This window comes from Mesorhizobium qingshengii (genome assembly GCF_900103325.1).
GTDB lineage: Bacteria > Pseudomonadota > Alphaproteobacteria > Rhizobiales > Rhizobiaceae > Mesorhizobium > Mesorhizobium qingshengii.
In genome coordinates, this window is sequence record NZ_FMXM01000010.1 from 114,629 (window position 1) to 227,979 (window position 113,351).

The 113,351-nt window shown below is 62.2% G+C and carries 110 protein-coding genes, 3 tRNA genes and 1 riboswitch (2 of these 114 running past the window's edge); of the genes, 53 read left to right on the top strand and 60 right to left on the bottom strand.

Annotated elements, in window-relative coordinates; translation table 11 throughout:
- Window positions 1-297, top strand: the 3' portion of a protein-coding gene (locus tag BLS48_RS17485; RefSeq protein ID WP_091579746.1) for an enoyl-CoA hydratase-related protein. Its footprint begins 453 nt before the window's first position; 297 of the gene's 750 nt are visible here — the last part of the coding sequence; its start codon lies off the left edge, out of view; its stop codon occupies window positions 295-297.
- 57 nt (window positions 298-354) lie between these two features.
- Here BLS48_RS17485 and ppk2 read toward each other — a convergent pair whose 3' ends face one another.
- Entirely contained in the window at window positions 355-1,263 is a 909-nt protein-coding gene (gene ppk2, locus BLS48_RS17490) for a polyphosphate kinase 2 (RefSeq protein WP_091579748.1), read from the bottom strand.
- Between the two features lie 216 nt (window positions 1,264-1,479).
- Here ppk2 and BLS48_RS17495 point away from each other — a divergent pair, with 216 nt between their 5' ends.
- The 3 genes from BLS48_RS17495 to BLS48_RS17505 all read left to right on the top strand — a co-directional run bounded on the left by BLS48_RS17495 (window position 1,480) and on the right by BLS48_RS17505 (window position 4,688).
- A complete protein-coding gene (locus BLS48_RS17495) occupies window positions 1,480-2,748 on the top strand; it encodes an ATP-binding protein (RefSeq protein WP_167365129.1) in 1,269 nt (422 codons plus the stop codon).
- A gap of 113 nt (window positions 2,749-2,861) precedes the next feature.
- Complete coding sequence (gene phoU, locus BLS48_RS17500; protein WP_091579753.1) at window positions 2,862-3,587, top strand: phosphate signaling complex protein PhoU; 726 nt, start codon at window positions 2,862-2,864, stop codon at window positions 3,585-3,587.
- Between the two features lie 90 nt (window positions 3,588-3,677).
- On the top strand, window positions 3,678-4,688 hold the full coding sequence (locus BLS48_RS17505) for a magnesium and cobalt transport protein CorA (RefSeq protein WP_091579756.1): 1,011 nt from the start codon (window positions 3,678-3,680) through the stop codon (window positions 4,686-4,688).
- A gap of 166 nt (window positions 4,689-4,854) precedes the next feature.
- Here the strand turns inward: BLS48_RS17505 and BLS48_RS17515 are convergent, their stop codons facing one another.
- Window positions 4,855-5,373, bottom strand: a complete 519-nt coding sequence (locus BLS48_RS17515; RefSeq protein WP_091579761.1) for a GcrA family cell cycle regulator — start codon at window positions 5,371-5,373, stop codon at window positions 4,855-4,857.
- A gap of 357 nt (window positions 5,374-5,730) precedes the next feature.
- Between BLS48_RS17515 and BLS48_RS17520 the strand changes: the two genes are divergently transcribed.
- The 3 genes from BLS48_RS17520 (at window position 5,731) to BLS48_RS17530 (ending at window position 9,003) form a co-directional block, all read left to right on the top strand.
- A complete protein-coding gene (locus tag BLS48_RS17520; RefSeq protein WP_091579763.1) occupies window positions 5,731-6,930 on the top strand; it encodes an aspartate aminotransferase family protein in 1,200 nt (399 codons plus the stop codon).
- A gap of 14 nt (window positions 6,931-6,944) precedes the next feature.
- Complete coding sequence (gene argF, locus BLS48_RS17525; protein WP_091579766.1) at window positions 6,945-7,856, top strand: ornithine carbamoyltransferase; 912 nt, start codon at window positions 6,945-6,947, stop codon at window positions 7,854-7,856.
- Window positions 7,857-7,968: 112 nt separating this feature from the next.
- Complete coding sequence (locus BLS48_RS17530) at window positions 7,969-9,003, top strand: Hsp33 family molecular chaperone (RefSeq protein WP_091579769.1); 1,035 nt, start codon at window positions 7,969-7,971, stop codon at window positions 9,001-9,003.
- A gap of 64 nt (window positions 9,004-9,067) precedes the next feature.
- Here the strand turns inward: BLS48_RS17530 and apaG are convergent, their stop codons facing one another.
- Complete coding sequence (gene apaG / locus BLS48_RS17535) at window positions 9,068-9,460, bottom strand: Co2+/Mg2+ efflux protein ApaG (RefSeq protein WP_091579771.1); 393 nt, start codon at window positions 9,458-9,460, stop codon at window positions 9,068-9,070.
- Between the two features lie 227 nt (window positions 9,461-9,687).
- On the opposite strand from apaG, the gene BLS48_RS17540 reads away from it, so the two are divergent.
- Complete coding sequence (locus BLS48_RS17540; protein ID WP_091580064.1) at window positions 9,688-10,839, top strand: ceramide glucosyltransferase; 1,152 nt, start codon at window positions 9,688-9,690, stop codon at window positions 10,837-10,839.
- Between the two features lie 15 nt (window positions 10,840-10,854).
- Here the strand turns inward: BLS48_RS17540 and BLS48_RS17545 are convergent, their stop codons facing one another.
- Window positions 10,855-12,042: an O-succinylhomoserine sulfhydrylase gene (locus BLS48_RS17545; protein WP_091579774.1), complete on the bottom strand. Its 1,188-nt coding sequence runs from the start codon at window positions 12,040-12,042 to the stop codon at window positions 10,855-10,857.
- A 57-nt stretch (window positions 12,043-12,099) separates the two neighbouring features.
- A riboswitch (SAM riboswitch) is annotated at window positions 12,100-12,177 on the bottom strand.
- A gap of 138 nt (window positions 12,178-12,315) precedes the next feature.
- On the opposite strand from BLS48_RS17545, the gene BLS48_RS17550 reads away from it, so the two are divergent.
- Both BLS48_RS17550 and BLS48_RS17555 read left to right on the top strand, forming a co-directional pair.
- Window positions 12,316-13,410, top strand: a complete 1,095-nt coding sequence (locus BLS48_RS17550) for a 2'-deoxycytidine 5'-triphosphate deaminase (protein ID WP_091579776.1) — start codon at window positions 12,316-12,318, stop codon at window positions 13,408-13,410.
- A gap of 101 nt (window positions 13,411-13,511) precedes the next feature.
- A complete protein-coding gene (locus BLS48_RS17555; RefSeq protein WP_091579779.1) occupies window positions 13,512-14,285 on the top strand; it encodes an ABC transporter substrate-binding protein in 774 nt (257 codons plus the stop codon).
- 196 nt (window positions 14,286-14,481) lie between these two features.
- Here the strand turns inward: BLS48_RS17555 and araD1 are convergent, their stop codons facing one another.
- From araD1 to chvE, 4 genes are all read right to left on the bottom strand, one after another.
- Window positions 14,482-15,474 carry an AraD1 family protein gene (araD1, locus tag BLS48_RS17560; RefSeq protein WP_091580067.1) on the bottom strand — a complete coding sequence of 331 codons (993 nt, stop codon included), beginning with the start codon at window positions 15,472-15,474 and terminating at the stop codon, window positions 14,482-14,484.
- 189 nt (window positions 15,475-15,663) lie between these two features.
- A complete protein-coding gene (gene mmsB, locus BLS48_RS17565) occupies window positions 15,664-16,956 on the bottom strand; it encodes a multiple monosaccharide ABC transporter permease (RefSeq protein ID WP_091579781.1) in 1,293 nt (430 codons plus the stop codon).
- Entirely contained in the window at window positions 16,953-18,485 is a 1,533-nt protein-coding gene (gene mmsA / locus BLS48_RS17570) for a multiple monosaccharide ABC transporter ATP-binding protein (RefSeq protein ID WP_091579784.1), read from the bottom strand. Before mmsA ends, mmsB begins: the two co-directional genes overlap by 4 nt.
- A gap of 122 nt (window positions 18,486-18,607) precedes the next feature.
- Window positions 18,608-19,675: a multiple monosaccharide ABC transporter substrate-binding protein gene (chvE, locus tag BLS48_RS17575; RefSeq protein ID WP_091579787.1), complete on the bottom strand. Its 1,068-nt coding sequence runs from the start codon at window positions 19,673-19,675 to the stop codon at window positions 18,608-18,610.
- 313 nt (window positions 19,676-19,988) lie between these two features.
- Between chvE and BLS48_RS17580 the strand changes: the two genes are divergently transcribed.
- Both BLS48_RS17580 and BLS48_RS17585 read left to right on the top strand, forming a co-directional pair.
- Window positions 19,989-20,978 (top strand): LysR family transcriptional regulator, encoded by a 990-nt coding sequence (locus tag BLS48_RS17580; protein WP_091579790.1) that lies wholly within the window; start codon window positions 19,989-19,991, stop codon window positions 20,976-20,978.
- Window positions 20,979-21,275: 297 nt separating this feature from the next.
- Window positions 21,276-22,037 (top strand): Stf0 family sulfotransferase, encoded by a 762-nt coding sequence (locus tag BLS48_RS17585; protein ID WP_091579793.1) that lies wholly within the window; start codon window positions 21,276-21,278, stop codon window positions 22,035-22,037.
- Window positions 22,038-22,071: 34 nt separating this feature from the next.
- On the opposite strand, the gene BLS48_RS17590 is transcribed toward BLS48_RS17585, so the two are convergent.
- From BLS48_RS17590 to BLS48_RS17610, 5 genes are all read right to left on the bottom strand, one after another.
- Window positions 22,072-22,145 (bottom strand) — tRNA-Gly (locus BLS48_RS17590).
- A gap of 72 nt (window positions 22,146-22,217) precedes the next feature.
- Window positions 22,218-23,708, bottom strand: coding sequence for a hypothetical protein (locus tag BLS48_RS17595; RefSeq protein WP_091579796.1), 1,491 nt, complete (start codon window positions 23,706-23,708; stop codon window positions 22,218-22,220).
- Entirely contained in the window at window positions 23,705-23,923 is a 219-nt protein-coding gene (locus BLS48_RS17600; RefSeq protein WP_244529642.1) for a GtrA family protein, read from the bottom strand. The genes BLS48_RS17595 and BLS48_RS17600 overlap by 4 nt, the downstream gene beginning before the upstream one ends.
- Before the next feature lie 10 nt (window positions 23,924-23,933).
- Window positions 23,934-24,635, bottom strand: a complete 702-nt coding sequence (locus BLS48_RS17605; RefSeq protein WP_091579799.1) for a class I SAM-dependent methyltransferase — start codon at window positions 24,633-24,635, stop codon at window positions 23,934-23,936.
- Complete coding sequence (locus BLS48_RS17610) at window positions 24,628-25,617, bottom strand: glycosyltransferase family 2 protein (RefSeq protein ID WP_208604638.1); 990 nt, start codon at window positions 25,615-25,617, stop codon at window positions 24,628-24,630. Before BLS48_RS17610 ends, BLS48_RS17605 begins: the two co-directional genes overlap by 8 nt.
- 423 nt (window positions 25,618-26,040) lie before the next feature.
- Between BLS48_RS17610 and BLS48_RS17615 the strand changes: the two genes are divergently transcribed.
- Window positions 26,041-26,304 (top strand): DUF6460 domain-containing protein, encoded by a 264-nt coding sequence (locus BLS48_RS17615; protein WP_091579802.1) that lies wholly within the window; start codon window positions 26,041-26,043, stop codon window positions 26,302-26,304.
- Between the two features lie 4 nt (window positions 26,305-26,308).
- Here the strand turns inward: BLS48_RS17615 and BLS48_RS17620 are convergent, their stop codons facing one another.
- The gene (locus BLS48_RS17620; RefSeq protein WP_091579804.1) at window positions 26,309-27,211 is read right to left on the bottom strand and encodes a histone deacetylase family protein; all 903 of its coding nucleotides are present in this window, start codon (window positions 27,209-27,211) and stop codon (window positions 26,309-26,311) included.
- Between the two features lie 120 nt (window positions 27,212-27,331).
- Here BLS48_RS17620 and BLS48_RS17625 point away from each other — a divergent pair, with 120 nt between their 5' ends.
- Window positions 27,332-28,672, top strand: coding sequence for an MATE family efflux transporter (locus tag BLS48_RS17625; protein WP_091580072.1), 1,341 nt, complete (start codon window positions 27,332-27,334; stop codon window positions 28,670-28,672).
- Here BLS48_RS17625 and BLS48_RS17630 read toward each other — a convergent pair.
- Together BLS48_RS17630 and BLS48_RS17635 are read right to left on the bottom strand one after the other, a co-directional pair.
- Complete coding sequence (locus tag BLS48_RS17630) at window positions 28,665-29,744, bottom strand: quinone-dependent dihydroorotate dehydrogenase (protein ID WP_091579807.1); 1,080 nt, start codon at window positions 29,742-29,744, stop codon at window positions 28,665-28,667. The genes BLS48_RS17625 and BLS48_RS17630 overlap by 8 nt on opposite strands.
- Entirely contained in the window at window positions 29,741-30,091 is a 351-nt protein-coding gene (locus BLS48_RS17635; RefSeq protein WP_091579810.1) for a DUF952 domain-containing protein, read from the bottom strand. Before BLS48_RS17635 ends, BLS48_RS17630 begins: the two co-directional genes overlap by 4 nt.
- Before the next feature lie 108 nt (window positions 30,092-30,199).
- On the opposite strand from BLS48_RS17635, the gene BLS48_RS17640 reads away from it, so the two are divergent.
- Both BLS48_RS17640 and BLS48_RS17645 read left to right on the top strand, forming a co-directional pair.
- Window positions 30,200-30,634, top strand: a complete 435-nt coding sequence (locus BLS48_RS17640; RefSeq protein ID WP_091579812.1) for a hypothetical protein — start codon at window positions 30,200-30,202, stop codon at window positions 30,632-30,634.
- 125 nt (window positions 30,635-30,759) lie between these two features.
- Window positions 30,760-31,419 (top strand): response regulator transcription factor, encoded by a 660-nt coding sequence (locus BLS48_RS17645; protein ID WP_091579815.1) that lies wholly within the window; start codon window positions 30,760-30,762, stop codon window positions 31,417-31,419.
- On the opposite strand, the gene BLS48_RS17650 is transcribed toward BLS48_RS17645, so the two are convergent.
- Window positions 31,420-34,908 (bottom strand): PAS domain-containing hybrid sensor histidine kinase/response regulator, encoded by a 3,489-nt coding sequence (locus BLS48_RS17650; RefSeq protein ID WP_091579817.1) that lies wholly within the window; start codon window positions 34,906-34,908, stop codon window positions 31,420-31,422.
- Between the two features lie 263 nt (window positions 34,909-35,171).
- Between BLS48_RS17650 and mscL the strand changes: the two genes are divergently transcribed.
- The gene (gene mscL / locus BLS48_RS17655; protein WP_091579820.1) at window positions 35,172-35,594 is read left to right on the top strand and encodes a large conductance mechanosensitive channel protein MscL; all 423 of its coding nucleotides are present in this window, start codon (window positions 35,172-35,174) and stop codon (window positions 35,592-35,594) included.
- Window positions 35,595-35,703: 109 nt separating this feature from the next.
- The gene (locus BLS48_RS17660; protein WP_091579822.1) at window positions 35,704-36,870 is read left to right on the top strand and encodes a pyridoxal phosphate-dependent aminotransferase; all 1,167 of its coding nucleotides are present in this window, start codon (window positions 35,704-35,706) and stop codon (window positions 36,868-36,870) included.
- A gap of 143 nt (window positions 36,871-37,013) precedes the next feature.
- Here the strand turns inward: BLS48_RS17660 and hemA are convergent, their stop codons facing one another.
- Window positions 37,014-38,291 (bottom strand): 5-aminolevulinate synthase, encoded by a 1,278-nt coding sequence (gene hemA / locus BLS48_RS17665; protein ID WP_091580075.1) that lies wholly within the window; start codon window positions 38,289-38,291, stop codon window positions 37,014-37,016.
- Window positions 38,292-38,558: 267 nt separating this feature from the next.
- Here hemA and galE point away from each other — a divergent pair, with 267 nt between their 5' ends.
- From galE to BLS48_RS17680, 3 genes are all read left to right on the top strand, one after another.
- On the top strand, window positions 38,559-39,554 hold the full coding sequence (gene galE / locus BLS48_RS17670; protein ID WP_091579825.1) for a UDP-glucose 4-epimerase GalE: 996 nt from the start codon (window positions 38,559-38,561) through the stop codon (window positions 39,552-39,554).
- A 107-nt stretch (window positions 39,555-39,661) separates the two neighbouring features.
- Window positions 39,662-40,912 (top strand): D-amino acid dehydrogenase, encoded by a 1,251-nt coding sequence (locus BLS48_RS17675; protein WP_091579828.1) that lies wholly within the window; start codon window positions 39,662-39,664, stop codon window positions 40,910-40,912.
- A 1-nt stretch (window position 40,913) separates the two neighbouring features.
- A complete protein-coding gene (locus BLS48_RS17680; protein WP_091579830.1) occupies window positions 40,914-42,740 on the top strand; it encodes an alanine racemase in 1,827 nt (608 codons plus the stop codon).
- Here the strand turns inward: BLS48_RS17680 and BLS48_RS17685 are convergent, their stop codons facing one another.
- From BLS48_RS17685 to BLS48_RS17715, 7 genes are all read right to left on the bottom strand, one after another.
- Window positions 42,741-44,117, bottom strand: coding sequence for an FGGY-family carbohydrate kinase (locus BLS48_RS17685; RefSeq protein WP_091579833.1), 1,377 nt, complete (start codon window positions 44,115-44,117; stop codon window positions 42,741-42,743).
- Window positions 44,114-44,431 carry an L-rhamnose mutarotase gene (gene rhaM / locus BLS48_RS17690; RefSeq protein ID WP_091579836.1) on the bottom strand — a complete coding sequence of 106 codons (318 nt, stop codon included), beginning with the start codon at window positions 44,429-44,431 and terminating at the stop codon, window positions 44,114-44,116. The genes BLS48_RS17685 and rhaM overlap by 4 nt, the downstream gene beginning before the upstream one ends.
- Window positions 44,431-45,426, bottom strand: a complete 996-nt coding sequence (locus BLS48_RS17695; protein WP_091579839.1) for an ABC transporter permease — start codon at window positions 45,424-45,426, stop codon at window positions 44,431-44,433. The genes rhaM and BLS48_RS17695 overlap by 1 nt, the downstream gene beginning before the upstream one ends.
- Window positions 45,423-46,400, bottom strand: coding sequence for an ABC transporter permease (locus BLS48_RS17700; RefSeq protein WP_091579842.1), 978 nt, complete (start codon window positions 46,398-46,400; stop codon window positions 45,423-45,425). The genes BLS48_RS17695 and BLS48_RS17700 overlap by 4 nt, the downstream gene beginning before the upstream one ends.
- Window positions 46,397-47,938 (bottom strand): sugar ABC transporter ATP-binding protein, encoded by a 1,542-nt coding sequence (locus tag BLS48_RS17705; RefSeq protein WP_091579844.1) that lies wholly within the window; start codon window positions 47,936-47,938, stop codon window positions 46,397-46,399. Before BLS48_RS17705 ends, BLS48_RS17700 begins: the two co-directional genes overlap by 4 nt.
- A gap of 82 nt (window positions 47,939-48,020) precedes the next feature.
- The gene (rhaS, locus tag BLS48_RS17710) at window positions 48,021-49,016 is read right to left on the bottom strand and encodes a rhamnose ABC transporter substrate-binding protein (RefSeq protein WP_065005696.1); all 996 of its coding nucleotides are present in this window, start codon (window positions 49,014-49,016) and stop codon (window positions 48,021-48,023) included.
- A gap of 55 nt (window positions 49,017-49,071) precedes the next feature.
- Window positions 49,072-49,881: a DeoR/GlpR family DNA-binding transcription regulator gene (locus tag BLS48_RS17715; RefSeq protein WP_091579847.1), complete on the bottom strand. Its 810-nt coding sequence runs from the start codon at window positions 49,879-49,881 to the stop codon at window positions 49,072-49,074.
- Between the two features lie 184 nt (window positions 49,882-50,065).
- Between BLS48_RS17715 and BLS48_RS17720 the strand changes: the two genes are divergently transcribed.
- From BLS48_RS17720 to ggt, 3 genes are all read left to right on the top strand, one after another.
- Window positions 50,066-52,168, top strand: a complete 2,103-nt coding sequence (locus BLS48_RS17720) for a bifunctional rhamnulose-1-phosphate aldolase/short-chain dehydrogenase (RefSeq protein ID WP_091579850.1) — start codon at window positions 50,066-50,068, stop codon at window positions 52,166-52,168.
- A 169-nt stretch (window positions 52,169-52,337) separates the two neighbouring features.
- Window positions 52,338-53,630 carry an L-rhamnose catabolism isomerase gene (gene rhaI / locus BLS48_RS17725; RefSeq protein ID WP_091579852.1) on the top strand — a complete coding sequence of 431 codons (1,293 nt, stop codon included), beginning with the start codon at window positions 52,338-52,340 and terminating at the stop codon, window positions 53,628-53,630.
- Window positions 53,631-53,745: 115 nt separating this feature from the next.
- Complete coding sequence (gene ggt, locus BLS48_RS17730; protein WP_091579854.1) at window positions 53,746-55,485, top strand: gamma-glutamyltransferase; 1,740 nt, start codon at window positions 53,746-53,748, stop codon at window positions 55,483-55,485.
- Window positions 55,486-55,543: 58 nt separating this feature from the next.
- Here ggt and BLS48_RS17735 read toward each other — a convergent pair whose 3' ends face one another.
- The 4 genes from BLS48_RS17735 to BLS48_RS17750 all read right to left on the bottom strand — a co-directional run bounded on the left by BLS48_RS17735 (window position 55,544) and on the right by BLS48_RS17750 (window position 59,002).
- Complete coding sequence (locus BLS48_RS17735) at window positions 55,544-55,891, bottom strand: hypothetical protein (protein WP_167365132.1); 348 nt, start codon at window positions 55,889-55,891, stop codon at window positions 55,544-55,546.
- Window positions 55,892-56,500: 609 nt separating this feature from the next.
- Window positions 56,501-56,989 carry a hypothetical protein gene (locus BLS48_RS17740; RefSeq protein WP_244529644.1) on the bottom strand — a complete coding sequence of 163 codons (489 nt, stop codon included), beginning with the start codon at window positions 56,987-56,989 and terminating at the stop codon, window positions 56,501-56,503.
- A 223-nt stretch (window positions 56,990-57,212) separates the two neighbouring features.
- Window positions 57,213-57,653 (bottom strand): hypothetical protein, encoded by a 441-nt coding sequence (locus tag BLS48_RS17745; protein ID WP_091579856.1) that lies wholly within the window; start codon window positions 57,651-57,653, stop codon window positions 57,213-57,215.
- A 248-nt stretch (window positions 57,654-57,901) separates the two neighbouring features.
- Complete coding sequence (locus tag BLS48_RS17750; protein ID WP_091579861.1) at window positions 57,902-59,002, bottom strand: DUF4432 family protein; 1,101 nt, start codon at window positions 59,000-59,002, stop codon at window positions 57,902-57,904.
- A gap of 392 nt (window positions 59,003-59,394) precedes the next feature.
- On the opposite strand from BLS48_RS17750, the gene BLS48_RS35005 reads away from it, so the two are divergent.
- Window positions 59,395-59,712: a hypothetical protein gene (locus tag BLS48_RS35005; RefSeq protein WP_143019442.1), complete on the top strand. Its 318-nt coding sequence runs from the start codon at window positions 59,395-59,397 to the stop codon at window positions 59,710-59,712.
- A gap of 359 nt (window positions 59,713-60,071) precedes the next feature.
- On the opposite strand, the gene BLS48_RS17760 is transcribed toward BLS48_RS35005, so the two are convergent.
- Both BLS48_RS17760 and BLS48_RS17765 read right to left on the bottom strand, forming a co-directional pair.
- Window positions 60,072-60,147, bottom strand: a tRNA-Phe gene (locus BLS48_RS17760).
- A gap of 317 nt (window positions 60,148-60,464) precedes the next feature.
- Complete coding sequence (locus BLS48_RS17765; protein ID WP_208604632.1) at window positions 60,465-61,358, bottom strand: helix-turn-helix domain-containing protein; 894 nt, start codon at window positions 61,356-61,358, stop codon at window positions 60,465-60,467.
- Between the two features lie 85 nt (window positions 61,359-61,443).
- Between BLS48_RS17765 and BLS48_RS17770 the strand changes: the two genes are divergently transcribed.
- From BLS48_RS17770 to BLS48_RS17790, 5 genes are all read left to right on the top strand, one after another.
- The gene (locus BLS48_RS17770; protein ID WP_091579871.1) at window positions 61,444-62,715 is read left to right on the top strand and encodes an extracellular solute-binding protein; all 1,272 of its coding nucleotides are present in this window, start codon (window positions 61,444-61,446) and stop codon (window positions 62,713-62,715) included.
- 163 nt (window positions 62,716-62,878) lie between these two features.
- On the top strand, window positions 62,879-63,739 hold the full coding sequence (locus BLS48_RS17775; RefSeq protein WP_091579873.1) for a carbohydrate ABC transporter permease: 861 nt from the start codon (window positions 62,879-62,881) through the stop codon (window positions 63,737-63,739).
- Complete coding sequence (locus tag BLS48_RS17780) at window positions 63,736-64,572, top strand: carbohydrate ABC transporter permease (RefSeq protein ID WP_091579876.1); 837 nt, start codon at window positions 63,736-63,738, stop codon at window positions 64,570-64,572. Before BLS48_RS17775 ends, BLS48_RS17780 begins: the two co-directional genes overlap by 4 nt.
- Window positions 64,573-64,583: 11 nt before the next feature.
- Complete coding sequence (locus BLS48_RS17785) at window positions 64,584-65,669, top strand: ABC transporter ATP-binding protein (RefSeq protein WP_091579879.1); 1,086 nt, start codon at window positions 64,584-64,586, stop codon at window positions 65,667-65,669.
- A 164-nt stretch (window positions 65,670-65,833) separates the two neighbouring features.
- Window positions 65,834-67,864 (top strand): aldo/keto reductase, encoded by a 2,031-nt coding sequence (locus BLS48_RS17790; RefSeq protein WP_091579881.1) that lies wholly within the window; start codon window positions 65,834-65,836, stop codon window positions 67,862-67,864.
- 72 nt (window positions 67,865-67,936) lie between these two features.
- On the opposite strand, the gene BLS48_RS17795 is transcribed toward BLS48_RS17790, so the two are convergent.
- The gene (locus tag BLS48_RS17795) at window positions 67,937-68,845 is read right to left on the bottom strand and encodes an AraC family transcriptional regulator (RefSeq protein ID WP_167365134.1); all 909 of its coding nucleotides are present in this window, start codon (window positions 68,843-68,845) and stop codon (window positions 67,937-67,939) included.
- Between the two features lie 213 nt (window positions 68,846-69,058).
- On the opposite strand from BLS48_RS17795, the gene melA (BLS48_RS17800) reads away from it, so the two are divergent.
- The 6 genes from melA (BLS48_RS17800) to melA (BLS48_RS17825) all read left to right on the top strand — a co-directional run bounded on the left by melA (BLS48_RS17800) (window position 69,059) and on the right by melA (BLS48_RS17825) (window position 78,060).
- Window positions 69,059-70,525: an alpha-glucosidase/alpha-galactosidase gene (gene melA, locus BLS48_RS17800; RefSeq protein WP_091579884.1), complete on the top strand. Its 1,467-nt coding sequence runs from the start codon at window positions 69,059-69,061 to the stop codon at window positions 70,523-70,525.
- Window positions 70,526-70,644: 119 nt separating this feature from the next.
- Window positions 70,645-72,729, top strand: coding sequence for an ABC transporter substrate-binding protein (locus BLS48_RS17805; protein WP_091579887.1), 2,085 nt, complete (start codon window positions 70,645-70,647; stop codon window positions 72,727-72,729).
- A 115-nt stretch (window positions 72,730-72,844) separates the two neighbouring features.
- Complete coding sequence (locus BLS48_RS17810; protein ID WP_091579889.1) at window positions 72,845-73,852, top strand: ABC transporter permease; 1,008 nt, start codon at window positions 72,845-72,847, stop codon at window positions 73,850-73,852.
- Window positions 73,853-74,992: an ABC transporter permease gene (locus BLS48_RS17815; RefSeq protein ID WP_091579892.1), complete on the top strand. Its 1,140-nt coding sequence runs from the start codon at window positions 73,853-73,855 to the stop codon at window positions 74,990-74,992.
- A 10-nt stretch (window positions 74,993-75,002) separates the two neighbouring features.
- Window positions 75,003-76,670, top strand: a complete 1,668-nt coding sequence (locus tag BLS48_RS17820; protein WP_091579894.1) for an ABC transporter ATP-binding protein — start codon at window positions 75,003-75,005, stop codon at window positions 76,668-76,670.
- Window positions 76,671-76,689: 19 nt separating this feature from the next.
- A complete protein-coding gene (gene melA / locus BLS48_RS17825; protein ID WP_091579897.1) occupies window positions 76,690-78,060 on the top strand; it encodes an alpha-glucosidase/alpha-galactosidase in 1,371 nt (456 codons plus the stop codon).
- 7 nt (window positions 78,061-78,067) lie between these two features.
- Here melA (BLS48_RS17825) and yacG read toward each other — a convergent pair whose 3' ends face one another.
- The 9 genes from yacG to BLS48_RS17870 all read right to left on the bottom strand — a co-directional run bounded on the left by yacG (window position 78,068) and on the right by BLS48_RS17870 (window position 83,955).
- Complete coding sequence (gene yacG / locus BLS48_RS17830; protein ID WP_091579900.1) at window positions 78,068-78,265, bottom strand: DNA gyrase inhibitor YacG; 198 nt, start codon at window positions 78,263-78,265, stop codon at window positions 78,068-78,070.
- The gene (locus BLS48_RS17835; RefSeq protein ID WP_091579902.1) at window positions 78,262-78,891 is read right to left on the bottom strand and encodes a Maf-like protein; all 630 of its coding nucleotides are present in this window, start codon (window positions 78,889-78,891) and stop codon (window positions 78,262-78,264) included. Before BLS48_RS17835 ends, yacG begins: the two co-directional genes overlap by 4 nt.
- Window positions 78,892-78,912: 21 nt before the next feature.
- A complete protein-coding gene (gene infA, locus BLS48_RS17840) occupies window positions 78,913-79,131 on the bottom strand; it encodes a translation initiation factor IF-1 (protein ID WP_006200926.1) in 219 nt (72 codons plus the stop codon).
- 199 nt (window positions 79,132-79,330) lie between these two features.
- On the bottom strand, window positions 79,331-79,801 hold the full coding sequence (locus BLS48_RS17845; RefSeq protein ID WP_091579905.1) for an arsenate-mycothiol transferase ArsC: 471 nt from the start codon (window positions 79,799-79,801) through the stop codon (window positions 79,331-79,333).
- Entirely contained in the window at window positions 79,789-80,274 is a 486-nt protein-coding gene (locus tag BLS48_RS17850; protein WP_091579908.1) for a UPF0262 family protein, read from the bottom strand. Before BLS48_RS17850 ends, BLS48_RS17845 begins: the two co-directional genes overlap by 13 nt.
- A gap of 6 nt (window positions 80,275-80,280) precedes the next feature.
- Complete coding sequence (hisD, locus tag BLS48_RS17855) at window positions 80,281-81,573, bottom strand: histidinol dehydrogenase (RefSeq protein ID WP_091579910.1); 1,293 nt, start codon at window positions 81,571-81,573, stop codon at window positions 80,281-80,283.
- 7 nt (window positions 81,574-81,580) lie between these two features.
- Complete coding sequence (locus BLS48_RS17860) at window positions 81,581-82,015, bottom strand: DUF2948 family protein (RefSeq protein ID WP_091579913.1); 435 nt, start codon at window positions 82,013-82,015, stop codon at window positions 81,581-81,583.
- Window positions 82,016-82,332: 317 nt separating this feature from the next.
- Entirely contained in the window at window positions 82,333-83,625 is a 1,293-nt protein-coding gene (gene murA, locus BLS48_RS17865) for a UDP-N-acetylglucosamine 1-carboxyvinyltransferase (RefSeq protein ID WP_091579916.1), read from the bottom strand.
- Between the two features lie 129 nt (window positions 83,626-83,754).
- Window positions 83,755-83,955, bottom strand: a complete 201-nt coding sequence (locus BLS48_RS17870) for a hypothetical protein (RefSeq protein ID WP_091580085.1) — start codon at window positions 83,953-83,955, stop codon at window positions 83,755-83,757.
- 161 nt (window positions 83,956-84,116) lie between these two features.
- On the opposite strand from BLS48_RS17870, the gene BLS48_RS17875 reads away from it, so the two are divergent.
- Both BLS48_RS17875 and BLS48_RS17880 read left to right on the top strand, forming a co-directional pair.
- A tRNA-Thr gene (locus BLS48_RS17875) sits at window positions 84,117-84,191 on the top strand.
- Between the two features lie 223 nt (window positions 84,192-84,414).
- A complete protein-coding gene (locus BLS48_RS17880) occupies window positions 84,415-84,861 on the top strand; it encodes a pyridoxamine 5'-phosphate oxidase family protein (protein WP_091579919.1) in 447 nt (148 codons plus the stop codon).
- Between the two features lie 12 nt (window positions 84,862-84,873).
- On the opposite strand, the gene BLS48_RS17885 is transcribed toward BLS48_RS17880, so the two are convergent.
- Both BLS48_RS17885 and BLS48_RS17890 read right to left on the bottom strand, forming a co-directional pair.
- Complete coding sequence (locus BLS48_RS17885; RefSeq protein WP_091579921.1) at window positions 84,874-85,083, bottom strand: hypothetical protein; 210 nt, start codon at window positions 85,081-85,083, stop codon at window positions 84,874-84,876.
- Window positions 85,080-86,441, bottom strand: coding sequence for a glucoamylase family protein (locus BLS48_RS17890; protein WP_091580088.1), 1,362 nt, complete (start codon window positions 86,439-86,441; stop codon window positions 85,080-85,082). The genes BLS48_RS17885 and BLS48_RS17890 overlap by 4 nt, the downstream gene beginning before the upstream one ends.
- A gap of 389 nt (window positions 86,442-86,830) precedes the next feature.
- Between BLS48_RS17890 and BLS48_RS17895 the strand changes: the two genes are divergently transcribed.
- Genes BLS48_RS17895 through BLS48_RS17905 form a run of 3 tightly spaced genes read left to right on the top strand, consistent with a single transcriptional unit; the run spans window position 86,831 to window position 91,128 of the window.
- Window positions 86,831-87,538, top strand: a complete 708-nt coding sequence (locus tag BLS48_RS17895) for an ABC transporter ATP-binding protein (protein WP_091579924.1) — start codon at window positions 86,831-86,833, stop codon at window positions 87,536-87,538.
- A gap of 5 nt (window positions 87,539-87,543) precedes the next feature.
- Window positions 87,544-89,907, top strand: a complete 2,364-nt coding sequence (locus BLS48_RS17900; protein WP_091579926.1) for an ABC transporter permease — start codon at window positions 87,544-87,546, stop codon at window positions 89,905-89,907.
- Between the two features lie 3 nt (window positions 89,908-89,910).
- Window positions 89,911-91,128, top strand: coding sequence for an efflux RND transporter periplasmic adaptor subunit (locus tag BLS48_RS17905; protein WP_091579928.1), 1,218 nt, complete (start codon window positions 89,911-89,913; stop codon window positions 91,126-91,128).
- Window positions 91,129-91,326: 198 nt separating this feature from the next.
- Here the strand turns inward: BLS48_RS17905 and BLS48_RS17910 are convergent, their stop codons facing one another.
- From BLS48_RS17910 to BLS48_RS17935, 6 genes are all read right to left on the bottom strand, one after another.
- Complete coding sequence (locus BLS48_RS17910) at window positions 91,327-92,067, bottom strand: NYN domain-containing protein (RefSeq protein WP_091579931.1); 741 nt, start codon at window positions 92,065-92,067, stop codon at window positions 91,327-91,329.
- 274 nt (window positions 92,068-92,341) lie between these two features.
- Window positions 92,342-92,722 carry a cupin domain-containing protein gene (locus tag BLS48_RS17915; RefSeq protein ID WP_091579934.1) on the bottom strand — a complete coding sequence of 127 codons (381 nt, stop codon included), beginning with the start codon at window positions 92,720-92,722 and terminating at the stop codon, window positions 92,342-92,344.
- A 352-nt stretch (window positions 92,723-93,074) separates the two neighbouring features.
- A complete protein-coding gene (locus tag BLS48_RS17920) occupies window positions 93,075-93,371 on the bottom strand; it encodes a YciI family protein (RefSeq protein WP_091579937.1) in 297 nt (98 codons plus the stop codon).
- Window positions 93,372-93,479: 108 nt separating this feature from the next.
- Window positions 93,480-94,406: a DMT family transporter gene (locus BLS48_RS17925; RefSeq protein WP_091579939.1), complete on the bottom strand. Its 927-nt coding sequence runs from the start codon at window positions 94,404-94,406 to the stop codon at window positions 93,480-93,482.
- 74 nt (window positions 94,407-94,480) lie between these two features.
- Window positions 94,481-95,164, bottom strand: coding sequence for an SDR family NAD(P)-dependent oxidoreductase (locus tag BLS48_RS17930; RefSeq protein WP_091580091.1), 684 nt, complete (start codon window positions 95,162-95,164; stop codon window positions 94,481-94,483).
- 29 nt (window positions 95,165-95,193) lie between these two features.
- The gene (locus BLS48_RS17935) at window positions 95,194-95,706 is read right to left on the bottom strand and encodes a peroxiredoxin family protein (RefSeq protein ID WP_244529649.1); all 513 of its coding nucleotides are present in this window, start codon (window positions 95,704-95,706) and stop codon (window positions 95,194-95,196) included.
- A 38-nt stretch (window positions 95,707-95,744) separates the two neighbouring features.
- On the opposite strand from BLS48_RS17935, the gene BLS48_RS17940 reads away from it, so the two are divergent.
- Window positions 95,745-96,359 (top strand): TetR/AcrR family transcriptional regulator, encoded by a 615-nt coding sequence (locus BLS48_RS17940; protein WP_091579944.1) that lies wholly within the window; start codon window positions 95,745-95,747, stop codon window positions 96,357-96,359.
- Between the two features lie 238 nt (window positions 96,360-96,597).
- Here BLS48_RS17940 and BLS48_RS17945 read toward each other — a convergent pair whose 3' ends face one another.
- From BLS48_RS17945 to BLS48_RS17960, 4 genes are all read right to left on the bottom strand, one after another.
- Entirely contained in the window at window positions 96,598-97,119 is a 522-nt protein-coding gene (locus tag BLS48_RS17945; protein ID WP_091579947.1) for a GNAT family N-acetyltransferase, read from the bottom strand.
- On the bottom strand, window positions 97,116-97,556 hold the full coding sequence (locus tag BLS48_RS17950) for a GNAT family N-acetyltransferase (protein ID WP_244529656.1): 441 nt from the start codon (window positions 97,554-97,556) through the stop codon (window positions 97,116-97,118). The genes BLS48_RS17945 and BLS48_RS17950 overlap by 4 nt, the downstream gene beginning before the upstream one ends.
- Window positions 97,553-97,984, bottom strand: coding sequence for a DoxX family protein (locus BLS48_RS17955; RefSeq protein WP_244529661.1), 432 nt, complete (start codon window positions 97,982-97,984; stop codon window positions 97,553-97,555). The genes BLS48_RS17950 and BLS48_RS17955 overlap by 4 nt, the downstream gene beginning before the upstream one ends.
- Before the next feature lie 295 nt (window positions 97,985-98,279).
- Window positions 98,280-98,825, bottom strand: a complete 546-nt coding sequence (locus BLS48_RS17960) for a carboxymuconolactone decarboxylase family protein (RefSeq protein ID WP_091579950.1) — start codon at window positions 98,823-98,825, stop codon at window positions 98,280-98,282.
- Between the two features lie 119 nt (window positions 98,826-98,944).
- Between BLS48_RS17960 and BLS48_RS17965 the strand changes: the two genes are divergently transcribed.
- The 3 genes from BLS48_RS17965 to BLS48_RS17975 all read left to right on the top strand — a co-directional run bounded on the left by BLS48_RS17965 (window position 98,945) and on the right by BLS48_RS17975 (window position 101,794).
- Window positions 98,945-99,877: a LysR family transcriptional regulator gene (locus tag BLS48_RS17965; protein ID WP_091579952.1), complete on the top strand. Its 933-nt coding sequence runs from the start codon at window positions 98,945-98,947 to the stop codon at window positions 99,875-99,877.
- Between the two features lie 160 nt (window positions 99,878-100,037).
- Window positions 100,038-100,601: a CGNR zinc finger domain-containing protein gene (locus tag BLS48_RS35960; RefSeq protein ID WP_208604633.1), complete on the top strand. Its 564-nt coding sequence runs from the start codon at window positions 100,038-100,040 to the stop codon at window positions 100,599-100,601.
- A 281-nt stretch (window positions 100,602-100,882) separates the two neighbouring features.
- Window positions 100,883-101,794, top strand: a complete 912-nt coding sequence (locus tag BLS48_RS17975) for an alpha/beta fold hydrolase (RefSeq protein WP_244529668.1) — start codon at window positions 100,883-100,885, stop codon at window positions 101,792-101,794.
- Between the two features lie 20 nt (window positions 101,795-101,814).
- Here BLS48_RS17975 and BLS48_RS17980 read toward each other — a convergent pair whose 3' ends face one another.
- From BLS48_RS17980 to BLS48_RS18005, 6 genes are all read right to left on the bottom strand, one after another.
- A complete protein-coding gene (locus BLS48_RS17980; protein WP_091579959.1) occupies window positions 101,815-102,135 on the bottom strand; it encodes an NAD(P)H-dependent oxidoreductase in 321 nt (106 codons plus the stop codon).
- 25 nt (window positions 102,136-102,160) lie between these two features.
- Window positions 102,161-102,637, bottom strand: coding sequence for a DoxX family protein (locus BLS48_RS17985; RefSeq protein ID WP_091580098.1), 477 nt, complete (start codon window positions 102,635-102,637; stop codon window positions 102,161-102,163).
- An 11-nt stretch (window positions 102,638-102,648) separates the two neighbouring features.
- Window positions 102,649-103,434, bottom strand: a complete 786-nt coding sequence (locus tag BLS48_RS17990) for an HvfC/BufC N-terminal domain-containing protein (RefSeq protein ID WP_091579961.1) — start codon at window positions 103,432-103,434, stop codon at window positions 102,649-102,651.
- The gene (gene bufB, locus BLS48_RS17995) at window positions 103,421-104,452 is read right to left on the bottom strand and encodes an MNIO family bufferin maturase (protein WP_091579964.1); all 1,032 of its coding nucleotides are present in this window, start codon (window positions 104,450-104,452) and stop codon (window positions 103,421-103,423) included. Before bufB ends, BLS48_RS17990 begins: the two co-directional genes overlap by 14 nt.
- 41 nt (window positions 104,453-104,493) lie before the next feature.
- Window positions 104,494-104,763 carry a BufA1 family periplasmic bufferin-type metallophore gene (locus tag BLS48_RS18000; RefSeq protein ID WP_091579966.1) on the bottom strand — a complete coding sequence of 90 codons (270 nt, stop codon included), beginning with the start codon at window positions 104,761-104,763 and terminating at the stop codon, window positions 104,494-104,496.
- A 231-nt stretch (window positions 104,764-104,994) separates the two neighbouring features.
- Window positions 104,995-105,966 (bottom strand): patatin-like phospholipase family protein, encoded by a 972-nt coding sequence (locus BLS48_RS18005; RefSeq protein WP_143019443.1) that lies wholly within the window; start codon window positions 105,964-105,966, stop codon window positions 104,995-104,997.
- A gap of 121 nt (window positions 105,967-106,087) precedes the next feature.
- Here BLS48_RS18005 and BLS48_RS18010 point away from each other — a divergent pair, with 121 nt between their 5' ends.
- From BLS48_RS18010 to BLS48_RS18035, 6 genes are all read left to right on the top strand, one after another.
- Window positions 106,088-106,363: a hypothetical protein gene (locus BLS48_RS18010; RefSeq protein ID WP_091579971.1), complete on the top strand. Its 276-nt coding sequence runs from the start codon at window positions 106,088-106,090 to the stop codon at window positions 106,361-106,363.
- 193 nt (window positions 106,364-106,556) lie between these two features.
- Window positions 106,557-106,832, top strand: a complete 276-nt coding sequence (locus BLS48_RS18015) for a hypothetical protein (protein ID WP_091579974.1) — start codon at window positions 106,557-106,559, stop codon at window positions 106,830-106,832.
- 233 nt (window positions 106,833-107,065) lie between these two features.
- Window positions 107,066-107,980 (top strand): LysR family transcriptional regulator, encoded by a 915-nt coding sequence (locus BLS48_RS18020; protein ID WP_091579977.1) that lies wholly within the window; start codon window positions 107,066-107,068, stop codon window positions 107,978-107,980.
- Between the two features lie 193 nt (window positions 107,981-108,173).
- Window positions 108,174-108,656: a cupin domain-containing protein gene (locus BLS48_RS18025; protein WP_091579978.1), complete on the top strand. Its 483-nt coding sequence runs from the start codon at window positions 108,174-108,176 to the stop codon at window positions 108,654-108,656.
- A gap of 89 nt (window positions 108,657-108,745) precedes the next feature.
- Window positions 108,746-109,948, top strand: a complete 1,203-nt coding sequence (locus tag BLS48_RS18030) for an MFS transporter (RefSeq protein WP_091579981.1) — start codon at window positions 108,746-108,748, stop codon at window positions 109,946-109,948.
- A gap of 44 nt (window positions 109,949-109,992) precedes the next feature.
- Complete coding sequence (locus tag BLS48_RS18035; RefSeq protein WP_091579983.1) at window positions 109,993-110,457, top strand: DUF302 domain-containing protein; 465 nt, start codon at window positions 109,993-109,995, stop codon at window positions 110,455-110,457.
- 43 nt (window positions 110,458-110,500) lie between these two features.
- On the opposite strand, the gene BLS48_RS18040 is transcribed toward BLS48_RS18035, so the two are convergent.
- A complete protein-coding gene (locus BLS48_RS18040; RefSeq protein WP_342028516.1) occupies window positions 110,501-111,436 on the bottom strand; it encodes a LysR family transcriptional regulator in 936 nt (311 codons plus the stop codon).
- A gap of 249 nt (window positions 111,437-111,685) precedes the next feature.
- Here BLS48_RS18040 and BLS48_RS18045 point away from each other — a divergent pair, with 249 nt between their 5' ends.
- Both BLS48_RS18045 and BLS48_RS18050 read left to right on the top strand, forming a co-directional pair.
- Window positions 111,686-112,468, top strand: a complete 783-nt coding sequence (locus BLS48_RS18045) for a 3-hydroxybutyrate dehydrogenase (protein WP_091580101.1) — start codon at window positions 111,686-111,688, stop codon at window positions 112,466-112,468.
- Window positions 112,469-112,493: 25 nt separating this feature from the next.
- Window positions 112,494-113,351, top strand: partial view of a patatin-like phospholipase family protein gene (locus tag BLS48_RS18050; RefSeq protein ID WP_091579989.1) — the 5' portion only. 300 nt of this gene lie beyond the right edge of the window; 858 of the gene's 1,158 nt are visible here — the first part of the coding sequence; its start codon is at window positions 112,494-112,496; its stop codon lies off the right edge, out of view.

The window sequence follows — 113,351 nt, forward strand, 5'->3', positions numbered from 1 at the left end:
GCCGGTGCTTTCCGCTTCTTCTGCCTCGGCGACACGCTTCGCGCCGAGGATGCCAGGGCGCTCGGCCTTGTCGCCGAGATCGTTCCGGTCGGCAGCGTCGAGGAAGCGGCTCTCGGCCGGGCGAGACAGCTTGTCAAGAAGCCGGTCGCCGCCTTACTGCAGACGCGCGGCCTGCTCAAGGGCAACACCGGCGAGCTGTGCGAGCGCATCGATCAGGAGATTTCGCTTTTCCAGCAGGCGCTGCAGGATGACACCACGCTGCGGCGCTTGCAGCGGATTGCCCGGCTGGTCGCCTGAAAGAGGCTTGGATGAATCTCTGCCGCGCGACCTCGTAGCCGCGCGGCAGAGGAGCCGTCAATCTTGTTTCCCCAGGAATGACGGCCCTTCGCCGATGATCTTCTTGTCCTCCTTGCCGATGATGCCGAGATCGCGGCCATCATAGGGCAGCGACAAAAGGATGCGCCGCATCACCGCCAGCCGCGCGCGCCGCTTGTCGTTGGCCCGCACGATGATCCATGGCGCAAACTGCTTGTGGGTGCGCTTGAACATGGTGTCGCGCGCCTTGGTATAGTCGTCCCACTTGGTAATGCCGGCTATGTCGATGGGCGAAAACTTCCAGCTCTTCAGCGGGCTGTAGCGGCGATCGTGGAAGCGTTCGAGCTGCGTTTCCTGGCCGATATTCAGCCAGAACTTGAAGAAGTGGATGCCTTCGTTGCAGATCATCCGCTCGAAATGCGGCGTTTCGTCCAGAAACTGCTCGTGCTGCTGTGGCGTGCAGAAACCCATCACCGGCTCGACGCCGGCGCGGTTGTACCAGGAGCGGTCGAAGGTGACGAATTCGCCGGATGTCGGGAAGTGCTCTACATAGCGCTGGAAATACCACTGACCGCGCTCCGGTTCGGTCGGCTTGGTCAGCGCCACGTTGCGTGCGGTTCGAGGGTTCATGTACTGGTGCAGGACGAAGATCGTGCCGCCCTTGCCCGCAGCATCACGGCCCTCGAACAGCGCCATCACCCGTTTGCCGGTTGATTGCAGCCACGCCTGCGCCTTGACCAGCTCGATCTGCAGTTGCTCGAGCATCGCGTCATACTCGTTGCTGTTCATCTTCTTGTCGTAGGGGTAGCCGCCGGCGGTCAGCTTGCGCTCCTCGACCCAGCTTGGAAGCATCGGATTCTCGATATCAAACTCCCGCTCTTTGCCCTCGACCCTGATCTTCAGCGGTCCCGATGTCGGAGCGGCGGAGTTTTCCTTGGCTTTTTTCATGCAGACGAACCTTTCCAGCTTCCGGACTCGTGCTATTGGGAGCCACTGCAGCGCCGCGCGTCCGTTTGGACGCGCAAAGGACGCTGTAGCACTTTTTGATTTGCGCATGATCCTTTCCGAAAATCGATCCCGTTTTTCGGGGTCATGCGCGAAGCCGGTCCAGCGCGAAGTTGCCAGAGGGCCGGCCGGCGAAGCGCAAGAATGCGGGGCGGGCGTATGGCTGACCGGGGCGCGGATGACAGGGGCGTGGTGCAAGCCATTGCCACCCGGCTGTGGAACAGCCGCTGGCCGCTCGCGGCGAGCCTCGTTGCGGTTCTCGCGGTCTATGCCCTTGCCGGTATCTCCGCCTACGTGCTGCTGCTGCTGGCGCTGGCCATGCTGCTTGCGGCGGCGCTGTTACCGTCCGGTGCCACGCGCCAGTCTGGCGAGAATGGCGCGGCCCTCGAGGCGATCGGGTTGCAGCGGCTCTCCGGCGAGTATCTGGCGGCGGCCGTCGCCGATCCGCTGATCATTTTCGACCGTACCGCCACCATCGTCCACGCCAATGTCGCTGCCTTCGCCGCTTTCGGCGGGATCGCGCCGGGCATGTCGCTGTCGCTGAAATTCCGGGCGCCGGAAATGCAGGCTCTGCTAGACAGTGTGCTGTCGGGCGATGTCGCCTCGGATGTCGCCGACTACACAGAGAAGCTGCCGGTCGAACGGGCCTACCGGGTGAGCGCGTCCTCGGTCGGTCACGGCACCGATCTTTATGTGCTGGTGTTCAAGGACCAGAGCGAAGCGCGCAGGATCGACCGCATGCGCGCCGACTTCATCGCCAATGCCAGCCACGAGCTGCGCACGCCGCTCGCCTCGATCGCCGGCTTCATCGAAACACTGCGCGGCCCGGCGCGCAACGACCCGGCGGCACGCGATCAGTTCCTGCAGATCATGCAGAGCCAGACCGGCCGCATGGCGCGCCTGATCGACGATCTGTTGTCGCTGTCGCGGCTCGAGATGAAGCCCTATCTGAAGCCGGGAACCAAGGTCGATCTCCGCCAGACCGTCGACAGCGTCATCGATTCACTTGGTCCGCTGGCCAGGGAAAGCAGCGTTGTCATCGAACGGGATTTCGCCGAGGGTCCGCTTGATGTGCCAGGGGATCGCGACGAGCTTTTCCAGGTATTCGAGAATCTGCTGGAAAACGCCTGTAAATACGGGCAGTCGGGCGCGCGCGTCGTGGTGTCGATCGCGCGCAGCGGTGCCGATTCCGAACCGGGCATCGACGTGACCATCAGGGATTTTGGCCCCGGCATTCCCGAGGAACACATTCCGCGCATCACAGAGCGCTTCTATCGCGTCGATGTCGAGACCAGCCGGACCCAGAAAGGCACCGGCCTTGGCCTGTCGATCGTCAAGCATATCCTGACGCGCCACAATGCCCGGCTCTCGATCAAGTCCGAAGTCGGTAAGGGAGCGGCATTCTCGGTTCATTTGCCGACGCACTGATACTGCCCTAGTTTTCCAGAAGACCGTTTCTTTTTTCTGTCATCCGGCTAGCGTATCGGTGGGGATTCGAGGAACGACTCAAGTCAACAAACCCTTGGGAAGGCATTTGGTCCATGCAGTCCGTGCACATCGTTAGCGCCTATGACGAGGAGCTGAACTACCTTTCGAAGCGCATCGCCGCGATGGGTGGCCATGCCGAGCGCATGGTCGAGCAGGCGATCGCCGCACTGGTCAATGCCGATCCGGGGCTGGCCCAGAAGGTCATCCGCGACGACGCCGTGCTGGACGAAGGCCAGCGCGAGATCGACGACAAGGCGATCATCATCATCGCCAAGCGACAGCCGATGGCGACTGATCTACGCGAGATCATCGGCGCTATCCGCATCTCCGCCGACCTCGAACGGGTCGGAGATCTCGGCAAGAACGTTGCCAAGCGGGTGGTCGCCGTTATTGACGGGCGCCAGCCGACCAGCCTGTTCCGCGGCCTCGAGGCTTTGGCCAATCTGGCGCTGACCCAGCTCAAGGAAGTGCTCGACGTCTACGCATCGCGCTCGGTGGAAAAGATCGGCTTCGTGCGCGACCGCGACGACCAGATCGACGCCATGTACACATCGCTGTTTCGCGAATTGCTGACCTACATGATGGAAGATCCGCGCAACATCACGCCTTGCACGCATCTGCTGTTTTGCGCCAAGAATATCGAGCGAATTGGCGATCACGCCACCAACATCGCCGAGACCATCTACTATATCGTCACCGGCGACCAGATGCCGGCTGAACGGCCGAAGGGCGACAAGACGGACAAGATAAGCCTTTCCGGCACGCTGCCGGTGAAGTGAACGGCCGCCACTCGAAGGCTTTCGGGAATTGCGTTAAGCTCCGCGAACTTTCCTGGCTATGGACTTGGGTCCGCCCTTCAGGAGGTCGTGATGGAAAATGTTCGGAACCTGACGCCGGCGCCGCCGCCAACCTCCGGCATTGTCGCCTCCAGCGTCTACACGGCCGGCCGTCGCATTGCCGACATTCCAATCGAGGAGGCCGGCGAATGGGCAAAAAAGTCCGGCCACGTCGTCTGGATTGGCCTGCTCGAGCCCGACCGCAACCTGCTGCTGCGCGTCAAGGCGCAATTCCATCTGCACGAACTGGCAATTGAAGACGCCGAGCACCCGCACCAGCGGCCGAAGATCGAGCAATATGGCGATGCGCTGTTCATCGTTGCCCGCACCGCCCAGCTTATCGACGGCCGCGTCACCTTCGGCGAGACGCATCTGTTCGTTGGCAGCGGCTACATCGTCAGCGTAAGGCACGGTCCCTCGACGTCCTATGCCGCTGTACGCCAGCACTGGGAAAGCTGCCCGCATTCGCTCGCCAAGGGCGAAGATTTCGTCCTCTATGCCATTCTCGATTTCATCGTCGACAACTACATGCCCGTGCTCGAGCAGATCGAGGACGAGGTCGAGGCGATCGAGGACAAGGTCCTGCTGAAGCCGATGACCGGCCGCGACATCGAGCGGCTTTACATGCTGCGCCGCGACCTTTTGCGCCTGCGCAATGCGGCGCTGCCGCTGGTCGAAGTCTGTCGCAGGCTGACCAGTGCCGACCTGCCGCAGATCCATACGGCTATGCACCCGTTGTTCCGCGACGTGACCGATCACATCCGCACGGTGCAGGAAAAGATCGACAGTCTGCGCGAAGTGCTGGCGTTCGCTTTCGAGGCGAGCCTGCTGGTTGGCCAGAGCCAGGAAACGGCAATCTCCAAGAAGCTCGCTTCGTGGGCCGCCATTCTGGCGGTGCCGACGGCATTCGCCGGCATATACGGCATGAATTTCAGCGATATGCCGGAACTGAAGATGGAATACGGCTATCCCATGGTTTTGGCGGTGATCGCCTTGATCTGTTCGTTCCTGTACTGGCGTTTCCGCAAAAATGGCTGGCTGTGAAAGAAAGCGAGTAGCGAGTAGCGTAAAAAGGCTTGCTCGGTCACCGATACGAAGCTGTATCTATTCGCTATTCGCTATTCGCTATTCGCTATTCGCTATTCGCTATTCGCTATTCGCTATTCGCTATTCGCTATTCGCTATTCGCTATTCGCTATTCGCTATTCGCTCAGCGACTACGACGCCGCTCCGATGCCGGCTGGAACGCGACGCGGGCGTGGTACTTGCAATAGGGCCCGGTTTCGGCGGCATCGTTGCCGCAGAAATGGAAGTCCTCCGAAAGGGGATCGCCATTCGGCCATTTGCAGGTCCGCTCTGTCAGCTCGACGAGCTGCAGATGCCGTGAGATCGGCAGCACGACATTTTCGACCGGGCGGATATAGTGGCGTGCCACTGGTTCGGCGTCGAACTGCGTCTGCAGGGCCGTCGCGCCGATCGATGTCGTGACGTGGCGCGTCGCGCTCGCGGCGCGCGACACCGATTTCTGAACGGTCGATCCTTGCGTCGTCTTCTTCTGGCGCGCAGGCGTCGCCGTTGCGCGCCCGCGGCCCGACAGCTTCAGCCGATGCACCTTGCCGATGACCGCATTGCGGCTGACCCCGCCAAGCTGGGCAGCAATCTGGCTTGCGCTCAGACCCTCCGACCACAGTTTCCTGAGAAGTTCAACCCGCTCGTCAGTCCAGTTCATGAGACCGCGCTCCTGCTAAGCGTGCGGCAATCGGAATCCCTTCCCGACCCAGCAAAATTGCTGGGGCAGACACCACATATATCTGGTGATTAGGTCCGCCGCACGAAATCTAGTTATTTCTCGACTACAACTACTCTATGCGCTGACTCGGTGACAAGAGTCCCAAGTGCAACACGAATCGGTTTTTTCGGTTTTCCCCAACTTGCCCGGTCGCTTATGAGCCGGCGTCTCGTCAGGGGGCTTGCCGCGCCCCTATGCGCGACGTTTTCGTTGACTTCATGGCCGAAAAACACGATAAGCCGCACAGGCCGCCGCTTTGGCGGCTTTTTTGATTTTCCGGTACCGGAGACGCATATAATGAGCGGTTCGGCGCTTTTCGAGACCTTTTCTCGCGCACCCCTGGCTTTCGACCACGGGGAGGGCACCTGGCTGGTTACCGACAAGGGCGAGCGATATCTCGATTTCGCCGGCGGCATCGCCGTCAATTCGCTGGGCCACAGCCATCCGCATCTTGTCGCCGCGCTCACCGAGCAGGCCGCAAAGCTTTGGCACGTCTCCAATCTCTACGAGATCCCCGGGCAGAGCCGGCTTGGCGAACGGCTGGCCGATGCCACCTTCGCCGACAAAGTGTTCTTCACCAATTCCGGCGCCGAGGCGCTGGAATGCGCGATCAAGACGGCGCGGCGTTACCACTTCGTCAAGGGACATCCCGAACGCTTCCGCGTCATTACCTTCGAAGGCGCTTTCCATGGCCGCACGCTGGCGACCATCGCGGCCGGCGGCCAGTACAAATATCTTGAAGGGTTCGGGCCCAAGGTCGAAGGCTTCGACCAGGTCGGCTTCGACGACATCGACGCCGCCGAAAAGGCGATCACTCCAGAAACCGCCGCGATCCTGATCGAACCGGTGCAGGGCGAGGGCGGTATCCGTCCGGTGCCGGCGCAATCGCTGAAGCGGCTGCGGCAGCTCTGCGACCAGCACGGCCTGTTGCTGATCTACGATGAGGTCCAGTGCGGCATCGGTCGCACCGGCAAGCTGTTCGCGCATGAATGGTCCGGCGTCACACCCGACATCATGGCGATCGCCAAGGGCATTGGCGGCGGTTTCCCGATGGGCGCCTGCCTCGCAACCGATGAAGCGGCTGTCGGCATGACCGCTGGCGTTCACGGCACCACTTTCGGCGGCAACCCGCTGGCGATGGCAGTTGGCAACGCCGTGCTCGACGTGGTGCTGGAAGACGGCTTCCTCGAAGATGTCCAGCGCAAGGCGTTGCTGATGAAGCAGGGGCTGGCGTCGGTCGCCGACGAGTTTCCCGAAGTCATCGAGGACATCAGGGGCGTTGGGCTGATGCTCGGCCTCAAATGCGCCATGCCCAACACCAAGGTGAACATGGCGCTGCGCGACCAGCACCTGTTGGCGGTTCCGGCCGGTGACAATGTCATTCGGCTGCTGCCGCCGCTCACCGTCACCGACGCCGAAATCCACGAAGCGCTCAACCGCATCCGCGCCGGCGCCAAGGGCCTGGCGGAGGCGATCGCCTCCGCTGCCGCGAAGTAATTCGAAAGATCCTGATGAGCCCCCGTCATTTCACCGATCTTTCCGCCGTTTCCGAAGGCGACCTGCGCTTCATGCTCGACGATGCGGTGGTGCGAAAGGCTCGCCTCAAGGCTGGCGAGCGGACAAAGCCGCTCGAGGGCAAGGTGCTGGCGATGATCTTCGACAAGCCGTCGACGCGCACGCGCGTCTCCTTCGACGTCGGCATGCGCCAACTCGGCGGCGAGACCATCATGCTGACCGGCACCGAAATGCAGCTCGGCCGCTCCGAGACGATCGCCGACACCGCCAAGGTGCTGTCGCGCTATGTCGACGCGATCATGATCCGCACCACCTCGCATGAGCGGCTGCTGGAGCTGACCGAGAACGCCACCGTGCCGGTGATCAACGGGCTGACCGACGACACCCATCCCTGCCAGCTGATGGCCGACATCATGACCTTCGAGGAGCATCGCGGTCCGGTTGCCGGCAAGACTTTTGCCTGGACCGGCGACGGCAACAATGTGCTGCATTCGCTGCTCGAGGCCTCGGCGCGGTTCCGCTTCAACCTCAACGTCGCCGTTCCCGAGGGCAGCGAACCGGCACGCAAGCATATCGACTGGTCGCAAGCGCATGGCGGCAAGCTGCACTTCACCCGCTCGGCCGAGGAAGCCGTCGATCAGGTCGATTGCGTCGTCACCGATTGCTGGGTGTCGATGGGCCAGGAGCATCGCGCCCGCGGTCACAACGTGTTCTCGCCGTATCAGGTCAATGCCAAGCTGATGGCCCGGGCCAAGCCGGACGCACTATTCATGCATTGCCTGCCGGCGCATCGCGGCGAGGAAGTCACTGACGAGGTCATCGATGGGCCGCATTCGGTGGTCTTCGACGAGGCCGAGAACCGGCTCCATGCCCAGAAGGCCGTGCTCGCCTGGTGTCTTGGTGCTTGACGTGTCTTGGCGCTTGAAGTGCCTGGGAGCTTGATCTCTGGGGGCGTGATGCCTATTTGCGCCGCATCACGCAAATCAAGCGCGTTTCGACGCATGCGCCCCACAGGGCGGCATGGCCGCGCCCTGGAGCTTTGTCATGTTGGAAACCCATCAAGTGACTGAACATCACCCCAAACTCGGCGAATTCGGCTACGCTGGCGACGATCATGTCGTTCCCTTCGAGGTCGGCCCGCTCGACGTGCGCGGCCGCACCGTTCAGCTCGGGCCGATGCTCGACGCCATCCTGAGCCGCCACGACTATCCCGAGCCGGTCGCCCGCCTACTGGCGGAAGCCTGTGTGCTGACGGTGCTGCTCGGCACATCGCTCAAGTTCGAGGGCAAGTTCATCCTGCAGACCCGTACCGATGGTCCGGTCGACATGCTGGTCGCGGATTTTTCCACGCCTACGGCACTGCGGGCCTATGCGCGTTTCGATCCCGACCGGCTCGAGGCGCTGGTCGCGGCAGGCGAAACGTCTCAGCAGACGCTGCTTGGCAGCGGTGTGCTGGCGCTGACCATCGACCAGGGTGCTCACACGCAGCGCTATCAGGGCATTGTCCAGCTCGACGGCGAAACGCTCGAAGACGCGGCACGTACCTATTTCCGTCAGTCGGAGCAGATTCCGACCGATCTCAGGCTTTCGGTGGCCAAGCTGTTGACGCCCGGCATCGGTGGCGCGCGCGAACAGTGGCGCGCCGGTGGCATCCTGGCGCAGTTCCTGCCGCAGTCGCCCGAGCGTATGCGTGTGCCGGACCTGCCGGGTGGCGATGGCGATCCGCGCGACGAAATTAACGATCCGGCCGACAATTCCTGGCAGGAACTGCTGGCGTTGCTCGGCACCATCGAGCCGACCGAGCTGATCGACCCGACGATCGGCGCCGAGCGGCTGCTCTACAGGCTGTTCCACGAGCATGGCGTGCGCGTCTTCGGCGGGGTTCCGGTCGCCGATCAGTGTTCGTGTTCGCGAGACAAGATCCGTGGCATCCTCGAGGGCTTCTCCGCGCAGGAGATCAAGGATAGCACCGAGGATGGCGGCATCCACGTCGCCTGTGAATTCTGCTCGAAGCAATATGACTTCAACCCGGCGGAATTTGCAGCAGCTCAATAGTAAGAGAACAACGTCTCACCGGCTGCTTCGCGGCCGGTGAGGGCATTGGCGCCCACACCCGAGACTAATTCACCGTCCGTCGCGTACCCGGCAGGTCGAGGGAGAAGGCGGGGATCGCGATATCGAACGTCTCGCCCCGCTTGTTGCGCATCGTATAGTGCCCGACCATGATCCCTGACGGTGTCGAAAGCGGGCAGCCGGACGTGTATTGATAGCTGTCGCCGGGATTGAGTTCGGGCTGGTCGCCGACGACGCCGGCGCCGCGCACTTCCTCGACCCGACCGGTGCCGTCGGTGATGTGCCAATAGCGCGACAACAGCTGCACGAACTCGTCCGACTGGTTGTCGATCGTTATCTGATAGCCCCAGACATAGCGGTTCTCGGACGGATCCGAGCGATCCTCCAGATAGAACGGCCTGACCTGCACTTCGATGTTGCGCGTGACGGCGCGGTACATAAGCGACTCCAAAACAGTCCCGGCAACTTTCGGCGCTCCTGGCGGGCTGGTCAACGGTGCGCCCCGTCATTCCGACCTGACAGGCAGGTGCCGACAAAGAATGTCATTTAAGTGACACATGACAATGATGGTGTGCGCCAACCAGTGCCTGGCGACTCGGGCGCTCTGTCGAACTGTCGAAAGCGGTCGCCATGGAGGCCGGCTTTTTCTGGAGTGACCGGATCTCGATGGAACTCACTCTCATAGCCGCCTTGCTTTCGACTGTTCTCATCGTCTCAAACCTCGCCAGCATCGTGTTCGCCGCTTCGCGTCTGAAGCGACGCCGCGTCATCGCAGCGCCGACCGGCAAGTCACAGCCGGTGTCGATCGTCGTGCCGTCGCGTGGCGTCGAGCCGTTCACGCACGAGACGCTGGAGCGCGCCTTCTCGCTCGACTGGCCGCGTTACGAACTGATCTTCTGCGTCGCCCAAGCCGATGATCAGGTGGTCGGATTGATCCGCGCCGCCATCGCCCGTTTTCCGGCGGTGCCGGCCCGCCTGTTGTTCGGCGACGACCGCATCAGCGCAAATCCGAAGCTCAACAATTGCGTCAAGGGTTGGGAAGCGGCGCGCCACCACTGGGTCATCCTGGCCGATTCCAACGTGTTGATGCCTGAAGATTACGTCCAGCACCTGATGGCGGCCTGGCGGTCGGACACCGGCCTTGTCTGCTCGACGCCGATCGGCTCGCGGCCGGACGGCTTCTGGGCCGAGGTCGAATGTGCCTTCCTCAACACGCTGCAGGCGCGCTGGCAATATGCCGGCGAGGCGCTTGGCCTTGGCTTTGCCCAGGGCAAGAGCATGTTGTGGAACAAGCCGATGCTCGACGCCAGTGGCGGCATCCGCGCGCTGGCCGCCGAGATCGCCGAGGACGCTGCCGCGACCAAGCTGGTCAACGGCCTCGGCCTGCGTGTCAATCTCGTCGCCTCGCCCTTCGAGCAGCCGCTCGGCCGGCGCACGCTCGGCGAGATCTGGTCGCGCCAGGCGCGTTGGGCGCGCCTGCGCCGTGTCACCTTCCCGCTGTTCTTCGCGCCCGAGATCCTGACCGGCGCGGCGGTGCCGCTGGCGCTTGCGCTGGTTGCGGCGGCAGGCGCCGGCTTCAGCCTGCCGCTCACCTGCATCGCCGTGCTGGCAGCGTTCTATCTTCCGGAATGCGCCCTGGCCTCGGCCAAGGGCTGGTATCTGTCGCCCCGCATGATCGCGGCAATGGTGGTGCGCGACATGATCCTGCCGGTGATGTGGGCACGCGGCTGGCTCGGCGGTGCCGTCGACTGGCGCGGTAACGCCATGACCATTGGCACCAAGGCGGCCGAACTGGAAGAGACGCCGTCGAGCGCCTGAAGGCCAAAACCTTTGTTACCTGGCCTTCAGCGCCTGCGCGATATCCTCCAGAAGATCGTCGGTATCCTCCAGGCCGACCGAAAGCCTGAGCGTGCCTGGCCCGATGCCGAGTTCCGCGCGGGCCTCGTCGCTCAAATTCTTGTGCGTCGTTGTCGCCGGATGGGTGATCAGGCTCTTGGCGTCGCCGAGATTGTTGGAGATCAGCACGATATCGAGCGCGTTCTGCAAGGCGAAGGCCGCCTGCTTGCCGCCCTTGACGTCGAGGCAGATCAGCGTCGAGCCGCCCGACATCTGCTTCTTGACGATCGCCGCCTGCGGGTGGTCGGCGCGGCCGGGATAGATGACACGGGCGATTTCCGGCCGCTCGGCGAGGAAGTCGGCGATCTTGCCGGCGCTTTCCGTTTGCTGGCGTACGCGCAGCGGCAGCGTCTCCAGGCCCTTCAGCAACGTCCAGGCATTGAAGGGCGACAGGCTGGGGCCGGTGTGGCGAAAATAGTCGTGCAGGTTCTCGTCGATCCACTTCTTGTCCGACAGGATGACGCCGCCAAGGCACCGTCCTTGGCCGTCAATGTGCTTGGTCGCCGAATAGACGACGATATGCGCGCCAAGCTGCAAGGGTTTCTGCTGTAGCGGGGTGGCAAAGACGTTGTCGACGACGAGCCGCGCGCCGATCGAATTGGCGAGTGAGGCAACAGCGGCGATGTCGACCACTTCCAGCGTCGGGTTGGTCGGGCTTTCCAGGAAGAACAGCTTGGTATTCGGCCTGACCGCTTTTTCCCAGTTGGCGATGTTGGTGCCGTCGACCAGCGTTGCCTCGATGCCGTACCGAGGCGCCAGGGTCTCGACCACCCAGCGGCAGGAGCCGAAAAGCGCGCGCGCCGCCACGATATGGTCGCCGGCCTTGACGCTGCACAGAAGGGCGGCAGTTACCGCCGCCATGCCCGACGCGGTGGCGCGCGCATCCTCGGCGCCTTCCAGCGCGCACATGCGCTTTTCGAACATGTCAACCGTCGGATTGGCGTAGCGCGAATAGATGAAGCCCGGCTCCTCGCCCTTGAAGCGGGCCTCGGCGGCCTGCGCCGTCTCATAGACATAGCCCTGGGTGAGATATATCGCCTCGGAGGTTTCGCCGAAGCCGGAACGCAGGGCTCCGGCGTGTACGAGGGCTGTCTGAGGTTTCCAGTTGCGCTTCTTGCTGCTCATCGCTTTTGTTCCAGACACAAAAAAACCGGCCGCGAAAGTCGCAACCGGTCCATACGGCCTTGCGGCCCGACGGTCCTTTAGCGACTTGTTTAACGTGGCTGCAAGCCGACCGGCCAAATCACCACGGGATAACGACCCTTTAGACCCGCGCCACGCTTGCGTCAATTGCCGGCTTGATTAAGAGGTTTGTACCAAGCAGGTTCCGCAAAAGTGTTCCACGGTTTTGCGGCAAGAACCTGCGACAAGGAAAACGTCTGGCCTAGGAGTGAAGCCTTGCGGCAGACAGGCATTCTTCCCGATCAGGACATTTCGGCGCTGTTCCAATCCGGTGCGCTGAAGTCGCCGCGCGCGCTCGATGCCGATCAGATCCAGCCCGCCAGCCTTGATCTTCGGCTCGGCGACAAGGCATGGCGGGTGCGGGCCTCCTTCCTGCCCGGTCCCGACCACAAGGTTTCGGAAAAACTTGATCGGCTGAAGCTGCACGAGATTGATCTTGCCGACGGCGCGGTGCTGGAAACCGGCTGCGTCTATATCGTGCCGCTGCTTGAAAGCCTTGCGCTGCCGGCGGAGATTTCGGCTTCGGCCAATCCGAAGAGCTCGACCGGTCGGCTCGACATCTTCACACGTGTCATGACCGACCGTGGCCACGAGTTCGACAAGATCGCCGCCGGCTATCATGGGCCGCTCTACCTGGAAGTCAGCCCGCGCACCTTCCCGATCGTTGCGCGCACCGGCTCGCGGCTGTCGCAGATCCGCTTCCGTACCGGCAATGCGCTGCTGTCGGAAGCCGAGCTGCATAAACTGCATCGCGCCGAGATGCTGGTCGCCACCGAGCCGCCGAATATTTCCGGTGGCGGCATCGCACTGTCGATCGACCTCAATGGCGATGAAAATGGTCTGGTCGGCTATCGCGGCAAGCATCACACCGGTCTCGTCGACGTCGACAAGCGCGCCGCGCAGGAGGTCGTCGATTTCTGGGAGCCGATTCACAAGAGTGGCGCCGGCGAATTGGTGCTTGATCCCGACGAATTCTACATCCTTGTCAGCCAGGAGGCGGTGCATGTGCCACCGCTCTATGCCGCCGAGATGACACCCTTCGATCCGCTGGTCGGCGAGTTCCGCGTCCACTATGCCGGTTTCTTCGATCCGGGTTTCGGTCACTCGGCGTCAGGCGGCACCGGCAGCCGCGCGGTGCTCGAAGTGCGCAGCCACGAAGTGCCGTTCATCCTCGATCATGGCCAGATCGTCGGTCGGCTGGTCTACGAACATATGCTGAAGCGGCCGCAGGCGCTCTACGGCACCGACCTCGGCTCCAACTACCAGGCGCAGGGCCTGAAGCTGTCCAAGCATTTCCGCCCCGCGCGCTGAACCGCATTGCCGTCGGGCAAAATACTTGCCTGTGCTGGCCCACCGTGCTTGGCTGCATTGCCGGCCGCCAGCATGCCGGCGTTCAAGGGGGAACCAAGAAAATGCGGATTTCAAAATGGATCGTATCGGCAGCGGGCGCTGCCATGCTGGTGATGGCGGCGGGCTCTCTGTCGGCGCAGGCCGCGGAGAAACTGAAGATCGGCACCGAGGGCGCCTATCCGCCGTTCAACACCATTACCTCGGACGGCAAGGTTGTCGGCTTCGATATCGATATCGCCAATGCGCTGTGTGCGCAGATGAAGGTCGAGTGCGAGATCGTCACCCAGGATTGGGATGGCATCATTCCCGCCCTGCAGGCCAAGAAGTTCGATGCCATCATCGCGTCGATGAGCATCACCGAGGAGCGCAAGAAACAGGTCTCCTTCACCAACAAGTACTACACGACACCGCTGGCGCTGGTGGCGCCGAAGGACAGCGATCTCGCCTCGACCGAACCGGCGGCACTAGCCGGCAAGACGGTGGGCGCCCAGGCCTCGACCACGCAGGCCGACTATGCCCAGAATGTCTATGGCAAGGCGGGCGCGGAGGCGAAGCTCTACCCGACGCAGGAAGAGGCGATCACCGACCTGACCAACGGCCGGCTTGATGCCGTGATCTCGGACAAGTTCGTGCTGGTGGACTGGCTGAAGAAGGCCAGCGACGGCTGCTGCAAGCTGGTCGGCGACGTCAAGGGCACGGAGACGCAAGCCGGCATCGCCGTTCGCCTGGAAGACACGGAACTGCGCGACAAGCTCAACGCCGCAATCGACGCCATCGTCGCCGACGGCACCTACAAGAAGATCCAGGCCAAGTATTTCGACTTCGATATCTATTGAGCGTGAAGCTGCCAATCTCCCCCCTCGTGGGGGAGATGCCCGGCAGGGCAGAGGGGGGCGTGAAGGATCGCCAACCTCGCATTCTGTGACAAATCGAAAACAGCCCGAGGGCTCGGTGACATTTGGAGGTGCTGGAGGGACAGCGCCCCGCTTTGGCCTGCCGGCCATCTCCCCCACGAGGGGGGAGATCAGGCCGTCAAAGCGCCTTCACCGCCACGTTCACCGGCTGCTCTATCTCGAGCGGATTGCGCAGCGGCAGGCCGAAATCCTTGGCTTCGATCTCGAACACGTCGCCGGCCTTGGTCCTGATGCCGTCGGCGAAGGACAGCGTCGCCGTACCGAACATGTGCACATGCACGTCGCCCGGCTGGCGGAAGGCTGAGTATTTGAAATGGTGATGTTCGAGATTGGCGATGGTGTGCGACATGTTCGCTTCGCCCGACAGGAACGGCTTTTCCCACAGCGTCTTGCCGTCACGCACGATGCGCGACGTGCCGCGGATGTCGGACGGCAGGTCGCCGATCAGGATCTCCGGTCCGAACGACGCGTTGCGCAGCTTGGAATGGGCGAGGAAGAGATAGTTCACGCGCTCGGTCACGTGATCGGAAAACTCGTTCGACAGCGTGAAGCCGACGCGGAATGGCGCGCCATCGTCGCCGATCACATAGATGCCGGCGATCTCGGGCTCCTCGCCGGCATCCATGGCGAAAGCCGGCGACATCAGGGCAGCACCTGGCGCCACCGCCATCGTGCCGTTGCCCTTGTAGAACCATTCCGGCTGCACGCCGACCTGGCCTTTCGCGGGTTTGCCGCCCTCCAGCCCCATGCGGAACATCTTCATGGAATCGGTGAGTTGCTCCTCGCCGTGGGCGCTGAGATTCTTGTGCATGGAATCGCGCGTCGCCGCTGAGCCGAGATGCGTCAAGCCCGTGCCGGTGAGGTGGAGATGCGCGGGGTCGGGATGGTTGATCGGCGACACCAGCCGCCCTCTCTTGTAGGCGGCGTCGAGGTCGATGGTTTCACCGAAGCCCTTGCGTTCGATCAGCGCGACGAGGCCGACGCCGGTGCGGGCGGCCTCCATGGCCAGCGAATAGACGCTGCGCGCGCCGTTGATGATCCGGGTCTTGCCGCCGTTGCGGGCAACGACGCGGATGGTCTCGGCGTCATCGAGAATCTGGGAGATCAGCATGATGAATCCTCTCTCATTTGCCTTGGCATGGCTGCCGGCACGGCAAACCTTCCCAAGCGCGGCCGGGACGTCGTCCATGCCACGGGTGAAATTCTCCGTTCGGATTGCGCTCGCGGGCCCGGTCCCTCGGGGGACTTCTTCGTGCCGCCCGGCAGTGCCGCGATGTGACCCGTATGCCTTCCTGTTTCCTCAGCCCTTGTTCTTGTTGTAGACGTCGAACACCACGGCGCCGAGCAGCACCAGGCCTTTCACCACCTGTTGCCAATCCACGTTGACGCCCATGATCGACATGCCGTTGTTCATGACGCCCATGATGAAGCCGCCGACCACCGCGCCGATGACCTGGCCGACGCCGCCCATGGCCGAAGCGCCGCCGATGAACACCGCGGCGATGACATCGAGCTCACTGCCGAGACCCGCCGCTGGCACGGCCTGCCCCAGGCGCGCCGCGATGATCAGGCCGCCAAGCGCCGACAGCACGCCCATGTTGACGAACACCATCAGGGTTAGCCGCTCGGTCTTGATGCCCGACAGCTGCGCCGCCTTAGCATTGCCGCCCATGGCGTAGATGCGGCGGCCGATCGTCATGCGTTTGGTGACGAAGACGAACAGCGCGATCAGCACGCCCATCACCATGAGAACGATCGGCAGGCCCTTGTAGGTGGCGAATTGGTAGACCAGGAACAGCGCCAGGGCGCTGGTCACCAGGGTCTTTATGACGAACAGGGTGAAGGGCTCGGCTTCATAGCCATGTTGCTCGCGCGTGCGCCGTGCCCTGAGCCCGAAATAGGCATAGGCGAGCACGGCGACGAGGCCGATCACGATCGTCGTCATATGCAGCGTCAGGCCGCTGCCGATGATGGTCTTGCCTGCGGCGTTCACGGTCGGCGGGATCAGCATCAAGGGGCCGATCACGTCGGGAATGAAGCCGGAGCTGAGCGCCTTGAAGCCGTCCGGAAGCGGCCCAACAGAAGACCCGCCACCCAGCAGCGCTTGGCAGATGCCGCGGAAGATCAACATTCCCGCCAGTGTGACGATGAAGCTCGGTATTCGATGATAGGCAATCCAGTAGCCTTGGGCGGCGCCGATGCCGCCGCCGATGATGAGGCAGATGATCGACACAACCAGAGGATTGCTGAATGGACCGAGCGGCCAGATAACCATCATCATCGCCGCCAGCGCGCCGATGAAACCGGCCACGGAGCCGACACTGAGGTCGATATGGCCCGAAACGATCACCAAAAGCATGCCCAGCGCCATCACGATGATGAAGGAATTCTGCTGGACCAGATTGCTCAGGTTCACCGGCTTGAACAGCGTGCCGGACGTGGTGAACTGGAAGAACACCATGATGGCGATCAGCGCCAGGATCAGGCCATATTCGCGCAAATTGGTGATCAGCGCCGAGACGGCAACGCGCGGTCCCTGCTGCACGTCTTCGGCGACGCCACTTTTCGGCGCGGGAGCGCTTTCGGTGCTCATGATGCTTTTCCTTCTCCCCGAACGATGGCGCGCATGATCTTTTCCTGGCTGGCGTCGCTTGCTGCCATTTCGCCGACCATACGGCCTTCATTCATGACGTAGATGCGGTCGGTGATGCCGAGCAGTTCCGGCATTTCCGATGAGATGACGATGATTGCCTTACCCTCTGAGGCGAGACGGGCGATGATGGTGTAGATTTCGTACTTGGCCCCGACGTCGATGCCGCGCGTCGGCTCGTCGAGGATCAGCACTTCCGGATTGGCGAACAGCCATTTCGACAGCACCACCTTCTGTTGATTGCCGCCCGATAGATTGCCGGTCATCTGATAGACGCTGGACGAGCGGATGTTGGTTTTGGCCTTGTAGTCGTTGGCGACGGCGAGTTCGCGCAGGTCGTCGATCACGGCGTGGCGCGACACGCCGGGAAGGTTGGCCAGCGTGATGTTGTGCTTGATGTGATCGATGAGATTGAGACCATAGGTCTTGCGGTCCTCGGTGACGTAAGCAATGCCGTGTTCCACCGCCTTGCTCACCGATGACACATCGATCGGCTTGCCCTTGAGCAGTACCTCGCCAGTGATGCGGCGGCCGTAGGAGCGGCCAAACAGGCTCATCGCGAATTCTGTGCGCCCGGCGCCCATCAGCCCGGCGATACCCACCACCTCGCCCTTGCGGACATTGATATCGATGCCCTTGATCACTTGCCGCTCGGCATGGATCGGGTGATAGACCGACCAGTTCTTCACCTGGAGCACGATCTCACCGATCTTCGGCTCGCGCGGCGGATAACGGTCGTCGAGCGAGCGGCCGACCATCGAGGTGATGATGCGGTCTTCCGAGATGTCTTTCTTGGCCAGCGTCTCGATGGTTCGCCCGTCGCGGATGATGGTGACCTTGTCGGCGACCCGGTTCACCTCGTTGAGCTTGTGCGAGATCAGGATCGAGGTGATCCCTTGCCGCTTGAACTCGAGCAGCAGGTCGAGCAGCGCCTGGCTGTCTTTTTCCGACAGGCTGGCCGTCGGCTCGTCCAGGATCAGCAGCTTCACTTCCTTGCTGAGCGCCTTGGCGATCTCGACCAGCTGCTGCTTGCCGACGCCGATGTTGGTGATCAGCGTCTTGGGGTCCTCCTTGAGGCCCACCTTCTTCAGCAAGGCGCTGGTGCGTGTCTCGTTGGCATTCCAGTCGATGATGCCAAATCTGGCGTGTTCGTTGCCAAGGAAAATGTTTTCGGCGATCGACAGCATCGGCACCAGCGCAAGCTCCTGGTGGATGATGACGATGCCCTTGTGTTCGCTGTCGTGAATGCCTTTGAAATGGCATTCCTCGCCACGGTAGATGATCGCGCCATCATAGGTGCCGGACGCATACACGCCTGACAGCACCTTCATCAGCGTCGATTTGCCGGCGCCGTTCTCGCCGACCACGGCATGGATCTCGCCTTCCTCGACGCTGAGGTTGACGTTCGACAGCGCCTTCACGCCGGGAAACGTCTTGGTGATGTCGCGCATCTCCAAAATCGTCGAGGCCATCAGGAATACCGCTCCTCCGAGGTCCGGAACAATGCCGGGGGGCTAGTATGCGAATTTTGGATTCGCCGCGCTAGCAAAAAGGGGCCCCGCTGCGCGCGGGACCCCAGGCTTTGCAAAAGCGATTACTTCAGGTCTTCGGCCTTGATGTAGCCGGAGTCGACCACCAGTGCCTGGTAGTTCGACTTGTCGACCTCATGCGGCGTCAGCAGGATCGAGGGAACGACCTTGACGTCGTTGTTGTAGGTCTTGGTGTCGAGGCCTTCCGGCTTGCCGCCCGAGAGCACCTTGTCGACCAGACCGACAGTGGCCTTGGCCAGTTCGCGGGTGTCCTTGAACACGGTCGAGTACTGCTCACCCGAGATGATCAGCTTGACCGAGGCGGTCTCGGCGTCCTGGCCGGTCACAACAGGCCAGGGCTGAGCGGCCGTGCCGTAGCCCACGGCGCGCAGCGAGGCTGTGATGCCGCGCGACAGGCCGTCATAGGGCGACAGAACGCCATCGACGCGGCTGCCGTCCGAGTAGTTGGCGGAGAGCAGGTTGTCCATGCGCGCCTGGGCGGTTGCCGCCAGCCAGCGCAGCGTGCCGACCTTGTCCATGCCCATCTGGCCGGACTTCACGACCAGCACCTTGCTGTCGATCAGCGGCTGAAGAACGGACATGGCGCCGTTGTAGAAGAAGAAGGCGTTGTTGTCGTCGGGCGAACCGCCGAACAGTTCGATGTTGAACGGACCCTTCTTGTCCGGGTAGCCCAGGCCCTTGAGCAGCGAATTGGCCTGGATGACGCCAACGCCGAAATTGTCGAAGGTTGTGTAGTAGTCGACATTGGCGGTCTTCTTGATCAGGCGGTCATAGGCGACGACGACGACACCGGCGTCAGCGGCCTTCTGCAGCGCGTCCGACAGCGTGGTGCCGTCGATGGAGGCGATGATCAGTGCCTTCGGGCCCTTGGTGATTTCGTTTTCCAGCTGGCTGAGCTGGTTGGGGATGTCATCCTGCGCGTATTGCAGGTCGACGGTATAGCCGAGAGCCTCGAGCTGGGACTTGACGGCGTCGCCGTCGTTGATCCAGCGCTGCGAGGTCTTGGTGGGCATCAGCACGCCTACCAGACCTTTGTCGGCCGCGTAGGCGGTGGCCGACATGGCCGCGATGCTGACCGCCAAGGCGGCGACTAATGTCTTGATGATTTTCACTTAACTCTCCCTGGTTGATGGACGCGGCACCCCGGGGGTCGCGGGCCGCGCAATCGTGCAGAAGCGCCAAGGCACTGCTGCCGTCATATCGATCTCCGGTATCCTCCCATGGCTCCGAGGCGCTGATTTCAATCGATACGATTTTTCTCGTCAGCGACCGTAGCGTCTCGGAACGCGCGAAGGGTGTGGCCCTTTGCCATAACTGTCAAATGCGATCTTTGATGGTTGCTATATCACTATTGGTATGTGTTATGAGACGTCACGGGACCACCGACAATACCGGCCGGCGGCGAGCGGAGGCGGCGAAAAAGCCATGGTGGCGCTACGGAATCCGACAGCGGTTTCAAATGGTTACAGCGAGATGCCGGGCGACGGCGAAACCCTGCTGCGCAGTGGTCTCAGCCTGCGTCACATGCGTATGATCGTCGCGCTCGACGATCATGGCCGGGTGAGCGCGGCAGCCCAGGTCATGAACATTTCACAGCCAGCGGCCTCGCGCATGATCGGTGAGATGGAGGCTGTGCTCGAGGTCAAGCTGTGCGAGAGGCTGCCGCGCGGCATCACGTTGACGCCGTACGGCAAGGCACTGGCCAGGCGCGCGCGCTCGATCCTGCTGGAGATGCGCGAGGTCGACCGCGAGATTTCCGAGCTCAAGGCGGGCAAGGGTGGTTCGGTGTTCCTGGGTGCCGTAACGGCGCCGGCGATCGAACTGGCGGTGCCGGCGATTCGCGAGATCCGCCGCATCTATCCGCGCATCGAGATCACCATGCAGGTCGAGACTTCGAACGTGCTGGCGCGCGAACTGATCGCCACGCGCCATGACTTCATCATCGCGCGCATCCCCGACGATCTCAATCCGCGGCTGTTCGAGTCGCGCGTCATCGGCGTCGAGAAAGCCTGTCTTATCGTGCGCCGTGGTCACCCGCTCACGCGGGGCGAGGCGGTGCGGCTGGAAGACACCGCCGCCTATGACTGGGTCTTCCAGTCGGGCGGCTCGCCGCTGCGCCAGGCGATGGAGAGCAATTTCCTCAACCGCAACATCGCCCTGCCGGACCGCATCCTCAACACCAGCTCGCTGCTCCTGACCCTGGTCATGGTCGCGCAGTCCGACGCCATTGCACCGGTCTCGGTCCAGGTCGCGAAATTCATCCAGAATCCCGACGGGCTGGCCGGCGCCATCGACGTCGTCCACACCGAGTTCGACATCGAGGTCAGGCCCTACAGCCTGATCACCGTGAAAAATCGCGTGCTGTCCCCGGCCGCCAAGATGCTGCACGACTTCATCCTGCGCGAAGTGGGATAGTGGCCAGTTCGGGCAAGGTTATCCTGCCCGACACACGACGTTGATCACCAGCGAACTTCAGCATCGAATGGGTGACCAGATGATCCCCCAAGGATGCAACGTGTCCATGGGCGACAAATCTGATGCGGCGGCTCCCACATCCGACCGCCAACGGCGAATGCCATTGCCGGCAATGGCCTCGCCCTGGAGCCAGTTGGTCCCACATGTACCTCCTAAAGCGAGGGACTACACATTCCTTGAGAGCGCCATATTTTCCTTAACTAATGAACCTCCGCGGACAACGAGCAAAGGGGACACATGAAAGGCGTGGCGATATTAACCGAGGCTCGTAGCGGCTCCGAATGGCTCGGCAGTCTCACCAACAGCGCCGGTACTTTTGGCAATTCGGCCGAATGGCTCGACACTATCAATCTGGGATTCAAGCCGAAATCGTTCGATGAACTTCTTTCCGCAGTGATCGATCGCGGCGGGACCGCGAATGGCAGGTTCGCGGTAAAGTTGTTCCCACGGCATCTTCACTGGTCGCAGGCGAAATATGGAACCGACTTCCTCGCCGAATGCGTCGGGCGCCATGATATGGGATTGATCCTGCTGGAGCGGAGAGACCGCCTTCGTCAAGCAATTTCCCATTGCCGGGCGAAGGCAACCGGCCATTGGAAAAGCACGATGAACGGCGCGGATTTGGTTCCGCAATACGACTTCGCGGGCATCTGCCAGGCCTACTTCCTGATCGAACAGAGCTATGCCTTCTGGGAGGCCTACTTGCGCATAGCCAATCTGCCTTACGACCATTTCGTCTATGAAGACCTGTTGGACGACCCTCGTCCTTATGTCGAATCGATGGCCCGGCAGTTGTCGGTCGAAATGCCGGAGGGCGAGTTCAAGACGAATTTACGGTTGCAGCGGGACACACACACCGAAGATTGGGTACAGCGGTTCCAAGATGACGCCAAATCCAAGAGCCCATTGGCTCATCTCCCCGAACACGTGGCGCCGCGCAACATCGACAATCTCGCTCGGTTCCTTCTGAAGAAACAGATGCGAATCAGCCAAGCTTAGGCAGCCTGTTCGAACCTTCCGGAATGTGGGTGCTTGGAGCGGGTAGCGGGAATCGAACCCGCGCGTTCAGCTTGGGAAGCTGACAGGCTACCATTACATCATACCCGCGTGAGCCCTCGTTATCATGACGGCATGCCTTGGGGCAATCGCCAAAGCGGGCCTCGTGCCGGCGCGGCCAGATCAAGCGCCGGGCAGGTAGATCACCGCATAATCGTCCGCATAGGCGCGCTTCCAGCCCAGTTCGTCGAAGAAGGGAATGCGGCTGTCGCCGGCCGACAGCAGCGCCCAGCCTATGGCGTATTTCTTCAACTCGGCTTCCAGCAGCGGCTTGCCGTCGCTGTGCCCCATCTCGTCATCGGTCTTGGTGAAGCCGCCCAGGAACAGCTGGTCCGTCCGTCCGTCGATGTAGGTCTTGATCCCGTGAAAAATCAGCGTGCCGCCGAAATTGTAGGAATTCAGCACGTTGCCGGACAGATGATGGCTTTCGGCGAATGCCAGCGCGCCGCTGGCCGACGTCTTCTGGCTCGGCGCGACCTGATACACGCTGCCAAGCACCAAGGCCGCACCGACCAGCAGAACGGTTACCGCGCCGCAGATCGGGTAGAACCGCCGGGCGAAGAATTTTTCCAGCCCGTCGCGCTTTTCCGCCAGCCATGCGGTCGCTGAAAGCGAGGGGTATTGCTGCGCGACCTCGACCGCGACCCCGAGCGGAACCAGCAGGAAGAACAGATACACGAATCGCATGTGGTTGAGGAACATATGTAGGGTGAAGATGATGAACAGGGCCTTGGGCCAGCCAATTCGCAACCGCGATACCAAAAGTCCGAAAAGCGCCACCAGCATAGCGACTTCCTGGAAAGGCTGTTCCTGGGCGTTGAAGGGCCGCCACTCGAGGATGAGTGGCACGGCCTCATTGCCATAGGCGACGGTGAGCGTGGCCAGGATGGCTTTCACGCCATAGGGATGGATCAGGCTGACCAGTGGGCAGAGCAGGCCGAAAGCGACCCATTTGGCCAGGAGGACGGGTTTCGACAGGCCGACGCGCACCAGCAGATCGAGACCGGCAAAGGCGGCGATGACGTAGCTCAGGGTGAAGGTGGCGTGCAGGTTCGCCCACAGCACGACAAGCACGAGCAGCCACCAGGGCGGGGTTCTCTCTTCTTGCGCCGCACGAAACAGCATCGCCGTCCAGATGACGATGATCGGCAAGGTGAAGACGTGCGGGCGCGCCGTATAGATCGGGTCGATCAGGAAGGCCACGACGAACGCCAGCGCTATCGCCAATATCGGCTTCAGCCAGCCGCTGAGAAACCATCCCATCAGGAAGACCGTCAGGCCAACCGTGGCGATGATCAGCGTGACCACCCCGTTCCAGCCTCCCGCCCGGTAGGCAAGCGCCAGCAGGACCTGCCCAAGCCATTCCTTGGCGATCCATGGCTGGCCGGCAAAAGTGTAGGAGTAGGGGTCGGCCGTCGGAAATGTCCGGTTTGCCAGGAAATCCAGTCCGACCTTCACTTGCCACCAATTGTCGGGATCCTGCAGCAGGGCGCCGGCAAAGGCAGCCAGTACCGCCGCTATGACGCAGGCAACCAACAGGCAGAATATCAACCTGGTCCGCTGTGCGTCCGCGACCGAGGGCGTTGCCGGCACGATTGCTTCCGCCTCGCTCATATAGCGGCTCCAGGCCATTTCGCGACCGCGCCAGGGCGAAAGCCATCGGCATGGCTGAAGGTCCATTGGCGGTTGAGGAAGAAGCCGAGGACAAGGCCAGCGGCATAGCTCGCGGCATTGGAAATGATGTCGGCAAGGCCCAGTGCGAGCCCGGCCAGGATGACCGCGTCTCCCAGCGCCGTGTTCAACAAACCGACGACGCCAAATCGCGGCATCCTCGGATCGTCAAACGGCAGGCTTGACCGCATGCGCAAAATACTGGGCTCCGACAGGAATCTTGGTGAGGAAGCGCTCGAACGGCCTCAGCCTGGCAAGCAGCCGGGGAAAGAAGATCCGGTAGATGATCCGGGTGTTGGAAAGACCCGCCGCGGCCATCCGCTTGCGCATCTCGCGGGAGTTGATCAAGACCGCGTTCTCGTCGAAAGCGCAATTTCTCACCGCGTGAGTGGTCAGCGGGTTCCACGGATTGTGTTCGAAAAGAAAGAAGCTGCCGCCATCGGCCAACACCCTGCCGATCTCCGCGAGCAATCCGATCTGCAGCTCCTCTGGAATGTGGTGGAAGACGCAAGCCGCGAAGGCCAGGTCGAAGCTGCCGTCGGCGAACGGAATAGTCCTGCCGTCGAAATGCGTGAACGAGGCCTGGCCGGGAAAGCGCTTGCGGGCGATGTCGAGCGATTCCCGCGAAGGATCGAGCAAGACGATCTCGCTGTCTGGAAACGCTTTTCGCATATGGCCGAGCGAATTGCCGACGCCGGCGCCGAAGTCGAGTATCCGTCGCGGTTTCACACCGGCCCGCCGCAGCGTCGCGGCAACGTCGTCGATCTTGTACTTGGCGAAGAAGTCCGGCGTTTCGCCGCTCAGCCTTATGCTCGCGGCATGCTGTTCCTGATACTCGCGCGCAAACTGGTCGAACTCCGCCTCAAGCACGCGCCGCCCTCTTTGCCATCTCCTGCAGGCGATGGACAGGCAGGTCCTTGTCCTCGGCTGCCTGGCTGCGCGAAACGATCTCGTTGACGAAGTAGAGCGGCCGCCGCTTTGTCTCCATGTACATGCGCCCGAGATACTCGCCGAAGATGCCAAGCACCATGAGCTGGACGCTGCCGAGGATCAGGATGATCGCGGCAAGGCTCGTCCAGCCGGGCAACACGTTTCCGGCGGTCCATTCGAACAGGGTGTAGCCGAGCACGACCAGCCCCAGAAGGCCGAACATCATGCCGAGCAGCGAGGCGAACCGTAGCGGTGCGATGGAGAAGCTGGTCATCGCGTCGATCGCCAGGAGAACCATCTTCTTCAGCGGATAGTGGGTGGTGCCGGCAAAGCGCCGGTGTCTTTCATAGGGGAAAGCCACCTGTTTCAGCCCGATCCAGCTCACCATGCCGCGAATGAACCTGTAGCGTTCAGGCATCGCGTTGAGATGGTCCAGCGCGCGGCGGCTCATCAGCCGGAAATCGCCGGAATTCGGCGCTATGTCGACGTCGACCATCCGGCCCAGCAAGCGATAGAACATCGAGGCGGAGACCAGCTTGAACCAGCTTTCACCGTCGCGCGTCAGCCGCTGGCCGTAAACGACATCGAAGCCTTCATTCATCTTCGCCATCATCGCGCCGAGCAGTTCCGGCGGATCCTGCAGGTCGGCATCGAGAATGAGAATGCGCTGGCCGCGACAGAATTCTAGCCCCGCGCTCAACGCGATCTGGTGGCCGTAGTTGCGGGCAAGGTCGATGGCGACGACATGGTCGTCCTTTTCGGCCAGCTGGAAAATGGCTTCGCGCGTACCGTCGGTCGCGCCATCGATAACCAGGACGATCTCGTAGGAAGGGCCGTGTTCCAGGCATGCGGCCGTCACCCGCCGATGAAGTTCGGCCACCCCATCCAGTTCGTTGTAGCACGGGACGACCACCGACAACATGACGGCGCGTCGCGTGGTGATGTTCTGCGTCTCCACCAAAAGCCTGGCTCCCGCTATTTGATTGGGAATAGCGGCAATTGGTTAGAAAACAGATAAGCCAGCGGGATCGACCGCAGCCGTTGGCTGGCCGCCTTTTCCGCCATGCGTTTTGACGCCGCAAGCCCCGTCACGAACGAACCGGCAGTTCCATGCGAATGCGGGCCACGCCATGACCCCGCCAATTGCGCGCCTGCCGAGGATCCGCGTCCCGATCACCTGTTCGAGATGCAGGGGCTCGCCAGTTGCCCAACTCTCGCGTGACAGCGCTACTGGTTCGACGCACCCGGTTCTACGCGAAGACCGCGCCGGCTTGATGGATGGCCGGCGAGTGCGTATCTCTGGGCTCGTCCCCCGAATCGGGGCGACCGAAGCTGGAGACAGGCCTTGTCCGCACTGACACGCTTCCTCGGCGACTCGCCGCTCAGGGTGATCCTGAAGCTGCTGGTTGTGTCGTTCCTCGTCGGCCTGGTCATGAACGCCTTCGGCTGGTCACCGATCGACGTGCTCTACGGCATCCGGAAGTTCTTCATCGACCTATGGAACCTCGGCTTCCACGCCATCGACCGTTTCCTTGGCTACATCCTGCTGGGTGCGGCAATCGTCGTGCCGGCCTTCATCCTGCTCAGGATCGCCAGTTACCGCAAATGAACCGTCAGGCATAACCCGAACCCACCTCGAACAGGATGGCGTGCCGCGCCGCCAGCGCGCTCACATCGCTCGAATAGCCGCCGCCAATGACGCCGCAGACAGGAATGCCGAGCGCGCGAAAATGGCCGATGACCGCCTCGTCACGGGCGCGCAGACCGCAATCCGACAGCGACAGCCTGCCCAGCCGGTCCTCGGCATGGACGTCGACGCCGGCATTGTAGAAGACGATATCCCAGCGCGCTCTGGCAGACAGCTCCGGCAGGATGCCGCCAAGCCTCTCGAGATAGGCGGCGTCACCGGTGCCGTCGGGCAGTGCGATGTCGAGGTCGGAAGCGATCTTGTGCACGGGGTAGTTGCGGTCGCCATGCATGGAAAAGGTGAATGCGCGCGGGTCGCCCGCGAGAATGTCCGCCGTGCCGTCGCCCTGATGCACGTCGAGATCGACGACCAGGATCTTCTGTGCCGCGCCTTCGGCCAGCAACATCAACGCGGCGACGGCGACATCGTTGAAGGTGCAGAAGCCGGCGCCTTGCGCGCGCCGCGCATGATGGCTGCCGCCGGCGGTGTTGCAGGCGATGCCGTGCCGCAAGGCGAGCCGCGCCGCCAGCATCGTGCCGCCGGTGGCAAGCTGCGCGCGCAGCGAGACGCGGGAGCCGACCGGAAAACCGATCTCGCGTTCGATTTTTTCGGGTACCGTGCAGGCCAGCACCTGATCGACATAGTCCGCCGCGTGGGCAAGCTTCAGCCATGACGCCGGCGCTGGCTCGGCGATATTGAGCGCGTTGGGTCCGGCCAGTCCGCGTGCGCGCAAGGCGTCCATCAGCAACGGATACTTGCTCATCGGAAAGCGATGGTTGACGGCGAAGCCGGCGTCATAGTCGGGATGATGGACGATCTGCAGAGGCATCAGAGCTCGCGCCAGGGTCAGGGAATCGATTGGCCGTTATCGGATGAATGATTGCGCGGCGCCAGCAAAGTGGGGCACATCGGGTGCTCGATCAAGCCGCAACAGCAAGGCAGCAAACCTTTGGACGAGGGTGCAATCCCAGCCGACGTGAGATCGTTTGTCGTCACCAACCGCTCCGTGCTCGCCATCGCGGTGCCGATGACGCTTGCCTATCTGACGACGCCGCTGCTCGGCCTGGTCGATACGGCGGTTGTGGGACAGTTCGGCGACGCCGCCTTGCTCGGCGGCCTGGCGGCGGGGGCGCTTGTTTTCGACGTCGTCTTTACCACCTTCAATTTCCTGCGTTCGGGAACCACCGGCCTCGTTGCGCAGGCTTTCGGGCGCGGCGACGCCCTGGAGGAACAGGCGGTGTTCTGGCGCGCCGTGCTGATCGCGGTCGTCGCGGGCATCATCCTCGCCGCGCTTGCTCCTCTGGTCGCCATCGCCGGGCAAAAATTCATGGGTGCCGAACCGCGCGTCAGCGAGGCGATGGCCGTCTATATCCGCATCAGACTGCTCGCGGCACCCTTCTCGCTGATCAACTATGCCATCCTCGGCTATGTCTTGGGGCGCGGCGAAGGCGGGCTCGGACTGGTCCTGCAATTGGTCCTCAACGGCATCAACATCGCGCTCTGCTTCCTGCTCGGTCTGAAGCTCGGCTGGGGTGTCGCCGGCGTCGCCTGGGCGACCGTCACCGGTGAATTCCTTGCCATGCTGCTCGGTCTCGCCATCGTTGTCAGGCGCTTCCGGGCGACGCCACCCTTGCCGCGTCATCGCCTGCTCGATATGGCCGCCTTCCTGCGCATGCTGTCGCTCAACCGCGACATCATGATCCGCTCCTTCTCGCTGCTTGCCGCCTTCGCGCTGTTTACCCGCCAGGGTGCGCAGTTCGGCACGGTGACGCTGGCCGCCAACGCCGTGCTGATGAATTTCTTCCTCGTCGCCGGCTATTTCCTCGACGGCTTTGCCACGGCCGCCGAACAGCTCGCCGGTCGTGCCGTCGGCGCGCGTGCGGCCATCCCCTTCCGTCAGGCTGTCAGGCTGACCCTGTTCTGGGGGTTCGGGCTGGCCGGGACCGCGACCCTCGTGTTGCTGATGGCCGGGGCCAATCTGGTCGCCCTCGTCACGACGTCGGAGGAGGTCCGTTCGGTGGCCGATATCTACCTACCTTGGGCGGCGTTCACCGCGCTGAGCGGTGTGTTGGCGTTCCAGATGGATGGCGTCTTCATCGGTGCGACCTGGTCGCGCGACATGCGCAACATGATGCTGCTGTCGTTCCTGGTTTTCGTAGCCGCGCTGCTGACGCTGGCGCCCGCCTTCGGCAATCACGGCCTGTGGGCGGCGCTGCACGTCTTCCTGCTCGCGCGCGGCTTCAGCCTGTTGGCCATTCTGCGGCTGCGGCTGCGGACGGTGTTCAACTGAGTGGCTTCGTCGCCCATTGATCGAGATGGCCGTCGCGCAATTCGCGAATGGACTTGAGCCGCGACGTTTCGACAAAGCGTGCCATCCCGGCGACGATCCGGCCCGGCAGTGCGGGGCCGGCATAGATCATGCTGGTGTAGAGCTGGACGAGATCGGCTCCGGCAAGGATCTTTTCCAGCGCCGTATCGGCGGAATCGACGCCACCGACGCCGATGATGGCAAGCTCGGGTCCGAGCAACTTGCGCATCCTGGCCAGCACGATGGTCGAGCGTTCGAACAGCGGCTTTCCGGAGAGCCCGCCGGTCTCGCGCGCGCTGCCGCCGCTGCGCAGTGCTGGCCGGGAGATGGTGGTGTTGGAGACGATCACGCCGTCGATCCGCTTCTCGGTGACCTCGGCGGCGATGTCCTCCAGTTCGGCCTCGACCAGGTCCGGCGCGATCTTGAGGAAGACCGGCGGCTGCGCTGTTGCCGAGGCGCGTGCGGCCATGACGCGCGACAGGAGCTCGCCGAGCTGCTCGCGCGCCTGCATGTTGCGCAGGCCGGGCGTGTTGGGGGAGGAGATGTTAACCGTCAGATAGCTGGCGTATGGCGCGAAGCGGGCGACGCCGCGCTCATAGTCGCCGATGCGGTCGGTGCTGTCCTTGTTGGCGCCGATGTTGACGCCGACGATGCCGGAACGCCCCTTGCGCGCGGCGAGACGTCTTTCGGCGGCGGCGTGACCTTCATTGTTGAAACCCAGCCGGTTGATCACCGCTTCATCCGCCGTCAGCCGGAAGATGCGTGGCTTCGGATTGCCGGCCTGCGGCAGCGGCGTGATCGTGCCGACCTCGGCAAAGCCGAAGCCGAGGCCAAGCAGTGCGTCCGGCACCTCGGCGTTCTTGTCGTAGCCGGCCGCCATGCCGAGCGGATTGGGGAAGTCGATGCCGCAGACGCTGACCTTCAGCCTGTCGTCGCGTGTTGGTCGCCCGGTCACCGGCAGGCCGCATCGCAGCGCCGCGATAGACAGGCCATGCGCGGTTTCCGGATCTAATGTGAACAGCAGCTTCTGGCCAAGCCGGTCGAGCACGCTCATTCGCCCTCCAGTGCCGGGAACTGGTGCGCGCCGTCGGCGCCAAGCGGCAATGGTCGGACCCACAGCACGGCTTTCAGGTCCAGCACGCCGTAAAGATGCGGAAACAGCGCGCCGCCGCGCGAAACCTCGTATTTCAGCGCGGCGCCCAGGCTGACGCCGTCGATGGCGACCAGCAGAAGGCCGGTCTGGCCGGCAAAGTGCTTCGCCGCCGTTTCCCTGACTTGCGCCGCCGTGGAGAAATGGATGAAGCCGTCGGCGACATCGATCGGTGCGCCGGTGAAGCGGCCATTTGTTTCGGCCTCGCGCCAGGGTGCTTCCGGGGTTATCTTGTAGATAATCTGAGACATGATTGCGCTATAGTCCGAACCAGCCACGCGGGAAAGGCCACGCCAAGGGTCTTCCCCATTTCCGGCGCAAACATGCGATATATCAGGCTTTGGCCATGGAGGAACAACATGCGTCCGCAGCACATCTTGATCCCCGCCGCACTCGTCTCGCTGGTCGCGGCATCCGCTTTTTCCGAAGAAACCGACCGCTACCGGCTGGAAAAGTCCGATAACGGCTATGTCCGCATGGATACGCAGACAGGCGCGATGTCGATCTGCGAGGAGCGCTCCGGTCAGCTCGTCTGCAAGATGGCGGCCGACGAACGCGCCGCTTTCCAGGACGAGGTCGATCGCCTGCAGACCTCGATGAAGGCGATGGACGAGCGCGTCACCAAGCTCGAGAATTCGCTCTCCGCCCGCCTCGAATCGAAATTGCCGAGCGAGGAGGATTTCAACAAGACCATGAACTACATGGAGCGCTTCCTGCGCGGCTTCATGGGCATCGTCAAGGATATGGACAAGGACAATGGCGGCGGCGCCCAGCTCAACTGGCAGAAGACATGAGCGTCTAAAGTAGGGAAAACGCGGCGCGCTGGCTTTGCCGCTTGAAAACAGCGCGCAGCCCCTCATAATCGTTCATCTGGTCCCGGAAAAAGCAGAAAATCATCGGGGGATTCGGGGAGGAACATTTGCCGTCAGGCTATTCTTTCGTCATCGCCGACGATCACCCGCTGTTTCGCGGTGCGCTGCGTGAGGCGCTCGCCGGCATCGGCGACGTCGCCGCGATCCACGAGGCCGGAGATTTCGAAAGTGCCAAGGCGCTGCTCGTGGCCAACGAGGATGTCGACCTGGTGTTGCTCGACCTGTCGATGCCCGGCGCCAGCGGCCTCTCCGGCCTGATCTCGCTGCGCGGCATCCATCCGGCGGTGCCGCTGGTGGTGGTGTCGGCGCATGACGATCCGGCGACCATCAGGCGAGCGCTCGATCTCGGCGCGTCCGGTTTCATCTCCAAGTCGGCCAGCATGGAGGAAATCCGCGATGCCGTGCAGTCGGTGCTTGCCGGTGACATTGCCGCACCCGTCGGTGTCGATCTCGGCGTCGAGCGCGATCCCGAGATTTCCGACCTGATCAAGCGGCTGCAGGCACTGACCCCGCAACAGACCCGCGTGCTCGGCATGCTGGCAGAGGGCCTGCTCAACAAGCAGATCGCCTATGAACTCGGTGTCTCCGAGGCCACCATCAAGGCGCATGTCTCGGCCATCTTGCAGAAACTGGGCGTCGACAGCCGCACCCAGGCGGTGATCCTGCTGTCCAAGATCGGCAGCGACCCGCTGCAGGCAACCAGCTGACTATTCGGCGGCCGAAGCCAGCGGCCTGACCCTGGCCATCATCGAACGCAGCACGGCCGGCTTCAGCGGCTTGTTGATCACCGGTATCTCTAGCCCGCCCGCGGCCGTGCGCACCTCGTTGGAGCGATCGGCGGTTACCAGCACGGCCGGCAGATCGTCGCCGTGGATCGCGCGCAGCTTCATGATGATGTCGAGACCGGTTTCGCCGTCGAGATGATAATCGGCAAGGACGATGTCAGGGCGGTGTATGGCGGCTCCGTCCAGATCCCTTGAGCCGGACACTGTATCGACGTTGCACCCCCAGCCTTCGAGCAGCAGCCGCATGCCTTCGAGGATGCGGGCGTCGTTGTCGATGCAGAGCACGTGCAGCCCGGCGAGCGACGCTGTCGTACGGGCAGGGGCTCTGGTCTCGATCTCGCGGCGCGGCTCCTGCACGGCCGCCACGGGCAGTATGACGGAAAAACGTGTGCCCTTGCCCGGACTTGAAAAGATCCGGATTTCCAGGCGCAAAACCCTGGCGATGCGGTCGACGATCGAGAGGCCAAGGCCGAGCCCCTCGGCTTCGCGGGCACCTTCGTCCAGCCGGGTGAATTCGTGGAAGACGGTGTTCAGCTTGTCGCCGGCGATGCCGATGCCGGTGTCGATCACCTGGATCTCGGCCAGTTCGCCACGCCGTCGCACACCGACCAGCACACGGCCGTGGCGCGTGTATTTGATGGCGTTGGAGACGAGGTTCTGGATCAGGCGGCGCAACAGGTTGCGATCCGTCATCACTGTCACCGACGATGGCATGATCGTCAGGCCGAGCTTTTTCTCCGCGGCCATTGGCCGAAAATCATTGCCGATCTGGCGCAGCAATCCGTCGAGGTTGAAGGCTGTATCGTCCGGCTTCATTGCGCCGGCATCCAGGCGGGAGATGTCGAGCACGGCGCCGAGAATGGTCTCGACCGATTCCAGCGAGGATTCGATGTTGACCGCCGCCTTGCCGGCAGGCCCCTTGCCGGCCTTTTCGATCAGCGAAGAGCAATAGAGCCGGGCGGCGTTCAGCGGCTGCAGGATATCGTGGCCGGCGGCGGCGAGGAAGCGCGTCTTGCCTAAATTGGCCTCTTCGGCCAGCATCTGCGCCTGCGCCAGTTCCTCGTTGACCCGGGTCAGCTCGATGGTGCGGATCTTGACGCGCTGCTCCAGCGATTCATTGGCGCGCTTCAGCGCCAGGTCCTGTTCGACGCGCCCGGAAATGTCGGCGTAGGTGGCAACGATGCCGCCGTCCGGCATCGGGTTGGACCGCAATTCCAGGATGCGGCCGCTGGTCTTCAGCTCCATTTGCCAAGGGCTGACGAAACTGGTCAGCCGGTTGAGCATGGCCACACGCTGATCGGCGGGAATGTCGCCGCGCTCGGCGAGATGGCGCAGGATGCGGTCGAGCGAGACGCCGACCTGGCCCATCTCGTCTGGCAGGTCGAAAAGCGCCCGGTACTGGCGGTTCCAGCAGATCAGGCGGAAATCCCGATCGAAGACGGTGATGCCTTGCTCCATCTGGTCGAGCGCGATCTGCAGGAGGTCGCGGTTGTGCTGCAGCGCCTCGGTGGCGTCGTCGAGCAGGCGGAAGGCATCCCGTGATTCGCGGTCGTGGCGCCGGAACAACAGCGACAGGATCAGCCGTGCCGAGGAAGAGCCGACGGCGCTGGCCAGCAACTGCTCGGAGAAGCGGATGACGTCCATGCTCGCCTGTTCGTTGCCGTGCAGCGAGGTACCGTTGGTCTTTTCGAAAGACTGGAAGGAACGCTCGGTGCGTTCGACCCCGAGATAGCGCCCGATCGTGTCCTTGAGGTCGTTGACGGTGATGGCGGTGCGGAAGCGGCGCAGGCTGGGCATCGGGCCGGCATCGCGCGGCACGAAGATCGACGCCTGGATGCGTTCCAGCGGCACAGACGCACGCGAGAGGGAACCCAGAACGAAGAACACCGCGTTGATCGACAGGCTCCACAGCACGCCGTGATTCAGCGGCTCGGCGACGGTGCCGAACAGCGCCTGCGGCCGCAGCGCCTCGAAGCCGAACAGCCCCTGCACGATGATGTCGGTATCGGGCGCGACGAGCGAGGGCAACAGCAGTGTGTAGCCCCAGATGAGGATACCGGCGATCATGCCAAGTGCTGCACCCCTACCGTTGGCTCCGCGCCAGATCAGCCCGCCGATCAGCGCGGGCGCGAACTGGGCGATGGCCGCGAAGGACATAAGGCCGATCGACGACAGGCGCGCGCTGTTGGTGCTCTGGCGGTAGTAGAGGAAGGCGATGAACAGCAGGATGAAGATCGCTCCGCGCCGCACATTGAGGATGAGCGTCGACCAGTCCTCGGTCTCGGAGGTCGAGGTCTTGAGCAGGCGGCGCACGAACAGCGGAATGATGAGGTCGTTGGAGATCATGATCGACAGAGCCACGCTTTCGACGATCACCATCGCCGTTGCCGCCGACAGACCGCCGATGAAAGCCGCCATCGCCAGCACGTCGTGGCCGCTGAACAGGGGCAGCGACAGCACATAGAGATCGCTGCTGGTTCCGGTGCCGACCAGCGACAGTCCGGCAAAGGCGATCGGCAGCACGAACAGATTGATCGCCACGAGGTAGAGCGGAAACACCCATGTCGCGGTGCGCAACTCGGCCTCGCCGCGGTTCTCGACGATGGTGACGTAGAACTGTCGCGGCAGCATGATGATGGCAAAGCCGCTCAAGCCCGTCAGCACCAGCCAGGTGGCGAGCGAGGTATTATAGCTCATCGCTTGCCGGACCTGCGCGCTCTGGGCGAGCTTGTCGAACATGTCGCCGGGCCCGCCGAAGATCAGGAAGGTGACCATCAGGCCGATCGCCAGGAAGGCGGCCAGCTTGACCACGGTTTCGACCGCCACCGCCAGCACCAGCCCGTCCTGGTGCTCGGTCGCGTCGGCGTGGCGAGTGCCGAACAGCACCGCAAACAGCGCCAGCAGCATGGCGACGACCAGCGAGATGTCGCTGACGAACGGATCGAAGGAGGGCGGCGAGCCGGTGTAGTGCTCGACCATCAGGCTGACCGAGCCGGAAATCGCCTTCAACTGCAGCGCGATATAGGGCACCGCGCCGATGGTGGCGATCAGCGTGGCGATCGCCGAGACGGTAAAGCTCTTGCCATAGCGGGCACCGAGGAAGTCGGCGATCGAGGTGATCTTCTCGGTCTTGGCCAGCCGCACGATGCGGTTGAGCAGCGGAAAGCCGAACACGAACACCAGCACCGGGCCGGTATAGATGCCGAGGAATTCGAGGCCGCGTTCGGAGGAGAGGCCGACCGAACCGAAGAAGGTCCAGGACGTGCAGTAGATGGCAAGGCTGAGCGCGTAGATGAAGGGCCGGGCCCGGCCGGGCCCGGATATCGCCGAGCGGCGGTCGCCCAGGCTGGCAATGGCGAACAGCAGCGTCACATAGGCGATCGCGATGATGACGATGAACAAGCCCTGCACGCCCGCAATTTCCTCCCTTTGCCGTTTTCTATCCGGCTTGCCCGGACGCAATCACAGCTTGGCGTCCGAGTCCATTGCGGCTTTGGAAGCATGACCGTTGTTGCGACATTCGGACAGCACAACCAAAGTGCGGCGAGGGAAGAAAAAAGCGGTTGTTTTCTCGCTTTTGCCCATGTTGCAACCTCAGGTTTTTGTTATGTTGTCTCTGGGGCGAAGCCGCATGGATGGGAAATTGTGCGGCCGGTCATGGCAAGGAGGGTCGAATGCTGAAAGAATTCCAGGAATTCATTTCCAAGGGTAACGTGATGGACTTGGCCGTCGGCGTCATCATCGGCGCTGCCTTCGGCAAGATCGTCGACTCTCTTGTCAACGACATCATCATGCCGATCGTCGGTGCGATTTTCGGTGGTTTGGACTTCAACAACTACTTCGTCGGGCTTTCCTCGGCCGTCAACGCCACCTCGCTGGCGGACGCCAAAAAGCAAGGCGCCGTTTTCGCGTATGGCAGCTTCATCACCGTGGCATTGAATTTCATCATCCTCGCTTTCATCATCTTCCTGATGGTCAAGGCAGTGAACAATCTGCGCAGGCGGCTGGAGCGCGAGAAGCCGGCAGCTCCCGCCGCGCCGCCGCCCGCCGACGTCGCATTGCTTACCGAAATCCGCGACCTGCTCGCCAAGAGATAGACCGTCAGGTTCTTCTGGACCAAAACCCCGGTCGCTCGCGGCCGGGGTTTTCTGTTTTCGCATCTGGTAAGGAGCGCTAGTAACGCCCGAGACCGGAACGGATCCGTCCATGACCTTGATCGAAAGTTTGCGCGCCGAAGCCCGCGCGGCGCCAGAAAGCGGTATTGTCGCCGTCGTCAACCACGGCCGCCTGCGCGAAGGCCTGATTCCGCTCTGGGCCGGAGAGGGCGACCTGCCGACGCCCGCCTTCATCAGCGACGCCGCCGCCCGGGGACTGGCCAGCGGCGAGACATTCTACACCTGGCAGAAAGGCATTCCGGAGCTCAGGCAAGCGCTCGCCCGCTACTATGCTAGGCATTTCGGCAAGACTTTCCCTGAAGAGGAATTCATCGTCACCGGATCTGGCATGCACGCCATCCAGCTGGCGCTCGACGCGGTCGCCGGCGCCGGCGACGAGGTTGTCTATCTGTCGCCGGCCTGGCCGAATTTCGATGCCGCCGCGGCGATAGCGGGAGCCGTGCCTGTACCGGTAACGCTCGACCAGTCCGGCAATGGCTGGTCCTGCGATATCGAGAAGATCGCGGCTTCGATCACGCCGCGCACAAAGGCACTGTTCATCAACACACCGTCGAACCCAACCGGCTGGACCGCCGATCATGAGACCTTGCAGGCGATCCTCGATCTTGCCCGCGCGAAGAACCTTTGGATCGTCGCCGACGAGATTTATTCCCTGTTTCACTATGGCCATGGTCGTGCGCCGTCCTTCCTCGACATCGCGACGGCGGAAGATCGCATCCTGTTCGTCAACAGCTTCTCCAAAAACTGGGCGATGACGGGCTGGCGTGTTGGCTGGATCAAGACCCATCCCGCCTTGCAGCAGGTGTTCGAGAACCTGATCCAGTATTCGAACTCCGGCGTCGCACAGTTCATGCAGCGCGGTGCAATCGCTGCCCTTGATGGGGGCGATGCCTTCATTGCCGAACAGGTGGAGCGGGCGCGTGCGGCGCGTGACCTGGTCTGCGGCATCCTCGGTGCCACCGGCCGCGCCCGGTTCACCGTGCCGCAAGGCGCGTTCTATTTGTTCTTCAGGGTCGACGGCATTACCGATTCACGCGCCGCCGCTTTCGAGATCGTCGACAAGGCCAATGTCGGCCTGGCGCCCGGCACAGCCTTCGGCCCCGGCGGCGAAGCCTTCCTCAGGCTGTGCTTCCACCGCCGCCTCGACCAGATCGAGGAAGCAGCGCACCGGCTGGCGAAATGGATGAAGACCGTCTAGCCAAGCCGCCGACGTAGCCCGGATTGAAAATCGCTCGGGCGAGTGAGCTGGCGTGGGTTTCGAGAACCGGAGCGCAGCGGACATTCAGGTCCGTAAGCACCGAAAGCGTCAGATGGCCGTCGGAGTAGAGCTTCAAACGGACTTCAGCCGCCGGACTTGGGCACCAGCAGCGGAATGACCCGGTCGCTCTCGGCCACCGAGGGCCGGCCTGCCGAACCATAGGGGATGCCCAGCGCATCCCAGGTCTCGACCAGTGCATCCTGCAGTGCCGCAATCAATGCGTCGGTATGGAAGGGCGTCGGCGTGATGCGCAGCCGCTCGGTGCCGCGCGGCACGGTCGGATAGTTGATCGGCTGGATGTAGATGCCGTGCACGCCAAGCAGGCGATCGCTCGCCATCTTGCAAAGTTCCGGATCGCCAACCAGCAGCGGCACGATGTGGGTCGGCGATTCCATCACCGGCAGGCCGGCGGCGGAAAGGATCTGCTTGGTTCGCGTCGCCTGCTGTTGCTGGCCATCGCGCTCGGCCTGCGAGTGTTTGAGGTGGCGGATCGAGGCGGTGGTGGCGGCGGCGATCGCCGGCGGCAGCGCCGTGGTGAAGATGAAGCCCGGCGCATAGGAGCGCACCGCATCGATCACCGCGCTTGTGCCGGTGATGTATCCGCCCAGCGTGCCGAACGCCTTGGCAAGCGTGCCCTGGATGATATCGATACGATCGGCTAGGCCCTCGCGCTCGGTGATGCCGCCGCCGCGCGGCCCGTACATGCCGACGGCATGGACCTCGTCGATATAAGTCATGGCGTTGTAGCGCTCAGCGAGCTCGACGATCTGCTTGATCGGCGCGATGTCGCCATCCATCGAATAGACGCTCTCGAAGACGATCAGCTTGGCGCGTTCGCGGCCCGCCGCCTGCAGCAGGCTTTCGAGATGCGCGACATCATTGTGGCGGAAGATCTTCTTCTCGGCGCCGGAGCGCCGCACGCCTTCGATCATCGAGGCGTGGTTCAGTTCGTCCGAGATGATCAGGCAGTTGGGCAAAAGCCGGGCAATGGTCGAGATCGAGGCCTCGTTGGAGACAAAGCCGGAGGTGAAGACGAGTGCAGCTTCCTTGTCGTGCAGGTCGGCAAGCTCCACTTCGAGCTCGACCAGCGGGTTGCTGGTGCCGGAAATATTGCGGGTGCCGCCAGCGCCGGACCCCATTTTGCCGGCCGCATTCTGGAACGCGGCGATGACGTCGGGATGCTGGCCCATGCCAAGATAGTCGTTGGAGCACCAGACGGTGATTTCCTCGGCGCGGCCATTGGCACGCCAGATGGCGCGCGGAAACTTGCCTGCGATACGCTCCAGGTCGGCGAAGACGCGATAGCGACGCTCTGCATGGAGCTGGTCGATCGCTTCTTCGAAGAACCGTTGATAGTTCATGTCGGCTTCCCAATTTTTGCGCGGGATCATAGTCATTGCCCTACTGGTCGTCCACCGGGCCTTTTTGGTCAAAATGCCACGCCCCAGACCTGTTCCTAACGACCACGGATCGTGGCCTATTCCCTTGATGTGGATCAACTTTGTTTCAGGATGATGCCACATGCCGACCATGCCGGTTACCACGGCTTGTAGTGGCCATCCGGCAGGCTTTCCAGTAAGGCGGTGGTTGAGACAGTTTCCGATAAATCTTGAGATGCGAGGAAGCGGATGACGGTTTTGGTGACAGGCGGTGCCGGTTACATCGGCAGCCACATGGTCTGGGAGTTGCTGGATGCCGGCGAGAGTGTGGTCGTGCTCGACCGTCTTTCGACCGGCTTCGAATGGGCGGTGGCGCCGGAGGCAAGGCTGGTCGTCGGCGATGTCGCCGACAAGGAATTGGTCGGTTCGATCATCAGGGACAACAAGGTCGATGCGATCATCCATTTCGCTGGTTCCATCGTGGTCCCGGAATCGGTCGCCGACCCGCTCGGCTATTACGAGAACAACACCTCGAAGACGCGCACGCTGATCGAAACCGCGGTGCGCGAAGGCGTGCCCAACTTCATCTTTTCCTCGACCGCCGCCGTCTATGGCGGCGCCGGACTGGAGCCGGTGCGCGAGGATGCCCGCCTGGCGCCGGAATCGCCCTATGGCCTGTCCAAGCTGATGAGCGAATGGATGCTGCGCGACGCGGCGATCGCGCACGGTCTGCGCTATACCGTGTTGCGCTACTTCAACGTCGCGGGCGCCGACCCGAAGGGTCGCACCGGCCAGTCGACGCCAGGCGCCACCCATCTGATCAAGGTCGCCTGCGAGACGGCGCTCGGCAAGCGTCCCTTCATGCAGGTGTTCGGCGCCGACTATCCGACGCCGGACGGCACCTGCATGCGCGACTATATCCATGTCAGCGATCTGGCGGCGGCTCATCGCCTGGCCCTGCAGCGGCTGCGCGACGGGGCCGCAAGCCTCGTCGCCAATTGCGGTTACAGCCATGGCTATTCGGTGCTCGAAGTTATCGACAGCGTGCGCCGCGCCTTCGGCCATGATTTCGAGGTGAAGATGGGCGATCGGCGCCCAGGTGACGCCGCTGCGGTGGTTGCCAATTCGGATCTCGCCCGCGCGGAACTCGGATGGACCCCGCAACGCGACGATCTCGATCAGATCGTTGCCGATGCGCTCGCCTGGGAGCGTATCCTGACCGGCAAGAACTCCGTACGGAGCTGAGCCGGCGGCTTTTCTCCCTAGGGCTCGCAAGGCGCTCAGTGAAGCGCTATTGAAGGCATTCGCAAGGCGTGGAGGCGCCGCGACGCGAGGAATTCTTGGGGGATGGCATGAAAATCACGGTGCTCGGAGCCGGCGTTGTCGGTACGGCGGCCGCTTACTACCTGGCCAGCGACGGCCACGAGGTCACCGTGATCGAGCGCCATCCGGCGCCGGCGCGGGGCACCAGCCAGTCGAATGCGGGCCTGGTGTCACCCGGCGATGCTACCGCCTGGGCTTCACCGGCGGCGCTGAAGACGTTCCTGCGCGCGCTCTACAACCATGATCTCGGCATCAAGGTGCGGCTGCGCTTCGATCCCTATTTCCTCGCCTGGAGCCTGCGCTTCCTGCGACAGTGCACAAAAGAGCGACTGCGCGCCAACAGCCGGGTCAAGCTGCGCCTGGCGCTCTATTCCCGCGACTGCATCAACGCCATCTCCGCCGACACCGGCATCGGCTATGACGAGCGCAAGAAGGGCATTCTTTATTTCTTTCGCTCGCAGCACAGTCTCGACACCGGCACCGACAACTACCGCTATTTGGCCGAGCATGGCCTGCCGATCGAGATCGTCGGCCGCGACCGGCTGATCGAGCTCGAGCCGGGTCTTGCCGGCGTGAAGGAGAAGATCGCCGGCGGCGTCTATTCGCCGATCGACCAGACCGGCGATTCCCGGCAGTTCACTGAAAACCTCGCCGCCTACGCAGCCGAGAAACTCGGCGTGACCTTTCTCTACGGCACGACGGTCGAGGGCCTCGACATCGAGGGTGACCGGGTGCGCGCGGTGATGACCTCGGCCGGACCGGTTCTCGGCGATGCCGTGGTCATCTCGATGGGGCCGGAAAGCGGCCTGCTCGGGCGCCGCTACGGCATCGACCTGCCTGTCTACCCGGTGAAGGGTTATACCGCGACGATTCCCTTGGAGGACGAGAGCAAGGGGCCGACCATGGGCGGCGCCGACGAAGACCAGCTCATCGCCTATTCCAGGCTGGGCAACCGGCTGCGGCTTGCTTCGACCGCCGAGTTCACCGGTTTCGACCGTACCTTCCGGCCGAGCGATTTCGCAGCCATGTTCAGGACCGGCAAGGACCTGTTCCCAGGCGCCTTCGACGAGAAGAAGGCCGAGCTGTGGGCGGGCCTGCGGCCGATGATGCCGAACTCGGTGCCGGTCATCGGCCAGGCCCGCTACAAGAACCTCTATCTCGACACCGGCCATGGCCATGTCGGCTGGACCATGGCTTGCGGCTCGGGGAAGTTCCTTGTCGATCTCGTCGCCGGCCGCAAGCCGGAGATCGACCCGCAAGGGCTGGTCTACGGGGGGTAGGATGTCGGGACCGCAAGTCGCTATCGACCTTGGTCGCATCGAGCGCAACGCCCGCACCATCGTCGAACGTTGCGCCCTGTCGGGCATCAAGGTGTTCGGCGTCACCAAGGGCACCTGCGGCATGCCGCAAGTGGCGCGTGCCATGCTGCGCGGCGGCGTCGCCGGCATCGCCGAATCGCGTTTCGAAAACATCCGCCGGTTGCGCGATAGCGGCATCAACGCGCCGATCATGCTGCTGCGCAGCCCACCGATGGCGCGCGTCGAAGAGGTGGTGCGCACCGTCGACATCAGCCTGCAGTCGGAATTGAGCACCATCCGCGAGATCTCGCGCATCGCCGAGCGCATGAGCCGCGTCCACGACATCATGCTGATGATCGATCTTGGCGATCTCCGCGAAGGCATCTGGCCGAGCGACCTCATCCCGACGGTCGAGCAGATACTGCAGCTGAAGGGTGTGCGCATCGCCGGCATCGGCACCAATCTCGGCTGTTTCGGCGCCATCATGCCGACCGAGGAAAACCTCGGGCAATTGGTCGCCCATGCCTACAAGACCGAACGCCTGTCCGGCAAAAGCCTTGACTGGATATCGGGCGGCGCCTCGTCGTCGCTGCCGCTGCTGCTCGAAGGCAAGCTGCCGGCCGGCATCAACAATCTGCGCGTCGGCGAGGCGATCCTGCAAGGCGGCGTCGAGACCTTTCGCGGAACGCCATGGGCGGAACTCGAACCCGATGCCTGCCGGCTGACCAGCGACATTATCGAGGTCAAGCTGAAGCCGTCACGGCCGATCGGCCAGTCCGGCTACGACGCCTTCGGCAACCAGCCGGTCTTCCCCGACGAGGGTGACAGGCTGCGCGCCATCGCCAATATCGGCCGCGAGGACGTGCTGGTCGAAGGGCTGACGCCGATTGCCAAGGGCATAAGGGTGCTCGGCGCCTCCAGCGATCATCTGCTGCTGGATGTGCAGGATGCCGACCCGCCGCCCGCCGTCGGCGACCGCGTCGCCTTCCGCATGAGCTATGGCGCCATGCTGCTGGCGATGACTTCGGAATATGTCGAGAAGGCCCCGATGCACGACGTCGAGGATTTTTCGGGCCGCAAGATGGTGTCGATATCCGCCGAGCAGGAAGCCGCCGGCATCCTGGCTCGGGAGGGCACCGGCGCGCGGCTGGAAGCGATGAATTTCGACGTGGTTGAACTCGCCGATGTCGAACGGCCGCCCTCGGGGCTGATTCGGCTGAGCGCCGGTGCCGATCGCCGCATCGCCCACAAGGCGCTGACCGCAACGGCACGTGCGACTCATTCCTTTGGTCTGATCTGGATCGATTCCATCGCGGCCCTCATGCCCGAGGACGAGGACGGCATCGACCTGCCGGAAGGCTCGGTGCTGGCGCGCACGCTCGGCCTCGATCACAAGCCAGGCGCGCTGCAGCCGCAGCTGTCGCCGGAAAATGTCGTCATCGTCGGCCTGCGCCACGTCGACCCGGCCGAGGCGAGGGTGCTGAAGGATTCGCGCGTTTCGGCCTTCACCATGACCGATATCGACGCCATGGGCATGCGCGATCTGATGCATGAGGCGATCCGCATCGCCACCTCTGGCACGCAGGGCTTCCATGTCAGCTATTCGCCGACGGCGACCGAATTCGCCGGCTGGGCCGCGGGCTCCGGTGGGCTGACGGTGCGCGAAACGCACCAGGCGATGGAGGCGATCGCGCTCTCCGGCGGTCTCCTGTCGATGGATGTTTCAGGCCTTACCGCGGATCTCGAGCCACGGATTGGCACCGACGCGATCAACTTCGTCATGTCGGCCTTCGGCAAGCGGATCTTGTAGTCAGTCCTGCGTCTCGAGCGCGGCGCGCCATGCGCCGGCATATTCGGCCCAGGCCCTGTCAGTTGGCGGCTGCATTCTTTCGCCCTTGCCTTGCGCCGTTACCGGGCCTGATGCGAGCAGCGCGGCACCGATGCTGGTGCCCGTGGCGGCTTCCGAAGCGACAACGGCGCGCACTGTCGCTGCCGCCAGCATGCCGACAAAGAGCCGGTTGCGGGCAAAGGGACCTTCGACAATGGTCGGGCCGTCGGCGCCGATCAGGTCAAGGCAGGTCGCCGTCATCAGCGCCAGATAGAACGAGATGGCGGCAAAGCGCTGGCCGCTGTTTATGTCGTCAGCGTTGAGCCAAGTCGCGGCCCGATGTGGGAACGGCCCGGAGCCTTGCTGGGTCGATGGCAGCAGCAATGTCTTTCGCGCCAACACGGCGCCGACATCATCTTCGGTCCACGTCTCCGGCTGGCCTCCCGTCAGCACTGAGAACTCGCGGCCGCCCATGAAGCGGGCCGAGGGGACGGGATTGCCGCGTGCGTTGACATTGACCAGCGTGTCGCGCGCGGCATCCAGGACAATCTGATTGCCGCCGACAGCCATAGACACCACCCAGGTGCCGGTCGAGACCACAGAGAAGGGCGGCGTGTCGGACAGGAGATGCGGCAGCAGCGAGGCATTGGAATCGTGCAGGCCGCAGAACACCGGTGTCAGCGGATCGAGGCCGGTTCGCGCGGCAATCGCGGGCAGGATCGGGCCGAGCTGGTCCCTGGCTGGCCGTACCGGCGCCATCAGACGGCGCCACTCCAGCCTGTCGACCAATGATGAAAAATCCGCTGTCCATGGGTTCCACAGATCGGTGTGGCAGCCAAGCGATGTCACCTCGTTGGCGGCGACGCCGGTCAGCCGCAAGGCCCAGTATTGCGGGTACATAAGCATCGCCGTGGCCATGGCGAACTCCGCCGGGAAGCTTCTCTGCTGCCAGAAGAATTGCGCGCCGAGATTGAGGCCGAGCGGCAAGCGCGGCGTGCCGGTCTCGGCAAAAGGCGGACGGATGGCGTCATAGTCAGCCACCAGCCTGTCGGGGCCATCGAATTCGTAGTCGAGGACCGGCAGCACCAAATCGCCCGAGGCATCGACCAGCGCCCCCGTCGCGCCATGGGTGGTGATCGATATCGCGTCGATGCACTGTTCGCGGTTGAGACCGGCAAGGCTGTCGAGGATGAATGTCCACAAGGCCTCGACATCGTGATGCGGGTAAGGTGCTTGCCGAACCGGCGCATTCGCCATGCGGCGCAGCGCCACCTCGCTCAACGTCGTGAGGTCGACCAGCGCCACCTTGGCGTTGGTCTTGCCGATGTCGATGACGGCGATGTGGCGCATCGCGCTCATGCCATATGGAACACGGTTTCCAGCGGTACGGCCACCGGCTCGTTGTCCGGCTTGGTCTCCATGAGGTCGGCCATGTGTCCCCACCAGCGCTGCATCACCGGATGCTTGGGCAGATCGTCCATGTCATGGTCCTCACGCCGCCACAGCACGCCGAACAGAGTGCCGGTCTCTTCGTCGAGATGGATGGAGTAATCGGAGACGCCGGCCTGCTTCAGCAATGCGACCAGTGACGGCCAGATCTCATCGTGACGCTTCTTGTACTCGGCCTTCATGCCGGGCTTGAGCTTCATCTTGAACGCGTATTTCTCAGGCATCAGCGCCCTCCGCGCAGCCGCCGCCAGACGATCGGCAGCGCGATGACGATGATCAGGAGCAGGCCGATGAAGATCGACATGACGATGCCGGGTACGTTGAGCAGGCCCAGCCCGAAAGTCACCAACCCCATGATGAAGGCGGCAAGCACGACGCCAAGGATGCTGCCGGCGCCGCCGAGAATGCTGACACCGCCGAGCACCACCATGGTGATGACTTCGAGCTCATAGCCTTGCGCGATTGACGGCCGTGTCGAGCCGAGCCGCGAGGTGATCAGCACCGAGGCGATGCCTGACATCAGCCCGGTCAGGCAGAACAGGATGAACTTGATGCGGCCGACGCGCACGCCGGAAAACTGCGCCGCGACCGGATTGTTGCCGATGGCAAAGACGCGACGCCCGAAACTCGTCCGGTGCAGCACGAACCAGTAGACGACAGCCGCGATCAGGAAGAGCACCAGTTCGAACGACACCACCCACCATACGTAGCCTTGGCCAAAGAAAGCGAAGCTTTCGGGATAGCCCTTGTAGGCCTGGTCGCCGAGGATGATGAAGGCGATGCCGCGAAACAGGCTCATCGTGCCGATGGTGACGACGATGGATGGCAGGCCGAGCCTCGTGACCAGCAGCCCGTTGAAGGCGCCGCAGCCGAGCCCGACGACGATGCCGATCAGCACCAGCACCGGTGTGCCGGCACCGGCCTGCACCGCCATGCCCATCATGGTCGAGGCAAGCGCGATGATCGCGGCGACCGACAGGTCGATCTCGCCCGAAATGATCAGCAGCGCCATGGCGAAGGCGATCAGACCCTTCTCGGTGAAATTGAAGGTGAGATCGGACAGCGAATAGGGGTCGAGGAAGTACGGCGAGGCGAAGCTGTTGATGGCGAAGATGGCAACCGCCACCACGACCAGCAGCGCTTCCCAGGAAAAGACCGCCGAACTGAACGGCTTGTCGAGCCGGTCGGGAATGTGGCGCGGCGCAGGGACGTCGGTCATGCCGCCTCCACCTTTCTGAGGATGATACGGCCTTGCTGGCGTTCGCCGCGCGCGTTGAGGACCACGGCCAGGATGATGGCGCTGCCCGAAATCGCCATCTGCCAGAAGGGCGAGATGTTGATAACCGGCAACGCGTTGGAAATGATGCCGAGGAACAGCGCGCCGAGCACCGCGCCGCCGACCGAGCCGATACCGCCAGCGATCGAGATGCCGCCGATGACGCAGGCGGCGATGATGTTGAGCTCATAGCCATTGGCGACCTCGACCGAGGCGATCACATAACGCGAGATCCAGAGATAGCCCGAGAGGCCGCCGATCATGCCGGAGATGCAGAAGACGATGAATTTTGTCCGGCCGACATCGATACCCGCATAGACCGACGCCGTCGGATTGACGCCGATGGCGTAGATGGAGCGGCCGAGCGCGGTGCGTGTCATCAACACGAAGAACAGCGCGATGACCAGGACGGCGATCCACGACAGCACCGGAATACCGAGGAAGGCCGCGCGCTGAAAGCCGATGAAGTCGGGGCTCATCTTGTCGGCATTGACCCAGGCGCCGCCTGAGATGACGAAGGTGGCGCCGCGGTAGATGGTGAGCGTGCCCAATGTCACCACGATCGAAGGGATGTTCAGCCGCCACACCAGCAGGCCGTTGATGGCGCCGAGCACCAGGCCGACGACCAGCGCAATGACGATCAGCAGCGGGATCGGGATTGCCGGGTGCGCCGCGTTGAGCATCGCCACCACCATTCCGGTGAAGCAGAGGTTGGACGCCATCGACAGGTCGATCGAGCGGGTCAGGATGACAACCATCTGGCCGAGCGCCAGGATCATCAGGATCGAGGTGTCGTTGAACACCTGCCGCAGATTACCGGGATCGGCAAAGGCCGGGAAACGCGTCGAGATCAGGCCGATCAGCACGACGATGGCCGCGAGCAGCCAGATTTCGCGGTATTTCAAGAAAGTCTTCATGCCGCGATCCCTGCTGCCGTCCTGACCAGGGTCTCGGCATCCAGTCCCTTGTTGTCGAAGACCGCCGCGACGAGACCTTCGCGCATGACGACGACGCGGTCGGACATGCCGAGAATCTCAGGCAGTTCCGACGACACCATGATCACCGACAGGCCTTGCGCCACCAACTCGGCCATGAAGCCGTGCACGGCGGCCTTGGAGCCGATGTCGATGCCCTTGGTCGGCTCGTCGAGGATGATCACCTTGGGCGCGGTCGCCAGCCATTTGGCGATGACGATCTTCTGCTGGTTGCCGCCCGACAGCGTTCCGACATCCTGGCTGAGCGAAGAGGCGCGCAGATCGAGCCGTTCCGTGTAGGAGCGGGCCAGCGTGAACTCTTCCGCCAGCCGCAACAGGCCCGATCTGGAGGTGCGCTTGAGCGAGGGCAGAGAGACATTCTGGAAGATCGGCAGGCCGATCACCACGCCTTGCTTGCCGCGTTCTTCCGGCACATAGACGATGCCGGCATCGATGGAATCCGCCGCCGATTTCGGCACGATCGTCTTGCCTTCCAGCGTGATCGTGCCGCCTGTGGTGCGGGTGATGCCCGATATCGCCTGCATGACCTCGCTGCGCCCGGCGCCGACAAGGCCATAAAAGCCAAGGATTTCGCCCTTGTGCAGTTCGAAACCGATGTCGTTGAACTCGGTCGGATGCGACAGGCCGGAGACAGTGAGCACCGGCGCGCCGATCTCGGCCTTGCGCTGCGGAAAGATATGGTCGACCGCGCGGCCGACCATCATGCGTACGATCTGGCTCTGGCCGGCATCCTTGATCAGGCCCTCGCCGACCATCTCGCCATCGCGGAACACCGTGTAGCGGTCGGCGATGCGGTAGATCTCGTCGAACTTGTGGCTGATGAACAGGATCGCCTTGCCTTCGCCCTTGAGGAATTCGATGAGCAGGAACAGCTCCTCGATCTCCTTCATCGACAGCGCCGCGGTCGGCTCGTCCATGATGACGATCTGCGCGTCGATAGACATGGCGCGGGCGACGGCAACGAGATGCTTGTTGGCGATGCCGAGGTCCTTCAGCCGCGTGTCGGCACCGATATGACCGGCATGCATGGTGTCGAGAACTTCGCGCGCATTTTTGCGCATCGTGCGCCAGTCGATGGTACCGAAGCGCGTGCGCGGCGCGTGGCCGAGAAAGATGTTTTCGGCGACCGTCAAATCATCGAACAGCACGGTTTCCTGATGGATGGCGGTGACGCCATGGCCGAAGGCGGCGTGGGCGCTGGGTAGAGTGACGGCCTGGCCGTCGATGCTGATGGTGCCCGCGTCGGGCTGATAGATGCCGGTCATGATCTTGACCAGTGTCGACTTGCCGGCGCCATTTTCACCGATCAGCGCGGTCACCTGCCCCGGATAGAGCGACAGGCTGACATCGTGCAGTGCGCGCACGCCGGGAAAGCTCTTCGAGATGCCGGACAGCGTCAGGCGTGGGGCGGAGGCCAGAGGCCCCTCCTTTGCCGCGCCGTGTTGGGCTGTCGTGTCCATGGTCGTATCAAGCCCTGAGACAGGTCGGTTTAAAGTCGCGGCGGGACGTGAGTCCCGCCGCGTCAGCTTGAAAGGCTCCAGATTAATAGATCTTGGAGAACTTCTCGATGTTGGTCTTGTCGAACTGGAAGGGCGGAGCCATCGCAGCCGAGTTGGTGTCGTCGAGCGTGACCTTGCCGACGCGGCCGATCGACAGCGTCGCACCAGGCTTGGCCTCTTCCTTCTTCACCGCCAGATCATGGGCGAGGTAGACGGCGGAATAACCGAGGTCGATCGGGTTCCACAGCGCCACGGCCTGGCTGGCGCCGTTGTCGATGAACTTCTTGAACTCGGACGGCAGCGCCAGGCCGGTGACATTGACCTTGCCGATCAGGTTCTCGTCGGTGACGACCTGGGCCGCGGCAACGACGCCGACGGTGGTCGGCGCGATGATCGCCTTGAGGTTCGGATAGGACTTCAACAGGCCCTTGGCTTCGTCCGTGCTCTTGGCCGAATCGTCATCGCCATAGACGGTGGCGACCAGTTTGATCTTGGGGAATTTCTCCGGCAGGATTTTCTTGGCCGCGTCGATCCAGGCGTTCTGGTTGGTCGCGGTCGAGGAGGCCGACAGGATGGCGACGTCGCCGCCTTCCGGCAGATAGTCGGCGGCGAGCTTGATGATGGTCTCGCCGATCAGGCCGGTGTCGGACGGGTTGAGATGCAGCTGCCGGCCTTCCTTGGCGACACCCGAATCCCAGGAGATGACGGTGATGCCACGCTCCATGGCCTTCTTCAGCACCGGCACCAGCGCGTCGGCGTCATTGGCCGAAATGGCGATGGCATTGACCTTCTGGGCGATCAGCGAGTTGACCACTTCGATCTGCGCTTCTGCGGTCGCCTTGGTCGGGCCGGTGTAGATGATGTCGACATCGCCGAGTTCCTTGGCCGCCTCTTCGGCGCCCTTGTTGGCGGCATCGAAGAAGCCGTTGCCGAGCGACTTCACCACCAGCGCGATCTTGACGTTCTCGGCATAGGCAGCATTTACGAACATGGCGGCTGAAAAAGCCGCCGTAACCATCAATTTCTTCAAGAAGCTCATCGAATATCCTCCCTTGAGCGTTGCATTCCATCGCCGCTGCGGGCGCGAGTTGGCCTCAGGCCTGCAGTGAAGATTCTTCCTCGTTGGTTGCCGACTTGCGGGCGACGATCAGAGTCACGCCCGCGGTCTCTAACATCTTGGCTTCGCGATCTTCGATGCCGTCATCGGTGATGACGGTGGCGATGCGCGACAGGCCGCACAGGATCAGGCTGGAGCGTTTGCGGAATTTCGAGGAATCGACCAGCACCACCAGCTCGTCGGCCTGGTCGATCAGTTTCTGCTCCGCCTGGATCAGCAGCGGGTCGCCTTCCATCAGGCCGAGCGGCCCGAGCCCCTGCGCACCCATGAACATGCGGCGTGCGTAGAAATTGCGCGTTACGTCGTTGTCGAAGGGCGACAGGATGATGTTCTGCTCGCGGTAGATCGTGCCGCCCGACAGCATCACCGTGTTCTTGGAATGCTTGAGCAGGTGCTCGGCGATCGGGAACGAATTGGTGAAGATTGGCATGCGGCGGCCGGTCAGGAAATGCACCATCTGGAACGTGGTGGTGCCGCCATTGATGATGATCGGCTCGCCGTCCTTGCAAAGCTCCACCGCTTCACGCGCGATTGCCCGCTTCTGCGAAGCATTGATTGTCTCGTTGACGGAAAAGGGCCGGCCGGCGAGGCCGATGAACTGCGGCGGCGATATTGCTTCGGCGCCACCGCGCACCCGGCGCAGGCGCTTCTGGACGTGGAGAGCCGCGATGTCGCGCCGGATCGTCGCCTCGGAGGACTCCGTCAGGTCGACCATCTCCTGCACCGTCACCACAGGCTTTTCCTGGACGGCGGACAGAATGATCCTGTGGCGCTCTTTTTCGTGCATGGTTCCTCCCTGCCTGAGTATCTAGGCACCCAAAACGCGCAGTGTCAATCATTTCCGATCATATAATTTCATTGTGCAGTGCAATATGATTGATCTTGATCGTTTGTGATTGACAAGCGGCCAGCTTGCGTAGACATTCCCGGCAAAATGGACTGCGGGTTTTTGCGTCCCAGGGAGGATATCTATGCTCGACAAGCGCACCGGCGCGCGCCTCGCCAATCTGTGGGACGAGGCCAAGGCTCAGGCGATGAGCGAGCCGGAACGGCTCGTCTACCGCTCGAATGTGCTTGGGTCCGACAAGCGCGTCACCAATTATGGCGGCGGCAACACGTCCTCGAAGATCTGGCAGAAAGACCCGCTCAGCGGCGAGAACGTCGAAGTGCTTTGGGTCAAGGGCTCGGGCGGCGACAGCGCCTCGATCAAGCTCGACGGCTTTGCCACGCTCTACATGGACAAATTGCGGGCGCTGAAGGGGCTTTATCGCGGCCTTGCGCATGAAGACGAGATGGTCGGCTTCCTGCCGCACTGCACCTTCAACCTCAATCCGCGCGCGGCCTCGATCGACACGCCGCTGCATGCCTTCGTGCCGAAGCCTTTTGTCGACCACATGCATCCCGACGCCATCATCGCCATTGCAGCCGCCAAGGATTCGAAGGCGCTGACCAGGGAGATCTTCGGCGACGCCATTGGCTGGCTGCCCTGGAAGCGTCCGGGCTTCGAGCTCGGCCTGTGGCTGGAGAAATTCTGTCTCGAACATCCCACCGCGAAGGGTGTCATTCTCGAAAGCCATGGCCTGTTCACCTGGGGCGATACCCCTCGGGAATGCTACGAGACGACGATCTCGGTGATCAATCAGGCGATCGAATGGTTCGAGCGCCGGTCAGAGGGCCTCCCCATTTTTGGCGGCGAGGTGGTCAAGTCGCTCGATGTCGCGGCGCGCCGGGCCATCGCTGCCAAGCTGATGCCCAGGATTCGCGGCCTGATCTCGGAGAAGAGTCACAAGCTCGGTCATTTCGACGACCAGCACGCCGTGCTCGAATTCGTCAACTCCAGGGATTTGCGCCCGCTGGCCGCACTCGGCACGTCGTGCCCGGACCATTTCCTGCGTACCAAGATCCGGCCGCTGGTCATCGAATTCGATCCGGCAAAGCCCGACGTCGATGCGGTCATTGCCCGCCTCGCCGACGATATTGCCGCCTATCGTGTTGGCTACCAGGCCTATTACGACAGCTGCAAGCATGCCGACTCGCCGGCCATCCGCGATCCCAATGCCGTGGTCTATCTGATGCCCGGCGTTGGCATGTTCACCTTCGCCGGCGACAAGGCGACGGCGCGCATTTCGGGTGAGTTCTACGTCAACGCTATCAACGTCATGCGCGGCGCCTCGACCGTTTCGTCTTATGTCGGCCTGCCCGCGCAGGAAGCTTTCGACATCGAATACTGGCAGCTCGAGGATTTGAAGCTGCAGCGCATGCCGAAGCCGAAGGCGCTCGCCGGCCAGATCGCGCTGGTCACCGGTGGCGCCGGCGGCATCGGCCGCGCGACCGCCAACCGGCTGCTGCGCGAGGGCGCCTGCGTCGTGCTGGCCGATATCGACGAGGCCGCGCTCGCCAGCGCCAATGACGAACTGGCCAAGACCTACGGCAAGGATTTCGTCCGGCCGGTGGTGATCAACGTCACATCGGAGGACCAGGTCATCTCCGGCTTCGCCGAGATGGCGGTCGAGTTCGGCGGCATCGACATTCTGGTGTCGAATGCAGGTCTCGCCTCCTCGGCGCCGATCGAGGAGACGACGCTGGCGCTGTGGAACAAGAACATGGACATCCTGTCGACCGGCTATTTCCTGGTCTCCAGGGAGGCGTTCAGGCTGTTCCGGGTGCAGAAGATCGGCGGCAACGTCGTCTTCGTCGCCTCCAAGAACGGCCTCGCCGCATCGCCCAACGCCGCCGCCTATTGCACGGCCAAGGCCGCCGAGATCCATCTGGCGCGCTGCCTGGCGCTGGAGGGTGCTGAGGCACAGATCAGGGTCAATGTCGTCAATCCGGACGCCGTCCTGCGCGGCTCGAAGATCTGGACCGGCGAATGGAAGGAACAGCGCGCCGCTGCCTACAAGATGTCGACCGACGATCTGGAGGAGCATTACCGCTCACGCTCGATGCTGAAGCGTTCGGTGTTTCCCGAAGACATCGCCGAAGCGATCTATTTCTTCGCCTCGGACATGTCGGCCAAGTCCACCGGCAACATCATCAATGTCGACGCGGGCAACGCGCAGAGCTTTACGCGATAATCATTTGAAGGCGGCGCTGCCCCTCACCCTTACCCTCTCCCCGTAAGGACGGGGAGAGGGGGACGCCCACACCGGAGCGCTTCCCTTCTCCCCGTCCCAATACGGGGAGAAGGTGCCGGCAGGCGGATGAGGGGCAGCGCCGGCCGAACGCATTTGGGAGGAAATCGCCGTGTCCGAAACCATCATTTCCGCCGACCTCGTCGACAAGGACAATGCCGCGCGCAAGGCTGACCTCGAGCGCGATTACGCCTCGCTCGGCGAACGGCTCGACCGTCGCGGCATCACCATCGATGCCATCCGCGACAAGGTCGAAAAATTCGCGGTGGCTATTCCCTCCTGGGGCGTCGGCACCGGCGGCACCCGCTTTGCCCGCTTTCCCGGCGCCGGCGAGCCGCGCGACATCTTCGACAAGATCGAGGACTGTGCCGTCATCCAGCAACTGACGCAGGCGACGCCGACCGTCTCGTTGCACATTCCGTGGGACAAGGCCGATCCGAACCGGCTGAAGCAGGCGGCCTCGCGCTTCGGTCTCGGCTTCGACGCCATGAACTCCAACACCTTCTCGGACGCCAGGGACCAGAAGCTCTCCTACAAATTCGGCTCGCTGTCGCATGCCGACGCTGGCACGCGCAGGCAAGCGGTCGAGCACAATCTCGAATGCATCGAGATCGGCAGGACGCTGGGCTCCAAGGCGCTGACGGTGTGGATCGGCGACGGCTCGAACTTCCCCGGCCAGGTCAATTTCGCCAAGGCGTTCGAGCGCTATCTCGACGCCATGAAGGAGATCTACGCCGGACTGCCCGCGGACTGGAAGCTGTTCACCGAGCACAAGATGTACGAGCCGGCCTTCTATTCCACTGTCGTGCAGGACTGGGGCACCAATTACCTGATTGCGAAGGAGCTGGGCGACAAGGCGTTCTGCCTGGTCGACCTTGGCCACCATGCCCCCAACGTCAACATCGAGATGATCGTGTCGCGGCTGATCCAGTTCAAGAAACTCGGCGGCTTCCATTTCAACGATTCGAAATATGGCGACGACGATCTCGATGCCGGTTCGATCGATCCTTACCGGCTGTTCCTCGTTTTCAACGAACTGGTCGATGCCGAACTGTCAGGCGCCGAGGGCTTTGATCCGGCACACATGCTCGACCAGAGCCACAACGTCACCGATCCGATCGAAAGCTTGATGCTGTCGGCGGTCGAGGTGCAGCGCGCCTATGCACAGGCACTGCTGGTCGACCGCAAGGCGCTGGAAGGCTTCCAGGACGGCAATGACGCGCTGATGGCGACGCAGACGCTGAAAGCCGCCTACCGCACCGATGTCGAGCCGATCCTTGCCATGGCGCGGCTGAAAACCGGCGGCGCCATCGATCCCGTCTCAGCTTACCGGGCGGCGGGCTACCGCGCCAAGGTCGCGGGCGAACGCCCAGCGGTCGCCGGCGGCTCCGGTGGCATTGTGTAGGCGAACTCTGAGCCGATATTGCCTCACCGGTTTGCTTCTTGGGGTGGCCATTTTGTGAATGGACTCGATTGGTCCGAGAGGGTCTTCTAGGCGTCCCCCGCCCGGAGAACCCGCCATGTATCTCACCCGCCGAACATTGATCGCCGCCAGTCTTTCCATCACCTTTGCCTTCGCGCCATTAACGAGCGTCTTCGCCGCATCACCCGCGCCGGCCAAGGGCGAGCACGGAATGGTGGTGACGGCCCAGCATCTGGCGTCGGAAGTGGGCGTCGAGGTCCTGAAGAAGGGCGGCAATGCCGTCGATGCGGCGGTCGCCGTCGGCTATGCGCTCGCCGTCGTCTACCCCAATGCCGGCAATATCGGCGGCGGCGGCTTCATGACCATCCGCTTCAAGGACGGCAAATCGACCTTCCTCGATTTCCGCGAGCGCGCGCCACTGGCGGCGACCAAAACCATGTATCTCGACAAGGACGGCAACCCGGTGAAGGGCGCGAGCCTGGACGGCTATCTCGCCGTTGGCGTGCCTGGTTCGGTGGCTGGTTTCGAGATGGCGCGCGAAAAATACGGCACCTTGTCCAGACAAGACCTGATGGCGCCGGCAATCAGCTATGCCAAGGACGGGTTCATCCTCAATCAGGGTGACGCAGCCTCCTTTGCTAGCAGCGCCGCTCGGCTGGCTAAGGATCCCGCCGCTGCCGCCATTTTCCTGAAGCCTGACGGGAAAACCTACGCCACTGGCGATCGGCTCATCCAGCCCGACCTCGCCGCCTCGCTCGCCGCCATTTCCGAAGAAGGCCCTGATGCGTTCTACAAGGGCGCCATTGCCGATGCCATCGTCAAGGCGAGCGGCGCCAAGGGCGGTATCCTGGCCAGGCAGGATTTCGAGCAATACGCGGTGCGCGAACTGAAACCCGTGACCTGCTTCTATCGCGGCTACGAGATCACATCCTCGCCGCCGCCGAGCTCCGGCGGCGTCATCATCTGCGAAATCCTCAACGTGCTGGAGGGCTATCCGTTGTCTTATCTCGGCGCCGGTTCGGCCGAGACCGTCCATGTCATGGTCGAGGCGATGCGTCATGCCTATGTCGACCGCAATTCGGCGCTCGGCGATCCCGATTTCGTCGACAATCCGCTCTCGAAACTCCTGGACAAGACCTATGCCAAGGACATCCGGGAAAAGATCGACCCTTTCCGGGCTGGCGTCTCGCAGGATCTGATGCCGAAGGGCTTTGGCGAGAGCAAGGAGACTACGCATTATTCGATCATCGACAATGACGGCAACGCGGTCGCCGTCACCTATACGCTGAACGGTTCCTTCGGCGCCGGCGTCGTCGCCGATGGCACCGGCATCCTGCTCAACAACGAGATGGACGATTTCACCCAGAAGCCCGGCGTGCCCAATCTCTACGGTCTGGTCCAGGGCGAGGCCAACGCCATCCAGCCGAAAAAGACGCCCCTGTCATCGATGAGCCCGACAGTCGTGGCCAAGGATGGCAAGCCGTTCATGGTCATCGGCAGCCCGGGTGGCTCGCGCATCATCACCATCACGCTGGAAGCCATCGTCAACGTCATCGACCACGGCATGAACATCCAGGAGGCGATCGACGCGCCGCGCATCCACCACCAGTGGCTGCCCGACACGGTTTACATCGAGCCGTTTGGACTCTCGCCGGACACCGAAAAGCTGCTCGCCGGCATGGGCTACCACCTCGATCTAAGCGACGCGACCTGGGGCCAGGCCGCCGGCATACTGGTCGGCGGCAAGAGTCTGGCGGAAATCGAGAAGGGTGGCGGCGCCCGCTACAACGGCGCCATCGACAGCCGCGCCGCCTCCGGCGAGGCGCTGGGATACTAGGATCGGAAAAGCTGGAGCGCGGCGATTCGGGCTGCTCGCCTGCTGCTCCCGTGGATCGTCACAAGACCAGCGTGATGGTCGACGCAATCAGCATCAGGGCCGCGATGCCGACGAACAGCGCATAGATGCGCGGCCGGTCGAGCAGCAGCGCGTTTCCGGATATCCAGGCTGATGTGGCGCCGCCAAGCGCGTAGAGGAAGCCGTTGCGGTGCCCGAAGGTCATCGACGCCGCCATCAGCCCGCCGATGATCAGCGCGCCGAACACGATGATCACCGCGACCGCGTACTTCTCGAAATCGTTGCCGCTTCCCATGCTTGGACCGATCGCGTTCAACGTCGAAAGGTCGTCCGGGTCGAAGGGGCTGGTCGACCCATATTCGTCTTGACCGACAGGCTCTCGCATCATTCGTTCTCCGTATAGCGGCAACAAATCATCAAGCCTTGCCGAGCGCAACCCGATCGCACTGCGCTTGATGCGTTCGGCACGGTCTTCAACATGTTCCGACGGCGGCTTGCCGCCTGCTTTTGATTTGCCCCGGTCGTCTCGCAGCCCCAGGCAATCCAGGGCTGATCTGCCCGAAGGCGGCCATGGACCATCCAATCATGGGATGCGTTCGTGGAGGAAAGATGATGTCGGACATGGATTCCGCCGCGCGGAGGATGATTCTCGATGGGGCGTGACGCCGCACTGGGCTGTCGTGACGGGCCGAATCGCCTTGCCGCCAGCGTCAACGAGTTGCGCGGTCGCGATCTTTCCGCGCCAGATTCCGGCCGGTCTCGTCGCCACGCTCCACGGCCATTGCTCTGACACGCACTGACGAATCAGCGCGGGCAATGGCGGAGCGCCTTGGAACCTTCCCTGGCGTGCAGGCCAGAGCTGCATGCCGGCGAGACCGCATGTCTATGCTGCCGGTGACGGTCAACTGTGCGGTGCAGGCAGCGTTTGCGGCGAGGGAAAAGGATACCGCTCTTTGCTGAAAGCCTGACTCAGTAAGATGGTCGGCGCCTCGCGCCATCATTCCTGTGAAGGGGAGGCGCTCAATCGACGGTAAGAGACGCCGCCGAAGCTTGCCGTCACAAAATCCGTGACGGACATCTTGCGCTTGCTTCCGTCGCTGCAGGCGTAAACCGGCCAACCGGCATCGCTGCATTCGCTGGCAGCACAGATGCGCGCCAGGCAGTTCCCGATAGTCAGCCGGAAGCCGCCCTTGCCGGCGAAGCCTTGCAATAGGCTGCCGTCCGCCGAGCGCCATGTCCGCGCACGGAATTCCGCCCGCAAAAGCAGTGGTTCGAGAGGGACCGCAAGGTTGGTTTCGCCAGTACGCCCTGCGAGCTGCAGACGGAAGCGCGCCATTGCGGTCGTGTATGCGGTCACGAGATCCGCTTGGAGAAAATAGGCGGTCGTCAGGCTGGAGCGGTCAAGCAGATGAGACATCCGCTCGCCTGCCTCTACCGGCTTCACCAAGGTAACAAAGGCAATAAAGGCGAAGCAAGCTCGCGACATTTTCCAGCAGCCATATCGATCTCGGCGTGCCGGTTTGCCCCCGGTTGCCCTCCTATAACATCCCGCCAATCGACGCTTGGCGCAAGCAGCTTGCTGAGCAGTCCATAAGGCCGCCTAGCCTGGAGCCGAAGACGGTGACCCGTATCGATGAATTTGCGCGGGCGATGGCGAGGTGCAGGCCGCGTTTGCGGCAAGGAGGAAGACCTCTACCAGCCGGGGTTCCTTAGCTGGGGCGAGCCGGCGGCAGTTCGAAGAGAGTGGCTCCATTCTCCCGACCCTGCTCGATGTAACCGATCACGCGGAACCATCTGGCGACGTCAGGTCCCTGCAGCCAACTGCGCGAGTGAATGGGGAGGTTGCCGGCGAGCGCCTGGATGTGGCGGATGTGCCGCTTGCAGAAGCGGACGGTCGAGGCCCGGAAGAAATCCTCCTGCGCGGCGAACAACGTATCGGCGGCGTCGCCGTTCTCGTGCCAGGCGATGATCGCCACGGCTTTCTCGCCCTCGACAAGCGCGTGAGCGCGGCCTTCCTTCAAGTTCATCATCAGATTGTCGTAAGCGATCTTGCTGTCCTTGCCGGCCGCCGCGTACTCGTCCGACATCCGCTTGGACAGATCACGAAAGACATCCTCCAGATCCCCAAGCGTTGCTGCGCGTGCTCTCATTTCTCCTCCTGCAGCCCCGGCAGGCAGTTTGCCCTAAGGTTGGGGGATCACCAAGCAAATCAAATCCGCTGGCGACCCGATGCGAGCAAAGTCGTTTCGCTCGGCGATCTGTGAGGTGTCGGGAGCGATCGCCATCATCTCGATGGGGATGGGATAAGAGGCGATTCGAACCACCGCCATGCGGATTTTCAAGCCGCTGTCTTGCAGGCTGAGCTCTCTGGGCCCGTTCCGGCACCGGCCAGGTGCCTTCAGCCCCTCATCTTCGCAATGGCCTGCTCTTGTTTTGCGGCTGCGTCCCTGTTCATCGCGCCAAAGCGCAGGGCACAGCGAAATATTCCCCCCGGCGCGACGTGAACCAGGCGGCCTCTTTCCTTCGCCGCGAGATAGCCGTCGGGTTCGGCGGTCGCCGGCAGTACCAGCCCAAGCGCATCCTGGTCGGCGCCGCGCGTGATCCAGCGCACGGCATAGTTGAGCTCGGCAGGACGAAAGCTGACGAAATCCGCCGTCTGGTCCGGATGGACCTGCAAGGCGTGCGCCCAGCCCTCGGTATCCGCCTTTGCCTTCATCGTCAGCACGAGTTCAGGGTCGATCGGCTCGCCCTTGGTCAATTTGCGATGGCGCGAGGGATCAGCGACAATCGCGTCGCGGTAGGCAAGGTAGCTTTCGCTCGGCGTGAAAAATGGCGGAAGCACCTGGCGCACGACGATGTCGGCGCGATCGTCGGCCACGCTGTCGACCAGACGCCCGCCATCCGCCGGCCTGAAATTGATGTGCGCCAGATACATCAGTTCCATGGGCGAGTGCTTCCGGTTCTCGATGACGATGTCGACGGCCACACTGGTGGCATCGCGTTGCAGCAGCACGGTCGGCTTCATCACATAGTCGTGGCTGAAGGCGACGGTCTGGCGGCAGCGGCCGGTCAGGGCCATGAAAGGCCCTTCCGAATTATTCCCGACTATGAGTTGCACATCTCTGTAGGGCGCATTGGGCAGGTCGCCGTGAAGCGGGTGGCTGTCATTCGGCCCCGGGTTACCCATCGCGGTTGCGCCGCAGTGAAGCAAGAACGCGCCGTAGTTGGAGAGATAGTCGCGGGTGCCAACCGGCTCGTCGAACATCGAGCGCATGGTCAAGGAGCGGCTGAGGAATGTCGCGTCCCAGATTTGCTGGCCCTGGAACGGCAGCATGACGATTTCGCCCTTTTCGCCGCTGATCCGAAGACCGGCGACGCCAGACCGGAAGCGAAAGGCCTTGGCGACGAGTCCGGCATATCGTGCGATGACTGTTTCCGACGGGCCAAACTGCTCCGGCACGAGGTCGATGAAGACGTGATCTGAATGCTCGGGGGACATTGTTTCGACCTCCGCGCGCGCGGACTGCGTTCGGGTTGCATGGACTTGCCGATAGTCGCAGGAAACGTCCGGAAATCAACGGCAGGGCCGGTTTGCAATTCGTTTTGGAAAGGGATGGCGCCCAGAGGCGATTTGCGCTCGAGGCGTGCCTCACGGTGGCGGGCCTTTTTGTCGCCGCTGCTCACATAGAGATGACATCAACGATTTCTCAGGAGGCGCCTTGCGCTGCTCTGTGCAAGGGCGGCTTCAGCGAAGTGTCTTATATTAGCAAGAAACGATATATTAACGGCTGTGATGCAGGCTTTCCCGCGGGGGCGGGAAACACCTCCTCATCGACGTTCCGACGCGCGCCCTTGGAGCGCCGGGACGCTCGACCAATGCGGAGCAAACGCATGAGTGCCGGAGCAGCTCTTGAACAATTGCTGCGATTGATTCATCGCCGAGCCATGAAATTGGCGGCGTTGCCGGAGGATGAAAGGGATTTGCACTACGATCTCATTCGCCGCTCATGTTGCGCAGCCGCCGAGCACATTGGGCAAAGTCCCGACAAGGCAGCCATCACCGCAAACGATATGGTCGAGTTTGTCCACGCGCTCGTTGGAATCATTGAGATGGGTTGTGGATCAGACCAAGGGCGAAGCACCGATCGGCCGCCGCCGGCACACCATTTTGGTAGCTGGGAGAATGGCACCACTCGCACCCAGGGATAGCACTTCATTGGTGTCGCCAACTTGGCGTCTCCAGGGAGCCCGCCGTCCCACGGGAGGGCTCCCTGGAGACGGGCTGTCATTGCGATCGTGAGCTTGCTCGCCTCAACCCGCTCCAGGCAATGATCGGGAATGTCTGGCCACACGAGAGAACGCGCCGACATGCCGCAGGTTCGCTGCTGCCATCGCTTTCGGACCCGCTGCCTCACGGTGGCGGGCTTTCATGTGGCGTTCATGTCGCATGGATCTGCCGACAATTGCCGGAAACCCTTTGCAATCAACGCTAGCCGTTTGCAACACGACGCGCCTGCAAACGACAATTTGGCGCTTGCTTAAGTGTCTGATTTCGTTTTGGAAAATGATGGTGCCCAGAGGCGGATTCGAACCACCGACACGCGGATTTTCAATCCGCTGCTCTACCAACTGAGCTATCTGGGCCTGTTCCGGCAAACGAAATCTCGTGCACCGGATTTCGCGGAAGCGCCGACGGCGCCCCTTGAAAGCGCGTGGGTTATAGCACGGGAATTCGGCCTGTCCAGCGCTTAGGTGGCGATTTCAGACAGGAAAAGAGATGCCCTGTAGTGGGTCGGTTCCATGCTGGTTCTCCAGCCGGAATGGCGCGCGGCTTGGTCGTGTTTCGGCCATCGGCGTCCTTTTCCATGTCGCCATCGCGGCCCGCAATGACGTGGCCGGTCTCTTGGCCGACCATTGAGGCGCCCCGTTCGCGGTGCCGGACAAGCGCCTGGTCGTCGAGCCTATCTGGCGCCGGACACGCCCCTGCGAAAATCGGACGGCGACATGCCGGCCAGCTTGCGGAACGATTTGTTGAAGGCGCTGAGCGAGCCGAAGCCCGAGTCCATGGCGACGCGCAGCACATTGGCATCCTGATGCATCAGCAGCGCCTGCGCGTAGCTCAGCCGCAACAGGTTGACATATTCGTTGAGCGTCATGCCGGTCGATTTCTTGAACAGGCTCATCGCGTATTTGGGATGGATGTCGGCGGCGGCCGCTATGTTCACGCAATCAATGTCGTAGAGGAAGTTCTCGGCGATGAAATCGCACATGCGCCCGACATTGCGCGACGACTGCTGATCGAAGGGGCTGCCCGTTTCCTGCCCCGCCGCGGTTTCAGGCACCAGCCGATAAGGCTCGAACCGCACCCGCTCCAGCCGCAGCAGCAATTCGTTGACGGCGTGTTCTGCCTTGGCATGGTCACCAGACCGAGCGTAGCGGTTCCAGCGCTCGAAATTATGGTGGTCGGATTGGTCGGTGGCGCCGCTCACCAGCGTTGCACCTGTCATCAACCGATGCCTTATATCCGTGGGCAGGTGGAGCCGGAAGAAATGCACCAGCGGCAGATGCGCTCCGGCATAGATGGCGTCGTCGGACAGGTCGTCCATCTGGTGGGGTAGACCGCCCCAGAACAGGCACATCTCGCCGGCTGAAAGCGAAATCTCGTGGTCATTCATGCGGTAATGCACGCTGCCGCGCACAATGAAGTTCACCTCGACCTGGGCGTGCCAGTGCGGTTTGAGCATCACCAGAGGATTGGTGTGAAACATCTGCAGCAATAGCGGCAGGCCTTCCACGCTGCTGGCGCCTGGCTGGTAAAACGGCCGCTCCGGCATCTTACTTTCCGCCAATTTCATATTCCCTTTGACGGCGACAGGCCCTGCCCACTGCATAGTCTAGCCATGCTCACAGTGAGAGAGCAAATGAAATGGGAGGATTTCAATGCGCATCACAATGACCTGCGCCGCGCTCGCGCTTGCCCTGGGCTCAGCCCCGGCCTTTGCGCAATCCGGCGAAATCACCATCTGGAGCTGGAACATCGCCGCGTCATCGTTGAAGGCGACCGTTGCCGGCTTCAACAAGCAATTCCCCGACATCAAGGTGACGGTCCAGGACCTCGGCAACCAGCCGACCTACGACAAGTCGATCGCCGGCTGCGCCGCCGGCGGTGTCGGCCTGCCTGACATCGTCACCATCGAGAACGGCGAGGCCGAGAATTACTGGAGCCAGTTCCCAGACTGCTTTGTCGACCTTCATACGCTGGGCTATAGCGCTGAGGATCAGGCGAAATTCCCAGACTTCAAGCGCACCGAGCTCGAAGTCGGCGACAAGGCCTATGCGATGCCGTGGGATTCGGGGCCGGTTGCCGCGTTCTATCGCCGCGACTTCTACGAAAAGGCCGGCGTCGACCCGGCCTCGATCAAGACCTGGGATGATTTCATCGCCGCCGGCAAGAAGATCCAGGCCGCCAATCCGGGCGTCTCGATGACCAACGCCGATTTCAACGGCGACTCGGAATTCTTCCGCATGATCTCCAATGAACAGGGCTGCGCCTATTTCGCCGCCGATGGACAAACGATCACGGTCAACCAGCCCAAATGCGTCGATGCCATGACCAAGGTCAAGGAGATGAAGGATGCGGGCATCGTTTCCTCCGCCGACTGGGGCACCAAGATCACCAACAACACCGCCGGCACCGTCGCCACCCAGATCTATGGTGGCTGGTACGAAGGCACCATTCGCACCGAATCGGCCGGAGAGAACGGCAAATGGGGCGTCTATCTGATGCCAAGCCTCACCGCCGACGGGCCGCGCGCGGCCAATCTCGGCGGGTCCTCGCTGGCCATCACGTCGGCGTCGAAGAACAAGGAAGCCGCCTACGCCTATTTGAAATACACGCTCGGAACCAATGAAGGCCAGATCACCATGCTGAAGGAATTCGGCCTGGTGCCCTCGCTGGTGTCGGCGCTCAATGACCCCTACGTCTCGCAAGGCCTGCCCTACTGGGGTGGCCAGGCGGTGTGGAAGGACATTCTCGGCACCTTGCCCAAGGTCGTCCCCAGCCGTGGCACGCAGTTCCAGAGCGATGCCGAAATCATCGTTCGCGCGGTGCAGACCAAATATCTTGCCGGTGGCTATGCCGACGCCAAGGCCGCGCTCGACGATGCCGCCAACCAGATCGCCGCGGCGACCGGGCTGCCAGTCAAGTCATGAGCTCCCAAGTCGGGTCCGGAGGGCAGCCGTGCCGCCCGGACCCGACCGCAGCCCTGTGGGTTTCGCCTCGCGTAACCTGTGATGGCTTGCATTTTCTGACAGGCCGGCTCTCGCTGCCGTGGGGGCCACAGCTGGAAACGCCGACGAGAGAAGGAGGAGGAAGATGCGCAACCGCAATGCCACGGCCTATCGCTTCCTCACGCCCTATCTGCTGATCTTTGCCGTTTTCTGGGTATGGCCGATCATCAGCTCGTTCCTGATCTCATTCCAGGCGACGCGCACCGTGCCATGGCGGTTCGCGCCCGCCTTCAACTGGGGCCGGCTGATCGGAGATCCGGCTTTCTTCAACGCGCTGAAGAACACGCTGCTCATCCTCGTCATCCAGGTTCCGGTGATGATCACCCTGGCCATGGTGATGGCGGTGCTCTTGAACTCGCCGCTCCTGAAGGCGAGGGGCCTGTTCCGCTTCGCCTTTTTTGCCCCGGTCGTGGTCGGCGAGGTCGCCTATTCGGCGGTGTTCCGGCTGATGTTCAACCTCAATTTCGGCATCATCAACAAATTGCTGAACAGTGTCGGCCTGCCCAGCGTCGACTGGTTTTCCAACGTCACGCCGGCGATGGCACTGATCATGATCGCGGTCACCTGGCGCTGGGCCGGCTATAATGCCATCATCCTGCTCGCCGGCATGCAGTCCATTCCCGAGGATGTCTACGAGGCGGCAACACTCGACCGCGTCAGCAAGCTCAAACAATTCTTCTTCATCACCTTGCCGCTCTTGAAGCCGGTCGTCGTGTTCTGCCTCGTGCTGTCGATCATCGGCACCATGCAGCTGTTCACCGAGCCGTTCCTGATCACCGAGCGCGGCGGACCGGGCGGCGGCACCGAAACGCTCGGCCTGCTGCTCTACCGCCAGGGTTTTCGGTCGCTCAATTTCGGCTACGCCTCCGCCGTTGCCTACACAATGGCCGGCCTGGCGATCGCAATCACGCTGGTACAACTGTGGCTGACGAGGGAAAAGCAATGAGTTCGCTGTCCGCCGCCAGGCTAAGACGCAGCATCGCGCTGCATCTCTTCCTCACGCCGCTGGCGCTGATCTGGCTGTTTCCGCTGTGGATGATGGTGGTGTTCTCCACCATGCCGGACAATGGCATCTTCAGCCCCGGTATCGAGCTTTTGCCGCACGGCAATTTCATCGACAATTTCAACAATCTGCAGCGTGACACCGACTTCGTCGGCGCCATCGGCATTTCGGTCTCGGTGGCGGTGACCTATACCTTCCTGTCGGTGCTGCTGACGTCGATGGCCGGCTGGGCGCTGGCTCGTTACCAGTTCTTCGGCAAGGGCGTGGTTGTTGCCATCATCCTCGGCACCATCACGCTTCCCTACGCGGTGGTGCTGATCCCGCAATTCATCATGGTGGCGCGCGACTTCAAGCTCGCCAACACCTGGGTGGCGCTGATCGTGCCGCCGCTGTTCAATTCGCTCGGCGTGCTGTTCATGCGGCAGAGCTTCTCGATGATGCCGGACGATCTGTTCGACGCGGCGCGCGTCGAGGGGGTGAAGGAGTGGCGTATCTTCCTTTTCGTCGCGCTGCCGTTGGCGCGGCCGATGCTGGCGGCGCTCGCCATTATCCTCTTCCTCGCTTCCTGGAACAATTACCTGTGGCCGCTTTTGATCAACAGCCAGCCGGGTTCGATGACGGCGCCGGTGGCGCTCGGCACCCTGATCGGCCTCACCAAGGTGTCGTGGGGCGGCATCATGGCCGGTGCGGTGATGCTGACGGTGCCGATGCTCATCGTCTTCGTGCTCCTGCAGCGTCATTTCATCGCCGGCATCGCCGCCGGCGCCATCAAATAGACAGGACAAGCATGGCGACCGTCACGCTCAACAATGTCGTCAAGCGCTTCGGCGCCTTCGAGGTCGTCCATGGCGCCAACATCGACGTCAAGGACGGCGAATTCGTTGTCTTCGTCGGCCCCTCCGGTTGCGGCAAGTCCACGCTGCTCAGGATGATCGCCGGGCTCGAGGATATCAGCGGCGGCGAGATCGCCATCGGCGGCAAGGTGGTGAACGATGTCGAGCCGGCCGACCGCGGCATCGCCATGGTCTTCCAATCCTACGCGCTCTATCCGCACATGACCGTCGAGCAGAACCTCTCTTTCGGGCTGCGCATGACCGGCAATCCCAAGGCTGACACCGAACGGCGGGTGAAGCGGGCGGCCGGGATCCTGCGCATCAGCGAACTGATGGACCGGCGTCCGCGCAAACTCTCCGGCGGTCAGCGCCAGCGTGTCGCCATCGGCCGCGCCATCGTGCGCGAACCGCAGGTATTCCTCTTCGATGAGCCGCTCTCCAATCTCGACGCCGAGCTGAGGGTGCAGATGCGGATCGAGATCGCGCGGCTGCACAAGGAGCTCGGCGTCACGATGATCTATGTCACGCACGACCAGACCGAAGCGATGACGCTGGCCGACAGGATCGTCGTGCTCAATGCCGGCAATATCGAGCAGATCGGCGCGCCGCTCGATCTCTACGACGATCCGGCCAATCGCTTCGTCGCCGGCTTTGTCGGCTCGCCGAAGATGAATTTCATGGCGGCTAAGGTCGTCGCAACGGAGAAGGACGTGGCGGTGGTCGAGCTTCTCAACCACAGCGGAGCCCGGCTGCGCAAATCGCTTTCGGGCGCGCCGCCTGCTGTCGGCGCGGATGTCGTTCTTGGCGTGCGGCCGGAGCATTTCGGCGAGGCCGGCGAGGGCGACTGCGACATACCGGTCCGGGCCGACGTTGCCGAGCATCTCGGCTCGGTGAGCTATGTCTATGCCAATGCCGGGCCGGAGGAACTGATCATCGAGCGCGAGGCCTCGCGGCAGCGGGCGAGCGGCGATCATCTGGTGGTCTCGATCAAGGCCGGCCGGTCGCTTCTCTTCGACACCTCAGGCGCACGGATACGCTGATGCATGTCGCCCAAAAGTGCGCAGCGGTTTTGGGGCAACGACATGTATGAACCAGGATGCATGTCGCCCAAAAGTGCGCAGCGGTTTTGGGGCAACGACATGTATGAAACTCAAACTTTTCTTTGCCCGGTCGCAATGCGTCGTGGCGATTCAGGGAGATCCAAATGAATTCCGAACCAGGAAAAATCCGCTGGGGTATTCTCGGACCGGGCGGCATCGCCAAGGCCTTCGCCGGCGGCGTCGCCGGCTCGCGCAACGGTGTGCTCGCCGCCATCGGCGCGCGCAATCCCGGCAAATCGGGCCTCGCCGAGACCTTTCCCGGCGCCCGCATCCTTGACGGTTATGATGCGCTGCTCGCCGATCCCGCCATCGATGCCGTCTACATCTCGATACCGCATCCCGGTCACGCGCAATGGGCGATCAGGGCGGCGGAAGCGGGAAAGCATGTGCTGTGCGAAAAGCCGCTTGGGCTGACCGCCTTCGAGGCCGACGCCATGATCCATGCCGCGCGCAAGGCCGGCACCTTTCTCGGCGAAGCCTTCATGTACCGGCTGCATCCGCAGACGCTGAAGCTGGTGGAATTGATCAGGTCCGGCATCATCGGCGACATCAGGATGATCAAGTCGAGCTTCGGCTTTGCCATGCCGGGCTTCATGCCGGAGCACCGGCTCTATGCCAACGATCTCGCCGGCGGCGGCATCCTGGATGTCGGCGGCTATCCGGTGTCGATGGCGCGGCTGATTGCCGGGGCGGCGGCGGGCCTCCCCTTCGCCGAGCCGGACAAGGTGGTTGGCGCGGCCCATCTCGGCCAGTCCGGCGTCGACGAATGGGCCTCGGCGCTGCTGCACTTTCCGGGCGGCATCATTGCCGAGGTGTCCTGCAGCATCTCGCTCAATCAGGACAATGTGCTCAGGATCTTCGGCACCAAAGGCCGTATCGAGGTACCGGACTTCTGGTTCGCCGGCGGCGACCGCGATGTCGGCCTCGGCCGGATCGACGTGATCGGATCGGACGGCTCGCGCGAGACCATCAGCGTCAACGAGAAGCGCCATGTCTATTCTTTCGAGGTCGACGCTGCCGGTGACGCCATCCTCGCCGGGCGGCAGGAGTTCGCCTGGCCGGGCATGGCGTGGGCCGACAGTCTCGGCACCTTGCGAGTCCTCGACAGATGGCGCGCGGCGGTGGGGCTGGAGTATGAGATCGAGAAGGCCCCGCTGCGCACCAACACCATCTCCGGCCGGCCTTTGCGGTCCGGCGGCACGGCGATCGGCAAGCGCATGATACCGGGCCTGTCGAAGCCGGCGTCGGTCGTAGCGCTCGGCTTCGAGGATTTCCGCACATTCTCCTCGGGGTCGATCCTGCTCGATGCCTTTTTCGAAGCCGGCGGCAATCTTTTCGATACCGGCTATGTCTATGGCGCCGGTTATACCGAGACGCTGCTTGGCCAGTGGCTGAAAAACCGTGGCGTGCGCGAGCAATCGGTGATCATCGCCAAGGGCGCGCACTCGCCGCTCTGCTATCCCGACGTGATCGGCAAGCAGCTTGCCCAGTCGCTCGACCGGCTGCAAACCGATCATGTCGATATCTACTTCATGCATCGCGACAATCCGGACGTGCCGGTCGGCGAATTCGTCGATGCCATGGATCGCGAGGTCAAGGCGGGCCGCATCCGTGGTCCGTTCGGCGGCTCGAACTGGACGATGGAACGCATGGACGAGGCGATCGCCTATGCCGAACGCACCGGCAAGCAGAAGCCCTGCGCGCTTTCCAACAATTTCTCGCTGGCCGAAATGCTGGAGCCGATCTGGGCCGGCTGCGTCACCTCCTCCACCGATGCGTGGAAGGCCTGGCTGACATCTCGGCAGATGCCGAATTTCGCCTGGTCGAGCCAGGGCCGTGGCTTCTTCACCGATCGCGCCGGGCGCGACAGGCGCGACAGCGAGGAACTGGTGCGGGTCTGGTATTCGGAGCGGAATTTCGGTCGCCGCGACAGGGCGATCGAGCTTGCCGCGCGACTGGGCAAGAGCCCGATCCATATCGCGCTGGCCTATGTGCTCAATCAGTCTTTCCCGTCGGTTCCATTGATCGGGCCCCGTACGCTGGGCGAACTGGACGACAGCCTGCGCGCACTCGACATCACGCTTTCGCCGGCCGATCTCGAGTGGCTGGACGGCGGCAGCCGGCACGCGGCCTAATGCATGTCGCCCAAAAGTGCGCAGCGGTTTGGGATAAAGACATGCATAAAACAAGGACCCAAAGCGGCGGCGTCAGGTCTCTTCGTCAGGCACGCTGACGCCGCGTCGGGCCGGGCTTCTCATGCTGGCGTACATGCCGGTGGTGCGGAACTGGCTGGGCGTGATGCCGTAGCAGCGGCGGAAGACCTTCGAAAAATAGTTCGCGTCCTCGAACCCGCACAGGATGGCGACTTCCTTCACCGGTAGGAAATCGGCCCTGGTCAGCAGCTTCGCCGCGCGCTGCAGGCGCTGCTGCAGCACGAACTCAGCCGGCGGCAGACCCTCGCTCTCGGCGAAACAACGTGAGAAATGGGCACGGCTCAGGCCACTGATCTGGACGAGGTCCGCCACCGGCAGCGGCCCGTCGAGATTGGCATTGATGTGATCGATGACCGGCTGCATGGCGCTCTGTTTCTCAGCAAAGGCATGTGAGCCGAACACATCGTCATAGAGCGCCATCGCGGCCTCGTAGGCGACGGCGGAGGCAGCACCCGGCGAAGCGGCCCCCTTGATGAGGCGCAGGCTGCAATCGGCAAGATGATCGATCGTCGCCGGCTGCAGCCGAAACACCGGGCTCGAGGTGCCGAGGATCGATTTGTGGATGCGCAGCGCCTCCTCGCCGTTCATCGAGATCCAGAAATATTCCCAGCGCTCGTCCCTGGCCAGCCAGTAGCGGTGGTTGTGCGGCACCAGCACCAGCAACGTGTCACCCTTTTGCAGACGGTAGTTGCGGTTCTCGTAGCGCAACTGGCCGGTTCCGCTGATCGTGTGCTGGAGCACGGTGAACGGTGTCTGGCCGCGCCTGCGCCCGTCCCAGTCATAGGTTTCATCCTCGCGCACTTCATAGCCCGTGCTTGTCGGCATGGCGTGCAGGCGCTGGCCGCCGCGTGGCAGCGAGATCGTTCGCATCGATTGTCCGTTGGCGATCAAATCCTGCAGCACAAAATTACCCTTGAAAGCATAATCCTTCTCTGGTCGCGCTCACGAATAAGCGCATAATCGCCCACGAAAAGCGAGAGAGATCCGCAGGCGAGGAGCGGATAGGGTGGTTGGCAGGCCGGAATCCGGCTTGTCCCCCACACATGTCATCGCATGTGGCTGCAATCCACTGCTGTCATTTCCTGTCTGTCATTCGAATAAAATGAGGTGCGGCTGATGAGTTTCAAAATCGCTATCATCGGTGCCGGCAGCGTCGGCTTCACCAAGAAGCTGTTCACCGACATTCTGTGCGTGTCCGAATTCAAGGATATCGAATTCGCGCTGACCGACGTCAGCGAGCACAATCTTCAGATGATCAAGGCGATCCTCGACAGGATCGTCGAGGCCAACGGATTGCCGACCAGGGTGACGGCGACGACTGAGCGCCGCAAGGCGCTCGAAGGCGCACGCTATGTCATCAGCTGCGTGCGGGTCGGCGGCCTCGAAGCCTATGCCGACGACATCCGCATTCCCCTCAAGTATGGCATCGACCAATGCGTCGGCGACACGATCTGCGCCGGCGGCATTCTCTATGGCCAGCGCAACATTCCGGTGATCCTGGATTTCTGCAAGGACATACGCGAGGTCGCCGAGACGAACGCCAAATTCTTAAATTATGCCAACCCGATGGCGATGAACACCTGGGCGGCGATCGAATACGGCAAGGTCGACACGGTGGGCCTCTGCCATGGCGTCCAGCACGGCGCCGAGCAGATCGCCGAGGTGCTGGGTGCGAAGTCCAGGCAGGAGCTCGACTATGTCTGTTCCGGCATAAACCATCAGACCTGGTTCATCGATCTGCGGCTCAACGGCCGCAAGATCGGCAAGGACGAGCTGGTTGCCGCCTTCGAGGCGCATCCGGTCTATTCGCAGCAGGAAAAGCTGCGCATCGATGTCTTGAAGCGCTTCGGCGTCTATTCGACCGAAAGCAACGGCCATCTGTCCGAGTATCTGCCCTGGTACCGCAAGCGCCCCGACGAGATCACGCGCTGGATCGACATGTCCGACTGGATCCATGGCGAGACCGGCGGCTATCTCCGCTACTCCACGGAAACTCGCAACTGGTTCGAAACGGAATATCCGCAGTTCCTCGAAGCGGCATCGAAGCCGATCGATCCTTCGAAGCGCTCCAACGAGCATGCCAGCCACATATTGGAGGCGCTGGAGACCAACCGCGTCTATCGCGGCCACTTCAACGTCAGGAACAATGGCGTGATCACCAATCTGCCGCAGGACGCCATCATCGAGTCGCCCGGCTTCGTCGATCGCTTCGGTATCAACATGGCCGCCGGTATCACGCTGCCAGAAGCCTGCGCCGCCACCTGCATCGCGTCTATCAATGTCCAGCGCATGTCGGTGCACGCCGCGATCGCTGGCGACATCGATCTCTTGAAGCTCGCCGTGCTGCATGACCCGCTGGTCGGCGCGGTTTCGACCCCGGAGGAGGTCTGGCAGATGGTCGACGAAATGGTCGTCGCCCAGGCGGCCTGGCTGCCGCAATACGCCCATGCGCTTCCGGCCGCCAGGGAACGGCTGTCGACATCGGGGGTGAAGACCCGTGATTGGGCGGGCGCCGCACGGCGCAGCGTCCGCTCGATCGAGGAATTGCGCGCCGAAAAGGCCGCACTGAAACAGGCCAGCTGAAACCTCATGCGCGGCGACGGACCTGCGGGAGGCAGGTTCGCCGCGACGAAGCCGTTTCGAATTCGAGGAGAAGCGGAGCAGGTGCAAACGCTCCGGAACAAACAAGAGGGAGAGAGACAGTGAGGAATGTACGCAATATCGGCCTTGCTGCCGGACTGGCGCTGGGCGCCTCGGCTGCGGCACTGAACGCATACGCTTCCGAGCCCACGGTCCCGCCGGCGCCGGCAACCTTTCCGGCGGAGGGCAAGATCCACTATGTGGCGCGCGACTCCATCCTGGAGTTCAAGGCGCTGCCGCAATATCACGAGCCGGACTGGGTCACCGAGAAATACGTCAAGACCGGAAAGCTGCCGCCGGTGAAAGACAGGCTGCCGAAAGAGCCGCTGGTCTTCAAGACGGCCAACATGCCTGACGGCATCGGCGTCTATGGCGATACGATGCGTCATGTCATTGGCGGGCGGCCGGAAGGCTGGAACTATGGCGCCGGCCAGACTCAAGGCTGGGGTGGCATCGATATCGGCCTTTCCGAATGCCTGACACGCACGGCGCCGCTGTTCCAGGTCGAAGCCAAGGACACCGAGCCGCTGCCGAACCTGGCCAGGGGCTGGGACTGGTCGAAGGACGGCCACACACTGACGATGCACCTGGTCGAGGGTGCGAAATGGTCGGACGGCGTCCCCTTCAACGCCGACGATGTCATGTTCTACTGGGACGACGAGGTGGTCGACCCGAATGTTTCGCCGCTGAACGGCGCGACGCAGGAGACCTTCGGCGTCGGCACGACGCTGAAGAAGATCGACGACTACACCGTCGAGTGGACCTTCAAGGAAGCGTTCCCCAAACAATATCTCTATGCGATGGCCTACGGCACCTTCTGTCCCGGCCCCGCGCACATATTGAAGCCGCAGCACCCGAAATATTCGAAGAACACCTACGAGCAGTTCAAGAACGCCTTCCCGCCGGAATATATGAACATGCCTGTCATGGGAGCCTGGGTGCCGGTCGAGTATCGGCCTGACGACATCATCGTCATGCGCCGCAACCCCTACTACTGGAAGGTCGACGAGAAGGGCAACCAGCTGCCTTACCTCAACGAACTGCAGTACAAGCTGTCGACCTGGGCCGACCGCGACGTCCAGGCGGTCGCCGGCTCGGGCGATTTCTCGAACCTGGAGCAGCCGGAAAACTTCGTCGCCTCGCTGAAGCGTGCGGCGGAAGCGAATGCCCCCGCGCGCCTTGCCTTCGGCCCGCGGCTCATCGGCTACAATCTGCGCATGAATTTCTCCGCCAATGGCTGGGGCAACCCGGACGAGCGCGGACAGGCGATCCGTGAGCTCAACCGCAACGAGGACTTCCGCAAGGCCGTTACCATGGCGCTCGACCGCAAGGCGCTCGGCGACTCGCTGGTCAAGGGGCCGTTCACCGCCATCTATCCCGGCGGCTTCTCCTCGGGCACCAGCTTCTATGACCGCAAGTCGACCGTCTATTATCCGTTCGACCTCGCGGGCGCCAAGGCGGAACTCGCCAAGGCCGGCCTCAAGGATACGGACGGCGACGGCTTCGTGAACTTCCCGGCCGGCACCGCCGGCGGCAAGAACGTCGAGATCGTGATGCTGGTCAACAACGACTACGGCACGGACAAGAGCCTCGCCGAAGGCGTCGTTGCCCAAATGGAAAAGCTCGGGCTTCGGGTCGTGCTCAACGGCCTCAACGGCACCCAGCGCGATGCCTCCCAGTATTCCGGCCGCTTCGACTGGCTGATCCGGCGCAACGACCAGGAACTGACCTCCGTCGTGCAGAACACCGAACAGCTTGCTCCCGTTGGCCCGAAGACCAGCTGGAACCACCGCGCTCCTGAAAGCGGCGAGGTCGACCTGATGCCCTTCGAGAAAGATTTGGTCGACATCGTCAACAAGTTTGTCGCGTCGGAGGACAATGACGAGCGCGCCAGTCTGATGAAACAGTTCCAGAAGATCTCGACGGAACACATCTACAATGTCGGCCTGACGGAATATCCTGGCGCGCTGATCGTCAACAAGCGCTTCTCGAACATTCCGCAGGGCACACCGATCTTCATGTTCAACTGGGCCGAGGATTCGATCATCCGCGAACGGGTCTTTGTGGCGGCCGATAGGCAGGCGAAGTACGAACTGTTCCCGCAAGAGCTTCCCGGCAAGCCGGGAGACAAAGGCCCGATGGACTAAGGTTTACCTCCCCTGACCAAGACAATTCCGGTCGCGCCGCTGGCGCGGCCGGTCAAAGCCAACCTCCGGCCGCACCAAAGGGGCGCGATCGGCGAGATGAGGAAGCGGACTGTCCATGTTGCGATTCCTGCTCATGCGCATAGCGTCGGCAATACCGGTCCTCGCCATCCTGAGCCTCGTCACCTTTGGCATCATCCAGGCGCCGCCGGGCGACTATGCCGACTACATCCGTTCGCAGTTGATCAACCAGGGCGGCGCTTCCTTCGCCGAGGCCGATGCCCAGGCCCAGGCCTATCGCGTCGAGCACGGCCTCGATAAGCCGCTGCCCGTCCAGTACCTCAACTGGATCGGCGGCATCATCACCCGCGGCGATTTCGGCTACAGCCTCTACTACAACAAGCCGGTCGCCGACGTGGTCGGCGAGCGCCTGCCGCGCACGCTCATTCTGGCGCTGGTGTGCCATCTGCTAGCCTCGGTGCTCGGGATCACTTTCGGCATATGGGCCGCGACGCGGCAATACACCTGGATTGACTCGACGCTGTCGGCCATCTCCTTCCTCGGCATGACGGTGCCGCGCTTCCTGATGGCGCTGATCATCGTCTATCTCCTGGTCTTCCAGTTCAACGTCTCGGAGATCGGCAGCTTCTTCTCGCCGCAATATGGCGGCGCGCCATGGTCCTGGGCCAAGTTCGTCGACCTGGTCAAGCATGTCTGGCCGGTGGTGGCGATCGCCACCTTTGGCGGCCTCGCCTACAACATGCGCGTCATGCGCGGCAATCTGCTCGACACGCTGAACGCCCAATATGTCGAAACGGCCAGGGCCAAGGGCCTGACCGGCGCCGCCGTCGTCATGCGCCACGCCGTGCCCAATGCGCTGCACCCGCTGGTCATGTATCAGGGCGTCGTGCTGCCCTATATGCTCACCGGCGAGATCGAGACGGCGATCATCTTCGCGCTGCCGACCGTAGGTCCGGCGATCGTCGGCTCGATGGCAGTCGGCGACGTCTATGTCACCGCCACCTTCATGATGGTGCTGTCGGCGACGCTGATCGTCGGCAACATCGTCGCCGACATGCTGCTCGTCCTGCTCGATCCGCGCATCCGCCAGTATGGAGAGGGCTAGATGCTGGCCCGCGACACAACGCTGCCGCCACCGCCCGCCGAGGGAACCGCCGTGATCAAACCGGCGCGCGGCAATGAGAGCTATATGGCGCTTGTCTGGCGCCGGCTGAAGCGCTCCTGGACCGGCATGGCCGGGCTCTGGCTCGTCGTGCTTTTGCTGGTGATGGCCGTGTTCGCCGAGTTCATGGCACCGATGGACCCGAAGGCCACCGATGTCGGCTTCGCGCCGCCGCAAATGCCAAGTTTCCACGACAAGGACGGCAATTTCGTCGCGCGGCCGCGGGTCTATGCGCTGTCCGATTCGGCGGACCTCGATCCGGTCACCTTCCAGCCCGTCGTCGGCCCCGACTATGACCACCCGAGGCTGCTTGGCTTCTTCGTGCATGGCGCGCCCTACAAGCTGTTCGGGCTCGTCCCGGCGGATCGGCACTTCTTCGGCTCATTGGACGGCGAGCCGGTGCATTTCCTCGGCACCGACAAGTTCGGCCGCGACGTGCTGTCGCGCGCCATCCACGGCTCGCGCGTCTCGCTGATGATCGCGCTGACGGTCGTCTTCATCATCACCGTCATCGGCACCACCGTCGGCATGGTTTCCGGCTATTTCGGCGGCAGGTTCGATGTCTGGATGCAGCGCTTCGTCGAACTGGTGCTCGCCTTTCCGCAGCTGCCGCTCTATCTGGCGCTGACGACGCTGATCCCGGTCACCGCTCCCACCAACGTCTTCCTCGCCTTCGTAATCATCGTCATGTCGGCATTGGGCTGGGCGCAGATGTCGCGCGAGGTGCGCGGCAAGACGCTGGCGCTGGCGCGGATCGAGTATGTGCGCGCCGCCATGGCGGTCGGCGCCACCGACCGCCGCATCATCATGCAGCACATCTTCCCCAATGTGATGAGCCATGTGATCGTCGCGGTGACGCTGGCGATCCCGACGGTGGTGTTGCTGGAATCCTTCCTCGGGTTCCTCGGCTTCGCCGTCAAGCCGCCGCTGATCTCGTGGGGGCTGATGCTGCAGGACACGGCGACCTACTCCGTCATCGGCACCTATCCCTGGATCCTGTCGCCGGTCGGTTTCGTGCTCGTCACCGTCTTTGCCTTCAACGCGCTCGGCGATGGCCTGCGCGACGCCGTCGACCCCTATTGAGGTGGCAGGAATGACCGTCGCGCTCGCCGAATCCTTCGCGCCAACCGTCCGTCACGACCATGACGGACGCCAGGGCCAGCCCATCATCGACGCCCGCAACATCGAAGTCGCCTTCAAGGTCGAGCACGGCGTCGTCGAAGCGGTCAAGGACATCTCGTTCCAGCTCTATCGTGGCGAAACGATCGCGATCGTCGGCGAATCCGGTTCCGGCAAGTCGGTGACGGCACGCGCCGTCATGGGGCTGCTGTCCCGGCGGGCCACGGTGTCGCCCCGGTCGAGCATCTGTTATGACGGCCAGAACATCCTGAAATTCCCCGAGCGCGAGCGGCGCAAGCTGCGCGGCAACCGCATCTCGATGATCTTCCAGGAGCCGATGAGCTCGCTCAACCCGATCTACACTGTCGGCAGTCAGATCGTCGAGGCGATCAGGGTGCATCGCAAGATCGGCCGCAGGCAGGCGCAGGCGCGGGCGCTCGAACTCTTGCAGCACGTGCAGATTCCCGACCCCGTCGCGCGGCTCAGGCAATACCCGCACCAGCTCTCGGGCGGTCAGCGCCAGCGGGTGATGATCGCCATGGCGCTGGCCAACAATCCCGATGTGCTGATCGCCGACGAGCCGACCACGGCCCTCGACGTCACCGTCCAGGCGCAGATCCTGAACCTGATCCGCAGCCTGCAGAAAGAGCTGCGCATGGCGGTGATCCTGATCACCCACGACCTGACCGTGGTGCGCAAATTCTCCGACTACGTTTATGTCATGCAGCACGGCGAAATGTGCGAGCACAACGTCACCGAACGGCTGTTCGCCGATCCGCAGCATGCCTATACGCGGCGGCTTTTGGCCTCGGAGCCGCGCGGACGGCCGCAACCGCTGCCGGAAGGTTGCGGCACCATTCTCGAGGCGAGCGGCGTGCGCGTCTGCTTCATGCTGCGCCACGGCACTTTCCTGAAACCGGACTGGCGCGAGCTGGTCGCCGTTGACGACCTCGACCTCAGCCTGCGCCGCCATGAGACGCTGGGGCTTGTCGGCGAGTCCGGCTCGGGCAAGACCACCTTCGGCCAGACCCTGCTTAGATTGGTCGATGCCAAGCGCGGCGAGATCCGTTTCGACGGCAAGCCGATCCACGGCCTGTCGCGGGCCGAGATGCGGCCGCTGCGTTCGCGCATGCAGATCGTCTTCCAGGATCCGTTCTCCTCGCTCAACCCGCGCATGACGATCGGCCAGATCATCGAGGAAGGGCTGATCGTCAACAGCATCGGGGCGACGCGGCGCGAGCGGGTCGAACGGGTGCGCGACGCGCTGGTCAGCGCCGGCATGCCCGGCGATATACTGTCGCGCTTTCCGCACGAATTCTCCGGCGGCCAGCGCCAACGTATTGCGATCGCCCGCGCCATAGCGCTCGAACCCGAATTCATCCTGCTCGACGAACCGACATCGGCGCTGGACCTTTCCGTCCAGGCGCAGATCATCGACCTCCTGCGTAAACTGCAGGACGAGCGGGGCTTGAGCTATCTCTTCATCTCGCACGATCTCAAGGTGGTGCGCGCGCTGTGCCACCGCGTCATCGTCATGCAGAACGGCAAGATCGTCGAGCAAGGCCCCGTCGACGACGTCCTGTCCCATCCCAAGACCGCCTACACCGAACGGCTCGTCAGGGCCGCTTTCGACGTGGCCTGACCATATGCCGGAGGTTAGCATGGCAAGAAATCCAAGGATCACTTTCATAGGCGCCGGCTCGACGGTGTTCATGAAGAACATTGTCGGCGACGTGCTGCAGCGGCCGTCGCTTTCGGGCGCGACGATCGCGCTGATGGACATCAATCCGCAGCGGCTGGAAGAGAGCGCCATCGTCGTCAACAAGCTGATCGCGACGCTCGGCGTCAAGGCGAAGGCCGAGACCTACTCCGACCAGCGCAAGGCTCTGGCGGGCGCCGACTTCGTCGTCGTCGCCTTCCAGATCGGCGGCTATGAGCCCTGCACCGTCACCGACTTCGAAGTGCCAAAGAAATACGACCTGCGCCAGACAATCGCCGACACGCTCGGCGTCGGCGGCATCATGCGGGGCCTGAGGACCGTGCCGCATCTGTGGAAGATCTGCGAGGACATGCTCGCCGTCTGCCCGCAGGCGATCATGCTGCAATATGTCAACCCGATGGCGATCAACACCTGGGCAATATCAGAGAAATATCCTGCGATCAGGCAGGTCGGCCTCTGCCATTCGGTCCAGGGCACGGCGATGGAACTGGCGCACGACCTCGACCTTCCCTTCGAGGAGATCCGCTACCGCTCGGCCGGCATCAACCACATGGCCTTCTATCTGAAGTTCGAGCATCGCCAGCCTGACGGTTCCTACCGTGACCTCTATCCCGATCTCGTGCGCGCCTATCGCGAAGGCCGCGCGCCCAAACCCGGCTGGAACCCGCGCTGCCCCAACAAGGTGCGCTACGAGATGCTGACGCGGCTGGGCTATTTCGTCACCGAAAGCTCGGAGCATTTCGCTGAATACACGCCCTATTTCATCAAGGAGGGGCGCCCGGACCTGATCGAGAAATACGGCATCCCGCTCGATGAATATCCCAAGCGCTGCATCGAACAGATCGAGCGCTGGAAGGGGCAGGCGCAGGCCTATCGCTCGGCCGACCGCATCGAGGTCGAGCAGTCGAAGGAATATGCCTCCTCGATCATGAACTCGGTCTGGACCGGCGAACCCTCGGTGATCTACGGCAATGTCCGCAACAATGGCTGCATCACCTCGCTACCCCGCGATTGCGCCGCCGAAGTCCCGTGTCTGGTCGATGCCTCCGGCATCCAGCCGACCTATATCGGCGAGCTGCCGCCGCAATTGACCGCGCTGATCCGCACCAACATCAACGTACAGGAACTGACTGTGCGGGCGCTGATGACCGAGAACCGCGAGCACATCTACCATGCGGCGATGATGGATCCGCACACCGCCGCCGAGCTTGATCTCGACCAGATCTGGTCATTGGTCGACGAGCTTCTCGCCGCTCATGGCGACTGGGTGCCGGCCTGGGCGCGGGTCAACCGGAAGAACGAGGCCGCTTGACCGTGGCCTACTTCGGACCGTCGTTGTCCGGCTCTTCCTCGTCGTCGCGGGCGCTGATGACATAGGCGCCCTTCAGCCAGCGGTTGAGATCGATGTCCTTGCAGCGTGTCGAGCAGAACGGAAAGGTGTCGCGCGCCGACGGCTTGCCGCATTCGGGGCAGGGGCGCTTTGGGCGCAGGGGCGTGACCTTGGGGTCGGAACTCATGGCCGGATTCCCGCCAGCCAGCCGCCATGCACCTTGAAGCCCTCGCCGCTCAACAGCGCCACTGTCTCATAGAGCGGCAGGCCGACGATGTTGGTGTAGGAGCCGACCAGCTTGACGACGAACGAGCCCGCGAGACCCTGGACGGCGTAGCCGCCGGCCTTGCCGCGCCATTCACCCGAGGCGACATAGGCGTCGATCTCCTCGCGCGGCAGCCGCTTGAAGCGCACCCGCGTCTCGACCAGCCGCTGGCGCAATCTGCCACCCGGCGTGATCAGGCAGATGCCGGAATAGACCCGGTGCGAGCGGCCGGACAACAGCCCGAGGCAGTTGGCGGCATCGTCGAGGGTTTCGGCCTTGGGCAGGATGCGCCGCCCGACCGCGACCACCGTGTCGGCGGCCAGCACGAAGCTTGGCGCATAGTCGGCTTCGGCCTTCAGCGACGCGAACGCCTTCTCGGCCTTTTCCTTCGACAGCCGCTTGGCCAGCGAGCGGGGATGCTCGGCGCGCAGCGGCGTCTCGTCGACATCGGCCGGCAGCACGCGATCGGGCTCGATGCCGGCCTGCTGCAGCAGTTCGATCCGGCGCGGCGAACCCGAGGCAAGCACGAGCTTCTGCAAAATGCTCATCGGGCTCCGGCCGGGCTTCGCTTACTTGAAACGATAGGTGATGCGGCCCTTGGTCAGGTCGTATGGCGTCATCTCGACCAGAACCTTGTCGCCGGTCAGCACGCGGATGCGGTTCTTGCGCATGCGGCCGGCCGTATGGGCGATGATTTCGTGTTCGTTTTCGAGCTTGACCCGGAACATCGCGTTGGGCAGCAATTCCGTCACGACACCCGGAAACTCGAGGACTTCTTCCTTCGGCATTCGATACCTTTGCTTGGATGGCAGTTCCAGCGCCTAGAGCATGATGCCGAAAAGTGTGAAGCGGTTTTCGGACGACATCATGCTCTACTTCTTGGTTTAGAGGCGGATTCAGATTTCAGGTCGAACAGACCTGAAATCATCCGACTCTAGCCGGAATTTCGGCGGAACCTATATGATAATCGTGCGCTTGTGAACACGCTTAATCCGTCGCGTTTTTTGCCTCTGGAAGCAAAAAACGTCGACCTATGCGCAACTTCAGCCGCTCGCGCACGTCGCGATAGCTAGCCATGATCTGTTCGCGCGTGCCGCCGGCATTGGTCGGGTCCGGCGTTGGCCAGTATTCGACTTCGACGGCGAGCGAGCGGGTGAGCTCGAGCGCGGCGTGGTGCGCTTCCGGCGCCAGCGTGACGATGAGGTCGAAATAGTCGTCCTCGAGATCGTCCATCGTCCTTGGGTGACGCTCGCCCAGCGACAGGCCCTCCTCGGCGAGCACCGCATCGACGAACGGGTCGCGCTCGCCGGCGCGAACGCCGGCCGAGGCGACGAAGATGGTGGCGGGCAGCATCCGGCGCGCCAACTGCTCCGCCATCGGGGAGCGCACGGCATTCATGCCGCACACGAACAGGATAGAACGAGGCAGGGCGCCGGGTGCCAGGACTAGCCCCGCCAATGCAGCACGCAGACCAGCGTGAACAGCCGGCGCGCCGTGTCGAAGTCGATGTCGATCTTGCCGGCCAGCCGGTCCATCAGTGTCTGCGAGCCCTCATTGTGCAAACCGCGGCGCCCCATGTCGATCGCCTCGATGTGGCTCGGCGTCGAGGAGCGGATGGCGTCATAGTAGCTTTCGCAGATCATGTAGTAGTCCTTCACGATGCGCCGCAGCGGCGTCAGCGACAGGATGTGGGTGACGACCGGAGTGCCGTCCTCGCGCGACACGGCAAAGACAAGGCGCTGCTCGGCCAGCGACAGTTTCAGCCGGTAGGGCCCGGCGCCACTGTCATTGACGGGCTGGAAGCTGTTCTCCTCGATCAGGTCGAAGATCGCCACCGCGCGTTCATGCTCGACATCGGGTGTCGAGCGGCCGATCGATTCGTCGAGTTCGACATCGATCAGCCTGGCGCGGGTTCGATCGTAGTCCGACATAATGGCCTACATGTTCAACCGTATGGCGACGGAGCGTCCGTGCGCGTCAAGGCCTTCCGCCTTGGCCAGCGCGATGGCCGCCGGCGCCAGAATTCGCAGCTGCTCCGGTCCAAGCTTGAGGATGGAGGTGCGCTTGACGAAGTCGAGGACGGACAAGCCCGACGAGAAGCGCGCCGAGCGTGCCGTCGGCAGCACGTGGTTGGAGCCGCCGACATAGTCGCCGATGGCTTCCGGCGTATGGCGGCCGAGAAAGACGGCACCGGCATTGCGCATCCGCGACAGGAAGCCCTCTGCATCGTCGATGGCGAGTTCGACATGCTCGGCGGCGATGCGGTCGACCAGCTGCAGCGACGCCTCGATCGTCGGCACCAGGATGACCGCGCCGAAATCGCGCCAGCTCCGGGCTGCCGTCTCGCCGCGCGACAGGCTTTGCAGCTGACGCTCGACGGCTTGTTCAACCGCCGAGCCGAAAGCCGGATCGTCGGTGATCAGGATCGACTGCGCCGACGCATCGTGCTCGGCCTGGGCCAGCAGGTCGGCGGCGATCCAGTCCGGATCGTTGTTGCCGTCGGCCACGACAAGCACTTCCGATGGCCCGGCGATCATGTCGATGCCGACCGTGCCGAACACCTGCCGTTTGGCCGCCGCGACATAGGCATTGCCGGGGCCGACGATCTTGGCCACCGGCCTGATCGTTCCGGTGCCATAGGCAAGGGCGGCGATCGCCTGCGCGCCGCCGACGCGATAGATCTCGGAAACGCCCGCGATGTCGGCCGCGACCAGCACCAGCGGCGGGATGGCGCCGCCCGAGGCCGGCACGCATATCGCGATGCGTTCGACGCCGGCAACCTTGGCCGGTATGGCGTTCATCAACACCGAACTCGGATAGCTTGCCGTGCCGCCGGGCACGTAGAGCCCGACGGCCTCGATCGCCGTCCAGCGCCAGCCAAGCTCCACCCCGGCGGCATCGGTGTAGCGATCGTCCTTGGGTCGCTGCCGTTCATGGTGGGCGCGGATACGGTCGCGCGCGAATTTGAGCGCTTCGATGGTCAGCGCGTCGGCGCCATCATAGGCGTTGGCGATCTCGTCCTTCGATACGGCGATCCCGACGTTTTCCAGGTCAACGCGGTCGAATCTCCTGGAGTAGTCGATCAGCGCCGCGTCGCCCTCGGCGCGCACACGCGCGATGATGTCGCGCACCGCGGCGTCGACATCGGCCGACACTTCCCTCTTGGTCAGGAGGAAGGCGGTGAAACGCTGCTCGAAATCGGCGTCGGACTGACGAAGCGTAATGGCCATCGGACGCTCAAGCCTTGTGGACGGGACGCGACGTGGCTTCCCAGGCGCCGCCGATATCGGCGAGGCGGGCCTCGATGCACTCCACATCGAGCATGATGGTGCCGCCGCCCGAAAAGATCAGCTCGACAATGCCGGCCGGCTTGCTGATCTCGATGAAGCTGATCGCCAGCAGGGACAGGATCTCGCCCGGCTTGTCGCGGGCGATGCCGTTGGTCTTGACGCCAAGCACGCGGTCGAAATGCAGCACGGCCTGCCGCCGTTCGTTATGCCGGCGAAACAGGCCGGTCTTGGCCTCCCAGACGAAGCGGTTCATGGTCAGCACGAAACGCTTGGCCGCAGGCAGGTATTCGAGGTCCGAGACCTTCATCACGGCGTCCTGGACATGGGCCGAGACGATGCTCAGGTCCTGATCGTCGAGCGCGATAAGCTTGAGGGCATTCATGCGGATTTCGCACCTGAAAGTTGACTGTTCAGCCTTCTGTTAGAGCATGATCCCGAAAAGTGGAAACCGGTTTTCGGAAAAGATCATGCTCGGGCAGGAAATTTGCCGGTCTTGTCGCTCGCTGCAACCGCGCCAATAACTTCGTTTGCGCTGCCCCTCATCGCCCTGCCGGGCACTTCTCCCCGTATAGTGACGGGGAGAAGTGCGCCCTCACTAAGGATTTCGCCAATATCCGGACGTTGCAGAAAGCGAGCCGACGTTGCGGGCACCCCTTCTCAGCGCTGACTTCGACGATTGGTCCTTGTCGGAAGCGATTGTTAAGCCGAAATCCGCTCGATCACCGCACCGCAGTTGGACAGCTTTTCTTCCAGCCGTTCGAAGCCGCGGTCGAGATGGTAGACCCGGTTGACCGTGGTCTCGCCTTCCGCCGCCAAGCCGGCGATGACCAGCGACACCGAGGCGCGAAGATCGGTCGCCATGACTGGCGCGCCCTTGAGCTTCGGCACGCCGTCGACGATCGCCGTCTGGCCGGACAACGTGATGTGAGCGCCGAGCCGTGCGAGCTCCTGCACATGCATGAAGCGGTTCTCGAAGATCGTTTCGGTGATGCGCGACTTGCCCTTGGCCATGGTCATCAGGCCCATGAACTGCGCCTGCAGGTCGGTCGGAAAGCCCGGGAACGGCGCCGTCGTCACGTCCACCGGCGAAATACCGGCGCCGTTGCGCTTCACACGAATGCCGGAATTGGTCTGCGTGATCTCGGCGCCGGTCTGCGAAATCACGTCCAGCGCGGTCTGCAACAGCTCTGGCCGCGCGCCTTCGAGCACGACGTCGCCCCCGGTCATCGCCACCGCCATGGCATAGGTGCCGGTCTCGATGCGGTCGGGGATCACCCGGACGCGGGCGCCCGACAGTGATTCGACACCGTCGATGGTGATGGTCGGCGTGCCAGCGCCATAAATCTTCGCGCCCATGGCGTTGAGGCACTCGGCAAGGTTGACGATCTCGGGCTCGCAGGCGGCGTTTTCCAGCACCGTCTCGCCCTTGGCCAGCGACGCCGCCATCATCAGCACATGGGTGGCGCCGACCGAGACTTTCGGGAACACGTAGCGATTGCCGACGAGCCGGCCATTCCTGGTCTTGGCGATGACATAGCCGGTGTCGACGTCGATGTCGGCGCCCAGCGCCTGCAGGCCTTCGAGGAACAGATCGACCGGGCGCGTGCCGATGGCGCAACCGCCGGGCAGCGACACCTTGGCCTCGCCCATGCGGGCAAGCAGCGGGCCGATCACCCAGAACGACGCGCGCATTTTTGACACCAGCTCGTAGGGCGCTGTCGTGTCGACGATGTTGCGGGCGGAGAAATTGATGGTGCGCGAATAGCCCTCATTCTGTTTCTCGCGGCGGCCATTGACCGAATAGTCGACGCCGTGATTGCCGAGAATGCGGATCAACTGCTCGACATCGGCCAGATGCGGCACGTTTTCCAGCGTTAGCGTGTCGTCGGTCAGAAGCGAGGCGATCATCAGGGGCAGGGCAGCATTTTTTGCGCCCGAGATCGGAATGCTTCCGGCGAGCTTGTTGCCGCCGACAATTCTAATGCGATCCATGGAAGAACGTCCCTCTCGGCCAAGAAAGGCCGGTTCAATCGTTTGAGTATCGGCCCGTCTAGACCATTGGCCGGTCTGGTTCAAGAATTAGGATTTCGGCCACCCTCGGCCAAGCGTGGCTGATTTGAGTTAATCTTTTTGCATTTCCTTCGATGCGCCCAGCCCATCCGGCCGCTGGTCGGTTTCACCGGTGCGGCGCTTGTCGGCGTCCCCGGTGCGGCGCGAGCGCGATTGCGCCTTGCGCTTCTGCAGATTGGCGCGCAATTGCTCGGCGAGCCGGTCCTTGCGGTCCGTGCCGCCCTTTTTCGGTGGAATTGTCTTGTCGCTCATCGTCCCGCCCTGGCCGGCGAACGGCCAGCCTGCCATTCAGGCATACCCAACATTGTGGCACGGCCATGTCATTAAAGGATATCCGGCAAAGGCTTTCACAGATGCGTGGTTCTTGGCCTTGCGCTTGCCGGTTCGATATGGCAGAAGCCCCGCCATCGGCGGCTGCGGTAGCTCAGTGGTAGAGCACTCCCTTGGTAAGGGAGAGGTCGAGAGTTCAATCCTCTCTCGCAGCACCAGTCTATCCCCTTGAAATCGCTCAAAGCCTTGTGCCGCCTTTCTCGTCGCTGCCGCGGCGATGGGTCTCGCCGCGATCGCAAGCCTTAAGCTGCCGCTGCCGTCGGCGCCCGCGCGTCACGAAGCGCGGCCGCCCCCTGCTGACCATATGGATGCGGCAGTTTGATCCAAGCCGTAGCGAGTTCAGCTGCCAAGGTGTAAAATGTAACCAAGAAGGTAGCACCGATGCTGATCCGCACGCTCTCCACTTTGGAATACGAGAAATTGCTGGCTGCCAATCGCGTCGGTCACTTGGCCTGCGCCAGGGACGGACATCCCTACGTCGTCTGCTTGAACTATGCCTACGCCGACAGTCACCTCTACGCGTTCTCATTGCCGGGCAAGAAGATCGACTGGATGCGCGCCAACTCCCTGGTATGCGCCCATATCGTCGAACACACCCAGGGACGCGGATGGAGAAGCGTGATTGTCGACGGCCGCTTTGAAGAACTGCCTGACCAGATCGGCCACAAACTTCAGCGCGATCACGCATGGTCAGTGTTGAGCAAGCACGCGGACTGGTGGGAGCCCGGTGCGCTCAAGCCTGTCATGCCTCCCGTGTCAGATAGCTTGCCGCACGTTTTCTTCCGGATCCTCATAGAAGAGGTGAGTGGCCGAGAAGCAAGTGAATAGGCTGTTTCCAGCCTACGCGCAGCTGTTGGCGGCCGGCGCTGAAAGGGTCGTGAGCACGGACTCCATTCCGTATCCGCCGAATGCAATTTCCTTCGCCGGCTTGTTTGCTGAGGCCAGCGCCGAATTGTTCCGGAACGTTTCGCCAAAGGAACGGTCGCGTCCATAACGCTCGGCTGTTTCACGGCCCTTGGTTTCATTCCTTAGCACGTCCAAGCCGATCAAGGCGCTGGCGTTCGCCCTGGTTCAAACTCTCTCAACCAGCCACCTTCGAATCCCGCCCGTTGCAGGCCGCAACGGATGTAGGGGCACGAGCGCATCAACCGCCACAGGAAGCCGCTGCGTTCGTTCTCGATCATCAGGACAACCGGGCCTTCATCGAGGCCGAAATGCCAGGGCGATATCCACCAATCAAAGGCACTGCCGGCCGTTCCCGGATGCGTCGGATTGAATGCCGCCTTGAAACCATAGGCTTTGGCGGCCTTGAGCTTGGCCTGGTGAATGCAGAAGCTGATCGTCGGCCGCACGATTTCCGGAGCGAACGGCAAGGACGCAGCGACTGCCCACGGAGCGAGCGTGCCATCGTCGGGACCGTAGGGAACGCCACGTGCCGCATAGGAGAGGAATCTACGTTCGATGCCCTTCAACTTGAGTGTGCAGGGGCCGGGGCCATCACTCGCGGTAATGCCCCAGCAATGTTCGCCATAGCCATCAAAACCTCGCGGGTTCTCGATGGCGTAGCGGTGCTGAACCAGTGTGGCTCGCCGGCTGTTCTCGAAATAGTCGCTTCCCTTGCTCCGCATGAAGGCGTCCTGCACGCCCCGAAGATCGATCCAGACGTGCGAGAGCTGGTGGATGAACAGCGGTCCCGCATAGAGGTATTCGTAGCCGTAACAGTGCTCCCATCGGAATGTTGCGGTCCAAGCAGTGTAGCTGGTCTTGGGCAAGGGATGTGTCGGCGAACCCAATCCCAGGACATAGAGCAAGAGCGCTTCGTCATAACCTTCCCATCGATACTTCAGGAACCCTTGCTCGGGTGTCCACCCATGGGTGACGGTTTCTCGCTGGTCCTGCGCCCAGCACCAGTCGGCTCTGTGATAGAGCGCATCTGCCAAAGTGCGAATCTCGGTTTCAGCCGCGGTGTCGGCATCGAAATACTGCCCTGCAGCCAGCGCACCCGCCAGGAGGAGCGTGCTGTCGATGGTCGATAGCTCGCATTGCCAGACCCGCCGGCCGGTTTGCATGTCCAGGAAGTGATAGTAGAAGCCGCGATATCCCGTGGCGTCCGGCTCCGGCCCCTGCGGACTGTTCCAGAAAAAACGCAGCGTTGCCAAGGTGCGTTCCGTAGCCGCGCTTCGCGTCATGAATCCACGGTCGACTCCCACTGGGTAGCACGCGAGCGCAAGGCCGGTGGCTGCAATGCTTGCAGGTGAATTCGCTTCAGTCTTGTCCAGAACGAGACCGTTGGCAGGGTTCGCTTCTTGGATGAAGTAGTCGAATGTCTCCCGCTGCAGCGTCGCCAGATCGTCCTGCATGGCGGTGGTGTTCACGATGCGATCGGTTTCCGGAGAATATGATCGCATCGCTATGTCTTCCGAAACCCGCAGCTCATTATACCTATTGCTTTCATCCGCCTTCATGCCAGCTCAGTTCAAGTGAACAGGCGCCCAAGCCAATCGCCGATATCGTAGCTTGGCCGCTGCTGACCTCGTTGAGTCAAATCAATACCGGCGCCGAAGTGTCGGACCCGGCGACTTGAACGGTCGTTCCCGGTCCTTGTTGGTTGCGGCGCTGGCACACGTAGTGTCCTTCGGACCGCGTTTTGATTTGCGTCAATGCCGTGCTCACCCGCAGGAATGATCGTGGCGCGGAGACACGACGAGGCTAGCCGCTCCCTCCTAGTCCAGCTCCCTCGCGGATTCATCTTGGAACCGGCGCGACAAAAGTCTCGAACATGCGACCCTAAGCGACCATGGCCGACACCGTCTTCAGCGCCAGAGCGCTGACCAAAACCTACACCTCAGGTGAGACGCAAGTGCTCGCATTGCGTAAACTGGACCTTGAGATTTTCGCGGGAGAGATGGTCGTCCTGCTTGGCCCGTCGGGCAGCGGGAAGTCGACCCTGCTCAATATCATGGGCGGACTAGACCATTCCACGAGCGGCCAATTGTTCTTCAGGGATCAGGAACTGACCAACCTCGACGATCGGGGGTTGACCGCTTATCGACGGCAACACGTCGGGTTCGTTTTTCAGTTCTACAATCTGATCCCCAGCCTGACGGCTTACGAGAATGTCGCCCTGGTCACGGAGATTTCCGATCATCCGATGCGCCCGGACGAGGCCTTGGCGCTGGTCGGACTTGAACCGAGGATGCACCATTTCCCGGCTCAGCTCTCAGGTGGCGAACAGCAGCGCGTGGCCATTGCCCGCGCCATCGCAAAGCGCCCGGATGTGTTGCTTTGCGACGAGCCGACCGGCGCGCTGGATTCCAAAACGGGCATCCGGGTGATCGAGGCACTGCTCGGCATCAACGAGCAGCTTGGCACCACCACACTTATCATCACGCACAACGCCAGCATCCAGGATGTCGCTGACCGCGTGCTGTTTTTCGCCGATGGCCAAATCTCCAGAATTCGCAAGAACGAGGTGCGCCGGACTGCCGCCGAGCTTGTTTGGTGATCCGGATGCGTGCGCTGGACATCAAGCTTCTTCGCGACTTCGGCAGGCTCTGGGCGCAGGCGCTGGCGATTGCACTCGTCATTGCCGGAGGCGTGGCGACGCTCATTCTCGCGGTCGGATCCTACCGCTCCCTGGACGAGACGCGCACCGCATACTACGAACGCTACCGGTTCGCAGACGTCTTTGCCACTGTCAGCCGCGCGCCAAGGACGCTTGTCGACCAGATTGCCGAGATTCCCGGGGTTGCTTCGGTCGACGCGCGAATAGCCAAGCTCGCGCTGCTTGACATACCGGACTATCTGGAGCCGGCCACGGGCGAAGTTATCTCCCTGCCCGAGATCGGGGAGGCGTCGCTCAACCAGCTCTACATGCGCGTTGGCCGCATGCCGGAGCCTGGACGACCCGAAGAGGTCGTGGTGAACGAAGGCTTTGCCTTCTCCCACGGCTTTCAGCCCGGGGCCCGCTTCTCCGCAATATTGAACGGCCGAAAGCGGGAATTGACGATTGTCGGGATCGCGCTGTCTCCCGAGTTCATCTACGCGGTCGGGCCTGGCGATATCATGCCGGACGACCGCCGCTTCGGCCTGATCTGGATGTCGGAGAGAGCGCTCGCCAGCGCCTATGACCTCAATGATGCGTTTTCGTCCGTTTCGTTGAAGCTGCTGCGTGGCGTGTCCGAGAGCGAGGTCATGATGCGCCTCGACGCGATACTCGAGCGCTACGGTGGGCGAGCGGCCTATGGCCGAAAAGACCAGACTTCGCATGCCTGGCTGAACCACGAACTGGACATGCTCAATAACATGAGCCGAACGCTGCCGCCGATTTTCCTTCTGGTGTCGGCATTTCTGGTCAATCTCACGCTCAGCCGGCTCGTTGCTCTGGAACGCGAGCAGATCGGGCTCATGAAGGCGCTGGGATACGGCAACGCCAGCATCGTCATGCACTACCTCAAGTTTGTCGTCGTCATCGTGATGATCGGCATCGTGATCGGCAGTGCGGCGGGCACCTGGCTGGGCATGCGCATCACCAGCCTGTTCGGCGACTTTTTCCATTTTCCGTTCCTTGTCTTCACCAGGAGCCCGGACCTCTACGTCATTGCCGCCGCGCTCAGCCTCGTCGCTGCAATCATCGGGGCGGTGCGCGCGCTTCGCGAGGTCGTGCGATTGGCGCCCGCCGTCGCGATGCAGGCGCCGGCGCCTGCGCGCTATCGCAGACTTCTGCCTGCGAGCTTCACACTCAACAGGTTCATCTCGCAGCCGACCACGATGATGTTGCGCAACATCACACGCCATCCACTCAGATCGTTATTCACCTCGCTTGGGATTGCACTGGCGACAGCCATCCTGATCGTTTCACTTTTCACTGGCGATGCGATGGAGCAGCTTATCGACGTGACGTATTTCCTGACCGACCGTCAGGACGCCACTGTGAGTTTCGTGGAAAAACGCCCGCTGGATGTCGTTCTGCAGATCGCGCGGCTTCCGGGCGTTCTCGCGGCCGAGCCTTACCGTGAGGTTCCCGTCCGCATAAGGAACGGAAACGTCGAGCGTCGGATCATGATCAGCGGCAGGCCGCGCGACGCCGATCTAAACCGCATCATTGATGTCGACCTGCGGCCGGTCGTGCTGCCGGAAGCGGGCCTGGCGATTTCGAGCATGCTTGCCAGGATTCTCGGAGTGGGAGTCGGCGATTCCGTTGAGGTCGACTTGCTCGAAGGAGCGCGGCGGACCGTTGTCGTCCCTGTGACAGCCCTGGTCGAAGATTACTTCGGCATCCGCGGGATGATGGATTCGGAGACGCTCGCGCGCCTGATGCGCGAAGCGCCGTCGGTGAACAGCATCAATGTCAGCCTCGACCAGAACAGCCAGGAGTCGTTCTATGCTGCCATCAAGGACATCCCTGTTGTCGGGGGCCTGGCTCTCCAGCGCGTCTCGCTTGCGAATTTCCGAAAGCTGGTTGCCTTGCTGATCACGACAATGGCCAGCATCTACACCGGGCTGGCTGCGGTCATCGCGTTCGGTGTCGTCTACAACAGCGCCCGTATCTCGCTTTCCGAACGGGCGCGAGAGTTGGCGAGCTTGCGCGTCCTTGGCTTCACCCGGGGCGAGGTGTTGAGCATCCTCCTGTTGGAACTCGCCCTGCTCACATTGATCGCGCAGCCGCCTGGATGGCTCATTGGCTATGGCCTTGCCTGGATCATGCAGAAGAACCTGGCCGGCGAACTGATGCGGGTGCGCCTGATCGTCGAGCAATCCACCTACGTCTTTGCTAGCGCGATCGTAGTCGCTGCAGCCGTCCTTTCCGCGCTCGTCGTTCGCCGAAGGCTCAATGAGCTGGACCTTGTCACCGTTCTCAAGACACGAGACTGAACCATGCGCACGATCTGGATGAAGCGAACGTTGGGCATTGCGGCCTTGGTGGCGTTGGCCGCCGGCGCTGTCTGGTTCGCATGGCCGCGGCCGACTGCAGTGGATCTGGCAACACTGACGAAAGGTCCCATGCAAGTCACGATCGACGACGAGGCGAAAACGCGCGTGCGTCACGTCTATACGGTGTCCGCCCCCATCTCTGGCGACGTCCTGCGCATCTCTCCACCTCTCCACCTCGGGGACCAGGTTACAAAGGACGAAACCGTCGTGGCGGTGATGCAGCCGACGCTGCCGAGCTTTCACGATGCGCGCACCCACGAGGAGTTGCGGTCGGCACTGGCTGCGGCCGATGCGGCGGTAAGTCTTGCGGCAGCCGAAATGCGCCGTATCGAGGCCGCGCTTGCATTTTCGCGAACGGAACTTGTGCGGGCCGAAGCACTTGCGCGCACAGAGGCGATCTCCCTGAAGGTCCTCGACGGCGCCAAGTTCGACGTCGAGACCAATGAAGCGGCCCTGGCCAGTGCGAAGGCTCAGCTGGAGGTTCGCCGAAACGAGCGCGACAGCGTTGCAGCACGGCTGGGTGAACAATCGGGAGCCGCCCCGGAGCCGGATCGGGCCTGCTGCATACAGTTGCGCGCTCCCGTGACAGGCAGCGTGCTGAAGATCGTCCAGGAGAGCGAGGGAGTGGTTCAGGCCGGTGCATCGCTGATCGAAATCGGTGACCCGCTCGATCTCGAAATCGTCGCTGATCTTCTGTCGACCGATGCTGTCAGGATCAAACAAGGCGCGCCCGTGTGGATCGACAACTGGGGTGGCCCCCCGCTCCAGGGCCGTGTCTCCCGCGTTGATCCCGCCGGCTTTACCAAGGTTTCCGCACTTGGCATCGAGGAACAACGCGTCCACACGACCATCGACTTCACCGACCCTCCCGCGAATTGGTCGGCGCTGGGACACGATTATCGGGTGACCGTGCATGTCACGATCTGGAAAGCCGAAGGCGTCCTGACGGTGCCGGTAGGCGCCCTGTTCCGACAAGGGGACGACTGGGCGGTATTCACGCTTCGTGATGGCCGTGCGCGGACGGCCACCATAAAGGTCGGTCAGCGAAACAATCGGACCGCGGAGGTTCTGTCAGGCCTTGCCGCAGGCGATCGCGTGGTGCTCCACCCGAGTGATAGAGTCTCGGACGGCATGACCATAGCGGAGCGTGATGTGCGATAAGGCTGAATGCCTACACCGTCCTTTCTGCTGGCGGAGCCGAAACCCGCTCCTATCCCTTTGAAATCGCTGAAGTGTTTGACTTGAAAAGCGCGAACGGTTCCAGCAAACTGGCGTTCGAGCCAGCGGGCCTGCCTGAGTGCGCGTCGCTCATCGCAACCTGGATCCTGCCCAACTGCGGATGGCGGTCTAGACGAGTCGCTATTTTGTCGGTCGAGAAACGCCAGTGGTGGGCTTCAGGCGCACGCGGATATGGCCTGTATCAGACGGCCCAACATCCAGCGCCTCTATCTTGCGCACAAGATCACTGAGCTTCCTGAATCCATAGGTCCGCGGGTCGAAATCAGGTGCGAGGTTGGCAAGCAAGTTGCCAAGCTGTCCGAGGCTTACCCAGCCGTCGTCGCTTTCATTTTCTGCCATGATCCTCTTGAGGATACGGGATGCATGAGCCATCGGTTCCAGTGGCTTCTTGGCCTTGGCGTCAGTTGTGGCCGTCTCTGGAAGCAGGTTCTCTGTGTAGATAAATCGCCGGCAAGCCTGCCGGAAGCTCTCAGGCGTCTTCTGCTCACCGAACCCGAACACGTCCACGCCATGCTCGCGAATTCGTGCTGCGAGGCGCGTGAAGTCGCTGTCGGACGAAACCAGGCAAAAGCCGTCGAAGCGACCACTATGCAGAAGGTCCATTGCGTCGATGACGAGTGTGATGTCCGAGGCATTCTTGCCAGTCGTGTATGCGAACTGCTGCTGAGGGATGATGGCATGCTTGGACAGGATGTCGGCCCAGGCCTTGGAGCGCGGACTGGAGAAGTCACCATATATTCGCCGGACGCTCGCCTCGCCTATTTTGGCGATCTCCTCGAACAGTCCATCGGCAATCTTTGCCGAAGCATTGTCTGCGTCGATCAAGACGGCCAGGCGAGCGGAGCGCTGTTCTGCAGCCATGGGGCCTCCAATACAATGAATCGATGCTTGCCCAACGGTATCTAAGTGCACGGGCCGTCGATAATAATCAGGAAATCCACCATATCAGACAACCCCGCGAACGGGTGCGCTCGTAACCGTTGATTTGTCGTATAATATGCCGCCACTCAGTCCGTAAAATCTCAAACAAATGGGGTTGGGCGGAGCTACCGCCACATCATGTTCCGCGTCAAAAATTTGATCGCGCGACAGCAGGCCCGTCGCCACGGAAACCTCTTGCCAGCGGGTTTGCCGTCTACGCCGGTTTGGCAAACTGCTCGGCGCTCATGACCTCGATACAAACGAAGCGTTCGTTGCCTTCCACCCAAGCGTCGTGGCCAGGCGGAATGGTGTAGGACGTGCCTGGCTCGAAGGTCTTCTGGGTTCCGTCATTCATCTTGACGGTCAGGGTTCCCGACACGACGTAGCCGACATGCGACACCTGACAGCTATCGGTCTTGACGACAGGCTTCACGCATTCGGACCATTTCCATCCTGGCTCCATGTTGAGCCGCCCGAGTGTGAAACCGGGAAGCCGCACCACTTCGACACGTGTCTTGTCGGGTGAGCGGACTTCATCCGGGTTATTGTGAGACTTGGATTCAAATTTCGTGACGGTCATTCCACCATCGGCCATGGTATCCTCCCATACGCGACGCGGAGCATGAAGCTGGCACGTTTTCGTTACATTAGCAATTTCTTATGCTGAAAACCACTGTCAGATTAACCTCTACACCTACCTCTGGCTCCGGCAAGATTCTCAAGTGCCAGAAGGGGGTCGCGTCGAAGCCCGACGGACACCTTCAAGATCTTTTTTGAAAGCAAAACGGTTATCTGCTCGGGCAGCAATGGAACGAGCCTTCGTGCCATCCGACCTTCCTGATAACCGCCGGCGCTCTATTTGGCGTGAGAACAAGGAATAGGCCGTTGCTGTCGATAGAAGCCACAACGCCGTCGGTAGCCTGTCGGTGGCGGAGTTTACGGGTCGATCACAACGTGGTGGTCCTGTCCTCCAACGCCTTGCCCCACGTCAGAATCTTGAAACTCCGAAATTCGGGGTGGTAGTAGGGGTCGTTCTCGACCAGCTTGACAATCTCGTCTCGGCCGTCAGCCTCAACAACCCACAGCCCGCCTACGAACGGCTCCCCCGGAGCGTTTCTCAAGCCGCCACCGATCAGGATCTTGGTCGAATTGGCCCGCAGGTAGTCGAGGTGCTGCGCCCCGGACTTCCGCCTGACATCGAGCATTTCCGGGTTGTCATCGAAGATCACTACCCATCGGGTCATTCTCAATCTCCTCACTTAAGCTGCAGCCCGGCCCCCTATCCGATCCGACCAGACGCGGCCTGACAGCTCTCGCTGGGCGCGCAGCGGGTGGGCCGCCGGTCGGTTGTTTCAATTTTCCCTCACGGCTGATTGCACAATGCGCCCGTCTTGGGGAGCACTTGTCGCCAGTCGGATCCCGGCACCGGTCAAAACGACCCCTGCAATCAGCGAAGCGCCGATTGGCTCGCCGAGAGTCAAGGCAGAGATCAGGATGCCGAGACTCGGAGCCGCCAGCAGCGTCATCGACATTGTGCTCGCCCGAAAATGACGACCGGCTTCCACGACCGCCCAATAAGCGAATGCCGTCGCAACTGGACCAACATAGACAAGCGACGCAACCCCGCTCTCTCCGATCGTCCGTGGGGAACCCTCGACAAGGATTGCCAGCGGAAAAAGCAACCCCGCTGCGACGAGTGTCTGCCAAGGGGCCAGTGCAAGAGCGGACACCGTGAAGCGATGCGAGCGCACGAAGACGATCGAAATCGCCCATGCGGCAGCCGCACCCATCAGCATGACGTAAGCCAAAACCTGCCCTGCTTGATCCGGATGAAGTGAGGGGAGAGCGATCGCCAACACACCTAAAAGCCCAAGACCAACGCCAAACATGGCCAGCCTTGAAACACGCTCATGAAGCCACCACCCCGCGAGCGGGACGACCCAGATTGGGGTCGAAAAGGCCAGGACGGAAGCACGGCCGGGCGGGAGAACCGTCAAGGCAAGACCGGTCAGGGCTGAATAGGCGGCCATCTGCAAAGCCCCGGAAACAACGACGAGCAGCCAATCTGGTCGTGGCGGAAAGACAAGTTCACGCCGCGCGGCCAGGAGGCCAAAGAGACAGCAGGCTGCGATGATGTAACGAAAACAGCCATACCAGATCGGCGGGACGGTCGTGACCCCGACCTTGATGACAGGCCAACTTATGGCCCAGGTCAAGACAAGCAAAACCAGGAGCCAGCGATGGCCGATGCCGCTCGCTTCGGCGCTTTGAGCAACCATGCTTGTCGATTCCTACATATTGGAGATCAGCCTACCGATGAGCGCTTGGAAGATGGTGGCGCAGGAAGACGCGATCAGAATTTCTCACCGGCCGGCCGCAGGTCAAGCTCGTGTGTCCAGGCACTGCGCTGCTGGCGGTGGAGCTGATAGTAAGCTTCCGAGATGGCCGTCGGCGCCATGCCGTCTCCCGATCCTGCTTCGCCATCCTCGTTGATCATGCCATCGATGATGACATGGGCTACGTGAACGCCTTTTGGGCCGAGTTCACGCGCCATGCTCTGGGCCAGGGCGCGAAGGCCGAACTTGGGCACCGCGAAGGCTGCAAAACCAGCGCCGCCACGGATAGACCCGGTGGCACCGGTAAAAATGATCGTGCCTCGGCCAAACGGCAACATCGACGCTGTTGCCGCCCGGCCGACCAGGAATCCGCCAAAGCAACCGGTGCGCCATGCCTCTTCGAAGAGCTTGTCGGAGATGTCGAGAATGCCGGCACGATCCCACGTTCCGACATTGAACGCCACGAGATCGGGTTGACCGAGGTCTTTCGTCACCTGCGCGAACATCGCCGTGACCTGGTCGCCGATCGTGGCGTCACATGCGTAGCCGTGAACAAGGTCGCGGTATTCCGGCGCCTCAGGGGTGCTGCCCTTGCGGGAGACCGCGGCCACGCTCATGCCCGCTTCGGCAAAGCGCCGGACCAAAGCGTTCCCAAGTCCCGGCCCGGCTCCAACCACAATGGCGACTTCTCTGTCGGTCATCGATCCTCTCCCTTCGACGGCAAGAACGGTCATTTGTGGGATTTGACGTAGCGAACGAAGCCCGCGACATCGTCGGCGACAAGCCTGCCAATGGCTCCGCTGGAATACACTGCGGTGAGAACCTTGCCGCCTGGATCCAGGACGAAACCGGTGGACTGCAGGTAGCGCGGACTGTCATTGGTGTATGCACCGGTCGCCGCGGCGATTTCGTCCGCATCCGCCCCGTATCCGATCGGAAATCCAAGGCGGTGCTTTTCGACCAGGACAAGAGAGTCCGCCTCGTCATCGACCGACAGGGCAACGACCTTGACGCCGAGTTCGGCGAGCGTGTTGGCCGCGCGCGAAAACGCCGCGAGTTGCGCGTTGCAATATGGGCACCAAGAACCGCGGTAGAACAGCACGACTCCGAAAGACCCCGCAAGATCGCCGGGCAAAGAGATCGTGCCGCCGCCGACGGCATTAATCGCGAGAGCGGGGAAGATGTCGCCGTTGGACAGCACGGGCATGGGTTCTCCTAAAAGTGGACTAATCAGTCCAGTCATAGTTGCTAAATCGCGGCCTGTCAATTAGGATCCTGGTCATGGCAAGCATCGAAATCGGACAGCCTCTGACCGCACGGGGGAAAGCGACGCGCGCTCGCATCGTCGAGGCAGCGACCGAACTGGTGCGTGCCCACGGTGTCGCCAACACCAGCCTCGACGCGGTGCTGGCGGCAAGTGACACCAGCAAGTCGCAACTCTATCACTACTTCGCGGATAAGGACGATCTCGTGCTCGCGGTCATCCAGCGTCAGACCGAGTGTGTTCTCGCAACGCACGAGTCTCATCTGCGCAAGTTGCACTCATTGGCGGGATTGCGCCGCTGGCGGGATGCAGTGGTCGAGTTGTCTCGGCAGACCGACTGCGCGGGTGGCTGTCCGCTCGGTTCGTTGGTTTCCGAACTAGCCGAGTCACCGCGCCCTCGCGAACTGCTCGCTGAAAGCTTCGCACGGTGGGAAGCGCTTCTGGTGGCGGGGTTCAGGGCAATACAAGTGCGATCGGGAACGAGCCGGGACTGCGACCTGACCGAACTTGCCACCGTGGTGCTGGCGGCGCTGCAGGGCGGCCTGCTGCTCGCCCAGACCACCCGTTCCACTCGTGCCCTCGAACTCGCCCTCGACATGGCCATCGACCGTGTCGAGGCACAATTGGCCTGACACATTCCACGCGACAGCGGTGAATGCCTGGGAAGCGGCCTGACCCACGTCTTGGCAGTGATGGGAATTGCCTGCTCTATCCGGGCATCGCTTGGCTGCGTCGTGCGGTCACAAGTTCGGCTCCGGACAGATTGCGTGACCCCAGCATTGGCAGGAGCAGCCCAAAACAGAAAATCGAAAGTGTTGACCTGTGTTTCCACCACTTCGATTTTGCCGGCCGATTGCCGCGGTCGCTTTCTTATTCTTGGTTCAGAACGAGGCGCATGGCGCAACGTCGGCTTGCTGGCATTCCGTGTTCGACCTCTCGACGTAGCACTTGGCGAAGCCGCTCTCCTGCTTGCGCATCGTCCAGCATCAGAAACCCCAGCTTGTGGTAGAACGGAGCGTTCCAGATGACATCCCGGAACGTCGTCAGGGTGAGCGCGGCAAGGCGGCGCTCCCTCGCATCCGCGATTGCTTTATCGAGCAAGGCGCGTCCGATACCCGAGCGCTGGCGATCAAGGCGCACGGCAAGTTCCCAGATGTGTAATGTGTCGTCGTGGATCTCCGCGCTAAGGAACGCGACCGGCTGGTCGTCGTGCTCCACCGCAACCCAGCACTTGCCCTTGGCGATGAGTTCACAATGGCGCTCGACGGTCTGGTTGTCGTCATCGGTGATCCAGGCAAGCTCTGCAATTTCACGGTAAGCCTCACCAGCCGACTGTTCGATATCGGGTAGTGCTTCCGCGTCACCTTCTTGCGCCATTCGAATGGTGGTCATGGAGTTGCCGTCGTGGCTTCCAAGGTTCTGCAGAGAATGACGTTGGAGTGTCCCTCGGGCCAATCCGCAAATTCGGCTACACGCACGAAACCCGCTTTTTCATACATTCCTGGCGCCTGGAAGTCATGGCTCTGCACCCAAATCCGCCGAACGCCTCGAATGGCAGCCTCGGCGGCGAAGGCGTTCAACAACTCTCGCGCATAGCCGCGTCCCCGATACGCCTCATCGATCCACATCTGTTTGAGTTCGGATGTGCCCGCCCAGGAATATCCTGTCGCAACGCCGACGATGCGTCCCACCTCGTCGCGGATCACAAAGCCAAGGCCCTGGGCGTCATCGCGCCCTACCGCATCCCGGTTGTAGGCGTAGATCCTGTCTTCGATGGCGTCGATTTCAATCGCCGAAAGATCGTGCTTGGGTTGGGCAAGGGTAGTCATCTCGATCGCTCGATTCCCTTGGGTCGAGGCAAGACCGTCTCAAGCGATAAACGGCCAGGACCGCCGACCGCAAGCGTTGCAAGGCCGGCCAGGTAAAGCAGGATGATCTCGTAGCCGACGGGCCCGAATCGGATTCCTGCCGACGTCACTTCGGCAAACTTCACCGAGAAGAATCCATATTGGGAATGGACCGTGAACAATGCCGTCAAAAGCACGATCGCCATCGGCACGCTGACGAGCGGAATAAATACGCCCGCCAGTACGGCACCGCCGCCGACGAGTTCAACCAGCGTCGTCAGCCATGCCAGCAATTGTGGCTCGGGCACTCCCAGCGTCTGAAGCACGACGCCAAAGCTTTCCGGTCCCCTGCTGAGTTTGGCGTAACCATGGGCCAGAAAGCCAAAGCCCACGATCAACCTTATCGGCAATGGCGCCCATCCGGCGGCAGCGCTGGATGAGGAGAGTGTGGTTCTCCAGACAAGTCTACGGAAATGCATTGCCGGCATACCCTCTTCTTTGTGCGGTGTGCCTGAAGTTGGGCACCACCTGAAAAAGCCCGACATGACGGACCGAGCGACAGTCTGTTATTCGTCCATTGTGACTGCCCGTTACGACCTCACGGCAACGTTACCGCCGCTTGGGGATGGCTCGGCGAGAGCAGAACCGAAATCGCCCGGCCAACCTCACGCGGTAGACCGGGCGTAGCGGTGGAAGCGCGGCCGATCAGGCGGCTTCGGCGGCGCGAACGACGGGAAAGTCGATATCGGTCTCGGCAACATTGTTGATGAGGTTGGTCAGGAAGTTTTCGGCCACGACGGCGACAATCTCGATGACTTGAGCCTCGGTGAAGCCAGCCAGTTTCACGGCGGCAATGTCGGCGTCCTTTACCTTGCCGCGGGTCTCCGCCACCCTGGCCGCGAAACGCACCGCCGCGTCAGCCTTCGCATCGCCCGACGCGCCCTTGCGGTTGAGCGCGATCTCCTCGGCGCTGATCTTTGCCAGGTTGAGGCCGAGATAGGTATGAGCAGACAGGCAGTAATCGCAGCCGTTCACTTGGGCAACGGCCAATGCAATGCGCTCGCGGGTCTTTACGTCCAATGCTCTGGTGAGAGCACCGGACAAGCTGGTCATGCCCGCCAGAGCTGCAGGGCTTATCGAAACGAGGCGGAAGAGGCCGGGAACGACGCCAAGCTGCTTGTTCACGGCGTCGAGAATGGGTTGCGAGGCGACCGGCGCTGCTTCGCGGGTTGGGATGGCGATGCGGGACATTCATATCTCTCCTGTTCGATGATGTCGGTGCGACAGGGAGCTGTCTATTATCTTCCAAATGGCGAGAGTATCGGATACTTATAAGATATAACCTCTCAATATTCGGAAGGTGATGACTCGTGGACCGTCTCGAAGCCATGTCAATTTTGATTGCCGCCGTCGAAACCGGCAGTCTGTCGGCGGCAGGGCGCAAACTCGGAACACCCCTTCCAACCATCAGCCGCAAGGTCGCGGAGTTGGAGGCCTATCTCCACACCCGCTTGCTCGTCCGATCGACACGCCGACTTGTCCTGACCGACAGCGGAGCCGCCTATGTCGCCGCCTGCAAGCGAATCCTGGAGCAGGTGGGCGAGGCGGAGCGAGCCGCATCCGGCGAATACAACGCGCCAAAGGGCGATCTGATCATTACGGCTCCCGTCGTATTCGGACGACTGCATGTGCTACCGGCGATAAATGATTTCCTGTCGTACTTTCCCGACATCAACGTTCGGTTGGTGCTGTCAGACCGCAATGTGAATCTCATCGACGACCATGTCGATATGGCGGTTCGAATTGGCCCTTTGCCAGACAGCAGCATGGTGGCGACGCGGGTAGGATCCGTGCGTCGTGTTGTCTGCGGCAGTCCGGCCTACTTTGCTGACCATGGCGTGCCGACGGCGCCGGCCGATCTTTCCGCGGTCTCTTGCGTCACCTTCGATGTCCTGGCGTCCGCCACATCCTGGAGTTTTGCCACGCCAGGCTCGAATGCTGACCAGACCGTAGCCATCCGCTCACGCCTTTCAGTGAATACCGCGGAAGCCGCGATCGACGCGGCCGTGGCAGGTGTAGGCGTCACCAGGGTTCTCTCCTATCAAGCGGCAAAGGCGATCGAGCAAGGAAAGCTGGTGGCCGTTCTTGAAGAGTTCGAGCCGGAACCCATGCCGGTCAGCCTTCTCCATGCAGGTCAGGGGCTTTTGCCCCTCAAGATGCGATCCTTTCTTGATTTTGTGGCCCCGCGTTTGCGCAAAGCCCTTCTGCCGCCGAAGCATGACGGATGGCCAATCCGTCATTGATGCACAAGGTAATCGCCTTGGGGTGAAAGCTCCGCGTTCGAACCGCGGACGTGGCTGATAAGTCCAGCGTGGCCTTGTTCGACACCATTCTAACGCCTATTAAAGGGTTACAATTGCCATTGCTGAAATGATTGGAAAAGAGCCGAAGATGGGTGTGCAAGTGACCGGCGAGCTGCGGGACGGAATGCCCTTCGTTGGAGGCAGGCTCTGGATCGACTTCGTCAATTCGGCGACCGCAACAATGGGCGATTTCCTCGAAACGCCCGACGGGTGGCGCCGTTGGATTGCGGCCGCGGACTTGCCGCCAGCGGCAACAGGGGAAGTGCCGGACGTCGGACCGGCGCGTGACCTGCGCACGGCCCTGGCGACCCTGTTGGCGCATCTGATCCGGCAAACCAGACCGCCCCAGCAAGCCATCGACGCCGTCAACCGGCATCTGGGAGAGGTTGCGGTCCGCAAGCAACTCCAGATTCGCGACGGCGTGCTGGTCATCGGTGCCGCGACCACGGGTGGCAATGATGTCCTGGCGGCTATCGCGCAGGATTTTGCCGACTTTGCCGCTGATTTCGAACCACATCGCCTGCGTCACTGCAGCGGGCCGGACTGCACGCTGGCTTTCTACGACACCGCCCGCAACGCGACCCGGCGCTGGTGTTCCATGGCCCTGTGTGGCAACCGCCACAAGGTCAAGACGCACCGCGCGAGGAAGCTCGTCTGCGACTAGGCACCCAATCGACTCCCATTGAGCTGTGAGCTGGCTCCGTCAGAGCCATCCGAGAAACAAACGGGCAATCGCGCACCGGGTGCCGCGTCACGGTATCGTGAGGCGTCTCCTTCTGTAACCATTAAAAATACCGTTGACAGGTTTCGATAAGTTCGAAACCATTAAAACGTGAAATTAACGGTTACAAGGTTCGCAACATGTTCCAGACGTCATCTCTCCCGGGCAGTTCCGCCCTTTCCCGCTCCTGGCGCGGCGGCTTGATCGGGGCGCTACTCGCTGCTGTGGCTTCGATTCCATCCGTCTTTGCGGGCCAAGCGGCCAACGTCGAGACACTTTCGAAGACGGTGAAGGTGGATGGGCTCGACATCTTCTATCGCGAGGCCGGGCCAAAGGACGCGCCAGTCGTCTTGCTGCTGCACGGTTTTCCCTCTTCCTCGCACATGTATCGCAACCTGATCCCCAGGCTCGCGGCACACTACCGGGTCATCGCGCCGGACTATCCAGGTTTTGGCTATAGTTCAGCGCCAACACTTGACCATTTCGCCTATACGTTTGGTGCGGTGACCGACATCGTCGACCACTTTACCCAGACTGTCGGAGCTAAGAACTATGTGCTCTTCATGCAGGACTATGGTGGCCCCGTCGGCTTCCGCCTGGCAGTCAAGCATCCGGAGCGTCTGCGTGGCCTGATCATACAGAACGCAGTGGCAAACGTCGAAGGCTGGAACCCTGACGTGGTGAAGCAGCTTTCGCCTTTTTGGGTGGAACGCAACGCAGAGACGGAAAAGCCAATCCGCGACATTCTCACCCCTGACGCCACGAAATTCGAATACACGCACGGCACCACGCGACCGGACAAACTGTCGCCAGATGCTTGGACCGTCGATCAGGCGGGCCTCGACCGGCCGGGCAATGTCGACATCCAACTCCAGTATTTCCACGACTACCAGACCAACGTCGCCCTCTATCCTGAGTGGGGTAAGTTTCTGAAATCGGCACAGCCGCCACTCCTCATCGTCTGGGGCAGGAACGACCCGTATTTCACGCTGAAGGGCGTGGACTATCTCAAGGGGCTGGTCCCGGGTGCAGAGGTCCATCTTTACGACGCCGGCCATTTCGCGCTCGAAACCTATGGTGACGAGATCGCCGCGACCTCGCTTGAGTTCCTGTCGCGATTGCCAAAGATCAATTGATCGACTTCGCAGGGGTACCGTCATGTCCTGTTGGCGGTTCCCGAAATAAGGGGCGCTCCGATGCATTTGTCGGAGCGCCGCGCCCAAAAGCGGAGCCGCGGGCGTCCCGGCCAGCCGGCCCCAGGATGGTTTGACGCATAAGAGCGGGACTGGCGATAGTAGTTCGCGTCTCGAATGGTCGTGAAGTTGCGCCGATCTGATACCGGATTGAAACTCATGGCATAGAGATCGGAGATAACGACCTCGTGCCCCGCCGCTGATGGTGCATCCTGCGCCGCGCGGGTTAGGGCGCCGTTGAAGCTATTGGGCTCCGGGTGGGCATGAACGATGAAAATGCGCACCGTGCTTTCCTACTGGTCGAGATGTTCATTTTCCAGACGCCGAAAAGGTCCGCTCGGCGACATAGTCGAGCGAGAAGACGCCGGCGCCCCGGGTCAGCACGAGCAGCAGCAGCGAGGCCCACAGCAGATGCTCGGCCCAGTTCTCCGGAAAAACGAAGATCTGGATTACCGATACGACACCGAGCAGCATCAGCGCGGCGAGGCGAGAGAAAAGCCCCAGGAAAAGCAGGACCGACCCCGTGATTTCGGCGGTCGTAGCCAGCGGCGCCGCGATCGACGGATCGATGAAGGGCAGATTGTATTCGTTGGCAAACAGCTGCAGCGTCACTGGCCAGGATGCCAGCTTCGTCTGCGCGGACTGCCAGAAGACATGCGATATCGCGATGCGAGCGGCGAACTGGATCAGTGAAAACGGAATGCGTTCGGGTAGCTTGATGACGCGCCTGTAGAGGCCGACAAGGCCTGCCCGGGCGGACGAGGAATATTCTGGTATCGCGGTCATGACTGTCTCCATCAGTTTGAGAGGGGATGCCTCGGGATCCGCACATCCGTAACGAGCCCGTCGCCGAACAGACGCACGAGCGCGGCCAGGAGATCGAACGCCGGATCGAGAGCGAGGGCACGGCCTGTGGCGTGTTCCAGGCCGAGGCCGTGCTTGAGTGAATGCCGGAAGGCGAAATTGGCACGGTCGAGAAGAACCAGACGAACGCTGTCCCCGGCCCGCCACAACGCCACGCGTTGAGGGCGCCTTGTCCAGGCACTGTGCTGGTCGATCGCCGCCTCTTGCTGGTGCGCCGTCCAAACGGACAGGATCGACCAGTGCGAAACGATCAGCCGCAGCGATGGCTGCAGCAGGATATCGGGCGAAGGTCCGAGATTGGTGCTGTCATATTCAGCGAGGATCCGCGGCGGCAGGCAAGCCGCGTCGAGCGCTTCGGCAATGGTCCATTCGAGACGTGCCGTTTCGGCCACGATCGGCATGTCGGAAAGCGTGTCGATCGTCTTCAGGAAGCGCGGGAAGCCGGCGCCATACCGTGCCAGCCGCGACTCCGCCGGCGGATGCCGTCGAATGAACTCGCTGGCCACGAAACGGAAGAATCGTTCGTCGACAAGGCGAACCGTGACGGGGAACACCGCCATCAGCACCGCAGTGAGCGAACTGCGAGTGTTGTTCTGATAGATACGCAGGCGGGCCAAAGGATCGGCCTTGCCGGCGGTCAACATTTTTGCGGCGACCAATGGCTCGATGGCCAGCACCGAGCGCGCCATGCTGGTCTGCAGGAGTTCAAGCGGCAGCATGATATTCTCCCTGTATTGGAGGCAACGCTAATGGCATGGCCGGACCAGCCTTGGCGGCGGCAAATGCCGCAAGCACCGGCATGCCTGTGCCCGCCTCGTTTTCGAAGGAAACCAGTGGGGGCTTCGGCCGGGGCCTGGCTGCCGCCGTTTGTCTCGCGGCCTGCTTGCGGTTGAACATGATCGAAGCTGAGAGCATGTCGGCCCACATCGCTTCGCCGAGCAGCACATCGAGAACCGGAACATCGGTGTCCCATTCGATCAGGGTAGGGCGCGGTCCGAGCCGGCTTATGGCATGCTGGTAGAGCGTCCAGACGACTGGTGGCACGCGTGAGCCATGATCGTCGATGAGCACGGTGTCGGCTCCGACCTGATTGGTGGCATGTCCGGCAAGGTGGATTTCGCCAATGGAATCACCTGGCAACGTGTCGATGAAGGCTTCTGCATCATATTGGAGGTTGTGCGCGGAGACCTGGACATTGTTGACATCCAGCAGCAAGCCACAGCCGGTCCGTTCGACGAGTTCGGCCAGGAATTCTGCCTCGTTCATCGAGGAGTCCGCAAAGGCGATATAGGCGGAGAGATTTTCGATCAGCACACGGCGCTTCAGCGTGTCCTGGACAGTCTCGACATTGCGCGCGACGATCGCCAATGCCTCCTCATCGTAACGCAGCGGCAGCAGATCGTTCAGGTAGGCGCCGTCAGCGACGCTCCAGGCGAGATGCTCCGAAACCAGATCCGGCTGGAAGCGCTCGCAGACTTTGCGCAGCCTTTGGAGATGGTCGTGATCCACGCCTCTTGCACTGCCAAGGGACAGGCCAACGCCGTGAACCGACAGTGGGTAGGTTTCGCGCAGCTTTTCCAACGCATCGACGCCGGCGCCGTCCCCCATGTAGTTCTCGGCATGAACTTCGAGCCAACCTGCGGAAGGCCGCCGCGAGAGCATTTCCTTGATATGCGGCGAGCGAAGACCAATGCCAGCGGTAGCTGGAATCGCGAGGGACTGAAACGCACGGGTCATCGGTCTGCTCCATCTAGCGGTTGGCTCGAAGTCAGGATTGCTCAGGCTTTCGGCTTGTCGCTGCCGCCGGCGATCTTCGCGCAGCTGCCTGCGGGCACGTAGAGCCACGAATCCGGCTGGTTGTCGGCGGTGGAGGTGCCGGCGCATGAATGCGTCGCGGTCTGGCAGTCGTTCTGGCCAGCCTTGACGACGCCGTAGCACTTCTCGAAGGCGAAGTTGGGCTGGGCGGCCGGGCCGCTATAGGCCGCTGTCGCGGCCAGCGAAGTGGCGGCCGCGAGGGCCGATCCGATGAGGGTTCTGGTGTTGATCACGGGCGTGTCTCCTGGTTAGGTTTCGAAGGAAAGACTGACCTTGCGGCCTGTCTGCAAGCAGTGTCCCTGATCAGACGCCCGAGCTGAAATGCTGTCTCGGCATGGATTTGATACGCGGTCACTATGTTGAAGCCCCTCCCAAGCAAAAGCGCTCCGGCGGGGAACCGGAGGGCTTGGCGCCTGCAGTCGTGAGCGTGGCGAAGCAGGCGCGGCTAGGCGGGAGGGAGGCGCCTAGAAGTATCTGTTTTTGCAGTCGGCGGAGGAGCGTTCGTCCAGGCAGAGATGATCGGTCAGAAGCCAGTCCGCTGCCCGTTGCCGCCCTCTGTCGCGCATGTCGGTCAGTTCACCCCAGTCGGTCCAGGGCCTGGTGAACAGCGAAGCGCCGGCCCGGTGCAGGCTGTCGAAGATGGTGTGGATCGGCGTGCACTTGATCGCACGATGACTGGCGGGGAGGCGGCGATCCGCGCACGGCGTCATGAACAATGCGGGCTTGCCGGTGACGGCCAGCCGATGGGCAGCTTCAACCGGCTGGGCCGGAGGCAAAGCCGAAAGGTCGCCGTCGCCCCAATAGGTGTCGCCGTCGATCTCCACGGCCGGGAAGAGGAACGGGATTGTCGCCGCCGCCAGGACCGCTTCGATCGACAATTGATCGCCGGTGAAAATCTTGACAGCATCGGTGCGCGCATTCGAAACAAGGATGCTGAGTTTCACAGGGCAGGTTTTCTTGCGGATCTCCGCAATGTCTATTGACTGTTCCAGTATCGATCTTAGGAGACTGGCTGTATCGGCTGCAAACATTGATGCGTGACTGACACGTCGCCAGAAATTGGCGAGCGCCGTGCGCGCGCCACGCCGCCCACCCAGGGCCATGCCATAGGCCAGAACCGCTGCCTCCATCGCGCCGAACCCGGACGCTGTGATGTTGCCGAAGCTGAGGCCGGGCTCATCCAGCATACGGTCGAGCACGCCCCAAACGAACGCGCCGTGTGCGTCGCTTGCCAGGACAATATCGACGATTTGCCGGTCGTCCATCGCAGGTCTTGCGTCGGCAATGACGGGTCTTTCGGTTTCGATTGCGGTCTGGATCTGCATCTTCTTGGTCTCCATCCCAAAACGCCAGCCAGGCGTTTGATGAAGAGACTGCCGCATCATCCACTGTTGGCGAAATGCCAAGGTGGCATGAACTCCATAGGCAGATTGCATTGGCCGCTATCGCGTGTGCGCCGCAAGGTTTTGCCAGCCAGGTGAACCACGTGGTTGGTCGCTGTGACCAGCCACCATGACTGTCGTCTGGGCAATCCTTCAACAGACAAAGGAACGCACCATGAGAATACGAACCTTGTATCTGGGGGCGATTGCTCTCGGCTTTCTTGTAGGAGGCGCATCCGCCGACCCCCTAAGCAATCTGGCATCTTTCCCGTCGTTCTACGCAGATCCCGGGATGAAAACGATGAAGCCGATGGCCGAGTTCAAGAAGGCCTGGCGTGCCACGCCAAAGAAAGATCGGGCTGCAATGAGGAAGGCGTGCAACGACCCTGCGATGAGCAAGGCATATGCGCCGTTCTGCGCAAACGTGCTGGCGCTCGGTGGCGCCAACTAGCCGCAAGTCCAGGCCACCAGGGGCTGGATGCAGAACCGGCATAAACTCCATACGCAGATGGCATTGGCAACTCCCACACCGATTGCAGCAAAGTCCATCCCGGCAAGGAGGAACCGCAAAGTTTTAAATTGCTGCCGATAATTACTGCAGTCGTCGATGGGACGATTGCTCAACTCCAGAGAAGGATCATACCATGAATATCAAAGCTATCTGCCTCGGCGCCTTTGCACTTTCCGTTCTCGGCGGCGTTGCGTTCGCCGGCGCGCTGGACGAGCCGTCCAACATGCAGCCATTCTTCACAGACGCCAGCATGAAGACGATGAAGCCCAAGGCTGAATTCAAGGCCGCCTGGGACGCGATGGCGAAGGACAAGCAGGGCGCAATGATGAAGGAATGCCAGGATGCGGCGATGAGCAAGCCGCACGCCGAATTCTGCGCCAATCTGCAGGCGCTCGGCGGCGCCAACTAAACCGCCCCGTCGCCCCGGACAACACCGGCAGAAACGTGATGGCGAGCAGCTTGCTCGCCATCATGTCCTTGGCGACGTCCCAGTGCCACGCTGCACACAATGTCCACAATGCGCGATCCTCGTGACCATGACGGACCGCTATCGACTTTATAGCCGCTGTGCATTGGCGCCGAGACAAGCGTTGCGGCAGGCTCCGAAGCAACGAAAAGCCTCGGACTTTGGGACAAATCGGCATGGACATTCATCACATCCGCTACTTCCTTGCCGTGTGCGAGACGCGCAACTTCACGCGCGCTGGCGAAAAGTGCAATGTCACCCAACCGGCACTGTCGCGCGCCATCCAGCAACTCGAGGACGAGGTTGGCGGCCTGCTGTTTCGTCGTGAACGAAACCTGACGCATCTGACCGACTTGGGCGTGCTGCTGCGACCGCGTTTCCAACAGATACTAGAAGAGCTGACCGGTGTGCGACAGGAAGCGTCGAGGTTCTTGTGCCTGGAAAACGCCAACCTCAAAGTTGGCGTCATGTGCACCATTGGTCCGCGCCGCTTTACGGGCCTGCTGGCCGACTTCAACCGACGTCAGCAGGGTATCCAGCTTCAACTGGTCGAGGGTGTGCCGGCGTCGCTGTCCCAACTGCTTGAATCAGGGGAAATCGACGTCGCCATCATGGCGTCGAGCAACAGCTTTCCAGACCGGTTCGATGTGACCCCGCTTTATCGCGAACGCTTTGTCCTGGCCTTTCCGAACGGCCATCGGCTGGCTCGCAACGACAATGTCGCCATCTCCGAACTCGACGGTGAAAACTATCTCAGGCGGCTCAACTGTGAGTATCGCGATCACCTCGCCGGACTGTGCACCGACCGCGGCGTGAAGCTCAGGATCTCCTACGCCAGCGAACGGGAAGACTGGATCCAGAACATGGTTTCAGGCGGATTGGGAATCTGCTTCATCCCGGAATTCAGCGCCGTGATCCCGGGCTTGCAGGTCCGGCCCGTCATCGATCCCGAAGTCTGGCGGGAAGTGTCCCTGGTCGTCGTCGCGGGGCGCAGGTTCTCGCCAGCGGCATCGGCCTTCGTCAACAGCGTCAAGGCGCATGGCTGGCCGGAAAGCGCCATCCCTCAAGCGATCCGCAGGACCGCGGCCTGAAGCAAAATCGAAGAAAATCCGGTGCCGCGAGACATATAGTGTCACGCGCCCTCGCACAGCTGCAGTGATCCACGATAGTTTTCAGGTATCGATTTGAGAGCCAGTCAGCATTTCTCTTTTCCTGCTGCTCCGATCACTCTCCTTCCCATGCCCCGCCTCCCGCGTTTGGGCACCGACAAAGGAGAAATACAAGATGGCTACCAAGAAACTCAACCTCGCGTTTGCAGTCGGGCTGCTGGCCGCAACTGCCGCATTTTCGGCTGCTCCGGCCTTCGCAGGCGACTGCCCTGCCGGTCAGGCGGCAACGACCGACATCCAGGAACACCCCAGCAAGCCGGTTGGCGTTGTCGACACGGTTCTCTCCGCGATCGATCTGAGCAGCAAGGGCGAAGCGTGGAAAGGCAACATGCTGCGTCTTCGCAAGCTCGTCGTTCAGCCCGGCGGTGTCGTGCCGTGGCATGAACACAACGTTCGCCCGGCCAATATCCTGATCGTCGAAGGATCGATCACCGAATATCGCAGCACCTGCAAGGTCGGCATCGAGCATCCGGCAGGCGACGTCACCGCCGAGTTCGGCCAGCTCGCCCATTGGTGGAAGAACAACGGCAAGGTGCCTGCGGTGCTCTATTCGGCCGACGTCCTACCGCCGGCAATGCACGACGACCACATGATGTAGCCCGCGCTTCGCGGTGAGCAGTCCAGCATCAGAAACTGAAAGTGCGTCCTCAGGCGATCGCCTGGGGACGTGTGACACGGAACCCTGTCATGACGACCAGTGATCACACTGAACCGAAGCGGCTCCGCATGGTTGCCGCAGACAGCTGGCGCTTCGGCCTGATTGCCCTGATCGCCTTTCTCACACTTGTCGATCTGTTCGCCACCCAGGCCATCCTGCCTTCGCTGGTGATCAAATTCGGCGTGAGCCGCGCGACAATGGGCTTTGCCGTCAACGCCAGCACCTTCGGCATGGCGGTGGCGGGGATCGCGGTTGCGCTCTTTGGCAGAAACCTCGATCGCCGCAATGGCATCTGGATCAGCCTTGCGGTGCTGGCGATCCCGACGACGCTCTTATCGCAGACCGACAATATCTCGGTCTTCGCCTTGCTGCGTGTTGCCCAAGGCTTGTGCATGTCGACGGCATTCACGCTGACGATGGCCTACCTCGCCGAGCATTTTTCCACGCGGCAGACGACGAGCGCGCTTGCGGCCTATGTGACAGGCAATGTCGCCAGCAATTTTTTCGGGCGGCTTATGTCGGCAGCCGTCGCCGATACGTTCGGCATCTCCACCAACTTCCTGACCTTCGCCGCCCTCAATCTGATTGGTGCTGCTCTTGTCTGGTTCACGCTGCAGAAGACATCCGCAATGATGCGCGTCGATGCGGTAGGCGAGTCTGCCCGTGCGGCCTGGAAGGGCCCGCTGGCTAACGCCGAGCTGCGCGCCTGTTTCGCGATAGGCTTCCTGATCCTTTTCGTCTTCATCGGCACTTTCACCTATGTGAACTTCCAGCTCGTCGCCACTCCGCTATCACTGTCGCCGATGGCGCTGGGGCTGGTGTATTTCGTGTTCTTGCCTTCCATGCTGACCACGCCGCTCGCTGGGCGCGTCGCTACGGGCCTCGGCCCAAGGATAGGCATTGGCGCAACGCTTGCGTTCGCGATCCTTGGTTTGCTTTTGCTGCTCACCACCCGCCTTCCCATTGTTCTCGGCGGGATGGCCCTGGTCGCCATTGGCACCTTCTTGGCGCAGGCGATAGCGACAGGGCACGTCAGCCGAACTGCCTCGCGAGACCGCGCCGCCGCAAGCGGCATCTACCTTGCGTCCTATTATGCGGGCGGGCTCGCCGGCAGCTTCGTCATCGGACAGGTCTACGACCGGATCGGCTGGACCGCCTGTGTGGCAGTGCTCGTGGCGATCCTCGCCGGCGCGATCGTGATCGCCCGTGTGCTGCAAACTCCAAAGGCATGAGACCTAACGACCGAGAATTTAACTATCCAACAAAGGAGACTGAGATGACCAACACCCTGAAAACATTGATCGCCAGCGGTGCCATATTGATGGCGATCGTTTTCCCAGCCGTCGCTTCGGACGGTGTCGTCACTGTGAAGAGCGACTATTCCGTCGCCGAAACCGTCGCCCGCATCAAGAAGGATGTTCTGAAGAAAGGCATCAAGTTCTTTGGCGTCATCGACCAGGCAAAGCTTGGTAAGGATGCAGGCAACGATGTCAGGCCGTCGCGGCTGGTGATGTTTGGCAATCCGGCACTGGGCACGACCTTCATCACGTCAAATCCGGAAGCCGGGCTTGATTGGCCGGTGCGTGTGCTGGTCTACCAGACCGCGGATGGTGCGGTTTTTGCCGCCTATAGCGATTTCGACTGGATCGCCAAACGGCATGGAATTACCGACCGCGAGGCGCAGTTCAAGATGGCGACCGAAGTCATCCAATCCGTCACCTCGACGATCAAAAAGAACTGAGCACGAATGATGTGTGCGACGCCGGTCACTTGTCACGGCAAGCCTACTCGGCGGCGGACAAGGCCTTCGCACGCTCGCCGAACCACCTTTTCTGCGTAGCTTCGCGCACCAGCGCACCAACCGCTGGCGAATGCCTGCGGCCGCGCACGGTGACGAGATTGACCTCGCGCCAGAACTCCGGGTCGGTGATCGGCAAGGCCACCACTCCTGGATGCTTGGCGGTATGCTCGGGCATGAAACCGAAACCAAGTCCGGCAGCGATCATCGCGAGCGTCCAATCGTCCCGATCGCTCCAGTAAACAGGGCTGACGGTGACGCCCTGCTCGGAAAGAATGGCATCGGCATAGCCGGCAAATTCACAGTTGTTGCGATGGATGTAGCTTTCATTGCTCATGTCCTTCACTCGCACACTGCGCTGGTTGGCGAGGCGGTGTGTCAGATGGACGGCCATCACCATCTGCTCGCGAAAGAGCGGCAGGGAATGGACCTCTTCGTCGGGCACGTTCGACGGCAATGCGTAGATGGCGGCCTCGAGATCACCCTCGAGCAGTCGCCGCCGCAAACTCGGCGCGTCGGCGTCACAAAGATGAAGCTCCACGCCCGGGTGATGGGCGCGGACGGACGAGATGAGCTCGTCCGGAGCTATGGTGCTCATGATGCCGACCCTGAGCGGGGTCTTCTTCATATGCACATACTGCTCGGCTATCTGCTTTGCCTGGCGAGAGTTCTCGAAAACACCCTCGAGATAGGTTTCGACCATGCGGCCGAGTTCCGTGAGGTGGGTGAAGCGTCGCTCACGATGAAAAAGCGCACCGCCAAATTCGTCCTCGAGCAGCTTGATGGCGCGTGAAAGCGCAGGCTGCGTGACGTTGCACTCCTCCGCCGCCCGGGTGAAAGTCAATTCCTTTGCGACGGCCAAGAAATATCTGACCTGGCTGATTTCCACTGCACGCTCCCCCAGCGGGCATGCATACGGCACAACCCGTGTTGCGGCGTGATCTTACTGGTTGCCCCAACGTCAAACAAGCCAGGGCGGCCGGTTCGAAGGTGTCGCCGGCCCCGAACCGATGAATCTGACCGTCGGCTATCGAATCCATGTCTCAACGGCATTTCCGCTGCTTCGAGCCGCTCGCCATACTTGGCCAGAACTCGCGACCTGGGCGCGAAGCCCGTCGCTCGCAGCCGTTTGTCGGCCATTCCGGCCACGCTCCAACCGAAGGAAACAACGATGCTCAGAGGAAAGACGGCACTCATCACAGGATCGACCAGTGGCATCGGTCAAGGCATCGCCGAAGCATTCGCGGCCGAGGGTTGCAACATCGTCCTGAACGGTTTCGGCGATGCCGATGAGATTGAGCTCCTGCGCGCGAAGCTTGCCGCCGACCATGGAGTCACTGTTCGCTACGACGATGCGGACATGAGCAAGGGCGGCGCGATCACCGCGATGATGGACAAGGCTATTGCCGAGTTCGGCGCTGTCGACATCCTCGTCAACAATGCAGGCATTCAGCATGTCGCGCCGATCGACGATTTCCCGATCGAGAAATGGGAGGCGGTCGTGGCGATCGATCTGATGTCGTCGTTCTACACGACCCGGCGCGCCCTGCAGGCGATGAAAGCGCGCAAATGGGGTCGCATCATCAACGTCGCCTCGGCCCACGCCCTTGTCGCCTCGCCATACAAATCCGCCTACGTCGCCGCCAAGCACGGGGTTGCCGGCTTGACTAAGACAGTCGCGCTGGAGGTTGCCGAGCAGGGCATCACCGTCAATGCGGTTTGTCCCGGATATGTGCTGACCCCGCTTGTCGAGAAGCAGATACCTGACACGGCCAAGGCCCGTGGAATCACCGAACAGCAGGTGATCAAGGATGTGCTCCTGGCTGCCCAGCCGACCAAGCAGTTCGTGACAGTTGCCCAGGTTGCGGCGCTCTGCCTGTTCCTGGCTTCAGACGATGCGGCATCGATCACCGGCGCCATCATGCCGATCGAAGGCGGCTGGACAGCCCATTGAATCCGCCAACGAGGAGCCAAAGGCTATGAACAAGATCACCCGAAATCCCTCAGCTTCGGACCCTGTGCCAGAGATCGGCCATCAGGCTGATGGTTTGGTCCATCGCCAGACCGTATTGGTGCTGCAAGGTGGTGGCGCCCTCGGAGCCTACCAGGCAGGTGTCTACCAGGCGCTCGTCGAAGGTGGGATTGAACCGGATTGGGTCATCGGCACGTCGATCGGCGCCATCAACGCCGCGCTGATCGCGGGAAACGAGCCGAAGGATCGGTTGCCGAGGCTTCAGAAATTCTGGGACGGCGTCAGCCGGAGCAGTCCCCTAGACGAGTTCTTCCGGATGATGGTTCCAAGCAACATCTTTGCCAACATGGGCACGGTGATGCGCGGCATACCCGGCTTCTTTGAGCCGAACCCAAGTGCCATGTTTGGGGTGAACCGCGAAGTGGGTGTCGAGAACGCCTCCTACTACACCACCGATCCTCTCAAGAGGATGCTGAATGAGCTGATCGACTTCGACTATCTCAACCGGCGCCATACGCGGCTGACGGTCGGGGCGGTCAACGTCAACACCAGCGAACTGAAATACTTCGACACCCGTGAGATGACGCTGTCAGCGGCGCATATCATGGCATCAGGCGCCTTGCCGCCGGCGTTTCCGGCGGTCTGTATCGATGGCGAGCCTTATTGGGATGGCGGCATCTACTCGAACACGCCGATCGAGGTCGTGCTTGACGCGCGTCCGCGGCGCGACGCGCTGATCTTTGCCGTGAACATGTGGCAGCCCCGCGCCACCGAGCCGAAATCAATCTGGCAGGTCATGGGGCGGCAGAAGGACCTTCAATACGCCAGCCGGGGCCGGAGCCACGTGGCGCGGCAGGAGCAACTG

Coding starts and splice junctions, on each gene's coding strand:
- ppk2 (WP_091579748.1), bottom strand. CDS start 1,263: ATGAAAAAAGCCAAGGAAAACTCCGCCGCTCCGACATCGGGACCGCTG.
- BLS48_RS17495 (WP_167365129.1), top strand. CDS start 1,480: ATGGCTGACCGGGGCGCGGATGACAGGGGCGTGGTGCAAGCCATTGCC.
- phoU (WP_091579753.1), top strand. CDS start 2,862: ATGCAGTCCGTGCACATCGTTAGCGCCTATGACGAGGAGCTGAACTAC.
- BLS48_RS17505 (WP_091579756.1), top strand. CDS start 3,678: ATGGAAAATGTTCGGAACCTGACGCCGGCGCCGCCGCCAACCTCCGGC.
- BLS48_RS17515 (WP_091579761.1), bottom strand. CDS start 5,373: ATGAACTGGACTGACGAGCGGGTTGAACTTCTCAGGAAACTGTGGTCG.
- BLS48_RS17520 (WP_091579763.1), top strand. CDS start 5,731: ATGAGCGGTTCGGCGCTTTTCGAGACCTTTTCTCGCGCACCCCTGGCT.
- argF (WP_091579766.1), top strand. CDS start 6,945: ATGAGCCCCCGTCATTTCACCGATCTTTCCGCCGTTTCCGAAGGCGAC.
- BLS48_RS17530 (WP_091579769.1), top strand. CDS start 7,969: ATGGCCGCGCCCTGGAGCTTTGTCATGTTGGAAACCCATCAAGTGACT.
- apaG (WP_091579771.1), bottom strand. CDS start 9,460: ATGTACCGCGCCGTCACGCGCAACATCGAAGTGCAGGTCAGGCCGTTC.
- BLS48_RS17540 (WP_091580064.1), top strand. CDS start 9,688: ATGGAACTCACTCTCATAGCCGCCTTGCTTTCGACTGTTCTCATCGTC.
- BLS48_RS17545 (WP_091579774.1), bottom strand. CDS start 12,042: ATGAGCAGCAAGAAGCGCAACTGGAAACCTCAGACAGCCCTCGTACAC.
- BLS48_RS17555 (WP_091579779.1), top strand. CDS start 13,512: ATGCGGATTTCAAAATGGATCGTATCGGCAGCGGGCGCTGCCATGCTG.
- araD1 (WP_091580067.1), bottom strand. CDS start 15,474: ATGCTGATCTCCCAGATTCTCGATGACGCCGAGACCATCCGCGTCGTT.
- mmsB (WP_091579781.1), bottom strand. CDS start 16,956: ATGAGCACCGAAAGCGCTCCCGCGCCGAAAAGTGGCGTCGCCGAAGAC.
- mmsA (WP_091579784.1), bottom strand. CDS start 18,485: ATGGCCTCGACGATTTTGGAGATGCGCGACATCACCAAGACGTTTCCC.
- BLS48_RS17580 (WP_091579790.1), top strand. CDS start 19,989: ATGGTGGCGCTACGGAATCCGACAGCGGTTTCAAATGGTTACAGCGAG.
- BLS48_RS17585 (WP_091579793.1), top strand. CDS start 21,276: ATGAAAGGCGTGGCGATATTAACCGAGGCTCGTAGCGGCTCCGAATGG.
- BLS48_RS17595 (WP_091579796.1), bottom strand. CDS start 23,708: ATGAGCGAGGCGGAAGCAATCGTGCCGGCAACGCCCTCGGTCGCGGAC.
- BLS48_RS17600 (WP_244529642.1), bottom strand. CDS start 23,923: ATGCCGCGATTTGGCGTCGTCGGTTTGTTGAACACGGCGCTGGGAGAC.
- BLS48_RS17610 (WP_208604638.1), bottom strand. CDS start 25,617: ATGTTGTCGGTGGTCGTCCCGTGCTACAACGAACTGGATGGGGTGGCC.
- BLS48_RS17620 (WP_091579804.1), bottom strand. CDS start 27,211: ATGCCTCTGCAGATCGTCCATCATCCCGACTATGACGCCGGCTTCGCC.
- BLS48_RS17630 (WP_091579807.1), bottom strand. CDS start 29,744: ATGAGCGTGCTCGACCGGCTTGGCCAGAAGCTGCTGTTCACATTAGAT.
- BLS48_RS17635 (WP_091579810.1), bottom strand. CDS start 30,091: ATGTCTCAGATTATCTACAAGATAACCCCGGAAGCACCCTGGCGCGAG.
- BLS48_RS17640 (WP_091579812.1), top strand. CDS start 30,200: ATGCGTCCGCAGCACATCTTGATCCCCGCCGCACTCGTCTCGCTGGTC.
- mscL (WP_091579820.1), top strand. CDS start 35,172: ATGCTGAAAGAATTCCAGGAATTCATTTCCAAGGGTAACGTGATGGAC.
- BLS48_RS17660 (WP_091579822.1), top strand. CDS start 35,704: ATGACCTTGATCGAAAGTTTGCGCGCCGAAGCCCGCGCGGCGCCAGAA.
- hemA (WP_091580075.1), bottom strand. CDS start 38,291: ATGAACTATCAACGGTTCTTCGAAGAAGCGATCGACCAGCTCCATGCA.
- galE (WP_091579825.1), top strand. CDS start 38,559: ATGACGGTTTTGGTGACAGGCGGTGCCGGTTACATCGGCAGCCACATG.
- BLS48_RS17675 (WP_091579828.1), top strand. CDS start 39,662: ATGAAAATCACGGTGCTCGGAGCCGGCGTTGTCGGTACGGCGGCCGCT.
- BLS48_RS17680 (WP_091579830.1), top strand. CDS start 40,914: ATGTCGGGACCGCAAGTCGCTATCGACCTTGGTCGCATCGAGCGCAAC.
- BLS48_RS17685 (WP_091579833.1), bottom strand. CDS start 44,117: ATGAGCGCGATGCGCCACATCGCCGTCATCGACATCGGCAAGACCAAC.
- rhaM (WP_091579836.1), bottom strand. CDS start 44,431: ATGCCTGAGAAATACGCGTTCAAGATGAAGCTCAAGCCCGGCATGAAG.
- BLS48_RS17695 (WP_091579839.1), bottom strand. CDS start 45,426: ATGACCGACGTCCCTGCGCCGCGCCACATTCCCGACCGGCTCGACAAG.
- BLS48_RS17700 (WP_091579842.1), bottom strand. CDS start 46,400: ATGAAGACTTTCTTGAAATACCGCGAAATCTGGCTGCTCGCGGCCATC.
- BLS48_RS17705 (WP_091579844.1), bottom strand. CDS start 47,938: ATGGACACGACAGCCCAACACGGCGCGGCAAAGGAGGGGCCTCTGGCC.
- rhaS (WP_065005696.1), bottom strand. CDS start 49,016: ATGAGCTTCTTGAAGAAATTGATGGTTACGGCGGCTTTTTCAGCCGCC.
- BLS48_RS17715 (WP_091579847.1), bottom strand. CDS start 49,881: ATGCACGAAAAAGAGCGCCACAGGATCATTCTGTCCGCCGTCCAGGAA.
- BLS48_RS17720 (WP_091579850.1), top strand. CDS start 50,066: ATGCTCGACAAGCGCACCGGCGCGCGCCTCGCCAATCTGTGGGACGAG.
- ggt (WP_091579854.1), top strand. CDS start 53,746: ATGTATCTCACCCGCCGAACATTGATCGCCGCCAGTCTTTCCATCACC.
- BLS48_RS17735 (WP_167365132.1), bottom strand. CDS start 55,891: ATGATGCGAGAGCCTGTCGGTCAAGACGAATATGGGTCGACCAGCCCC.
- BLS48_RS17740 (WP_244529644.1), bottom strand. CDS start 56,989: ATGTCGCGAGCTTGCTTCGCCTTTATTGCCTTTGTTACCTTGGTGAAG.
- BLS48_RS17745 (WP_091579856.1), bottom strand. CDS start 57,653: ATGAGAGCACGCGCAGCAACGCTTGGGGATCTGGAGGATGTCTTTCGT.
- BLS48_RS17750 (WP_091579861.1), bottom strand. CDS start 59,002: ATGTCCCCCGAGCATTCAGATCACGTCTTCATCGACCTCGTGCCGGAG.
- BLS48_RS35005 (WP_143019442.1), top strand. CDS start 59,395: ATGAGTGCCGGAGCAGCTCTTGAACAATTGCTGCGATTGATTCATCGC.
- BLS48_RS17765 (WP_208604632.1), bottom strand. CDS start 61,358: ATGAAATTGGCGGAAAGTAAGATGCCGGAGCGGCCGTTTTACCAGCCA.
- BLS48_RS17770 (WP_091579871.1), top strand. CDS start 61,444: ATGCGCATCACAATGACCTGCGCCGCGCTCGCGCTTGCCCTGGGCTCA.
- BLS48_RS17775 (WP_091579873.1), top strand. CDS start 62,879: ATGCGCAACCGCAATGCCACGGCCTATCGCTTCCTCACGCCCTATCTG.
- BLS48_RS17780 (WP_091579876.1), top strand. CDS start 63,736: ATGAGTTCGCTGTCCGCCGCCAGGCTAAGACGCAGCATCGCGCTGCAT.
- BLS48_RS17785 (WP_091579879.1), top strand. CDS start 64,584: ATGGCGACCGTCACGCTCAACAATGTCGTCAAGCGCTTCGGCGCCTTC.
- BLS48_RS17790 (WP_091579881.1), top strand. CDS start 65,834: ATGAATTCCGAACCAGGAAAAATCCGCTGGGGTATTCTCGGACCGGGC.
- melA (WP_091579884.1), top strand. CDS start 69,059: ATGAGTTTCAAAATCGCTATCATCGGTGCCGGCAGCGTCGGCTTCACC.
- BLS48_RS17810 (WP_091579889.1), top strand. CDS start 72,845: ATGTTGCGATTCCTGCTCATGCGCATAGCGTCGGCAATACCGGTCCTC.
- BLS48_RS17815 (WP_091579892.1), top strand. CDS start 73,853: ATGCTGGCCCGCGACACAACGCTGCCGCCACCGCCCGCCGAGGGAACC.
- BLS48_RS17820 (WP_091579894.1), top strand. CDS start 75,003: ATGACCGTCGCGCTCGCCGAATCCTTCGCGCCAACCGTCCGTCACGAC.
- melA (WP_091579897.1), top strand. CDS start 76,690: ATGGCAAGAAATCCAAGGATCACTTTCATAGGCGCCGGCTCGACGGTG.
- yacG (WP_091579900.1), bottom strand. CDS start 78,265: ATGAGTTCCGACCCCAAGGTCACGCCCCTGCGCCCAAAGCGCCCCTGC.
- BLS48_RS17835 (WP_091579902.1), bottom strand. CDS start 78,891: ATGAGCATTTTGCAGAAGCTCGTGCTTGCCTCGGGTTCGCCGCGCCGG.
- infA (WP_006200926.1), bottom strand. CDS start 79,131: ATGCCGAAGGAAGAAGTCCTCGAGTTTCCGGGTGTCGTGACGGAATTG.
- BLS48_RS17850 (WP_091579908.1), bottom strand. CDS start 80,274: ATGTCGGACTACGATCGAACCCGCGCCAGGCTGATCGATGTCGAACTC.
- hisD (WP_091579910.1), bottom strand. CDS start 81,573: ATGGCCATTACGCTTCGTCAGTCCGACGCCGATTTCGAGCAGCGTTTC.
- BLS48_RS17860 (WP_091579913.1), bottom strand. CDS start 82,015: ATGAATGCCCTCAAGCTTATCGCGCTCGACGATCAGGACCTGAGCATC.
- murA (WP_091579916.1), bottom strand. CDS start 83,625: ATGGATCGCATTAGAATTGTCGGCGGCAACAAGCTCGCCGGAAGCATT.
- BLS48_RS17870 (WP_091580085.1), bottom strand. CDS start 83,955: ATGAGCGACAAGACAATTCCACCGAAAAAGGGCGGCACGGACCGCAAG.
- BLS48_RS17880 (WP_091579919.1), top strand. CDS start 84,415: ATGCTGATCCGCACGCTCTCCACTTTGGAATACGAGAAATTGCTGGCT.
- BLS48_RS17890 (WP_091580088.1), bottom strand. CDS start 86,441: ATGCGATCATATTCTCCGGAAACCGATCGCATCGTGAACACCACCGCC.
- BLS48_RS17895 (WP_091579924.1), top strand. CDS start 86,831: ATGGCCGACACCGTCTTCAGCGCCAGAGCGCTGACCAAAACCTACACC.
- BLS48_RS17900 (WP_091579926.1), top strand. CDS start 87,544: ATGCGTGCGCTGGACATCAAGCTTCTTCGCGACTTCGGCAGGCTCTGG.
- BLS48_RS17905 (WP_091579928.1), top strand. CDS start 89,911: ATGCGCACGATCTGGATGAAGCGAACGTTGGGCATTGCGGCCTTGGTG.
- BLS48_RS17910 (WP_091579931.1), bottom strand. CDS start 92,067: ATGGCTGCAGAACAGCGCTCCGCTCGCCTGGCCGTCTTGATCGACGCA.
- BLS48_RS17915 (WP_091579934.1), bottom strand. CDS start 92,722: ATGGCCGATGGTGGAATGACCGTCACGAAATTTGAATCCAAGTCTCAC.
- BLS48_RS17920 (WP_091579937.1), bottom strand. CDS start 93,371: ATGACCCGATGGGTAGTGATCTTCGATGACAACCCGGAAATGCTCGAT.
- BLS48_RS17925 (WP_091579939.1), bottom strand. CDS start 94,406: ATGGTTGCTCAAAGCGCCGAAGCGAGCGGCATCGGCCATCGCTGGCTC.
- BLS48_RS17930 (WP_091580091.1), bottom strand. CDS start 95,164: ATGACCGACAGAGAAGTCGCCATTGTGGTTGGAGCCGGGCCGGGACTT.
- BLS48_RS17935 (WP_244529649.1), bottom strand. CDS start 95,706: ATGACTGGACTGATTAGTCCACTTTTAGGAGAACCCATGCCCGTGCTG.
- BLS48_RS17940 (WP_091579944.1), top strand. CDS start 95,745: ATGGCAAGCATCGAAATCGGACAGCCTCTGACCGCACGGGGGAAAGCG.
- BLS48_RS17945 (WP_091579947.1), bottom strand. CDS start 97,119: ATGACCACCATTCGAATGGCGCAAGAAGGTGACGCGGAAGCACTACCC.
- BLS48_RS17950 (WP_244529656.1), bottom strand. CDS start 97,556: ATGACTACCCTTGCCCAACCCAAGCACGATCTTTCGGCGATTGAAATC.
- BLS48_RS17960 (WP_091579950.1), bottom strand. CDS start 98,825: ATGTCCCGCATCGCCATCCCAACCCGCGAAGCAGCGCCGGTCGCCTCG.
- BLS48_RS17985 (WP_091580098.1), bottom strand. CDS start 102,637: ATGACCGCGATACCAGAATATTCCTCGTCCGCCCGGGCAGGCCTTGTC.
- BLS48_RS17990 (WP_091579961.1), bottom strand. CDS start 103,434: ATGCTGCCGCTTGAACTCCTGCAGACCAGCATGGCGCGCTCGGTGCTG.
- bufB (WP_091579964.1), bottom strand. CDS start 104,452: ATGACCCGTGCGTTTCAGTCCCTCGCGATTCCAGCTACCGCTGGCATT.
- BLS48_RS18005 (WP_143019443.1), bottom strand. CDS start 105,966: ATGCAATCTGCCTATGGAGTTCATGCCACCTTGGCATTTCGCCAACAG.
- BLS48_RS18010 (WP_091579971.1), top strand. CDS start 106,088: ATGAGAATACGAACCTTGTATCTGGGGGCGATTGCTCTCGGCTTTCTT.
- BLS48_RS18015 (WP_091579974.1), top strand. CDS start 106,557: ATGAATATCAAAGCTATCTGCCTCGGCGCCTTTGCACTTTCCGTTCTC.
- BLS48_RS18020 (WP_091579977.1), top strand. CDS start 107,066: ATGGACATTCATCACATCCGCTACTTCCTTGCCGTGTGCGAGACGCGC.
- BLS48_RS18025 (WP_091579978.1), top strand. CDS start 108,174: ATGGCTACCAAGAAACTCAACCTCGCGTTTGCAGTCGGGCTGCTGGCC.
- BLS48_RS18030 (WP_091579981.1), top strand. CDS start 108,746: ATGACGACCAGTGATCACACTGAACCGAAGCGGCTCCGCATGGTTGCC.
- BLS48_RS18035 (WP_091579983.1), top strand. CDS start 109,993: ATGACCAACACCCTGAAAACATTGATCGCCAGCGGTGCCATATTGATG.
- BLS48_RS18045 (WP_091580101.1), top strand. CDS start 111,686: ATGCTCAGAGGAAAGACGGCACTCATCACAGGATCGACCAGTGGCATC.